Source organism: Streptomyces sp. NPDC001135, from assembly GCF_053598395.1.
In genome coordinates this window covers 333,298-446,755 of sequence record NZ_JBSFKD010000001.1, presented here as the reverse complement: position 1 = coordinate 446,755, position 113,458 = coordinate 333,298, and the positions used below count along the sequence as shown (strand labels likewise).

At 71.8% G+C, this 113,458-nt stretch carries 100 protein-coding genes, 2 tRNA genes and 3 pseudogenes (1 of these 105 cut by a window edge); 46 read left to right on the top strand and 59 right to left on the bottom strand.

Annotated features, from left to right (window positions below; genetic code table 11):
• Positions 1-246: 246 nt before the first annotated feature.
• Together ACWC94_RS02205 and ACWC94_RS02200 are read right to left on the bottom strand one after the other, a co-directional pair.
• Positions 247-2,466 carry an MMPL family transporter gene (locus ACWC94_RS02205; protein ID WP_450794431.1) on the bottom strand — a complete coding sequence of 740 codons (2,220 nt, stop codon included), beginning with the start codon at positions 2,464-2,466 and terminating at the stop codon, positions 247-249.
• A 103-nt stretch (positions 2,467-2,569) separates the two neighbouring features.
• Positions 2,570-3,217, bottom strand: a complete 648-nt coding sequence (locus ACWC94_RS02200) for a TetR/AcrR family transcriptional regulator (protein WP_450794430.1) — start codon at positions 3,215-3,217, stop codon at positions 2,570-2,572.
• Between the two features lie 153 nt (positions 3,218-3,370).
• Here ACWC94_RS02200 and ACWC94_RS02195 point away from each other — a divergent pair, with 153 nt between their 5' ends.
• Positions 3,371-6,916: a S41 family peptidase gene (locus tag ACWC94_RS02195; protein ID WP_450794429.1), complete on the top strand. Its 3,546-nt coding sequence runs from the start codon at positions 3,371-3,373 to the stop codon at positions 6,914-6,916.
• Between the two features lie 85 nt (positions 6,917-7,001).
• Here ACWC94_RS02195 and ACWC94_RS02190 read toward each other — a convergent pair whose 3' ends face one another.
• The 4 genes from ACWC94_RS02190 to ACWC94_RS02175 form a co-directional block, all read right to left on the bottom strand.
• Entirely contained in the window at positions 7,002-7,238 is a 237-nt protein-coding gene (locus tag ACWC94_RS02190) for a hypothetical protein (protein ID WP_450794428.1), read from the bottom strand.
• A gap of 95 nt (positions 7,239-7,333) precedes the next feature.
• Entirely contained in the window at positions 7,334-8,218 is an 885-nt protein-coding gene (locus ACWC94_RS02185; protein ID WP_450794427.1) for an SDR family oxidoreductase, read from the bottom strand.
• A complete protein-coding gene (locus tag ACWC94_RS02180; RefSeq protein ID WP_450794426.1) occupies positions 8,215-9,183 on the bottom strand; it encodes an alpha/beta fold hydrolase in 969 nt (322 codons plus the stop codon). Before ACWC94_RS02180 ends, ACWC94_RS02185 begins: the two co-directional genes overlap by 4 nt.
• Positions 9,180-10,688, bottom strand: a complete 1,509-nt coding sequence (locus tag ACWC94_RS02175; protein WP_450794425.1) for a flavin-containing monooxygenase — start codon at positions 10,686-10,688, stop codon at positions 9,180-9,182. The genes ACWC94_RS02180 and ACWC94_RS02175 overlap by 4 nt, the downstream gene beginning before the upstream one ends.
• 245 nt (positions 10,689-10,933) lie before the next feature.
• Between ACWC94_RS02175 and ACWC94_RS02170 the strand changes: the two genes are divergently transcribed.
• Positions 10,934-11,569: a MerR family transcriptional regulator gene (locus ACWC94_RS02170; protein ID WP_450794608.1), complete on the top strand. Its 636-nt coding sequence runs from the start codon at positions 10,934-10,936 to the stop codon at positions 11,567-11,569.
• Positions 11,570-11,601: 32 nt separating this feature from the next.
• Here ACWC94_RS02170 and ACWC94_RS02165 read toward each other — a convergent pair whose 3' ends face one another.
• Positions 11,602-12,405 (bottom strand): exodeoxyribonuclease III, encoded by an 804-nt coding sequence (locus ACWC94_RS02165; protein WP_450794424.1) that lies wholly within the window; start codon positions 12,403-12,405, stop codon positions 11,602-11,604.
• A 78-nt stretch (positions 12,406-12,483) separates the two neighbouring features.
• On the opposite strand from ACWC94_RS02165, the gene ACWC94_RS02160 reads away from it, so the two are divergent.
• Positions 12,484-12,960 carry a GNAT family N-acetyltransferase gene (locus ACWC94_RS02160; RefSeq protein ID WP_450794423.1) on the top strand — a complete coding sequence of 159 codons (477 nt, stop codon included), beginning with the start codon at positions 12,484-12,486 and terminating at the stop codon, positions 12,958-12,960.
• Between the two features lie 49 nt (positions 12,961-13,009).
• On the opposite strand, the gene ACWC94_RS02155 is transcribed toward ACWC94_RS02160, so the two are convergent.
• The 7 genes from ACWC94_RS02155 to galU all read right to left on the bottom strand — a co-directional run bounded on the left by ACWC94_RS02155 (position 13,010) and on the right by galU (position 18,543).
• Positions 13,010-13,083 (bottom strand) — tRNA-Ala (locus ACWC94_RS02155).
• A gap of 91 nt (positions 13,084-13,174) precedes the next feature.
• Positions 13,175-14,434 (bottom strand): divisome protein SepX/GlpR, encoded by a 1,260-nt coding sequence (gene sepX, locus ACWC94_RS02150; protein WP_450794422.1) that lies wholly within the window; start codon positions 14,432-14,434, stop codon positions 13,175-13,177.
• Positions 14,435-14,607: 173 nt separating this feature from the next.
• Positions 14,608-15,231 (bottom strand): GNAT family N-acetyltransferase, encoded by a 624-nt coding sequence (locus tag ACWC94_RS02145; protein WP_450794421.1) that lies wholly within the window; start codon positions 15,229-15,231, stop codon positions 14,608-14,610.
• 20 nt (positions 15,232-15,251) lie between these two features.
• Entirely contained in the window at positions 15,252-15,752 is a 501-nt protein-coding gene (locus ACWC94_RS02140; RefSeq protein WP_450794420.1) for a MogA/MoaB family molybdenum cofactor biosynthesis protein, read from the bottom strand.
• Entirely contained in the window at positions 15,749-16,228 is a 480-nt protein-coding gene (moaC, locus tag ACWC94_RS02135; RefSeq protein WP_450794419.1) for a cyclic pyranopterin monophosphate synthase MoaC, read from the bottom strand. The genes ACWC94_RS02140 and moaC overlap by 4 nt, the downstream gene beginning before the upstream one ends.
• An 84-nt stretch (positions 16,229-16,312) precedes the next feature.
• On the bottom strand, positions 16,313-17,635 hold the full coding sequence (glp, locus tag ACWC94_RS02130; protein ID WP_450794418.1) for a molybdotransferase-like divisome protein Glp: 1,323 nt from the start codon (positions 17,633-17,635) through the stop codon (positions 16,313-16,315).
• Positions 17,632-18,543: a UTP--glucose-1-phosphate uridylyltransferase GalU gene (galU, locus tag ACWC94_RS02125; RefSeq protein WP_450794417.1), complete on the bottom strand. Its 912-nt coding sequence runs from the start codon at positions 18,541-18,543 to the stop codon at positions 17,632-17,634. Before galU ends, glp begins: the two co-directional genes overlap by 4 nt.
• A gap of 132 nt (positions 18,544-18,675) precedes the next feature.
• On the opposite strand from galU, the gene ACWC94_RS02120 reads away from it, so the two are divergent.
• Positions 18,676-19,257, top strand: coding sequence for a 5-formyltetrahydrofolate cyclo-ligase (locus ACWC94_RS02120; RefSeq protein WP_450794607.1), 582 nt, complete (start codon positions 18,676-18,678; stop codon positions 19,255-19,257).
• A gap of 72 nt (positions 19,258-19,329) precedes the next feature.
• Here the strand turns inward: ACWC94_RS02120 and ACWC94_RS02115 are convergent, their stop codons facing one another.
• On the bottom strand, positions 19,330-22,158 hold the full coding sequence (locus ACWC94_RS02115; RefSeq protein ID WP_450794416.1) for a penicillin acylase family protein: 2,829 nt from the start codon (positions 22,156-22,158) through the stop codon (positions 19,330-19,332).
• A gap of 254 nt (positions 22,159-22,412) precedes the next feature.
• On the opposite strand from ACWC94_RS02115, the gene ACWC94_RS02110 reads away from it, so the two are divergent.
• From ACWC94_RS02110 to mscL, 7 genes are all read left to right on the top strand, one after another.
• Positions 22,413-23,876 carry a potassium/proton antiporter gene (locus tag ACWC94_RS02110; protein ID WP_450794415.1) on the top strand — a complete coding sequence of 488 codons (1,464 nt, stop codon included), beginning with the start codon at positions 22,413-22,415 and terminating at the stop codon, positions 23,874-23,876.
• A gap of 276 nt (positions 23,877-24,152) precedes the next feature.
• A complete protein-coding gene (locus ACWC94_RS02105; protein WP_450794414.1) occupies positions 24,153-25,451 on the top strand; it encodes an MFS transporter in 1,299 nt (432 codons plus the stop codon).
• A gap of 66 nt (positions 25,452-25,517) precedes the next feature.
• Positions 25,518-25,835 carry an FmdB family zinc ribbon protein gene (locus ACWC94_RS02100; RefSeq protein ID WP_450794413.1) on the top strand — a complete coding sequence of 106 codons (318 nt, stop codon included), beginning with the start codon at positions 25,518-25,520 and terminating at the stop codon, positions 25,833-25,835.
• A 99-nt stretch (positions 25,836-25,934) separates the two neighbouring features.
• Positions 25,935-26,768 (top strand): S-methyl-5'-thioadenosine phosphorylase, encoded by an 834-nt coding sequence (locus ACWC94_RS02095; protein ID WP_450794412.1) that lies wholly within the window; start codon positions 25,935-25,937, stop codon positions 26,766-26,768.
• 103 nt (positions 26,769-26,871) lie between these two features.
• Entirely contained in the window at positions 26,872-27,072 is a 201-nt protein-coding gene (locus ACWC94_RS02090; RefSeq protein ID WP_450794617.1) for a hypothetical protein, read from the top strand.
• Positions 27,044-27,556 (top strand): hypothetical protein, encoded by a 513-nt coding sequence (locus tag ACWC94_RS02085; protein WP_450794606.1) that lies wholly within the window; start codon positions 27,044-27,046, stop codon positions 27,554-27,556. The genes ACWC94_RS02090 and ACWC94_RS02085 overlap by 29 nt, the downstream gene beginning before the upstream one ends.
• A gap of 138 nt (positions 27,557-27,694) precedes the next feature.
• Positions 27,695-28,153 (top strand): large conductance mechanosensitive channel protein MscL, encoded by a 459-nt coding sequence (gene mscL / locus ACWC94_RS02080; protein WP_450794411.1) that lies wholly within the window; start codon positions 27,695-27,697, stop codon positions 28,151-28,153.
• A gap of 19 nt (positions 28,154-28,172) precedes the next feature.
• Here mscL and ACWC94_RS02075 read toward each other — a convergent pair whose 3' ends face one another.
• A complete protein-coding gene (locus tag ACWC94_RS02075; RefSeq protein ID WP_450794410.1) occupies positions 28,173-28,349 on the bottom strand; it encodes a hypothetical protein in 177 nt (58 codons plus the stop codon).
• 135 nt (positions 28,350-28,484) lie between these two features.
• Between ACWC94_RS02075 and ACWC94_RS02070 the strand changes: the two genes are divergently transcribed.
• The 4 genes from ACWC94_RS02070 (at position 28,485) to ACWC94_RS02055 (ending at position 33,103) form a co-directional block, all read left to right on the top strand.
• Positions 28,485-29,720 (top strand): low temperature requirement protein A, encoded by a 1,236-nt coding sequence (locus ACWC94_RS02070; RefSeq protein ID WP_450794409.1) that lies wholly within the window; start codon positions 28,485-28,487, stop codon positions 29,718-29,720.
• Between the two features lie 38 nt (positions 29,721-29,758).
• Positions 29,759-30,784, top strand: a complete 1,026-nt coding sequence (locus ACWC94_RS02065; protein ID WP_450794408.1) for a P1 family peptidase — start codon at positions 29,759-29,761, stop codon at positions 30,782-30,784.
• Between the two features lie 251 nt (positions 30,785-31,035).
• Positions 31,036-32,199: a L,D-transpeptidase gene (locus tag ACWC94_RS02060; RefSeq protein WP_450794605.1), complete on the top strand. Its 1,164-nt coding sequence runs from the start codon at positions 31,036-31,038 to the stop codon at positions 32,197-32,199.
• Between the two features lie 157 nt (positions 32,200-32,356).
• Positions 32,357-33,103: a DUF6227 family protein gene (locus ACWC94_RS02055; protein WP_450794407.1), complete on the top strand. Its 747-nt coding sequence runs from the start codon at positions 32,357-32,359 to the stop codon at positions 33,101-33,103.
• A 37-nt stretch (positions 33,104-33,140) separates the two neighbouring features.
• Here ACWC94_RS02055 and ACWC94_RS02050 read toward each other — a convergent pair whose 3' ends face one another.
• From ACWC94_RS02050 to ACWC94_RS02030, 5 genes are all read right to left on the bottom strand, one after another.
• Positions 33,141-33,392: a hypothetical protein gene (locus tag ACWC94_RS02050; protein WP_450794406.1), complete on the bottom strand. Its 252-nt coding sequence runs from the start codon at positions 33,390-33,392 to the stop codon at positions 33,141-33,143.
• A gap of 122 nt (positions 33,393-33,514) precedes the next feature.
• The gene (locus tag ACWC94_RS02045) at positions 33,515-35,764 is read right to left on the bottom strand and encodes a PTS fructose transporter subunit IIABC (protein ID WP_450794405.1); all 2,250 of its coding nucleotides are present in this window, start codon (positions 35,762-35,764) and stop codon (positions 33,515-33,517) included.
• 160 nt (positions 35,765-35,924) lie between these two features.
• Positions 35,925-36,872 carry a 1-phosphofructokinase gene (pfkB, locus tag ACWC94_RS02040; RefSeq protein ID WP_450794404.1) on the bottom strand — a complete coding sequence of 316 codons (948 nt, stop codon included), beginning with the start codon at positions 36,870-36,872 and terminating at the stop codon, positions 35,925-35,927.
• Positions 36,869-37,630, bottom strand: coding sequence for a DeoR/GlpR family DNA-binding transcription regulator (locus ACWC94_RS02035; RefSeq protein WP_450794403.1), 762 nt, complete (start codon positions 37,628-37,630; stop codon positions 36,869-36,871). Before ACWC94_RS02035 ends, pfkB begins: the two co-directional genes overlap by 4 nt.
• Before the next feature lie 217 nt (positions 37,631-37,847).
• Entirely contained in the window at positions 37,848-39,278 is a 1,431-nt protein-coding gene (locus tag ACWC94_RS02030) for an MFS transporter (RefSeq protein WP_450794604.1), read from the bottom strand.
• Positions 39,279-39,544: 266 nt separating this feature from the next.
• Between ACWC94_RS02030 and ACWC94_RS02025 the strand changes: the two genes are divergently transcribed.
• The gene (locus ACWC94_RS02025; protein ID WP_450794402.1) at positions 39,545-40,531 is read left to right on the top strand and encodes a helix-turn-helix transcriptional regulator; all 987 of its coding nucleotides are present in this window, start codon (positions 39,545-39,547) and stop codon (positions 40,529-40,531) included.
• Positions 40,532-40,632: 101 nt separating this feature from the next.
• On the opposite strand, the gene ACWC94_RS02020 is transcribed toward ACWC94_RS02025, so the two are convergent.
• Both ACWC94_RS02020 and ACWC94_RS02015 read right to left on the bottom strand, forming a co-directional pair.
• A complete protein-coding gene (locus ACWC94_RS02020; protein ID WP_450794603.1) occupies positions 40,633-41,265 on the bottom strand; it encodes a TetR/AcrR family transcriptional regulator in 633 nt (210 codons plus the stop codon).
• A gap of 1,449 nt (positions 41,266-42,714) precedes the next feature.
• Positions 42,715-43,713, bottom strand: coding sequence for a sigma-70 family RNA polymerase sigma factor (locus tag ACWC94_RS02015; protein WP_450794401.1), 999 nt, complete (start codon positions 43,711-43,713; stop codon positions 42,715-42,717).
• A gap of 214 nt (positions 43,714-43,927) precedes the next feature.
• Here ACWC94_RS02015 and ACWC94_RS02010 point away from each other — a divergent pair, with 214 nt between their 5' ends.
• Positions 43,928-44,458, top strand: a complete 531-nt coding sequence (locus ACWC94_RS02010) for an N-acetyltransferase family protein (RefSeq protein ID WP_450794400.1) — start codon at positions 43,928-43,930, stop codon at positions 44,456-44,458.
• 1 nt (position 44,459) lies between these two features.
• On the opposite strand, the gene ACWC94_RS02005 is transcribed toward ACWC94_RS02010, so the two are convergent.
• A complete protein-coding gene (locus tag ACWC94_RS02005) occupies positions 44,460-45,272 on the bottom strand; it encodes a dioxygenase family protein (protein WP_450794399.1) in 813 nt (270 codons plus the stop codon).
• 224 nt (positions 45,273-45,496) lie between these two features.
• On the opposite strand from ACWC94_RS02005, the gene ACWC94_RS02000 reads away from it, so the two are divergent.
• Positions 45,497-46,006, top strand: coding sequence for a MarR family winged helix-turn-helix transcriptional regulator (locus ACWC94_RS02000; protein WP_450794398.1), 510 nt, complete (start codon positions 45,497-45,499; stop codon positions 46,004-46,006).
• A 16-nt stretch (positions 46,007-46,022) separates the two neighbouring features.
• Here ACWC94_RS02000 and ACWC94_RS01995 read toward each other — a convergent pair whose 3' ends face one another.
• Both ACWC94_RS01995 and ACWC94_RS01990 read right to left on the bottom strand, forming a co-directional pair.
• Complete coding sequence (locus ACWC94_RS01995; protein WP_450794397.1) at positions 46,023-47,579, bottom strand: MFS transporter; 1,557 nt, start codon at positions 47,577-47,579, stop codon at positions 46,023-46,025.
• Positions 47,580-47,796: 217 nt separating this feature from the next.
• Positions 47,797-48,444, bottom strand: a complete 648-nt coding sequence (locus tag ACWC94_RS01990; RefSeq protein ID WP_450794396.1) for a TetR/AcrR family transcriptional regulator — start codon at positions 48,442-48,444, stop codon at positions 47,797-47,799.
• Positions 48,445-49,033: 589 nt separating this feature from the next.
• On the opposite strand from ACWC94_RS01990, the gene ACWC94_RS01985 reads away from it, so the two are divergent.
• The 5 genes and pseudogenes from ACWC94_RS01985 to ACWC94_RS01965 all read left to right on the top strand — a co-directional run bounded on the left by ACWC94_RS01985 (position 49,034) and on the right by ACWC94_RS01965 (position 54,107).
• A complete protein-coding gene (locus ACWC94_RS01985; RefSeq protein ID WP_450794395.1) occupies positions 49,034-50,251 on the top strand; it encodes a M6 family metalloprotease domain-containing protein in 1,218 nt (405 codons plus the stop codon).
• Positions 50,252-50,659: 408 nt separating this feature from the next.
• Positions 50,660-52,266, top strand: a pseudogene (locus ACWC94_RS01980) (IclR family transcriptional regulator domain-containing protein).
• 73 nt (positions 52,267-52,339) lie between these two features.
• Positions 52,340-52,415 (top strand) — tRNA-Arg (locus ACWC94_RS01975).
• A 393-nt stretch (positions 52,416-52,808) separates the two neighbouring features.
• Positions 52,809-53,375: a Uma2 family endonuclease gene (locus tag ACWC94_RS01970; protein ID WP_450794394.1), complete on the top strand. Its 567-nt coding sequence runs from the start codon at positions 52,809-52,811 to the stop codon at positions 53,373-53,375.
• 72 nt (positions 53,376-53,447) lie between these two features.
• On the top strand, positions 53,448-54,107 hold the full coding sequence (locus tag ACWC94_RS01965) for a hypothetical protein (RefSeq protein ID WP_450794393.1): 660 nt from the start codon (positions 53,448-53,450) through the stop codon (positions 54,105-54,107).
• 303 nt (positions 54,108-54,410) lie between these two features.
• Here ACWC94_RS01965 and ACWC94_RS01960 read toward each other — a convergent pair whose 3' ends face one another.
• A complete protein-coding gene (locus ACWC94_RS01960; RefSeq protein WP_450794392.1) occupies positions 54,411-55,052 on the bottom strand; it encodes a TetR/AcrR family transcriptional regulator in 642 nt (213 codons plus the stop codon).
• A gap of 105 nt (positions 55,053-55,157) precedes the next feature.
• Here ACWC94_RS01960 and ACWC94_RS01955 point away from each other — a divergent pair, with 105 nt between their 5' ends.
• The 6 genes from ACWC94_RS01955 to ACWC94_RS01930 all read left to right on the top strand — a co-directional run bounded on the left by ACWC94_RS01955 (position 55,158) and on the right by ACWC94_RS01930 (position 60,213).
• On the top strand, positions 55,158-55,811 hold the full coding sequence (locus ACWC94_RS01955; protein WP_450794391.1) for a CatB-related O-acetyltransferase: 654 nt from the start codon (positions 55,158-55,160) through the stop codon (positions 55,809-55,811).
• Entirely contained in the window at positions 55,808-56,662 is an 855-nt protein-coding gene (locus ACWC94_RS01950) for an alpha/beta fold hydrolase (protein WP_450794390.1), read from the top strand. Before ACWC94_RS01955 ends, ACWC94_RS01950 begins: the two co-directional genes overlap by 4 nt.
• 288 nt (positions 56,663-56,950) lie before the next feature.
• Complete coding sequence (locus tag ACWC94_RS01945) at positions 56,951-57,787, top strand: TrmH family RNA methyltransferase (RefSeq protein ID WP_450794389.1); 837 nt, start codon at positions 56,951-56,953, stop codon at positions 57,785-57,787.
• 156 nt (positions 57,788-57,943) lie between these two features.
• Positions 57,944-58,951, top strand: a complete 1,008-nt coding sequence (locus ACWC94_RS01940; protein ID WP_450794388.1) for a L,D-transpeptidase — start codon at positions 57,944-57,946, stop codon at positions 58,949-58,951.
• Between the two features lie 58 nt (positions 58,952-59,009).
• Positions 59,010-59,516 (top strand): SigE family RNA polymerase sigma factor, encoded by a 507-nt coding sequence (locus ACWC94_RS01935; RefSeq protein ID WP_450794387.1) that lies wholly within the window; start codon positions 59,010-59,012, stop codon positions 59,514-59,516.
• A complete protein-coding gene (locus ACWC94_RS01930; RefSeq protein WP_450794386.1) occupies positions 59,509-60,213 on the top strand; it encodes a hypothetical protein in 705 nt (234 codons plus the stop codon). The genes ACWC94_RS01935 and ACWC94_RS01930 overlap by 8 nt, the downstream gene beginning before the upstream one ends.
• A 54-nt stretch (positions 60,214-60,267) precedes the next feature.
• On the opposite strand, the gene ACWC94_RS01925 is transcribed toward ACWC94_RS01930, so the two are convergent.
• Together ACWC94_RS01925 and ACWC94_RS01920 are read right to left on the bottom strand one after the other, a co-directional pair.
• Positions 60,268-61,572 (bottom strand): MFS transporter, encoded by a 1,305-nt coding sequence (locus ACWC94_RS01925; protein WP_450794385.1) that lies wholly within the window; start codon positions 61,570-61,572, stop codon positions 60,268-60,270.
• A complete protein-coding gene (locus ACWC94_RS01920; protein ID WP_450794384.1) occupies positions 61,572-62,828 on the bottom strand; it encodes an aminotransferase class V-fold PLP-dependent enzyme in 1,257 nt (418 codons plus the stop codon). The genes ACWC94_RS01925 and ACWC94_RS01920 overlap by 1 nt, the downstream gene beginning before the upstream one ends.
• Between ACWC94_RS01920 and ACWC94_RS01915 the strand changes: the two genes are divergently transcribed.
• Positions 62,827-64,239 carry an aminotransferase-like domain-containing protein gene (locus ACWC94_RS01915; RefSeq protein WP_450794383.1) on the top strand — a complete coding sequence of 471 codons (1,413 nt, stop codon included), beginning with the start codon at positions 62,827-62,829 and terminating at the stop codon, positions 64,237-64,239. The two genes, ACWC94_RS01920 and ACWC94_RS01915, sit on opposite strands and share 2 nt — an antisense overlap.
• Before the next feature lie 88 nt (positions 64,240-64,327).
• Positions 64,328-65,743 carry a hypothetical protein gene (locus ACWC94_RS01910; protein WP_450794382.1) on the top strand — a complete coding sequence of 472 codons (1,416 nt, stop codon included), beginning with the start codon at positions 64,328-64,330 and terminating at the stop codon, positions 65,741-65,743.
• Positions 65,744-65,871: 128 nt separating this feature from the next.
• Here the strand turns inward: ACWC94_RS01910 and ACWC94_RS01905 are convergent, their stop codons facing one another.
• The 7 genes from ACWC94_RS01905 to ACWC94_RS01875 form a co-directional block, all read right to left on the bottom strand.
• Positions 65,872-66,102 carry a DUF6059 family protein gene (locus tag ACWC94_RS01905; RefSeq protein WP_450794381.1) on the bottom strand — a complete coding sequence of 77 codons (231 nt, stop codon included), beginning with the start codon at positions 66,100-66,102 and terminating at the stop codon, positions 65,872-65,874.
• Positions 66,099-67,892, bottom strand: a complete 1,794-nt coding sequence (locus ACWC94_RS01900; RefSeq protein ID WP_450794380.1) for an acyltransferase domain-containing protein — start codon at positions 67,890-67,892, stop codon at positions 66,099-66,101. The genes ACWC94_RS01905 and ACWC94_RS01900 overlap by 4 nt, the downstream gene beginning before the upstream one ends.
• Positions 67,893-68,067: 175 nt before the next feature.
• Positions 68,068-68,292, bottom strand: coding sequence for an acyl carrier protein (locus ACWC94_RS01895; RefSeq protein ID WP_450794602.1), 225 nt, complete (start codon positions 68,290-68,292; stop codon positions 68,068-68,070).
• Positions 68,293-68,399: 107 nt separating this feature from the next.
• Entirely contained in the window at positions 68,400-69,620 is a 1,221-nt protein-coding gene (locus tag ACWC94_RS01890) for a ketosynthase chain-length factor (protein WP_450794379.1), read from the bottom strand.
• Positions 69,617-70,885 (bottom strand): beta-ketoacyl-[acyl-carrier-protein] synthase family protein, encoded by a 1,269-nt coding sequence (locus tag ACWC94_RS01885; RefSeq protein ID WP_450794378.1) that lies wholly within the window; start codon positions 70,883-70,885, stop codon positions 69,617-69,619. The genes ACWC94_RS01890 and ACWC94_RS01885 overlap by 4 nt, the downstream gene beginning before the upstream one ends.
• 256 nt (positions 70,886-71,141) lie before the next feature.
• Positions 71,142-72,731 (bottom strand): acyl-CoA carboxylase subunit beta, encoded by a 1,590-nt coding sequence (locus tag ACWC94_RS01880; protein ID WP_450794377.1) that lies wholly within the window; start codon positions 72,729-72,731, stop codon positions 71,142-71,144.
• A 54-nt stretch (positions 72,732-72,785) separates the two neighbouring features.
• Positions 72,786-73,583 carry an AfsR/SARP family transcriptional regulator gene (locus tag ACWC94_RS01875; protein ID WP_450794376.1) on the bottom strand — a complete coding sequence of 266 codons (798 nt, stop codon included), beginning with the start codon at positions 73,581-73,583 and terminating at the stop codon, positions 72,786-72,788.
• A gap of 291 nt (positions 73,584-73,874) precedes the next feature.
• On the opposite strand from ACWC94_RS01875, the gene ACWC94_RS01870 reads away from it, so the two are divergent.
• The 4 genes from ACWC94_RS01870 (at position 73,875) to ACWC94_RS01855 (ending at position 78,442) form a co-directional block, all read left to right on the top strand.
• Positions 73,875-74,177 (top strand): hypothetical protein, encoded by a 303-nt coding sequence (locus ACWC94_RS01870; protein WP_450794375.1) that lies wholly within the window; start codon positions 73,875-73,877, stop codon positions 74,175-74,177.
• Positions 74,174-76,453 (top strand): TOMM precursor leader peptide-binding protein, encoded by a 2,280-nt coding sequence (locus ACWC94_RS01865; RefSeq protein ID WP_450794374.1) that lies wholly within the window; start codon positions 74,174-74,176, stop codon positions 76,451-76,453. Before ACWC94_RS01870 ends, ACWC94_RS01865 begins: the two co-directional genes overlap by 4 nt.
• 87 nt (positions 76,454-76,540) lie before the next feature.
• Positions 76,541-77,770 (top strand): sensor histidine kinase, encoded by a 1,230-nt coding sequence (locus tag ACWC94_RS01860; RefSeq protein WP_450794373.1) that lies wholly within the window; start codon positions 76,541-76,543, stop codon positions 77,768-77,770.
• 60 nt (positions 77,771-77,830) lie between these two features.
• Positions 77,831-78,442: a response regulator transcription factor gene (locus ACWC94_RS01855; RefSeq protein WP_450794601.1), complete on the top strand. Its 612-nt coding sequence runs from the start codon at positions 77,831-77,833 to the stop codon at positions 78,440-78,442.
• A 213-nt stretch (positions 78,443-78,655) separates the two neighbouring features.
• Here ACWC94_RS01855 and ACWC94_RS01850 read toward each other — a convergent pair.
• The 10 genes and pseudogenes from ACWC94_RS01850 to ACWC94_RS01805 form a co-directional block, all read right to left on the bottom strand.
• Positions 78,656-78,913, bottom strand: a pseudogene (locus tag ACWC94_RS01850) (4'-phosphopantetheinyl transferase family protein); the annotation flags it as partial.
• Positions 78,914-79,280: 367 nt separating this feature from the next.
• Positions 79,281-80,549 carry an acyltransferase domain-containing protein gene (locus ACWC94_RS01845; RefSeq protein ID WP_450794372.1) on the bottom strand — a complete coding sequence of 423 codons (1,269 nt, stop codon included), beginning with the start codon at positions 80,547-80,549 and terminating at the stop codon, positions 79,281-79,283.
• A gap of 102 nt (positions 80,550-80,651) precedes the next feature.
• A complete protein-coding gene (locus tag ACWC94_RS01840; protein WP_450794370.1) occupies positions 80,652-82,421 on the bottom strand; it encodes an acyl-CoA dehydrogenase in 1,770 nt (589 codons plus the stop codon).
• Positions 82,418-84,136, bottom strand: a complete 1,719-nt coding sequence (locus tag ACWC94_RS01835) for a fatty acyl-AMP ligase (protein ID WP_450794369.1) — start codon at positions 84,134-84,136, stop codon at positions 82,418-82,420. Before ACWC94_RS01835 ends, ACWC94_RS01840 begins: the two co-directional genes overlap by 4 nt.
• Positions 84,137-84,186: 50 nt before the next feature.
• Positions 84,187-84,378, bottom strand: coding sequence for an acyl-CoA carboxylase subunit epsilon (locus ACWC94_RS01830; protein WP_450794368.1), 192 nt, complete (start codon positions 84,376-84,378; stop codon positions 84,187-84,189).
• A gap of 126 nt (positions 84,379-84,504) precedes the next feature.
• On the bottom strand, positions 84,505-85,134 hold the full coding sequence (locus ACWC94_RS01825; protein WP_450794367.1) for an antibiotic biosynthesis monooxygenase family protein: 630 nt from the start codon (positions 85,132-85,134) through the stop codon (positions 84,505-84,507).
• Positions 85,121-86,149 carry an aromatase/cyclase gene (locus ACWC94_RS01820; protein ID WP_450794366.1) on the bottom strand — a complete coding sequence of 343 codons (1,029 nt, stop codon included), beginning with the start codon at positions 86,147-86,149 and terminating at the stop codon, positions 85,121-85,123. The genes ACWC94_RS01825 and ACWC94_RS01820 overlap by 14 nt, the downstream gene beginning before the upstream one ends.
• 110 nt (positions 86,150-86,259) lie before the next feature.
• Entirely contained in the window at positions 86,260-87,291 is a 1,032-nt protein-coding gene (locus ACWC94_RS01815) for a ketoacyl-ACP synthase III family protein (RefSeq protein WP_450794365.1), read from the bottom strand.
• Between the two features lie 42 nt (positions 87,292-87,333).
• Positions 87,334-88,953 carry a citramalate synthase gene (cimA, locus tag ACWC94_RS01810; RefSeq protein WP_450794364.1) on the bottom strand — a complete coding sequence of 540 codons (1,620 nt, stop codon included), beginning with the start codon at positions 88,951-88,953 and terminating at the stop codon, positions 87,334-87,336.
• Positions 88,954-89,284: 331 nt separating this feature from the next.
• Positions 89,285-90,307: a CaiB/BaiF CoA transferase family protein gene (locus ACWC94_RS01805; RefSeq protein WP_450794363.1), complete on the bottom strand. Its 1,023-nt coding sequence runs from the start codon at positions 90,305-90,307 to the stop codon at positions 89,285-89,287.
• Between the two features lie 215 nt (positions 90,308-90,522).
• Here ACWC94_RS01805 and ACWC94_RS01800 point away from each other — a divergent pair, with 215 nt between their 5' ends.
• Entirely contained in the window at positions 90,523-91,746 is a 1,224-nt protein-coding gene (locus tag ACWC94_RS01800) for a cytochrome P450 (RefSeq protein WP_450794362.1), read from the top strand.
• 108 nt (positions 91,747-91,854) lie between these two features.
• Here the strand turns inward: ACWC94_RS01800 and ACWC94_RS01795 are convergent, their stop codons facing one another.
• A complete protein-coding gene (locus ACWC94_RS01795) occupies positions 91,855-93,318 on the bottom strand; it encodes an MFS transporter (protein ID WP_450794361.1) in 1,464 nt (487 codons plus the stop codon).
• A gap of 181 nt (positions 93,319-93,499) precedes the next feature.
• Here ACWC94_RS01795 and ACWC94_RS01790 point away from each other — a divergent pair, with 181 nt between their 5' ends.
• Together ACWC94_RS01790 and ACWC94_RS01785 are read left to right on the top strand one after the other, a co-directional pair.
• On the top strand, positions 93,500-93,823 hold the full coding sequence (locus ACWC94_RS01790; protein WP_450794360.1) for a 2Fe-2S iron-sulfur cluster-binding protein: 324 nt from the start codon (positions 93,500-93,502) through the stop codon (positions 93,821-93,823).
• A complete protein-coding gene (locus tag ACWC94_RS01785) occupies positions 93,823-95,118 on the top strand; it encodes an NAD(P)/FAD-dependent oxidoreductase (RefSeq protein ID WP_450794359.1) in 1,296 nt (431 codons plus the stop codon). Before ACWC94_RS01790 ends, ACWC94_RS01785 begins: the two co-directional genes overlap by 1 nt.
• 105 nt (positions 95,119-95,223) lie before the next feature.
• Here ACWC94_RS01785 and ACWC94_RS01780 read toward each other — a convergent pair whose 3' ends face one another.
• Entirely contained in the window at positions 95,224-95,649 is a 426-nt protein-coding gene (locus ACWC94_RS01780; RefSeq protein ID WP_450794358.1) for a hypothetical protein, read from the bottom strand.
• Positions 95,650-95,835: 186 nt separating this feature from the next.
• Here ACWC94_RS01780 and ACWC94_RS01775 point away from each other — a divergent pair, with 186 nt between their 5' ends.
• Positions 95,836-96,957, top strand: coding sequence for an epoxide hydrolase family protein (locus tag ACWC94_RS01775; protein ID WP_450794357.1), 1,122 nt, complete (start codon positions 95,836-95,838; stop codon positions 96,955-96,957).
• Between the two features lie 8 nt (positions 96,958-96,965).
• Entirely contained in the window at positions 96,966-98,093 is a 1,128-nt protein-coding gene (locus ACWC94_RS01770) for a winged helix DNA-binding domain-containing protein (RefSeq protein WP_450794356.1), read from the top strand.
• Positions 98,094-98,189: 96 nt separating this feature from the next.
• Here ACWC94_RS01770 and ACWC94_RS01765 read toward each other — a convergent pair whose 3' ends face one another.
• The 3 genes from ACWC94_RS01765 to ACWC94_RS01755 form a co-directional block, all read right to left on the bottom strand.
• Positions 98,190-99,647 (bottom strand): MFS transporter, encoded by a 1,458-nt coding sequence (locus ACWC94_RS01765; protein ID WP_450794355.1) that lies wholly within the window; start codon positions 99,645-99,647, stop codon positions 98,190-98,192.
• Positions 99,637-101,112, bottom strand: a complete 1,476-nt coding sequence (locus tag ACWC94_RS01760; protein ID WP_450794354.1) for an alpha/beta fold hydrolase — start codon at positions 101,110-101,112, stop codon at positions 99,637-99,639. The genes ACWC94_RS01765 and ACWC94_RS01760 overlap by 11 nt, the downstream gene beginning before the upstream one ends.
• An 82-nt stretch (positions 101,113-101,194) precedes the next feature.
• Positions 101,195-102,223 carry a zinc-binding dehydrogenase gene (locus ACWC94_RS01755; RefSeq protein WP_450794353.1) on the bottom strand — a complete coding sequence of 343 codons (1,029 nt, stop codon included), beginning with the start codon at positions 102,221-102,223 and terminating at the stop codon, positions 101,195-101,197.
• Between the two features lie 203 nt (positions 102,224-102,426).
• Between ACWC94_RS01755 and rfbB the strand changes: the two genes are divergently transcribed.
• Entirely contained in the window at positions 102,427-103,407 is a 981-nt protein-coding gene (rfbB, locus tag ACWC94_RS01750) for a dTDP-glucose 4,6-dehydratase (RefSeq protein WP_450794352.1), read from the top strand.
• Positions 103,408-103,499: 92 nt separating this feature from the next.
• Positions 103,500-103,814, top strand: a complete 315-nt coding sequence (locus tag ACWC94_RS01745; RefSeq protein WP_450794351.1) for an antibiotic biosynthesis monooxygenase family protein — start codon at positions 103,500-103,502, stop codon at positions 103,812-103,814.
• Between the two features lie 85 nt (positions 103,815-103,899).
• On the opposite strand, the gene ACWC94_RS01740 is transcribed toward ACWC94_RS01745, so the two are convergent.
• The 6 genes from ACWC94_RS01740 to ACWC94_RS01715 form a co-directional block, all read right to left on the bottom strand.
• Positions 103,900-104,988 (bottom strand): DegT/DnrJ/EryC1/StrS family aminotransferase, encoded by a 1,089-nt coding sequence (locus ACWC94_RS01740; protein ID WP_450794350.1) that lies wholly within the window; start codon positions 104,986-104,988, stop codon positions 103,900-103,902.
• Between the two features lie 38 nt (positions 104,989-105,026).
• Entirely contained in the window at positions 105,027-105,479 is a 453-nt protein-coding gene (locus ACWC94_RS01735) for a nuclear transport factor 2 family protein (protein ID WP_450794349.1), read from the bottom strand.
• Between the two features lie 25 nt (positions 105,480-105,504).
• Positions 105,505-106,680, bottom strand: coding sequence for a macrolide family glycosyltransferase (locus ACWC94_RS01730; RefSeq protein ID WP_450794348.1), 1,176 nt, complete (start codon positions 106,678-106,680; stop codon positions 105,505-105,507).
• Positions 106,681-106,730: 50 nt separating this feature from the next.
• Complete coding sequence (locus ACWC94_RS01725; RefSeq protein WP_450794347.1) at positions 106,731-107,333, bottom strand: dTDP-4-dehydrorhamnose 3,5-epimerase family protein; 603 nt, start codon at positions 107,331-107,333, stop codon at positions 106,731-106,733.
• Positions 107,334-107,345: 12 nt separating this feature from the next.
• Entirely contained in the window at positions 107,346-108,257 is a 912-nt protein-coding gene (gene rfbA, locus ACWC94_RS01720; protein ID WP_450794346.1) for a glucose-1-phosphate thymidylyltransferase RfbA, read from the bottom strand.
• 522 nt (positions 108,258-108,779) lie between these two features.
• Entirely contained in the window at positions 108,780-109,265 is a 486-nt protein-coding gene (locus tag ACWC94_RS01715; protein ID WP_450794345.1) for an SRPBCC family protein, read from the bottom strand.
• A gap of 261 nt (positions 109,266-109,526) precedes the next feature.
• Between ACWC94_RS01715 and ACWC94_RS01710 the strand changes: the two genes are divergently transcribed.
• Complete coding sequence (locus ACWC94_RS01710) at positions 109,527-110,312, top strand: SDR family NAD(P)-dependent oxidoreductase (protein ID WP_450794344.1); 786 nt, start codon at positions 109,527-109,529, stop codon at positions 110,310-110,312.
• A 144-nt stretch (positions 110,313-110,456) separates the two neighbouring features.
• Entirely contained in the window at positions 110,457-111,374 is a 918-nt protein-coding gene (locus tag ACWC94_RS01705; RefSeq protein WP_450794343.1) for an MBL fold metallo-hydrolase, read from the top strand.
• Positions 111,375-111,482: 108 nt separating this feature from the next.
• Here the strand turns inward: ACWC94_RS01705 and ACWC94_RS01700 are convergent, their stop codons facing one another.
• The gene (locus tag ACWC94_RS01700) at positions 111,483-111,947 is read right to left on the bottom strand and encodes a nuclear transport factor 2 family protein (RefSeq protein ID WP_450794342.1); all 465 of its coding nucleotides are present in this window, start codon (positions 111,945-111,947) and stop codon (positions 111,483-111,485) included.
• Positions 111,948-112,164: 217 nt separating this feature from the next.
• Between ACWC94_RS01700 and ACWC94_RS01695 the strand changes: the two genes are divergently transcribed.
• Positions 112,165-112,998 (top strand): slipin family protein, encoded by an 834-nt coding sequence (locus tag ACWC94_RS01695; protein WP_450794341.1) that lies wholly within the window; start codon positions 112,165-112,167, stop codon positions 112,996-112,998.
• Here ACWC94_RS01695 and ACWC94_RS01690 read toward each other — a convergent pair.
• Positions 112,949-113,374: pseudogene (locus ACWC94_RS01690) on the bottom strand (MFS transporter); the annotation flags it as partial. The gene ACWC94_RS01695 and the pseudogene ACWC94_RS01690 sit on opposite strands and share 50 nt — an antisense overlap.
• On the opposite strand from ACWC94_RS01690, the gene ACWC94_RS01685 reads away from it, so the two are divergent.
• Positions 113,334-113,458, top strand: partial view of a hypothetical protein gene (locus tag ACWC94_RS01685; protein WP_450794340.1) — the 5' portion only. It continues 43 nt past the right edge of the window; only the first 125 of its 168 coding nucleotides appear in the window; it begins with the start codon at positions 113,334-113,336; the stop codon falls past the right edge of the window. The pseudogene ACWC94_RS01690 and the gene ACWC94_RS01685 overlap by 41 nt on opposite strands.

Genomic DNA, 113,458 nt, shown 5'->3' with positions numbered 1-113,458 from the left:
GGTAAGGGAGAAGGCGACGCCGAGGGCGAAGGGCGACACCCTCGACGAGCTGTCGGTCGCCGTCGCATCCGAGCGGGGGTACCTCCACCAGGCCGGCGCCCCGGGCGTCTGCCCGGGGTTCCGCGTGCGGAGGGCCGGTTCGGGACGTTCGTGAGCGGGGCCCTCACAAGGAGAACCGGCCGGTGAGGGCGGTCCCGTTCCCACGGAACCCTCACCGGCCGGTCGCCGCCGGCCGGAAGCGGTACGTCAGACCCGTACCAGCTCCCTCTCCCCGTCGGGGTCGGCGTCCTTGCGTTCCCCGGCCGTGCGCAGGCCCTCGCCCTCGACGTCGACGTTGGGCAGCGCGCGGTCGAGCCACTTCGGCAGCCACCAGGCGCGCTTGCCGAGCAGCGCGAGCACCGCCGGGACGATGGCCATGCGGACGATGAACGCGTCGAAGAAGACGGCGATCGCGAGGCCGAAGCCGATCATCTTGACCATCGACTCGGTGGAGCCGATGAAGCCGGAGAAGACGGCGATCATGATGACGGCGGCGGCCGTGACGACCCGCGCCCCGTACTTGAATCCGGTGACCACGGCCTGGCTGGGCGTCTCGCCGTGGACGAACGCCTCCCGCATCCGGGTCACGAGGAAGACCTCGTAGTCCATCGCGAGGCCGAAGACGACGCCCACCATGAAGATCGGCATCATCGACATGACCGGTCCGGTCTGCTCGACGTTCATCAGGCCCGACAGCCAGCCCCACTGGAAGACCGCGACCACGGCGCCGAGCGCCGCGAGCACGCTGAGCAGGAAGCCGAGCGCCGCCTTCAGCGGGACGAGGACCGAGCGGAACACCACGATCAGCAGCAGGAAGGCCAGGCCGACGACCAGGGCGAGGTAGGGCAGGAGCGCGTCGTTCAGCTTCTGCGAGACGTCGATGTTCATCGCCGTCGAGCCGGTGACCAGCACCTTGGAGCCGGTCTTCTCGGTGATGCCCGCACCCTTGTCGCGGATCGCGTGCACCAGGTCCTCGGTCGTGTGCGAGGACGGCTTCGACCCCGGTACGACGGTGATCGTCGCGGTGTCGCCGGCCTTGTTGGCCACGGCCGGGGTGACCGTGACGACGTCCTTCAGGCCCTTGATCTCGTCGCCGACCTCGGTGAAGGCGGCCTTGGGCCGGGCGCTGTCCTTGGCGTCGACCACGACCATCAGGGGGCCGTTGAAGCCCGGCCCGAAGCCCTCGGAGAGCAGGTCGTAGGCGCGGCGCTGGGTGGTGGAGGCGGGCTGGGAGCCGTCGTCGGGCAGGCCCAGTTCCAGGGAGGCGGCCGGGATCGCCGCCGCGCCGAGGCCGATCACGCCGAGCAGGAGGACGGCGACCGGGCGCCGTACGACGAAGCTCGCCCAGCGGGTGCCCATGTTGGGGCGGCCGGGCTTCTTCGGGGTGCGGCCGCCTCCGAGCAGCTTGCTCTTCTGGCCGGCCGGCTTGACCTTGCGGCCCGCGTAGCCGAGCAGGGCCGGGATCAGCGTCAGCGCGATGAGGACGGCGATGGCGACCGTGCCCGCCGCCGCGATGCCCATCTTGGTCAGCATCGGGATGTTGACGACCGACAGGCCGACCAGGGCGATGACGACGGTGAGGCCGGCGAAGACCACCGCCGAGCCCGCCGTGCCGACGGCGCGTCCGGCGGCCTCCTCGCGTTCGCGGCCCTCGGCCAGTTCGGCGCGGTAGCGGGAGACGATGAACAGGGCGTAGTCGATGCCGACGGCCAGGCCGATCATGGACGCCAGGGTGGAGGTCGTGGAGCCGAGATCCAGGGCGCTGGCGAGCGCGGTGATCGTGGAGACGCCGATGCCGACGCCGATGATGGCGGTGAGCAGGGGGAATCCGGCCGCGAGCAGGGAACCGAAGGTGATGACGAGGACGACGGCGGCGATCCCGATGCCGATGACCTCGCTGGAGCCGGTCTCGGGAGCCGCGCTGAGCGCGTCACCGCCGATCTCGACGGTCAGCCCGGCGTCCCGCGCGTGCTGCGCGGCCTTCTTCAGGGCGTCCTTGGAGGAGTCCTCCAGCTCCATGCCGGAGACGTGGTACTTCACCGAGGCGTAGGCGATCGTGCCGTTCTTGCTGACGGCGTGCCCGGTGTAGGGGTCGGCGACGGAGGCGACCTCGGAGCCGCGCTGCAGCTCCTTCACCGTCTTCTCGACGGTCGCCCTGTTGTCGTGGCCGGTGATCTTCTCGCCGCCGGGCGCCTTGAAGACGACCCGCGCGGTGGCGCCGTCGGCGCTCATGCCGGGGAAGCGCTGTTCCAGCAGGTCGAAGGCCTTCTGTGCCTCGGTGCCGGGGATGGAGAAGGAGGTGTTGCCGGCGGCCGGAGCGGAGGCGGCGCCCACCCCGGCGAGGGTGAGCAGCGCGACCCATATGAGGGCGACGAAGTGGCGTCGCCGGAAGGCGAGCCGGCCGAGTTTGTAGAGGAACGTGGCCATGGAGGCGTACTCCCGGTCAGGTCGTGGGGTTCATCAGGGCAGGGGTGATCAGCCCGACGACGTGAGCGGTGACGTCAGGTGGTGGGCTTGCTGGGGAGAGGGTTCAGCTGGTGGGAACGCCGAGGGCGGGGAGGACCACGGCGTCGATGTACGAAGTGAGGAAGGCCTGCGTCGGCGGCAGCTCGTCGAGCATCGCGCGGGCGGCGAACCCGCCGAGCATCATGTGCATCACGTAGTCGATCGCCGGGTTGTCCGCACGGACCTCGCCCCGGTCGATCGCGCGCTGCAGCACCCGTCGGAACTCCGCCATCTCGGGCTCGATGAGATGGTCCCGGAACGCCCGCAGGAGGTCCGGGTTGCTGTGGACGGCCATGGCCAGACCCCGCATCAGCGCGGCGTTCTGCTCCATCTCGCAGTCGTCCGAAGCCAGCGTGAGGGCGTGCAGATCGCCCCTGAGCGACCCGGTGTCGACCGACGCCGCGGCGGCACCCGGCTTGTTGTGCCGCACCGCCTTCGCCACCAGCTCGGCCTTGCCGCCCCACTGGCGGTAGAGCGTGGCCTTGCTGGACCGGGTGCGGGCGGCGACGGCGTCCATGGTCAGGGCGTCGTAGCCGACCTCCCGGAGGAGGTCGAGCACGGCCTCGTACAACTCGGCCTCGCGCTCGGGCGTGATCCGGCTGCGACGCCCGGGTGCGGGGACCGGCTCCACCGGAGCGGCGGACGCCGCGCCTTGTGCCGCGACCTCGCTCATGCCACTCACCTTCCGCTCCGCGGCCTTCTTCTTCGTCACCATGACGATACCCCGAATCGCATTCGAAACGAAACGGTTTCGTACGTGCCTTGGGTCACGAACGTGAAGGGCGCATAAGTTGCTGTGCCCCCGTACGCGGAAAAGCATGGGGAGGTGAGCTATCTGCGCTTCCCCCACCTCAGCGGCGACCTGCTGTGCTTCGTGGCCGAGGACGACCTGTGGCTGGCCCCCCTCGACACCCCCGGCCGGGCCTGGCGGCTCACGGTGGACCGTACGAAGGACGGGCACCCGCGTTTCTCGCCCGACGGCCGCCACATCGCGTACACGAACTGGCGCAGCCTCGTACCCGAGATCCACCTCGTGAGCGTCGACGGCGGCCCCGCGCGGCAGCTGACGTACTGGGGCAGCACCGACACACAGGTCTGCGGATGGACACCCCCCGACGAGGACGGCAACACCGACATCCTGGCCGTCGCCTCCCACGGCGAGCCCTTCTCCTACTTCACCTGGGCCTACAAGGTGACCACCGACGGCGACCCGGGCCGCAAGCTGCCCTGGGGCCCGGTCTCCGACATCCAGGTCGCCGACATCGACGGACAGCACAAGACCCTGCTGCTCACCGGCACCCCGCCGCACGAACCGGCCTCCTGGAAGCGCTACCGCGGCGGCGCCACGGGCCGCCTCTGGCTGCACGGACAACGCCTCCTGCCCGACATCGGCGGCCACCTGGCCTCCCCCATGTTCGTCGCCGGCCGGATCGCCTTCCTCTCCGACCACGAGGGCGTCGGCAACCTGTACTCCTGCGCCCACGACGGCACCGACCTGCGCCGCCACACCGACCACGACGCCTTCTACGCCCGGCACGCCTCCAGCGACGGCAGCCGGGTGGTCTACCAGTGCGCGGGCGACCTGTGGCTGGTGGACGACTTCTCCCCGGACGCCGTACCGCGCAAGCTGGACATCCGCCTCAGCGGGCCGGCCACCGGGCGCCGCCGCTACCAGGTGCCGGCCGCGCAGCACGTCGACGGCATCTCCGTGGACGACACCGGCCGGGCCAGCGCCGTCGTCGTACGCGGCAGCCTGTACTGGCTCACCCACCGCGACGGCCCCGCCCGTACGATCACCGACACGCCCGGGGTGCGGGTACGGCTACCGGAGATGCTCGGCACGACCGGCCAGGTGGCGTATGTGACGGACGCCGAGGGCGAGGACGCCGTCGAGATCGCCCAGCTCCCCCGCGCGACCGGCGACCGCGCCCCCCGCCGGCTCGCCTCCGGAGCCCTGGGCCGGGTCCTGGAGATGGTCTCCGACCCGCTGGGCGAACGACTGGCGACCGCTTCACACGACGGACGGTTGCTGCTGATCGACGTGGGGGAGGAGGGCGGGGAGGTCGAGGACGCCGGAGAGGCCGAGGACAGCGGGGAGGCCGAGGGCAGCGGGGAGGTCCAGGACAGCGGGAAGGCCGAGGACAGCGGGGAGGTCGATGAGGGCGAGGGTGGCGGTCGGGGCGCCGAATCCGCAGCGAGTGCCGATGAACAGGGCGCCGAATCCGAAGCGGGCTCCCAGGAACGAGGCTCCGAAGAACGAGGCCCCGAACGCGAAGCAGGCACCGGCGGACAGGGCGCCGTAACCGCAGCAGCTGCCGGCGAGCGGGGCGCCGGAGCCGCGGAAGCCGCCGGAGGCCGGGTCACCGAGCTGATCCATTCCCTCAACGGCCCCGTCCGCGACCTCGCCTTCTCGCCGGACGGCGCCTGGCTCACCTGGTCCCACCCGGGCATCGGCCGCTCCCTGCGCCAGATCAAGCTGGCCCGTATCAAGGACCGGCTGATCGTGGACGTGACCAACGGCCGTTTCGAGGACGAGAACCCCGTCTTCACCCGCGACGGCCGCTATCTCGCCTTCCTCTCCTGGCGCGGCTTCGACCCGGTCTACGACGTCCACACCGGCGACCTGTCCTTCCCGCTCGGCTGCCGCCCGTACCTCGTCCCGCTGAACTCGGCGACGCCCTCCCCCTTCGCCCTGAACCCCGAGGGCCGTCCGGCGGCCGGCGGACTCGACCCGCTCGAGGACGAGGACACCGGCGAGGCCGGCACGGTGACCGTGGAGGTGGAGGGCCTGGCGATGCGGGTCACGCCGTTCCCGGTGATCGCCTCCAAGTACTCCGGGCTGTCCCCGGTCGCCGGCGGCGGACTGGTCTGGCTGCGCTGGCCGATCTCCGGCGCGCTCGGCGAGACCTTCGTCAACCCCTCCGACATCAGCGGCCGCCCGACCCTGGAGTACTTCAACATCACCAAGGCGAAGAAGTCCGAACTGGTCGACCACCTGGACTGGTTCGCGGTCAGCGGCGACGGCACCCGCCTGGTCGTCGTCGACGAGGGCGACCTGCGCGCGGTCCCCTCCACGGAGCTGGGCGACAGCGACACGACCGTCTGGATCGACCTGCGCCGCCTCCTGCACGCGGCCGACCCGCCCGCCGAGTGGCGTCAGGCCTACGACGAGGCGGGACGGATCATCCGCGCCTACTTCTGGGACCCGGGCATGAGCGGCATCGACTGGGACGCGGTGCTCGACCAGTACCGTCCCCTCGTCGAACGGATCGCCTCCCCCGACGAGTTCGCCGATCTCCTGCGGGAGGTCCTCGGCGAACTGGGCACCTCGCACGCCTACGTCACCGCCGCCCGCCGCAACGAGGGCCCGCCCCACTACCAGCGCTGGCAGGGCCTCCTCGGCGCCAACTTCGCTCACCGCGAGGAGGGTTGGATCGTCAAACGCATCCTGCCCGGCGACTCCTCCGACTCCAGGGCCCGCTCACCGCTGGCCGGCACCGGCATCCGCGAGGGCGCGATCCTCACCCACGTCGACGGCCGCCCGGTCGATCCGGTGACCGGCCCGTATCCGCTGCTCGCCGGTTCCGGTGGTACGACCGTGGAGCTGACGTTCGCCCAGGCGGACGGCGAGGGACACGCCCGCCGGGTCGCCGTCGTCCCGCTCGTCGACGAACGGCCGCTGCGCTACCAGGACTGGGTCGCCAAACGCCGCGACGTCGTCCGGGAGCTGAGCGGCGGCAAGTGCGGCTACCTGCACATCCCCGACATGGGCGGCTCCGGCTGGGCCCAGTTCAACCGCGACCTGCGCATGGAGGTGTCCCGGCCGGCCCTGATCGTGGACGTGCGCGGCAACGCGGGCGGGCACATCAGCGAACTCGTCATAGAGAAGCTGACCCGGACCATCCTGGGCTGGGACCTGACGAGGGACGCGCAACCGGTGTCGTACACCTCGAACGCCCCGCGGGGCCCCGTGGTGGCCCTCGCCGACGAGGCGACCTCGTCGGACGGCGACATGATCACGGCCGCCTTCAAGCTGCTGAAGCTCGGCCCGGTGGTCGGGCAGCGCACCTGGGGCGGTGTGGTCGGCATGACCGGCCGCCACCGGCTGGGCGACGGCACGGTCATCACCGTGCCGATGAACGCGGCCTGGTTCGACGCCTACGGCTGGTCCGTGGAGAACCACGGCGTCGCCCCCGACCTGGAGATCATGCGCACCCCCCTGGACTGGGCGGAGGGCCGCCACGCCCAGCTGGACGACGCGGTCCAACTGGCCCTGGAACTCCTGGAGTCCAACCCGGCGGCCCTTCCCCCCGACTACAGCGAGGCCCCCGACCGCTCCCGCCCCAAGCTCCCCCCGCGCCCGACGTCCTAGCCGCCGCCCTGAACGCAAACGTGGGGCACCCTCCGCGGAGAAGGGCGCCCCACGCCGAACCGGCCAAAGCCGAGCGCAGCGACTACTACGCGTCGTAGTCCCGGTCGAAGCGGTCTTCCATCTCCGCTTCCGTGTCCTCGATGTCACGCATGTTCTCGTGACCGCGCTGGGGCTGCTGGCCGCGCTGCGGCTGCTGCTGGCCACGCTGGGGCTGCTGGCCACGCTGGGGCTGCTGGCCGCGCTGGCCGGCCCGCTCACGGGCCTCACCGAGCTTCTGCTTGCCCTGTTCCTGCCACTCGTTGGCCTTGTCCTTCATACCCATGTGGGTTCACTCCCGTAGTGGGTGAGGTGGGGGAATCGGCCCCTCCGGTGGGGCCTCACCCAGATTCACACGGCCGACCACGGTGTGCATGTGGATCAGTCACGGCGCGTAGCGCGAGCTGCTTCGTCCGCCGCCCCACCCGCACCGACGAGTCCGGAGCGCATCCCCTGCAGACGGGGCGCGAACCGCTTCATCTCGCGCTGCCCGACCGTCCCGATGAGCGCCGGCAGATACCCGCGCACGCCCTGCATGCCCCTCAGCCACCACTGCCCGTAGACATGCGCCGAGCGCCGCTCGATCCCCGCGACGATCCGGTCCACCGTCGGCCCCAGCGGGTACGTCTTGTTGGACGGCCACAGCAGCCGCTGGCGCAACTCCCGCATCACGTCGTCCTGGTCGGCGCCGCGCACCATGTCGGTGTCGGTCCAGGACAGGTACCCGACGCCGACGCGCACGCCCTGGTGGCCGACCTCGGCGCGCAGACTGTGCGCGTACGCCTCCACACCCGACTTGGACGCGCAGTACGCCGTCATCATCGGCGCCGGGGTGATCGCGGCGAGCGAGGCGATCTGCAGCAGATAGCCCCGGCTCTCCACGAGCACCGGCAGGAACGCCCGCGCGGTCACCGCCGAACCGATCAGGTTGACCTCGATCACGCGCCGCCATGCCTGCGGATCGGAGTCGACGAACGGACCGCCCGTCGCCACACCGGCGTTCGCCACCACGATGTCGACCTTCCCGAACCGCGCCTTCACCTCCTGCGCGACCCGCGTCATCGTCTCGTGGTCGGTGACGTCGGCGTACCAGTGGGCGCTGTCGCTGTGCAGGCGCGAGGCGACCTCTTTCAGCGCCTCCTCCTCCAGCCCGACCAGCGCGACCTTCGCGCCGCGCGCGGAGAGCTTGCGTGCCAGCAGCTCACCGACCCCGCGCGCCGCTCCGGTCACGACCGCGACCTGTCCTTCGAGGCTGACCCTGCTCATGCGCCCTCCTTGATCTGCGCCGGGGTGGAACGGTGCCCGTCGTGCTCGTCGCCGGAGTCGGTCCCGGTGACGTACGTGGTGACGAGTTCCCGGATCCTGCCGATCACCAGGCCGGGAGCCTCGATCGGGGTCATGTGGCCCACACCGGCCAGCTCGGTGAGGCCGACGCAGTGCGGCAGCGTCGCGACCAGCGCGCGGGCGTGCACGGGGGGCGTGAGCCTGTCGGACGCGCCGTGCACCACCGCGGTGGGCGCATGCAACTCCCGTACGCCGTGGTCGAGATCGAGCGCCTCGAGCACGCCGGCCCAGGCGTGGCGCACGGCGGGCGGGCAGGCGTGCACGATCCGCGCGCACGCCTCCACCATGTGCGGTGCGCAACCGGCGCCCATGGTGGCGTACTTGAGGATGCTCTTCGCAACCGGCGTGACCGGTCCGAGCGGGGCGCGCGCGCCTAGAACACGCCCGGTGATCCAGGTGCGCGTACGCCCGGCGCGCAACGGCACCACACGCGCCTGCGCGACCAGCCGCGAGCTGCCGGTGCTGCACAGCAGGACAGCGGCGGCGTGCTCACGGAACCGTGGGCGCGCGGCCGCGGCCATGACCGTCATCCCGCCCATGGAGTGGCCGACGATCAGCGCCTTCTCGCCGCGCGCGAGCGTCTGCGCGAGCACCGCTTCCAGGTCGTCCGCCAGCGCGTGGGTCGTGCACGCGGGGCTCGCGGGACTGCGCCCGTGCCCTCTCTGGTCGTAGGCGATCACCCGGTGGTCGGCCGCCAGGTCCCGTGTCTGCGCGGCCCAGAAGGCGGTCGAACAGGTCCATCCGTGGGAGAGGACGACGGGGGGCGCGTCCTCGGGCCCGTGCACCTCGACATGCAGCCGCGCGCCGTCGGCGGAGTCGACGGTGAGCTCACGGGAGGGGACGGGCGGGGCGTAGGGGCCGGAGGTGACGGAGGCGCGGCGGCTCATGCGACGGCCTCGCTCTGCTTCCCGGGCACCGTGGCCGGCCTGCGGATGACCTCGTACTCGGAGAGGTCCACCCGCCGGGTCGCACGCCGGAACTCGGACGTCGTACCGGGCCAGACGGTGGTGTTGCGGCCGCTCGCGTCCAGGTACCAGCTGGTGCAGCCGCCGGTGTTCCACACGGTGCGCGTCATGCGCTCCTGGACCTTGCGGTTCCAGTCCTCGACGGCCGCGGGCCGGGCGTCGAGGGCCGTACGGCCCCCGAGGACGTCCAGTTGGCGCAGATAGTCGGCCATGTAGTTCAGGTGGGACTCGATCATGAGGATCATGGAGGAGTTCCCGAGGCCGGTGTTGGGCCCGATGATCGTCATCCAGTTCGGGAAGCCGGCGGCCGCGGCGCCGCGCAGCGCCTGCATGCCGTTCTTCCAGGACTCCGCGAGCGTGATGCCCTCGGCCCCGGTCACCCGCTCGGCGATCGGCATGTCCGTGACGTGGAAGCCCGTGCCGAAGATGATCGCGTCGACCTCGGCCTCGGTGCCGTCGGCCGCGACGACGGTCGAGCCTCGGATCTCGCTGAGCCCGCTGGCGACGACGTCCACGTTCGGCCTGGCCAGCGCCGGGTAGTAGGTGCTGGACAGCAGGATGCGCTTGCAGCCGATGCGGTAGTCGGGGGTGAGCTTGGCGCGCAGGGCCGGGTCCTTGATGGCGCGGGCCATGTTGCGCTTGGCGAGCCGTTCGACGAGTCCGAGTTCGTCGGGGCGCTTGGTGAACGCCTGGACCTGCAGTTCCCGGATGCCCCAGAGCATGCCGCGCCTGAGCTGGGTGGTGAAGGGCATCGACCGGTGCAGCCGGCGCTCGGCGCCGCTGATGGCCCGGTCGACCCGGGGCACGATCCAGGGCGGGGTGCGCTGGAAGAGGGTGAGCCGGCCGACCTGCGGCTGGATGGACGGCACGATCTGGATGGCGGAAGCACCGGTGCCGACCATGGCGACGCGTTTGCCGCGCAGATCGTAGCCGTGGTCCCAGCGGGCGGAGTGGAACACCTTGCCCGGGAAGGAGTCCAGGCCCGGGATCTCCGGGGTCTTCGGGTCGGACAGCGGCCCGGTGGCGGAGACGACGACGTCGGCGGTGAGCGTGCCACGCACGGTCTCGATCTCCCACCACAGGTTCTGAGCGTCCCAGGTCATCATCTTCACTTCGGAGCCGAAGCGGATGTGCGGGCGCAGCCCGAAGAGGTCGCTGACGTGCTCCAGGTAGGCGCGGATGTGCCGCTGCCCGGAGAAGGTGCGCGGCCAGTCGGGGTTGGGCGCGAAGGAGAAGGAGTAGAGGTGGGAGGGCACGTCGCAGGCGCACCCGGGGTAGCTGTTGTCCCGCCAGGTGCCGCCGACGCTGTCCGCCCTCTCCAGGACGACGAAGTCGGTGATCCCTTCCCGGCGCAGCCGCACCGCGGCCCCCAGCCCGCCGAACCCGGACCCGATCACCGCCACCCGTACATGCTCGTGCTCGGCCATCCCGAAGCCTCCACGCATCACCTTGGACTCCGCCAGTGAACACTGGCGCAATGGGACTGTAGAGCAGCTCCGTACCGAGCGGTAGGGGGCGCGAAGGGAAAGTTACCGGCGGTACAACATAGGCTGCGGGCGTGGCAGACGACGGTGGACGCAAGGCGAGTCAGGGCGCCCGGCACGAGGAACAGGACGGCGCGCACCAGGACGCGCACCACGGCGCGCACGGCACCGGGCCGCGCGAGTACCGGATGGAGGAGCTGGCACGCCTGGCCGGCATCACCGTGCGCACCCTGCGCTTCTACCGCGAGCGCAAGCTGATCCCGCCACCCCGCCGCGAGGGCCGTATCGCCTGGTACGACGAACACCACCTGGCCCGCCTGCGCACCATCGCGGCCCTGCTGGAGCGCGGCCACACACTGAACGGCATCGCGGAGCTCGCGGAGGCCCTCGACCAGGGCCGGAACGTCGCCGACCTCCTCGGCGTCGACACCCCGAGCGAGGAGGAGCCGGTCCGCCTCACCCCCGAGGAACTCGCCGCCTACTTCGAGGACGAGGTCACCGCCGAGAACCTCGCCGCCGCCCTGGAACTGGGCTACCTCGGCACGGACGGCGACGAGATCGTCCACATCAGCCGCCGGCTGCTGGACGTCTCCTCCGCGCTGGTCCGCGAGGGCATCCCGCTCGGCGAGGTGCTCACGGCCGCCGCCCGTGTCCGTGAACACGCCGACGCCCTGGCGGAACTCTTCACCGACCTGATCCTGCGCCACGCCGCCCAGGAGGACCTCCCCCGCCTGCGCCCCCTGGCCCGCAGCGTGGTGGAGGCGGAACTCTCCCTGGCCCTGGACCGGCGCCTCACCAAGGAGACAGGCGCGCACAACACCTGAACGCGCCCCGGCGCGAGGCCGACTCCGCGCGCCTACAGGTCGTAGACGACGGTCACCGGCGCGTGGTCGGACCAGCGCTCGGCGTGCGTGGCCGCGCGCTCGACGAAGCCCTTGACGGCCTTGCCGGCGAGCCGGGGCGTGGCGACGTGGTAGTCGATGCGCCATCCGGAGTCGTTGTCGAAGGCCCGCCCCCGGTACGACCACCAGGTGTACGGTCCGTCGACGTCCGGGTGCAGGACCCGCACGACATCGACGTAGCCGCCCTCCTCGGCGGCGAACACCCGGCCGAGCCACTCGCGTTCCTCGGGCAGGAAGCCTGAGTTCTTGGTGTTGGCGCGCCAGTTCTTGAGGTCGGCCTGCTGATGGGCGATGTTCCAGTCGCCGCACACGACCACCTCGCGGCCGTCGGCGGCGGCCCGCTCGCGCAGTTCCTTGAGGTGGCCGAGGAACTCGCCCATGAAGCGGACCTTCTCGTCCTGCCGCTCGGTGCCGACCTCACCGGAGGGCAGATAGAGGGAGGCGACGGTGACGCCGGGCAGGTCGGCCTCGACGTAGCGCCCGCTGCCGTCGAACTCGGCCGAGCCGAAACCGACACGGACGCGGTCGGGCTCACGCCGGGTGTAGAGGGAGACGCCCGCGCGGCCCTTGGCGGCCGCCGGGGCGTGCGCGACGTGCCAGCCGTCGGGCAGCCGCACCTCCTCGGGCAGCTGGTGCGGCTCGGCGCGCACCTCCTGCAGGCAGACGACGTCCGCGGAGGTCTGCGCGAGCCACTCCACGAAGCCCTTCTTGGCGGCGGCTCGCAGTCCGTTCACGTTCACCGAGGTCACAGTCAGCACCAGGGCACGATACCGGCACACTGGTCGGGGCCCGGAAAGCCCCGTCCCCGACCCCCGCATAGAAGTACGATGCCCAGCATGAATATACGCCGTGTCCGTTTCGACCACCCCGACGCCATGAAGCTCAACGACGAGGTGCAGGCCGAGTACGCCGAGCGTTACGGCGACGACGGGGACGCCACCGTCCTCGACACGGCGGACTTCGACCCGCCTCACGGCGTCTATCTGATCGCGTACGACGAGTTCGACCGTCCCGTGGCCACCGGCGGCTGGCGCAGCCAGGACCGCAACGAGGAGGGCAACGAGGACGGCGACGCCGAGCTCAAGCGCATGTTCGTGATCGCGGAGATGCGCGGCCTGGGTCTCGCCCGCCGCATACTCTCGGCCCTGGAGGAGGATGCCCGCATGGCCGGACGCGTCCGCATGGTCCTGGAGACGGGCTCCAAGCAGCCGGAGGCCATCGCCCTGTACACCTCCAGCGGCTACGAGCCCTGCGCCAAGTTCGGCTACTACCGCCACTTCGAGGAGAGCCGCTGCTTCGCGAAGAAGCTGTAGACACGATGAAGCCCCAGTCGGCCTTCGCCGACTGGGGCTTCATGCTGCGTGGACCTGAGGGGATTTGAACCCCTGGCCCCCTCGATGCGAACGAGGTGCGCTACCGGACTGCGCCACAGGCCCTTGCAACGAGTGAAACTTTAGCATCCCGATCGGGGTGCTCGGAAATCCGCTCCCTGACTGGTCAGCGCGCCTTCCCGAAGTGTGGCGGCCGTCACTCGTTGGCCGCGCGCGGGCGGTCGCCGTCCTCGTACTGATCGAAGAGGGGCGTGCCGCCGCGCTCGCGCGCCCGGCGCGCGGAGGCCGCACGGCGCGCGTCGCTGCGGCCGTCGGCCGCCCTGCCCTCGGCCGCGGGCGCCGGCTCGGTCGCCCCGGCCTGCGGCGCACGGCTCGCCTCGTGCTCCGGAGCGACCGAGCTGGAGCGCGCCGAACTCCATGTGCCCGGTGCCCCCAGATCCACGTCGGACGTGGCACGCGGCGCGACCGGTGCGGTCACGTACGTCGGCAGGGGCACCGGCACCGGTTCCCAGCTGTCCCCGCCGGGCCGCCGCTGCCGCTCGCGCTGCTGGTCGACCCACTCGGCGTGGTCCGTCTGCTCGACCAGGGCGCGCCGGTCCGCGGCGAGCGCGGCGAGCCCGGTGTCGGTCTCGGCCTGAGGGGCCTCCTCCGTTTCGTCCGCGCCGGCTTCCGTCTCGATGGGCGCGCGCCGACGCGGCTGGCGCTCCCGCAGGCGCTGTGCGGCGTCCTCGGCGCGCCGGCGGTCCATCTGATACGCGAAGCGACGGCGCTCCTGGGAGCGCAGATAGGCGATGTACGCGCTGAGCAGCATGGCTGGTGCGGCCGGTGCCCACAGGAAGGTGAGCCCGCCGACGGCGGCGACGATGGCGCCGAACGTGAAGGCGAGGAAGAGCATGACAGTGGTGCGCCGGCGGCGCGCGAGGACCTTCGAGCGCTGGGCGCGCGCTGCGGCCGCCTGCGCCGAGGGTGAACGCCGCGCGGCCGGCACACGCTTCTGCGCGGGCGCGGTGCCGGACGGGGACACGCTGCCGGTCGCGGGCGCGGTGCCCGGCGCCGGCACGACACCGGACGGGGGCTTGGGCTTGACCTTGGCCTTGGGTGCCGGCCCGGCGGCCTGCTCGCGTGCCGGTTCCGCCTTCACGGGCGCGTCGAGTTCGACGTCGGCGTGCACCTGACGGCGGGTCGGAGGCATGGCGAAGGCCCGGACGTCCACCGAGTCGGTGACCGCGTCCGGGTCGCCGGTGTCCGGCTCCCCCTCCTCGGTGGAGCGCGCCCGCAGGTCCTTGGCGTACCGGCGCTCCATTCCCGCCCGTCCGGACAGCAGCCGGATGGCGGTGCTGAAGCGTTCCGTCGGACGGGCCTCGTTCAGCTCGTCCTGCCTACGGAGCCACATCGGCACCAAGTAGGCGGCCCAGGCCCCGACAATGACTGCGTAGATGAGGCCGCTGCTGCTCACGTCTCACACCGTAGAGGGGTTTGCGTGAGGCCATCTGCCAATTGGGCCGGTGTGTCGCACGATCTGGCTGATATTTCCAGCTTCTTTTGCGACCGATGCGATCAGCGGACCACCGTAGGCGTGAATTGAATGACTCCGAGACGGTCAACGGCCGATCAATTTCGAACACACATTCAATTTCCCGTGCTCTGGGGTTTCTGCCGCACCTGCTGGGATCGGGCCCGCTGCCACCGCGCGAGCAACCCGTCGGGCACCTCTTCCGCGGTGAGCGCGAACACCAGATGGTCGCGCCAGGCCCCGTCGATGTGCAGATAACGCGGCCGGAGCCCCTCCTCGCGGAATCCGAGTTTCTCCACGACCCGGCGGCTGGGCCGGTTCTCGGGGCGAATGCAGACCTCGATGCGGTGCAGTCCGACCGCGCGGAAACAGTGGTCCACCGCGAGCGCGACAGCCGTCGGCATCACCCCGCGACCGGCCACGGCCTCGTCCACCCAGTAGCCGATGTGCCCCGAGCACATCGACCCCCAGGTGATCCCGGCGACCGTCAACTGACCGACGAGCCGCCCCTGGTACTCGATGACGAACGGCAGCATCCGGCCCGCGTGGGCCTCCGAACGCAGGTGCCGGACCATCTGGCGGTAGGTCGGCCGGTGCACGAGCGGCCCGCTCGGCGTGGGCGGCGGAATGGTCGCCTCCCAGGGGCGCAGCCAGTCCCGGTTGCGCCGGTTCACCTCGCGCCAGGCCCGCTGGTCGCGCAGCTTTATCGGCCGGAGGACGACATCGCCGTCCGCCAGCACGACGGGCCAGGAAGGGCTGTTCAGCTCGCACCCCCGCTACTGGGTCTGGGATGGTCGCCGCCGCGGAGCTGGTCGACGGCGTGGACCAGCAGGGGCTCCAGCACGGCGAGGCCGTCCTTCACCCCGCCCGTGGAGCCCGGCAGATTGACGATCAGGGTCCTTCCCGCCACCCCGGCCAGGCCCCGGGAGAGCGCCGCGGTCGGAACCTTCTGCCGTCCGAACGCCCGGATGGCCTCAGCGATGCCCGGCACCTCGTGGTCGATCACCGCGCGGGTCGCCTCGGGCGTGCGGTCGGTGGGGGAGATACCGGTGCCGCCGGTGGTGACGATGACGTCGTACCCGGCGTCGGCTCCCTCGCGCAGGGCCGCTTCCACGGGATCTCCGTCCGGGACGATCCGCGGGCCGTCGACGGCAAACCCGAAGCCCTTCAGGCCGTCGGCGATCAAGGGGCCGCCCTTGTCCTCGTAGACACCCGCGGCAGCCCTGTTGGAGGCGGTGACCACCAGAGCGCGGTAGGTCATGCCCGGCTCCAGTCGCCCGACTTGCCGCCCGTCTTCTCCTCCACCCGTACGTCCGTGATGACCGCTCCCTTGTCGACCGCCTTGACCATGTCGATCACGGTGAGCGCGGCGACCGTCACGGCCGTGAGGGCCTCCATCTCGACACCCGTACGGTCCGTCGTCTTCACGGTGGCCCGGATCTCCACGGCGTCGTCCGCGACCGACAGATCCAGTTTCACACCGGACACCGACAACGGGTGGCACAGCGGGATCAGGTCCGGGGTGCGCTTGGCGCCCATGATGCCGGCGATACGCGCGGTGGCGAGTGCGTCCCCCTTGGGCATTCCCTCGCCGCGCAGCAGCTCGACCACGCGGGGTGAGACGAGGACGCGGCCGCTGGCGCGGGCGGTGCGCGCGGTCACGTCCTTCCCGGATACGTCGACCATGCGAGCGGCACCCGCGTCGTCGATGTGCGTCAGTCGGTCCTCGGTACTCATGGCTGTGGCGCTCCCGGTCCGGGCCCGTCACAGTGCGGTGCACGGGCCTGCTGTGCGCGACACGGTACCGCCAACCAACGGGGCTCAGCCGAGCAGGACCACCTCCACCTCGGCGCCGGACTCGACGGACTCCACGTCCTCGGGAACGACGATCAGCGCGTCGGCGTGCGCCAGCGCGGCGATCAGGTGCGAGCCGGTGCCGCCCACGGGGGTCACCTCGCCGTCGCCGTACGCACCGCGCAGGAACTGCCGACGCCCCTGGGGCGAGCGCAGCGCCTTGTCCGCCTTCAGGGTGGCCCGGACCCGGGGCCGGTGCACGTCCGTGAGGCCCATCAGGGCGCGGATGGCGGGACGGACGAACAGCTCGAAGGAGACGTACGACGACACGGGGTTGCCCGGCAGAGCCAGCAGCGGCGTGTGGTCGGGGCCGATGGAGCCGAAGCCCTGGGGCTTGCCGGGCTGCATGGCGAGCTTGCGGAACTCCACGCCGCTGCCCGCCTCGTCCTCGTCACCGGCGTACGACAGCGCCTCCTTGACCACGTCGTACGCCCCCACGCTCACCCCGCCCGTGGTCACCAGCAGGTCGGCGCGGATGAGCTGGTCCTCGATGGTGGAGCGGAGGGTCTCGGCGTCGTCGGCGACGGCGCCCACCCGGTAGGCGATGGCGCCGGCGTCCCGCGCGGCCGCGGTCAGGGCGAAGCTGTTGGAGTCGTAGATCTGGCCGCCGGCCAGTTCCTCGCCGGGCTGGACGAGTTCGCTTCCGGTGGACACGACGACCACGCGCGGGCGCGGGCGCACGCGTACCGTGCCGCGGCCGATCGCGGCCAGCAGTGCGATCTGCGGCGGGCCGAGGATCGTCCCGGCCTTCAGGGCGCGGTCGCCGGCCTTCACGTCGCTGCCCTTGGCGCGCACGTGCGCGCGTGCCTCGGCGGGGCGGTGCACGCGCACGTGGCCCTCGGCGCCCTCGGGGGCGAGGCTGCGCGCCCGCATGCCGCTCACCGGGCCCTCGCCGAGTCCGCCGTCGGTCCACTCCACCGGGACGACGGCCTCGGCGCCGGGCGGCAGCGGGGCGCCGGTCATGATGCGGGCGGCCTGGCCGGGGCCGACCCGGACCGGGTCGGCCACGCCTGCCGCGACGTCACCGACGACCTCCAGGACGGCCGGGAACTCCTCGCTGGCGCCGGCGACGTCCGCGACCCGCACCGCGTACCCGTCCATGGAGCTGTTGTCGAACGGCGGCAGGGACACCGGCACCGTGACATCGTCGACCAGGACGCAGCCCTGGGCGTCGAGCAGTTGCAGCTCGATGGGTTCGAGGGGGCGGACCGTCGAGAGGATGTCCTCCAGGTGGTCGTCCACCGACCACAGCTGGTCCGGGCCGGCGGGGTGGGTCGCGGCGCTGCTCAAGATTGCTGCATCTCCTCGGCTACGTAACTGCGGAGCCAGGTCCGGAAGCCCGGGCCCAGGTCTTCACGTTCGCACGCGAGTCTGACAATGGCACGCAGGTAGTCGCCGCGGTCGCCGGTGTCATAGCGGCGGCCCTTGAAGACGACACCGTGCACCGGGCCGCCCACCTTCTCGTCCGTCGCGAGCTGCTGCAGCGCGTCGGTGAGCTGGATCTCCCCGCCGCGGCCCGGCTCGGTCTTGCGCAGGACGTCGAAGATGTGCGGGTCGAGGACGTAACGGCCGATGACCGCGTAGTTCGACGGGGCGTCCGCCGCGTCCGGCTTCTCGACCAGTCCGGTGACCCGCACGACGTCACCGTCGGCGGTCGCCTCCACGGCCGCGCAGCCGTAGAGGTGGACCTGCTCGGGCGCGACCTCCATGAGGGCGATCACACTGCCCCCGTGCTGCTGCTGCACCTCGATCATGCGCTGCAGCAGGGGGTCGCGCGGGTCGATCAGGTCGTCGCCCAGGAGGACCGCGAAGGGCTCGTGGCCGACGTGCGGGGCGGCGCACAGCACCGCGTGGCCCAGGCCCCTGGGGTCGCCCTGGCGCACGTAGTGCATGGTCGCCAGGTCGCTGGACTCCTGCACCTTCGCGAGCCGTTCGGCGTCGCCCTTCTTCTCGAGCGCCGACTCGAGCTCGTAGTTGCGGTCGAAGTGGTCCTCGAGGGGACGCTTGTTCCGCCCGGTGATCATGAGCACGTCGTCGAGCCCCGCCGACACGGCCTCCTCGACCACGTACTGGATCGCCGGCTTGTCCACGACCGGCAGCATCTCCTTGGGAGTGGCCTTGGTCGCCGGCAGGAACCGGGTACCGAGACCCGCCGCGGGAATGACAGCCTTGCTGATCCTCGGGTGCGACTCAGTCATGCCCGCAACCTTATCCGGTGCCTTTGCAGGGAATCTGTGGCTCTGGTTGGTTGACCCTTATATGGCCGCATCGGAAGGGTGCAGGGACGAGCCGTGGAACACGACGGACGCGCGAGCGAGCCTGACAAGCGGATGTTGCGGCGGGAGTTCCTGTCGGTGAGGAACAGGTTGACGGCCGATGACGTCGACGAGACGGGGCGCGCGCTGGCGGAGCGCGCGCTGGAACTGCCCGAGCTGGCGTGTGCGCGCACGGTGGCGGCGTACGTCTCGGTGGGCAGCGAGCCCGGCACGGCGGCGCTGCTGGACGCGCTGCGCGCGCGGGGCGTACGGGTCCTGCTCCCGGCGCTCCTGCCCGACAACGACCTGGACTGGGGCGCATACGCCGGTCCGGGCTCCCTTGCGCGGGTCCAACACGGCGGCAAGATGGCGCTCTTCGAGCCCTCCGGCGCGCGTCTCGGTCCGGACGCCGTGACGGCCGCGGACGTGGTGCTGTTGCCCGGTCTCGCGGTGGACGCGCGCGGGATGCGCCTGGGGCGCGGCGGAGGGTCATACGACCGCGTGCTGGCCCGCCTGGAGCGCGCGGGCGCACGCCCCCGGCTCGCGGTGCTCCTGTACGACACGGAGGTCGTCGCACGCGTCCCCGCGGAGGCGCACGACAAGCCGGTGCACGCGGTGGTGACGCCCTCCGGCGTGCGCCGCTTCCCGAGCGCCTGACCGGACACGGCACGGAAAACGGCCCTCCACGCGTGCGTGGAGGGCCGTTTCGCGCGCCGTGTCGTCAGCGGCTCACGGCTTGAGGACGAGCGTGTCGCTCGTGCTCTTGTCGACCGCCTTGGCCGAGAACGACCAGGGCAGCAGCTCGCCCTTGGCCCACAGGCCCGTCTGGTCCGTGTAGTGCGCGCTGAACGCGTGCCCGGAGGCACCGGTCAGGTTGATCCACCTGGACTTGTCGAAGTCGGCGAGGCTGACGACCATCCGCATGGACGGCACCCAGACGACGTTGTAGCCGCCGGCGGCGTTCCAGCCGGTGGCGTTCACCGTGGCCTCGCCGCCACTGAGCTTCCAGGGGCCGCGGTTGAGGATGTACTGCAGCACCTGGGGGCCGTCGGTGCCGAGCGTCTGGTTCTTCAGGAACAGGCGGTGCAGCCGGCCCCAGCTCCAGGTGTCGATGTCCTTGCCGAGCTTGGCGGTCAGCTCCCAGCGGGCGTCGATCATGGCGCGGGCGAAGAGCTGGTCCACGTTGTTCGCCGCGGGACGGGTGCCCGACTTGGGTGTCTTCCACCAGTCGCTGTCCGGCTTCTCCATCAGGGTGCGCACGACCTCGAACCAGCGGTCGCCGCCGTCCGGCTGCGCCTGGTCGGCGTCACGCTCGCCGCACTCGCGCACCTTGGCGTCGTCGTCGACCGGACCGGTGCTGTCGATCTTGTCGACCCACAGGCACTGCCCCTTGACGCGCAGTTCCTTGGGGAGCTTGTTGCCGAAGGAGAGCTTGAGGATGTTGCGCCAGACGGCGTTGAAGTAGGCGGCTGCCGCGGAATCGGCGTCCTGGGTGTAGTCCCAGCCCTCCAGCAGCTTCTGCGCGTCGCGCACGTTCTTGTCGTCGAGGTTGATCTTCAGCAGCTTCGGCACCAGGAGCTTGGCGATCTCGCTGCTGTTGTCCAGCTGCATCTGCCGCATGTCGTCGGGCGAGACCTTGCCACCGTTGTTGATCTTGGATTCGATCAGGTCGGCGATGCGCTGGCTGCGGGTGCCGTAGCCCCAGTCGGTGGTGAGCGTGTACGGGTACTTGCCCTTGTCGACCACGGCCTGGTTGGCGGTGACGATGTAGCCGCGCTTGGGATCGAACTCGTAGGGCAGCTCGTCCTGCTTGATGAAGCCGGTCCAGCGGTACTTCGCGTCCCAGCCCGGCGCCGGGATGGAGCCGTCGTCGGCGGAGGAGCGTGTGGGGATCCTGCCGGGCAGCGTGTAGCCGATGTGATTGTCGGTGTCGGCGTAGACCAGGTTCTGCGAAGGCACGTCGAACAGGGCGGCCGCCTGGCGGAAGTCGCTCCAGTCCGCCGCCCTGTCGAGGGCGAAGACGGCGTCCATGGAGGTGCCCGGGTCGAGCGCGGTCCACCTCAGGGCGATGCCGTAGCCGTCGCCCCGGTCGGGTGCGGCGGTGTTGACCGTGGCCTTCTTGCCGACCTCGACGAGTTCGTCGTCACGGTCGGACAGCAGTGGCATGCCGTCCTGCGTCTGGCGCACGACGATGGTCTTGGCGGCGCCGCCGGCGACCTTGATGGTCTCCTGGCGGGTCGTGAACGGCCGGATCTTGCCGTCGTACAGGTAGCCGTTCGCGCTCACCTTCTCCAGGTAGAGGTCGCTCACGTCGACCCCGGAGTTGGTCATGCCCCAGGCGATGTTCGCGTTGTGGCCGATGATCACACCGGGCATTCCGGCAAACGTGTAGCCGGTGACGTCGTACTGGCACTTACTGGAGACGCTGCGGCAGTGCAGGCCCATCTGGTACCAGACGGACGGCAGTGACGCGGACAGGTGGGGGTCGTTGGCGAGCAGCGGCTTCTTGGTGATCGTGTACTTCCCGGCCACCACCCAGGAGTTGGAGCCGATGCCCTGGCCGTTCACACCGACGGCGGTAGGAACGTCGTCCAGGACGCTGTAGAGGCCCCCCAGCTGGCTCCTGAGCGTCGATCCGGTCGCCCCCGAGGTGGAAGAGCCTCCCGTGCCCGCCGTGCGCCCAGAGGCGCCCGTGGCGCCCCCGGTCGTCGCACCGGACGTGCCGGGCGTGCCTGTCGTGCCGGTGCCCTGGGAGGCGCCAGTGGCGCCGCCCTGCTGGAAGGACTTGGTCAGCGCGCTGTACTGGCCTTCCTGCACGATCGGCTTGTTGCGGCCGTAGGGGTACTCCGGGTACAGGTCCTGGATCTGCTGCGGGCCGAGACGGCTGGCCATCAGGGCCCGGTCGATCTCGTCCTGCATGTTGCCGCGCAGGTCCCAGGCCATCGCCTTCAGCCAGGAGACGGAGTCGACCGGGGTCCACTTCTGCGGCTTGTAGTCATTGGTGAAGCCCAGGGCGGCGTACTCCAGGGAGATGTCCTTGCCGCTCTTGCCCTGGAGGTAGGCGTTGACCCCCTTGGCGTACGCCTGGAGGTACTTCTTCGTGGAGGCCGACAGCTTGGTGTCGTACTCCTGCCCGGCGATCCGGTCCCAGCCGAGCGTGCGCAGGAACTCGTCGTTCTTGACCTGGCTCTTGCCGAACATCTCCGACAGGCGCCCGGACGTCATGTGCCGGCGTACGTCCATCTCCCAGAACCGGTCCTGCGCCTGGACGTACCCCTGCGCCATGAACAGGTCCTCGTCGGAGGAGGCGTAGATCTGCGGGATGCCGTTGCCGTCCCGCTTGACGTCGACCGGTCCCGACAGGCCGTCGAGCGTGATCGAACCCGTGGTCTGCGGGAAGGAGGCACGGACGGTGCTGATCGACCAGTACGCCCCGTAGGCGATGCCTCCGATGACGGCCAGTACCAGGACCAGCACGACCAATCGGGCTTTGCGCCCCTTCTTCCTGCCGGACTTGGCGGGCTTGTCACCCGTTGTGGCGGTGGTGTTGGGGGGCATCGCTGTCCTTGCTGTCCTAACGCGAGCGGCAGGTCGGGCTGTGACTTTGAATGAGCGCTGGAGCAACCATAGGCGCAGGGCCCTGTCCCGCTTGACGCGGAGTCGGGAACCAGCGCGCACGAGCGTTCGATCTTGCCTCGCCGAGCGTCAAGAAAGCGTCAAGAGTTAGGTAAGGTAACGAAGTAACCGGAGATCTCAGGGAGGGACCGCCGCTGACTGTTCACCACCTCAACCAGCTCCTGCTCGTCTGCTCCGTGGTCCTGCTCGTCGCCGTAGCGGCCGTGCGGATCTCCTCCCGCAGCGGGCTCCCCAGCCTGCTCGTCTACCTGGCGATCGGCGTCCTCATGGGCCAGGACGGCATCGGCGAGATCCATTTCAACAGCGCAGCACTGACCCAGGTCATGGGGTACGCGGCTCTGGTCGTGATCCTCGCCGAGGGTGGTCTCGGCACGAAGTGGAAGGCGATCAGGCCGGTCCTGTCGTCCGCTTGCGTCCTGGCGACCGCCGGAGTCGCCGTCAGCGTGGGGGTCACCGCGGCGGGCGCCCACTATCTGATCGGGCTGGAGTGGCGGCAGGCGCTCATCATCGGCGCGGTGGTGTCGTCGACGGACGCGGCGGCGGTCTTCTCGGTACTGCGCAGAGTTCCCCTCCCCGCGCGCGTGACGGGCACGCTGGAAGCGGAGTCCGGCTTCAACGACGCCCCGGTGGTCATCCTGGTCGTCGCCTTCTGCACGGCCGGTCCGGTCGAGCACTGGTACGTCCTGCTGGGCGAGATAGCCCTGGAGCTGGCCATCGGCGCCGCCCTGGGACTCGCCGTGGGCTGGTTCGGCTCCTGGGGACTCAAGCACGTGGCGCTGCCCGCCTCGGGCCTCTACCCGATCGCCGTGATGGCCATCGCCGTCACCGCGTACGCCGCCGGCGCCCTGGCGCACGGCAGCGGCTTCCTGGCCGTCTACCTGGCCTCGATGGTCCTCGGCAACGCCAAGCTGCCCCACTGGCCCGCCACGCGCGGCTTCGCCGAGGGGCTCGGCTGGATCGCGCAGATCGGCATGTTCGTCGTACTCGGCCTGCTGGTCACCCCGCACGAGCTGGGCGACGACGTGTGGCCCGCCCTGGTCATCGGGCTCGTCCTGACCATGGTGGCCCGTCCGCTGAGCGTGGTGCTCAGCCTGGCGCCGTTCCGCGTGCCGTGGCAGGAGCAGTCCCTGATGTCGTGGGCGGGACTGCGCGGCGCCGTGCCCATCATCCTGGCAACGATCCCGATGGTGAACGGCGTCACGGGCAGCCGCCGCATCTTCAACATCGTCTTCGTACTGGTCGTGGTCTACACCCTGGTCCAGGGGCCGACCCTGCCGTGGCTGGCGCGCACGCTGCGCCTGGGCGAGCAGGGCGAGGCCTCCGACCTGGGGATCGAGTCGGCACCGCTGGAGCGGCTGCGCGGGCACCTGCTGTCCATCTCGATCCCGGAGGGCTCCCGCATGCACGGTGTCGAGGTCAGCGAGCTGCGCCTGCCGGCCGGGGCCGCCGTCACGCTCGTCGTCCGCGAAGGAGAATCGTTCGTTCCGCTGCCCACGACCGTGCTGCGCCGCGGCGACGAGTTGCTCGTCGTCGCCACCGACCCGGTGCGCGACGCGGCGGAACGACGTCTGCGCGCGGTCGCCCACGGCGGCAAGCTGGCCAGCTGGCTGGGCACGGACGGGGCGGGCAGCTTGCGTTAAGGGCGCGTTTCGGGCGGTTCACACCCCGTGAAATCACAGGTGGCCCGCCGTCGTGGTGCTCGTTTTCACAGCCGGGGGCGGCACTGATCCCTGTAGCATGAAGGCGCACCCTGATCGAACCAACTCTGCCTGACGCAGAGCTGGCGCGACCGTATGGCGGCCGGGTCCCCCCACCCGCAGTGGGCGCCGGTATCTACCGCAGTCCGCGCAAGAGGACAGCTCTCGGCACCCGGGCCCACACGGCCCGCGCTACCAGGCGGCAGAAAGGCACGGGCCGTGGGATCCACGGTCACCACCACCGAACCGGAGAAGACCTCGCCGGCCTCCTCCCGCCCGGGATACGGACAGCTGCTGCGCACCCGCGGCGCCTGGACCTTCCTGCTCCCCGGTTTCGCGGCGCGCCAGCCGTTCGCGATGCTCACCCTCTCCATCGTGCTGCTCGTGCAGCACACCACCGGCTCGTACGGCGCCGCGGGCGCCACCGCGGCCGTCACCGGTGTCTCGATGGCGCTCTTCGCGCCGTACAGCGGTCGACTCGCCGACCGCTACGGCCAGCGCGCCGTGCTGGTCCCCGGCGTCCTCGTGCACACGCTGGCGGGCCTGTCGCTGACGGCGCTCGCGCTGGCGCACGCGCCCCTGTGGGCGCTGTTCCTGGCGGCCGTCCCCACGGGCGCCTCGGTGCCGCAGGTCGGCCCCATGGTGCGTGCGCGCTGGGGCGTGAAGCTGCAGGGCTCGCCCCTGATGACCACCGCGGCGGCGTTCGAGTCGGTCACGGACGAGCTGACCTTCGTCTTCGGTCCGCTGCTGGCGACCGCCCTGTGCACCACCGTGGCTCCGGCCGCGGGGCTGGTCACCGAGGGTGCGCTGACCCTTGTCGGCGGGCTGCTGTTCGCCGCGCAGAAGGGCACGCAGCCGCCGGTGAGCGGGGAGAGCGGGCACGCACGCGTGGAGCACGCCTCCGCCCTGCGGGTGCCCGGCGTGCGCGTCCTGGTCGTGACCTTCCTCGGTATCGGGTCCGTCTTCGGCGGCATGCAGGTGTCGCTGGCGGCGTTCACCGAGTCGATCGGCGAGCCCGGCCTGAACGGTGTCCTGTACGGCGTCTTCGCCGCCGGAAACATGCTGTCCGGCATCGTCTGCGGCGCGATCGCCTGGAAGGTCGCCCCCCAGCGCCGCCTGGTCGTCGGCTACACGGCGCTCGCGATCGTCGCGTCCGCCCTGTGGACGGCGCACTCGGTGCCGCTGCTCGCCGGGCTCGGCCTGCTGGTCGGCATGTGCATCGCGCCGGCGCTGATCACCGGCTACACGCTGGTCGAGGGCCTGGTCCCGGCCGGTGCCCGCACGGAGGCCTTCACCTGGCTGACCGGTGCGGTCGCGCTCGGCCAGGCGGCGGCCGTCACGGTCTCGGGGCAGCTGGAGGACCGGCTGTGGGACGGTGCGGGATTCCTGGTGCCGATGGCGGGCACCGTGGTCGCGCTGGTGATCCTGCTGGCGCTGCGGTCGCGGCTGGTCGCGCGGCAGCAGAACCGGACCGTCGCACGTGGCGTCGGTCACCGCGTGCCGGTGACGGTGGACTGATCCCCGGGAATGCGTCACTATGGACCGTCGTTAGCACTCATTGAGTGAGAGTGCCAGGAGGAGACAGTGCCGACCTACCAGTACCAGTGCACCGAGTGCGGCGAGGGCCTTGAGGCGGTGCAGAAGTTCACCGATGACGCCCTGACCGAGTGCCCCAACTGCAGTGGCCGCCTGAAGAAGGTGTTCTCCGCGGTCGGCATCGTCTTCAAGGGTTCCGGCTTCTACCGCAACGACTCCCGCGGCTCCACGTCGAGCAGCAGCCCGGCGTCGAAGTCGTCGAGCACGTCGAGTTCGTCCAGCACGTCTTCGTCCGACTCGAAGTCGTCCACGGCGTCGTCCGCGACGTCGTCCGCGGCCGGCTCCACCAGCAGCTCGGCCGCCTGACACCGCTTCCCCGGACCCTGCCGTCGTACGACGGCAGGGTCTTCGGCACTGGCCGGCACCGGCTCCCCCGCGGTTTCGCCGCCCGCTAGTGTGCTGGTCATGGCGAACGCAGAGATCGGCGTAATCGGCGGCTCGGGCTTCTACTCGTTCCTCGACGACGTGACCGAGGTCCAGGTGGAGACCCCCTACGGGCCGCCCAGCGACTCCCTCTTCCTCGGCGAGATCGCCAGCCGGCGGGTCGCCTTCCTGCCGCGGCACGGCCGCGGTCACCATCTGCCGCCGCATCGCATCAACTACCGCGCCAACCTGTGGGCGCTGCGTTCCGTCGGCGCACGGCAGGTTCTCGGTCCCTGCGCGGTCGGCGGACTGCGGCCGGAGTACGGCCCCGGCACCCTGCTCGTGCCGGACCAGTTCGTGGACCGTACGAAGTCCCGGGCGCAGACGTACTTCGACGGGTTGCCGCTGCCCGACGGCACCGTGCCGAACGTCGTGCACGTGTCCATGGCCGACCCCTACTGCCCCACCGGACGGGCTGTCGCCCTGAAGGCCGCCCGGGGGCGTGACTGGGAGCCCGTGGACGGCGGCACGCTCGTCGTGATCGAGGGGCCGCGCTTCTCCACGCGTGCCGAATCGTTGTGGCACCAGGCACAGGGCTGGTCGGTCGTGGGCATGACCGGTCATCCGGAAGCGGCGCTCGCCCGGGAACTGGAGCTGTGCTACACGTCACTGACCCTGGTCACCGACCTGGACGCCGGCGCCGAGACCGGCGAGGGCGTTTCGCATGAAGAGGTGCTACGGGTGTTCGCGGCCAACGTGGACCGGCTGCGCGGCGTGCTGTTCGACGCGGTGGCGGCACTGCCGGAGACCACGGCACGGGACTGCCTGTGTGTGAACGCGCTCGGCGGGATGAATCCGGGTTTCGAGCTGCCGTAGGGCGCACGCGCAACCGATCGGAATTCCCCGTTCGGGTGAGCGAGTTGTCCACAGTCCGTCGGTGATCCACGGGCTCCGGCGGGATTCGGCGCGAGGCCTCATCGTGGCCTCGCAAGCCGAACTCCTCGTCGCAGGCGGTGATCCCCGTGCCCCGGTCCTGGTCGTCCCCGAATCCGTCCTCGCCCCCTCCCCCTTTTCCGCCCTCTCCGCCCTCGTGTCCTTCACCCCCGCCGGCCGGCTCGCCCTTCCCGCCTCCCCTCCGGCTCCCGCGTCCGCTGGGCACGGACGCGCCGGCGACCTGTGAGATCCCGCAGTTCCCCCCGGTGCGCGTGCGCGGCGGGCGGTATCAGCTGCAGCGGCTCGTACGGCACCGCAGGCGGGCCATCGCTGCCGGTCTCGCGGTGACCGCGGCCGCGCTCGTCGCCGCAGGGCCGCGCGGCGGGGCCGAACCGCACCGCGGGGAACAGGCCCGCGGTCACCGGGTCACGCAGCCCGTACGCCGGCATGCGGCGGTGGACGTGGTGACGGCGCCGGTGCGGATCGCCGACGCGGCCACGGTCCGCCTCCTGCGGCCCGGCGACCGTGTCGACGTCATCGCCGCGGAGGACCCGTCGGCCGGGGGCGTCGCCCGGGTGCTCGCGCGCGGTGTGCGGGTGACCAGGGTGCCCGAGCCCCTGGAGGGCGGGGCGGAGAGCGGGGCGCTGGTCGTGTTGTCGGTGCCGCGCACCACGGCGGCACGGCTGGTCGGCGCGAGCGCCACGGCACGCCTGGCGGTGACACTGTGCTGAACCGTCTCGGACACTTCCTGCGCGGCCTGCTGCCGAGTCGCTTGATCGAGCAGGGGCACTGGACAGAAGGGCGTCACCGTGCCGTAGGTTGCGGAGCGATTCGTTCCACACCCTGTGCATACGAGGAGAGTCCCCTAGGTGAGCGCGAAGCAGGAACCGAGCGTCTGGCAGGGCTTCAAGGCCTTCCTCATGCGCGGCAACGTCGTCGACCTGGCCGTGGCCGTGGTGATCGGCGCGGCCTTCTCGAACATCGTCAACTCGGTGGTGAAGGGGATCATCAATCCGCTGGTCGGCGCGATCGGCACACAGAACCTGGACAACTACAGTTCGTGCCTGAGCGCCAAGTGCCAAGGGACCCACGGCATCCAACTGATGTGGGGCTCTGTCCTCGGTGCCACGCTGACCTTCCTGATCACCGCGACGGTGGTGTACTTCCTGATGGTGCTGCCGATGTCGAAGTACCTGGCCCGGCAGGCGGCCCGCAAGGCGGCACGGGAGGGCACGAAGGAGGTCGTCGAGGTGACCGAGCTGGAGGTGCTCAAGGAGATCCGCGACGCGCTGGTCGCGCAGCGTGGATCGGGGCGCGACGAGCGCTAGCGGCGCTGCTGCGGACGGCTCAGAGGTGGTGGGGCGGCTTCTCGTCCAGGAACCGCTTCAGGTCGGCGGCGCTGTCGCCGTCCGTGCGCTCGCCCCATCCGCGATCGGTGTCGTCCGAGGACTGCTGGTCCAGCGGGTCGGCGAAGACCAGCGCGGGCTTCGGGTCGCGGGGCTCGGATTCCGGGGCGGTACTCATGCCTCAAGCGTACGGTGCCGGTCCACGCGCCCGCGCGCGTCCGGCGCCCCCCGCAAGAGCCGCTTGTGAATGCGTTCACTGTCTGCCGGTGCCTTCACAAAGCCTTCCGGCCGCTTTTCTGGTGTGCTGAGAGGCATGACGTCGCGTTCCGCTCCGGCGCCCGCCCCCTCGGGCGCACCACGGTCCCCCGGACCGCTGCGACGGCTCACCGCGCGCGGGCGCGACGAGGCGCACCGGGTCTCCTCGCCGCTAGAGCTCTTCTTCGACCTGTGTTTCGTGGTGGCGATCGCGCAGGCGGGTGCGCAACTGGTGCACGCCGTCGCCGAAGGACACGCGGGCGGCGGGATCCTCAACTACGCCATGCAGTTCTTCGCCATCTGGTGGGCCTGGATGAACTTCACCTGGTTCGCCTCGGCGTACGACAACGACGACGCGCTCTACCGGGTCGTCACCCTGGTGCAGATCGCCGGCGTCCTGGTGCTGGCGGCCGGCATCTCCCGGGCCTTCCAGCACGACTACCTCGTGGTCTGGCTCGGCTACGTGATCATGCGGCTGGCCATGGCCACGCAGTGGCTGAGAGCCGCGAGATCCGCCGAGGGCGCGGAGAGAACCATGGCGTTGCGGTACGCCTGCGGTGTGCTGCTGTGCCTGGTCGGCTGGCTCGGACTGGTGCTGTTGCCCCCGCCCGTGCGGCCCTGGGTGTTCCTCGTGATGGCGATCGCGGAGATGTGCGTGCCGCTGTTCGCCGAGAAGGGCCACGGGACCTCCTGGCATCCGCACCACATCGCCGAGCGGTACGGCCTGTTCACCATCATCGTGCTCGGCGAGACGATCGCCGCGGCGACCGTCGCCGTGAAGTCGGCCGTGGACGAGCACGACGCGCTGGGCGAGTTGCTGCCGATCGCCGCGGGCGGGCTCCTGATCGTCTTTTGCGCATGGTGGATCTACTTCGTGGTGCCCATCCACGGCCACCTGCGCTCCAACAGGCAGGCGTTCCTGTGGGGCTACGGGCACTACCTGATCTTCGCCTCGGCCGCGGCGATCGGCGCGGGCCTGGAGGTGGCCGTGGAGCACGCGGTCGGCAAGACCCACATTTCCGCGCTGTCCGCGTCGGCCGCCGTCACGCTGCCGACGGCGCTGTATCTGCTGACCGTCTGGGCGCTGCACTCGAGGCATTTCAAGGTCGGCATCGCCCAGCAGCTGGTGCTGCCGGTCACGGCGCTGCTGGTGATCTGCTGCACCTTCCTTGGCGACTGGGCGGTGCTCGCGGCGGGGCTCGTGACCTCGGCCGCGGTGGCGACCGGAGCGACGCTGACGGCGCGCATGGTCAGCCGGGAGCGTGCCGCGAGCGCCACCGCTCCGGCAGACTGAGCCCTCCTCCCCGGTGCCGGCAGGCGAGACTGGCCTGCATGACAGTTGACGCAATCACCGACATCGCCGGGGTGCGGGTGGGTCACGCGACCCTCACCGGGGACGGCTGGCTCACCGGCACCACGGTCGTCCTCGCCCCGGAGGGCGGCGCGGTCGTCGCCGTGGATGTGCGCGGCGGTGGCCCCGGTACCAGGGAGACCGATGCACTCGATCCGCGCAACCTGGTGCAGCGGGTCGACGCGGTGGTGCTGACCGGTGGCAGCGCATACGGGCTCGATGCGGCGTCCGGTGTGATGGGCTGGCTGGAGGAGCAGGGGCGCGGGGTGCGGGTGGGGGCGGATCCGGCGCACGTCGTGCCGGTCGTGCCTGCCGCGTGTGTCTTCGACCTGGGGCGCGGCGGGAACTTCCGTGCGCGGCCGGACGCGGCGGCGGGGCGCGCGGCGGTGGAGGCCGCCGCGGCGAGCGCGCCGGGCGCCCGGGTGGCTGAGGGGTGCGTCGGGGCCGGCACGGGCGCCGTGGCGGGGCGGATCAAGGGCGGGGTGGGTACCGCGAGCACCGTGCTCGACTCGGGGATCACCGTGGCCGCGCTGGTGGTGGTGAACGCCGCGGGGTCGGTGATCGAGCCCGAGACGGGGGCGCTGTACGGGGAGTTGCTTCAGGGGCGGGTGGAGTATCCCGAGGGGCGCGTGCACGAGGACGCGCGCCGGCGCCTCGCCGAAACCGCCGTCAAGAGCGCGACGCCCCCGCTCAACACGACGCTGGCCGTGGTCGCGACCGACGCCGGCCTCTCCAAGGCGCAGGCGCAGAAGCTGGCGGGGACGGCGCACGACGGGATTGCGCGCGCCGTACGGCCGGTGCACCTCATGAACGACGGCGACACGGTGTTCGCGCTGGCGACCGGCGCACGCTCGCTGCCCGAGGACCCGTTGGAGCTCAACGGCCTCCTCGCCGCCGGCGCGGATGTCGTGTCGCGCGCGATCGTACGGGGCGTGCGCGCCGCGGAGTCGGTCGTGGGACCGGGCGGGACGTGGCCGTCGTTCGGGGAGTTGTACGGGGCGCGATAGGGGTGGTGGGGGCGCAGGGTCGCGCCCCCCGCTGCGCGTGCACTCCGCTCGCATGCCGCGCCCAGGGGCTTGAATTGTCGCGGTTCTGTCACGTGATGGCGTTTACGGGGGTTGGAAGGAACCTTCCCGGGCGCCGGTGCGCTCTTTCTTCACGCACTGGAACGGATCACGCACATCACATGAACCTGGAGCAGCCCGTGACAACGCCGGACATTGCAGCGCGGCGCGCGCTGGGGGCCTGTGCCGCCATGATGGTCGGCGCCCTGACCCTGACCGCCTGCGGTGGCAGCGCCAACGCGACCAGCGACGGGAAGGGGGACAAGGACTCCCCCAAGACGTCGACGGCGAAGATTGTGATCTCCGCCAAGGACGGTTCGACGGGCGCGTCCATCAACGCGACCGGAGTGAAGGTCAGCGGCGGCAAGCTGACCGACGTGAAGATGACCGTGGCGGGGACGGGTCAGACCGTGGCCGGGGCGATATCGGCGGACGGCAGCGCCTGGAAGCCGAAGCAGCAGCTGGAGCGCGGGACGAAGTACCAGATGAGCGCGACGGCGAAGGACGCCGACGGGCGTACCGCCGCGGCCAATTCCATCTTCACCACCGTCACGTCGGCGAACAGCTTCATCGGCACGTACACGCCGGACAGCGGCAGTACGGTCGGTGTGGGGATGCCGGTGTCGTTCACCTTCGACAAGTCGATCACCGACAAGAAGACCGTGCAGTCGCACATCTCGGTCAACTCCAGCAGTGGTCAGCAGGTGGTCGGGCACTGGTTCGGGGACCGGCGGCTGGACTTCCGGCCGCAGGAGTACTGGAAGGCCGGTTCCAAGGTCACGATGAACATCGACCTGGACGGGGTCGAGGGCGCGAAGGGCGTCTACGGGGTGCAGAAGAAGACCGTCTCCTTCACCGTCGGGCGGTCGCAGGTCTCCACGGTCGACGTCCACACGCAGACCATGACCGTGGTGCGGGACGGCAAGACGATCAAGACGGTGCCGATCTCCGCGGGCAGCCCGCAGCACACGACGTACAACGGGCAGATGGTGATCGCCGAGAAGTTCGTGCAGACCCGCATGAACGGCTCGACGGTCGGCTTCGGCGGCGAGTACGACATCCCGGACGTGCCGCACGCGATGCGGCTGACGTCGTCGGGAACGTTCATCCACGGCAACTACTGGTACCCCAAGGGCAACCCGCCGTTCGGCCGGGAGGGCACCAGTCACGGCTGCGTCGGCCTCGCGGACGTGCAGGGCGCGCAGGGCGCCACGTCCGCCAAGTGGTTCTTCGACAACTCGCTCGTCGGGGACGTCGTGATCGTGAAGAACTCCCCCGACACGACTGTCGCGCCGGACAACGGGCTCAACGGCTGGAACATGTCGTGGAGCGCCTGGACCACGGGAAGCTCCGCCTGATCTGCAGATTTTGACGCCTCGTGAGGCCGCGCGGGAACTTTTCGCGCGGCCCGCGCGTTTTCCCGGCGTACGTTTTCTCGGTTCCCGGACATGATGTCCGACCGAGGGGCTACCGTATGCACCCACAAGGTGACATGCAGCAACGCCGGGAGATGCCTTGAGCGTTCCGTACGAGACAGCAGCGTACGAACCAGCCGAGTCGCCCGAGTCTCCGGAGGAGCATCTCGCGCGGCTTCTCGGCCGTGCCCTGAACTCCTTCGAGCTGCCCGACGAGGTGATACGGCAGCTCGACTGCGCGCTGGTCCACGACAGCTCGCTGCATTCCGCGCACCACAGCGCGGGGTTGCACCGGGAGACTTACCGGCACACCTGGCTCCTCGCCGACGGTTCCGCGGTCACCCTGTGGGAGCTCGTGCACAACCCCACGCCGGGTGGCCCTCCGGAGCACGAGGTGTACGTCGACGAGGAGGAGCTGCAGGCGGCCACCGCGCGGCTCGGAATGCCGCCGGACACGCCGGAGTTCGAGCTGCCCGCGCTGATGCGGCTGTGGGCGATTCCCGAGCCCCGGCACGTGTTCGCCTCCGACGACTCGGCGGACCACGCGCGTCGGCTCCTGCGCCGTGCGGAGAACCCGGACCGTCCGGGTGCGGAGACGGCGGCGCTGCTGGCGACGGCGACCGCACATGAGATCACGCAGGCGTTCGGGCGCCCGGGGCGCGCCGGACGCGCGGGACTGAGCTACGCGCTGTACGAGCACGCGTTCCTGCTGCCGGACGACAGCGAGATCTCCCTGTGGGAGGTCGAGCACACGGCGACGCCCGACGGGCGGCACATGTGCGAGGTGTACATGTCGGAAGACGCGGCCCGGGACGCCATGGAGCGGCGCGCGGCGCGGCAGGGGTAGCAGCCGGGCCGTCCGGCCACACCGGGCCACCCTCCGGTCAGGAGTTGCCGAGTTGCCGTACCAGTCCGTTGAAGGCGTCGCGTTCCGCGGGGGTCAGGTCCACCGATTCCCGCACGGGCCCGGTCCGGGACTGGGACGGCAGGACCGAGAGGCGGACAGCCGGGATCTCTCGCAGGGCCTCCGTGCGGAAGCGGCGCAGCAGGCGTATGACGCCGATCGCCCAGGCCACGCCGGCCAGGGTGAGGACGGCCGCGCCGGCCAGCTGGAGAGTCGAGACATGCTCTGGCATACGCCCCAGTACACACCACGGCCCGGGACTTTGGTCCCGGACCGTGACGTATCTCGCAGGTGCCGTGAACAACTCACAGCGAACTAAAGGGACAAGGCGTGCCGGCGGGGTGGGTTCGGTGGTCAGGCCGCCACGGGCTGCTTGGTCCCCTTGGGTGTGTCGGCCGCGTGGGCGGCGGGGTCGGCGCCCGTGGTCTCCGGGGCCGGCTTGCGCATGCCCTTGAGGAGGACGACCAGGGCCGTGGTGGCGCAGACGCCGGCCGCGATGGCGACGAGGTACAGGAACGGGTTGCCGATCAGCGGGACCACGAAGACACCGCCGTGGGGGGCGCGCAGGGTGGCGCCGAAGGCCATCGACAGGGCGCCGGTGAGCGCGCCGCCGACCATGGCGGAGGGGATGACCCGCAGCGGGTCCGCCGCGGCGAACGGGATCGCGCCCTCGGAGATGAAGGAGGCGCCCAGGACCCAGGCGGCCTTGCCGTTCTCGCGTTCGGTCTGGGTGAACAGCTTGCCGCGCACGGTGGTGGCCAGGGCCATCGCCAGCGGCGGGACCATGCCGGCCGCCATCACCGCTGCCATGATCTTCATCGCGGAGTCGCTGGGGTTCGAGACCGCGATACCGGCGGTGGCGAAGGTGTAGGCGACCTTGTTGACCGGGCCGCCCAGGTCGAAGCACATCATCAGGCCGAGCAGGGCGCCGAGCAGGATGGCGTTGGTGCCGGTGAGGCCGTTCAGCCAGTCGGTGAGGCCCTTCTGGGCGGTGGCGATGGGTTTGCCGATCACGACGAACATCAGGAATCCGACGATCGCCGAGGAGATCAACGGGATCACCACCACGGGCATGATGCCGCGCAGGGCTGGCGGAATGTTGGCCTTCTGGATCGCCAGCACCACGCCACCGGCGATCAGGCCGGCCGCCAGGCCGCCGAGGAAGCCCGCGTTGATGGTCAGTGAGATGGCGCCGCCCACGAAGCCGGGGACCAGACCGGGCCGGTCGGCCATGCCGTAGGCGATGTAGCCGGCCAGGACCGGGACCAGGAAACCGAAGGCCACGGCGCCGATCTGGAACAGCAGGGCGCCCCAGCTGTCGGCCTGGGTCCACACGAAGTGGTCCATCACCGACGGCGCTTTGTTGATCTTGTAGCCGCCGATCGCGAAGCCCAGGGCGATGAGGAGGCCGCCTGCGGCGACGAACGGGACCATGTAGCTCACGCCGCTCATCAGCCACTTGCGGAGCTTGGTGCCGTATCCCTCGGTGGCGTCACCGGCGCGCTCGACCGGCGTGCTGCCCGACGTGGGCGCCGGCGCGCTCTTTTCGCCGCGCGCCGCCTTCTCGCGTACCTCGGTGATGAGTTCGGCGGCTCGGTTGATGCCTGCCTTCACTCCTACGTCGACGGTCGGCTTGCCTGCGAAGCGGTCCTTGTCGCGTACGGGGACGTCGTGCGCGAAGATCACGCCGTCGGCCGCCGCGATCACCGCCGGGTCCAGCCGGGTGAATCCGGCCGAACCCTGCGTCTCGACGACGAGTTCGACGCCTGTCTCGCGGCCGGCGTTCTCCAGGGATTCGGCTGCCATGTAGGTGTGTGCGATGCCGGTGGGGCAGGAGGTGACGGCGACGATACGGAAGGGGCGCTCGCCTGAGTCCGGGGTGGAGCCGGCGCCCGCAGGGGTGGCCTGCGCCGGGGCGGATGCGTTCGGTGTCCGCGCCGTGGTGTCCGCTGCGGCGCCGGCGGAGGCCGCCACCGGCGTCGCAGCGGAGTCTTCGGACGTGCCCGCAGCGCCCACGGCGCCTTGAGCGGCGCCTGCAGCAGCGTTCGCGCCCGCGCCCGAGTGCACGCCCCCGGCGCTCGCTGCGCTGGCCGCGCCCGCGCTCGTGTCGTCCTCCGCGCCCTCGTCCGAAGACGCCTCCGGCGTCTGCGCCGCGCTCGGTGTCTCGTCCCCGCGGATCAGTGCCGCCGCCGTCCCGGTGTCGGACACCGCGCGCAGCGCCGAGGTGAACTCGGCGTTCATCAGCTGGCGGGCCAGTGAGGAGAGGATCGTGAGGTGGGCGTCATCGGCGCCGGCCGGTGCCGCGATCAGGAAGATGAGGTCGGCCGGGCCGTCCGCGGCACCGAAGTCGACGCCGGCGGCGCTGCGACCGAAGGCGAGGGTCGGCTCGGTGACGTGGCTGCTGCGGCAGTGCGGGATGCCGATGCCGCCGTCGAGGCCGGTCGGCATCTGGGCCTCGCGGGCGGCCACGTCGGCGAGGAAGCCTTCCAGGTCGGTCACCCGGCCCTGGGCCACCATGCGCTCGGCGAGGGCGCGCGCCGCCGCTTGCTTGGTGTCGGCGGACAGGTCGAGGTCGACCAGGTCCGCGGTGATCATGTAGCTCATCGCGGGCTCCAATGCACGCGTATCGCCCGGGGGGAGGGGTGGGCGGAGGTGGGGACGGGGGTGCTGTGGGGGGAGGCGGTGGGGAGGGTGGCCGTGGTGAGTGACGGGGAGTCTCGCCAGGGCCGGGCCGGAGCGGTCGTACGACGGCGGGTCAGGGCGTTCATGACACCGGCTCCGTCAGTTGGCGGTCGAGCGGGATCTCGGGCGTGACGGTCACCGCCGCCGGGTCCAGGTCGGCGGGGGTCGGCATGACGCTGCCGGGGAGCTGGACGGCGGCGGCGCCGTGGGCGACGGCGGAGGCGAGGGCCTCGGGGCCGGTGCCGCCGGCGATCAGGAAGCCGGCGAGGGAGGAGTCGCCGGCGCCGACGTTGCTGCGGACGGTGTTCACGCGGGCGGCGGCGAACCAGGCGCCCGCGTCCTCCACGAGGAGCTGCCCGTCGGCGCCCAGGCTTGCGAGCACGGCGCGTGCGCCCATGGCGCGCACCTCCTCGGCGGCCTTCAGCGCGTCGCCCACCGTCGCCAGGGGGCGCCCGACGGCTTCCGCGAGCTCCTCGGCGTTGGGTTTCACCACGTCCGGCCGCGCGCGCAGCGCCTCCAGCAGCGCACGGCCCGAGGTGTCCAGCGCGATGCGTGCGCCACCGGCGTGCGCCCGCGTGACGACCTCGGCGTACCACGAGGGCGCGAGCCCCCGCGGCAGGCTGCCGCAGCACGCGATCCAGTCGGCGTCCCGGGACTGCTCGCGCACGGTGTCCAGGAGGAGTTCCTGTTCGGCCGTGGTCAGTTCGGGGCCGGGAGCGTTGATCTTCGTGAGCACCCCGTCCGCCTCGGCGAGCGCGATGTTGGAGCGGGTGGCTCCGGTGATCGGGACGGGCGCGACCTCGATGCCCTGCGCGTCGAGGAGGTCGGCGACGAGCGCCCCCGGCGCACCCCCCAGGGGCAGGACGGCGACCGTGTGCCGTCCGGCGGCCGTGACGGCGCGCGAGACGTTCACGCCCTTGCCGCCCGGGTCCATCCGCTCGGTCTCGGCGCGGATGACTTCGCCGCGCTCCAGGCGGAGGACCTCGTAGGTGCGGTCGAGGGACGGGTTGGGGGTGACGGTGAGGATCATGCGCGCACTACTTCCGTGCCGCCGCGCTCGATGGCGGCGGCGTCTTCGGGGCTCAGCCCGCTGTCGGTGATCAGCAGGTCCACGTCGCTCAGGGCGCTGAAGCGGGCGAAGTGTTCCTGGCCGTGCTTGGCGGAGTCGGCCAGCAGCACCACACGGCGGGCGGCGGCGACCGCGGCCCGCTTGACCGCGGCCTCGGCGAGGTCGGGGGTGGTCAGACCGTGCTCGGCGGAGAAGCCGTTCGCCGCCACGAACAGCACGTCGGCGCGGATCTCGCCGTAGGCGCGGAGCGCCCAGGCGTCCACGGCGGCGCGCGTGCGGTGTCGTACGCGCCCTCCGACCAGGTGGAGCTGGATGCCGGGGTGGTCGGCGAGGCGGGCGGCGATGGGCAGGCTGTGCGTGACGACGGTCAGGGAGGCCTCCAGCGGGATCGCGGCGGCGACCCGGGCGACGGTCGTACCGGCGTCGAGGATCATCGTGCCCTCGGTCGGCAGTTCGGCGAGGGCGGCCTTGGCGATGCGGTCCTTCTCGTCGGCGGCGGTGGACTCGCGCTCGGTGAGGTCCGGTTCGAAGTCGAGGCGGCCGACCGGGATGGCTCCGCCGTGCACCCGGCGGACGAGGCCGGCGCGGTCGAGGGCCTTCAGATCGCGACGGATCGTTTCCGCGGTGACCTGGAACTCCTCGGCGAGCGAGAGCACGTCCACCCGGCCGCCCTCGCGTGCGAGCCGGAGGATCTCCTGCTGCCGTTCCGGTGCGTACATGTCGCTGGCCTCCGACCGATGTCCGTTCGCTGCCGCGTGATGCCCGAACGTGTGGTTTCAAGGCGAGGCTACGCCCGGACTTCCTGAAAGTAAACAGGTTCGGATTCCAATCGGGCATGAACGGACTTCGGTAGCTGTCCGGAGGAGAGTGCGGCACATCGTCACGGACAACACGGAGGCCCGGCACCTGGTCGGTGCCGGGCCTCGTCGTGGCTGGTCAGGAGACCAGCTCGGGCTCCCTCTCCGTGGCAGACGGCTCCGTCTCCGCCGTCTCCTGCGCGGGCCGCTTCGGCAGAGCGGTCATCAGCAGGAAGATCACGCCCATGATCGCCGCGACCCACCACAGCGCGTACTGGAAGGCGTGCACGTACGCGGGCCCGACCTGGGCCTGGGCCAGCCGGTCGCCGATCTGGCCGAAGAACACCACGGACACGAGTCCGAGGCCGAGCGCGTTGCCCATCTGCTGCACCGTGTTGATCAGGCCGGACGCGGAACCGGCGTGCTCGTGCGGAACCTCCGAGAGCACCGCGTCGGTCAGCGGGGCGACGATCAGCCCCATCCCGGCCCCCATCACGACCAGCGGCAGGGCCATTTGCCACGAGGCGATGGCCAGGCCGTACCGGTGTGCCTCCCACAGATAGAGCAGGACGCCCACACCCATCACCAGCGCGCCCGCCTGGAGCACCTTCCGCCCGAACCGCGGTACCAGCTGCTGCACCGACAGACCGGCCGCCGTGGACACCGCGAGGGAGAACGGCACGCCGGTCAGCCCTGCCCGCAACGGGCTCCAGCCCAGGCCGATCTGCATGTACAGCGTCCAGACCAGGAAGAAGATGCCGAGTGCGACACCGAAGACGGTCTGCACGGCGATGCCCGCGGCGAAGCTCTTCACCCGGAAGAGGGACAGTTCGACGAGCGGGGAACCGTCCCTGGCAGCCTTCCGTTTTTCGTACGACACCAGCACCGCGAAGACGACGAGCGCGCCGGCCATGCAGGCGTACCCCCACAGCGGCCAGCCCAGCTCCCGGCCGCGCGTGAGCGGGTAGAGCAGCATCAGCAGGCCCAGCGAGACCAGGGCGACACCGACGAGGTCCAGCTTCAGCGCCTTGGGGGCCTTCGACTCGGTGATGAAGCGACTGCCCAGCAGCCAGGCCAGGACACCGACGGGGAGGTTGATGAGGAAGATGGGCCGCCATTCGAGGCCGAACAGGTTCCACTCGGTCAGCAGGGCGCCGAGCAGCGGGCCGGAGACCGCGCCCAGACCGACGATCGCGCCGAACAGGCCGAACACCTTGCCGCGTTCGTGGGCCGGGAAGGTGGAGTGCACGATCGACAGCACCTGCGGCACCATCATCGCCGCCATGCCGCCCTGCAGGATGCGGGAGGCGACCAGCATCTCCGGGTTGGCGGCGAAGCCGCACAGGGCCGAGGCGAGGGTGAAGCCGCCGATACCGATCAGGAACAGCCGCTTGCGGCCGTGGATGTCACCGAGACGGCCACCGGTGATGAGACCGGCGGCGAAGGCCAGAGCGTAACCGGCGGTTATCCACTGGATCTGGCTGACCGAGGCGTTGGCGCTCCGCTTGATCGACGGGATGGCGATGTTGACGATCGTCACGTCGACCAGGTCCATGAATGCAGCGGTCATGACGATGGCCAGGGCCAGCCAGCGATGCGCTCCGCCGACGGGAGCAGATGGGGAAGGCGTGGAAGGAGCAGAGGTGGAGAGCGCCGTCGGGGCCGGTGCGGCGTCTTCGGTCCCGGTTCGCTGGAGCTGGTCGCGCCCCGCGGGGGAGGCGCTGCCGGATACAGTCCCGCGCCCCTTGGCGGCGTTGCCGTCGATGTGGTTCATGTCGTCACCATAGGAGCCCATTAGGTCAGATCATGTCCTAGTGCTACGGCATTCTCGTAGTCATGACCACGGACACGCCGGCACGGCTGCTACAGCTCCTCTCGCTCCTGCAGACACCCCGCGAGTGGCCCGGCGGGGAGCTCGCCGAGCGGCTGGCGGTGTCGCGCCGTACCGTGCGCCGGGACATCGACCGGTTGCGGGAGCTGGGCTATCCGGTGCAGGCCACGAAGGGTTCGGACGGCGGGTACCGGCTGGTGGCGGGCAAGGCGATGCCGCCGCTGGTACTGGACGACGAGGAGGCGGTGGCCATCGCGGTGGGTCTGCGGGCCGGTGCCGGGCATGCGGTGGAGGGCGTGGACGAGGCGTCCGTACGGGCCCTGGCCAAGCTGGAGCAGGTGCTGCCGGCCCGGCTGCGCCACAGGGTGTCCACGCTGCAGGCGGCGACCACACCGCTGACCAGCGGGGACGGGCCGAGCATCGCGCCGGAGACGCTGACCGTGATGGCCTCGACGGTGGCGGGGCACGAGCGGCTGCGGTTCGTCTACCGCGCCAAGGACGGCAGCGAGTCGCGGCGGCTGACCGAGCCGCACCGGCTGGTGTCGACCGGGCTGCGGTGGTACCTGGTCGCCTACGACCTCGACCGTGCCGACTGGCGGACCTTCCGGGTGGACCGGGTGAGCGAGCCGTTCGCGACCGGAGCCCGGTTCGCGCCACGGGAGCTGCCGGCCGGGAGCGCCGCCGAATACCTGCGGCAGTCCATCCATCGGCGGCAGGAGACCTACGCGTTCGTGGTGCGGTTCGCCGCGCCGGCGGAGCAGGTCTCCGCACGACTGCCGGCATGGCTCGGGGCACTGGAGGACGACGGCGGGGGCGGTTGTGTCCTGCGGGGCACCTCCGGCGATTCCGTGGAGTGGCTGGCGGTGCGGCTGGTGATGGCGGGTTACGAGTTCACCGTGCGGGAGCCCAGTGAACTCGCCGCGTCCGCACGGGAGTTGGGCGGGAGGCTGAGCAGGGCGGGCGAGGGCAGTGCTGGGCACGGTGCCGGGTAGGGCGGTGCCGGGGAGGACGGTGCCGGGGGGCGCCCTGGGGTGAGGGCCCTGACTTGCCCTGCTTCACGTCTTCTTCGGTGACGGCCCGGCTTCCTCCGGCCTCACGTCCCTTCACCAGCGGTTTCGCCCTGCCCCCCGGCCCACTCGAAGCCCCGCAGGGAAACGAGGTTGCCCAGGGCGAGGGCCGCGGGGCCGTTCGGGCCGGCGGGCGGGGAGGATGCGGCGGCCCAGGACTCCACGGCCACGCGAACGGCGGCGCCGGCCACGGCGGCGGCGAAGCGGAGGTCGGGGGTGACCGGTACGGGGGCCGCGGGGCCGGCGCGGAGGGCCGTCGGTGTCGTGCGGTCCGCCAAGATCTCGGCCAGGGTCTGTTCCGATGCCTGGCACACCTCGGCCCAGACCTTGCGCAGGGCGGGGCTGTCACCGGCCAGCCGGATCAGGGTGCGGACCCATTCCCAGGACGCCACCGAGACCCCGACACCGGGGGTGAGGGTGTGGTGGACGGCGTGCTCCAGGGCCTCCGGGACGGTCAGGTGGGCCGGGGCCGAGCGGAGTGCTTCCGCCCAGAGCTGGGCGCCCGCGGCGTAGAGGGGGGCGACCGCTTCCTCCTTGGTGGCGAAGTAGCGGTAGAACGTCCGCGGTGCGATGCCCGCCGCCTGCGCGATGTCCTCGGCACGGGTGGCCCGCAGGCCCTGACGGACGAACAGGGCGGCCGCCGCGCGGGCGATCTCCATCCGGGTCTCGGCCTTCCGGCGTTCGGTCAGCGAGACCGGCGCAGAGGCGGAAAACAGCTGGTGGGCGGCGCTGGGGGTGGTGCTCACCCCGGCAGGCTATGCCCATGTGGCAGAATCTGCCATCCGACGGTCCACCCCGGGGTTCAGGTACGGGGTGGGCCGTCATTCCAGGATGCGCCGGAAGCGGATTCTGCCGCCGCAACCCCTCGCCGCAGCGCCTCGCCGCCTCCCCCGGCACCCCGTGCGCCTCCGCCTCGTCCCACCCCGCCCCGCCCCGTCCCATCTCGCCGCGCAAGTGGCTGCTCGGGCGTCCGGAAGCCGAGCGCGAACCTCCGCAGGAACACCTCCGCCCGCCCCGCCGCCCCTCGTCAACGGCTGACCGGCGCTTGAGCCGGTGTCGCCGGTGATCGACGGGCGGCCCCGGCGCTGCGGGAGCGGTCGGCGGCCCGAGGGGACACCCGGGCGAGCCGAGCGGTCAGCGGGTGCGGTTCCTGGCCGAGATGACTCTCAGGGGAGATGGGAGGTCGGGCAGCCGGGGGCTGTGACAGGCGTCCGGAACCTTTCCGTCGGGTGCGGCCGAATGTCGGCGGTTGGCCGTCGCCGAAGCCCAAGGCCCCGGATTCGACCGGTAGTTGACCGATGTACGGACGCAGATGAAGCCGGGCTCCGGCACCCGGGGGGGAAGGGTGCCGAAGCCCGGCTCGGGAGGTCCCGGCGCCGGGGGGGATTGCGTCGGGACCTGGCTCTGTGGTGCGGCGTGGGCGCGGATCTGTCGTGCGGCGTGGACGCGGATCTGTGGTGCGGCGTGGGCGCGTGGGGGGTCGGCCGTCTGTACGGTGTGTGGGGAGTGCGGTTCCGGGGGCTGGCTACTGCTGGGCCCGGAAGGGTTGTTCCCGCGGGCCCAGGAGTTGAAGCGATGGGGCAGCGCCATGTTTGCGCCGTCTTTCGCCACCGGCGTGCGCGCTCCCGGGGCACCGTACGCCCCCGAGGCACCACGCGTCTCCGCGCACCGGACGCACCCAGGCACACACCACAGGCTGCCGGACACCACGCACCCGGCACACCCCGCGCCCCGGGCAGCCGGACACACATCCGACACGCCCCGCACGCCTGACCCGCCCGGGCACACCGCCCGGCCCGCACGCCCAGGCATCTCGAGGGCATCCCCAGCACACCCCGCACCAGACACCCGGGCACGCCCCGCCCCCGTCCACCCCGACGGCATGCGGTAGCCGCGGACCCGCAGCCGAGACGGCATACCCCACTGGCCGGCCGCGGGCCCCGCAGCCGAGACGGCATGCCCCGGTGGCCTGGGCCCCGCAGCCGCCGGCAGGTACCACGACACACACGGCCCACAGCCGCCGACAGGCATGACGGCCACATGCCCCCGGCCGCAGCCGCAGGCCATGGCCGCCGCCGGCCCCGCCACCCGCATCCCCCGGAAGCCCCTTACGCCGCCGCGTCGAACCCGGTGTCGCGGGCCAGCTTCTTCAGTTCGAGGAGGGCGTGCTTCTCGATCTGGCGGATGCGTTCGCGGGTCAGGCCGTGCTCCTTGCCGACCTCGGTCAGGGTGCGCTCGCGGCCGTCCTCGATGCCGTACCGCATCTTGATGATGGAGGCCGTGCGCTGGTCCAGGCGGCCGATCAGGTCGTCCAGTTCCTCGCTGCGCAGGAGGGTGAGGACGGACTGCTCGGGACTGACCGCCGACGTGTCCTCCAGCAGGTCGCCGAACTGCGTCTCGCCCTCGTCGTCCACCGACATGTTCAGCGAGACCGGGTCGCGGGCCCAGTCGAGGACGTCGATGACGCGCTCCGGTGTGGCGCCCAGCTCCGCGGCGATCTCCGCGGGCTCCGGGTCACGGCCGTTCTCACGGTTGAACTCGCGCTGCACGCGGCGGATGCGGCCCAGCTCCTCCACCAGGTGGACGGGGAGCCGGATGGTGCGGGACTGGTCGGCGATGGAGCGGGTGATGGCCTGACGGATCCACCAGGTGGCGTACGTCGAGAACTTGAAGCCCTTGCGGTAGTCGAACTTCTCGACGGCGCGCACCAGGCCGGCGTTGCCCTCCTGGATCAGGTCGAGCAGGGGGAGGCCGCTGCGCGGGTAGCGCCGGGCCACCGCCACGACGAGGCGGAGGTTGGAACGGATGAAGATGTCCTTGGCTCGCTCGCCGGCGGCGACCAGCGCCTGGAGCTCCTCGCGGGTGGCGTCCGTCGTGGTCTCCTCCTCACCGTCGAGGACCTGCTGCGCGAAGACACCCGCCTCGATGGTCTGGGACAGCTCGACCTCCTTTGCGGCGTCGAGCAGGGGTGTACGCGCGATCTCGTCGAGGTACATGCCGACCAGGTCGCGGTCCGCGATCTCGCCGCCATGAGCGCGAACACTGCTTGCCGAGTCGGCCGTCTCGCCGGTGGCGGACTGACGACGGGCGACGGCACGGGTTGCCATGCGTGCTCCCTTGCGATGGTGGGCTGGCGGGTGGTCCTGCGAACGCTCGGCACTGGCGGGGACCGTCTCCGGGACTCCTTCTGAGTCCCCTGTGACTCTCTCCGGGTGCCCTGCATCCGTGGGAAACAACGACTGGAATCCGGACAGAATTCCCAACCCGCCCCCCAATTTTTCTGATCATGCAGTACCCTGTTCCGCCACGCTGGGAGGCGAGATGCCGACGCAACGTAAAGAGGCGCAGGTCAGACCGGGAGTCGAGGGTGACCTCAACGCCCTCACGGCGATCTACAACCACTACGTACGTGAGACGGCCATCACATTCGATACCGCGATCTTCACTCCGGAAGAGCGCCGTCCTTGGCTGCTCTCCCACCCGGAAGACGGCCCGTACCGCCTGATGGTTGCCACGGAAACGGAACCGGAGGGCGACTCACAGCGAATTCTGGGGTACGCCACATCCAGCCCTTACCGGCCGAAGCCCGCGTACGTCACATCCGTGGAGGTGTCGGTGTACGTCGCGCCCGACGCGGGCCGGCGCGGCGTCGGCACGCTGCTCTACGACACCCTCTTCAAGGTGCTGGCCGAGGAGGACGTGCACCGTGCCTACGCCGGGATCGCCCAGCCCAACGAGGCCTCCGGGCGGCTGCACGCCCGCTTCGGCTTCCGGTACGTCGGCACGTACCACGAGGTCGGCCGCAAGTTCGGCCGTTACTGGGACGTGGCCTGGTACGAGAAACAGCTGTAGCTCAGCCGAACTGCACCGACCGCTTCGCCATTCCCATCCAGAAGCCGTCGATCACGGACCTCTGCGCATCCAGTTCGCCGCCCGCCTCGGCCGCGCCCATGGTGACGAACAGCGGGGCGAAGTGTTCGGTGCGCGGGTGGGCGTAGCGGCCGGCCGGTGCCTTGTCCAGGAAGTCCAGCAGGGCGTCCCAGTCGCGGCCCTCCAGGGCGCGGCGGCCCCAGTCGTCGAACTCGGAGGACCAGCTGGGCACGCCGCCGCCGGTGTGCCGCAGGGCGGCGAGGTTGTGGGTGAAGAAGCCGGAGCCGACGATCAGCACGCCCTCGTCGCGCAGGGGGGCGAGCTTGCGGCCGATGTCCATCAGGCGCACGGGGTCGAGGGTGGGCATGGAGATCTGCAGGACGGGGATGTCGGCGGCCGGGAACATCTCAACGAGGGGGACGTAGGCGCCGTGGTCGAGGCCGCGGTCGGGGATGTCCTGGACGGGGGTGCCGGGGGCGCGCAGCAGCTTGCGGACGGATGCGGCCAGCTCGGGGGCGCCGGGGGCGGCGTACCGCACCCGGTAGTAGTGCTCGGGGAAGCCCCAGAAGTCGTGGACGAGGGGGACGGTGCGCACCGCGCCGAGGGCGAGCGGGGCCTCCTCCCAGTGGGCGGAGACCATGAGGACCGCCTTGGGGCGGGGCAGGTCCGCGGCCCAGGCGGCGAGCTGACCGGGCCAGACGGGGTCGTCGGCGAGCGGCGGGGCGCCGTGGCTGAGGTACAGGGCGGGCATGCGCCCGGGCCCGGCGGCTGGCTTCTCCTGTGCGGTGGTGGACATGACGGCGGCTCCCATGGACTCAGGCGCTCGTGAGCAGCGCATCAGTGCTCGTGAGCAGCGCTTCGGCGCTCGTGAACAGCACTGCCGCTCTCGTGAACAGCACTTCCGCGTGCGCGAGCAACCCTTGCTTCAGCTCATCGCTTTGCTTTAACTCTCAAGTTCTACTGCGAACCATACGCCCGACTTGTTCAAGTTTCAAGGAGCTGACTCGTACAGTGGGACACATGAACACGGCATCCGACTCCGCCGCACAGCCCCGCTGGCTCACCGACGAGGAACAGCGCGTCTGGCGCGCCTACCTGCACGCCACCACCCTGCTGGAGGACCACCTCGACCGGCAGCTGCAGCGCGACGCGGGCATGCCGCACATCTACTACGGCCTTCTCGTCGGCCTCTCCGAGGCCCCGCGCCGCCGGCTGCGGATGACCGAGCTGGCGATGCAGGCGAAGATCACCCGCTCCCGGCTGTCGCACGCGATCGCGCGGCTGGAGAAGAACGGCTGGGTGCGCCGCGAGGACTGCCCCTCGGACAAGCGCGGCCAGTTCGCCGTGCTCACCGACGAGGGCGTCGAGGTACTGAAGCGCACCGCGCCCGGCCATGTGGCCGCCGTACGGCAGGCGATGTTCGACCGGCTCAGCCCCGAACAGCAGAAGGCCCTCGGCGAGATCATGGAGATCGTCGCCGAGGGCCTCCAGCCCAACGAAGCGGGTGCGGACCTGCCCTGGCTCCGCTAACGCACCGCCGGCCCGGTCAGTGGGCCACCACCGGCACCGGCACCTCGTCCTCGACACCCTCGCCGGAGATCACCTCGGTGGTGCCCGGGCGGCCGGCGTTGACGAAGGTGAAGGCGATCAGGGCGGCCACGCCCAGGATGCCGACGGCGAACCAGATCGCCGTGCTGTAGCCGTGCACCATCGCCTGGAGCCCGACCAGCTGCTGCTGCGGCTTGCCGGCGGCGCCCGCGATGTGGTCCTTGAAGTACGACGTCTTCGCGGACGCGGCGATGGTGTTCAGCAGGGCGGTGCCGATCGCGCCGCCCACCTGCTGCGAGGTGTTGACCATGGCGGAGGCGACACCGGCGTCCCGGGGCTCGACGCCCTGGGTGGCCAGCGACATCGCCGGCATGAACGCCGTACCCATGCCGAGACCGAGCAGCACCATCGCGGGCAGCAGCAGGGTCAGGTACGACGAGCCGATCTCCAGCTGGGTCAGCAGCAGCATGCCGAGGCCGGCGACCAGGAAGCCGGGGCCCATCAGCAGCCGGGCCCGGATCCGGGTCATCAGCCGGGTACCGATCTGGGTGGAGCCGGTGATCATGCCGGCCACCATCGGCAGGAAGGCGAAGCCGGTCTTGACCGGCGAGTAGCCCTTCACGACCTGCAGGTAGTAGGTCAGGAAGAGGAACAGGCCGAACATGCCGATGATCGCGAGGCCCAGGGAGAGGTAGATGCCGCCGCGGTTGCGGTCGCTGACCACGCGCAGCGGCAGCAGCGGGGCCTTGACCCGGGACTCGACGGCCACGAAGGCGAGCAGCAGCACCGCGGACGCGACGAACATGGCCACGGTGACCGCGTCGCCCCAGCCGTCGGACTCGGCGCGGGTGAAGCCGTAGACGAGGGCGACCAGGCCGAGGGTGGACAGCAGGACACCCGGGATGTCGAGCGGGTTGCGGTTGCGGCCGCCCTCCGGCTCACGGATGACGAACCACGCGCCGAGCGCGGCGACGACGGCGAACGGGACGTTCACGAAGAAGGTCCAGCGCCAGTTCAGGTACTCGGTGAGGAAACCGCCGAGGATCAGGCCGACGGCACCGCCGCCGCCCGCGATGGCGCCGTAGATGCCGAACGCCTTGGCGCGCTCCCGGGCGTCCGTGAACATCACGGCGAGCAGCGACAGGGCGGCCGGGGCGAGCAGCGCGCCGAAGACGCCCTGCAGGGCGCGGGCACCGAACATCATCGGGCCGGTGGTCGCGGCACCGCCGAGCGCGGAGGCCAGGGCGAAGCCGGCCAGGCCGGTGACGAAGGCGCGCTTGCGGCCCCACTTGTCGGCGATACGGCCGCCGAACAGCAGCAGGCCGCCGAAGGCGAGGGCGTAGGCCGTGACGACCCACTGCCGGTTGCCGTCGGATATGCCGAGGTCGGTCTGGGCGGAGGGCAGGGCGATGTTCACGATGGTGGCGTCGAGGACGACCATCAGCTGGGCGAGCGCGATGAAGACGAGCGCTTTCCAGCGGTTGGCGTCGCCGGCGCGTGCGGCGAAGCCGGTCGGCGCGGTGGCGCCGGGAGCCTTGCGGGCTGCTTCGGACATGGGGGTACCCACTTCGGGACTTCGTGACGGAAAAGGGTCAAGAAAAAGGGTCAAGAACGGCTGTACGCAGCCGCAGGGATGGACCGGGGTCGGCGGCGGAACTCATCGGTGAAGCAATCGGTCAGGGACTGGCGCAGCACATCGGTCGGGGACTGACGCAGCACATCGGTCGGGGACTGACGCAGCACATCGGTCGGGGACTGGCGCAGCACATCGGTCAGCAGTCGCGCAGCTCCTTGATGGTCACGGCCGTGCCCGGCAGGGCGGAACGGGCGGGCGCCCGCAGGCCGTCGAGGAGAAGCTGCAGGTGGCGGTGGACGAAACGGTCGCCGCGCAGGCAGTCCGTGCCGGCCGGGGGCCGGCTCAGCTGGGCCACGGCGATCATCAGGTCGCCGACGCCGACGTCGGGCCGGAGCTGTCCGGCCGCCCTGGCCCGGCCCATGACCTCCTCCACGAGCCCTTCCACGCGCTCACGGGAGGCTTCCAGGTCGGGGTGGTGCTGGTCGAACGTGTCGGAGATCATCGGGCACAGCGCGCTGATCCGCTCCTCGGCGGTGGCGTGCACGAAGCGCTCCAGCGCGGCGAAGGCGTCCCCGGTCTCGGCGAGGGCCACTTCGGCCGCCTCGGCCGTACGGTCCATGACGGAGCAGACGACCTCACGGACGAGGGCCTCGCGGTCGGGGAAGTTGCGGTACACCGTGGCGTTGCCGACGCCGGCCCGGCGGGCGATCTCGTCGAGCGGCACGTCCGGGCCGTGTTCGACGAACATCTCCCGGGCGGCGGTGACGATCCGCTCCCGGTTGCGCAGGGCGTCGGCGCGGGGCCGGTGCGCCCTGCGCGGTGCGGGGGTGGTCGCGGTCGGCACGGTGGACTCCTCGGTGCTGGGGCTGTGACCGGCGCTGGTGCTGGTACTGGTCCGGCGGCGCTGGTACGGGGTGTGGTGGCAGGGGTGCCGTTCTGTCAGGGGTGTCGGCCGGGCGGGCGCGGCGATCCGGGGAGACAGTGCGAGACAGTCCCCGTGTCACTTCGTTCGCTCGGACACAGGGCTAAACGGGGAAACGCTCCCCGGTTATTTCCCGCCCGCGAAAAGAAGTCCTGTGACCTGAGCCACGTTCACCGCCCCACTCCTCGCCCGCCGGGATTCACCCCCGTGCGGACCGGCATTCCCACGATCGGTCTCCTCCAGCGCGCGGCCCCCACCCCTCCGACACAGGGTGAGCGCAAGGGTGCAGCCGGGAACCGGCGGCTGCCGTGGAGCGAAGGGCCCATGCATGCAGCCGCAGCCGCCCCGCCGCATCTCCCTTCCCCACGGGCGCCTCCCCGACGGAGGCCGCACCCCCGGCCGGCCGTCCGGCGGGGGTTCCTGCCAGGGATCGCGGGGCCGCGCCCCCCGCACGGGCCGCAGCCGCATACGCAGCCGCATACGCCCGCGCCGGGCGGCCGCCCTCACCGCGGTGACCGCACTGACCTTCGCGGTCAGCACCTCGGCCGGCACCGCACACCTGACGGCGCCCACCACCGCCGGGCCCATCGCCATGGCCCGCTCCTCCGCCCTCGACCCCTGTACGGTCCGCGGCGGTCTCGACGTACAGATGACCGAGGGCCTGCCCACCCCGCACGGCTACGCCCGCTCCACGGGCACGGTCCACGCCCTGACCCTGATGGTCGACTTCTCCGACGCGCCCGGGCACGGCAGCGCCATGGACCGCCTCCGCGAGTTCTTCCCGCAGACCCGGGAGTGGTTCCGCACCGCGTCGTACGGCCGCCTGGACTACCGGCCGGAGACACCGATCCCCGGGTGGCTGCGGATGCCCAAGCCCTTCAAGGAGTACGGCATCGAGCGCGGCGCGCCCTTCGATCCCGGCTACCGGCAGCTGGTGCAGGACATCGTGGACGCGGCCGACCCGACCGTCGACTTCCGCTCGTACGACCTCTTCAACATCCTGATCACCCCGAACGCAGGCCCGTCCGCGCTGGACACCGTCCTGTCCGTGACCTTCGCCGGCAACACCGACGCCCCGGTCGCCGACGGCGTCCCCATCGCCAACGCGTCCTTCGTCTACTCCCGCCAGGACGACGGCTCCGGCTCCTACGGCCGCACCGGCTACCGGGTGCTGCCGCACGAGAACGGCCACACCTTCGGCCTGCCCGACCTGTACACACAGGAGGGCGGGGGCGCGGTCGGGCACTGGGACATCATGAGTGAGGACTGGGGGGCCAACAACGACCTGCTCGCCTGGCACAAGTGGAAGCTGGGCTGGCTGGACAGCACCCAGGTGGGGTGCGCGGCGACCCGGGGCAGCGTCGAGTACCTGCTGACGCCGCTGTACAAGCCGGGCGGCGGGAAGCTGATCCTCGTCCCCGTCAACGCCCACAGCTCCTACGCCCTGGAGGTGCGCGAGCAGGGCGGCAACGACGAGGCGATCTGCCGCCCGGGCCTGCTGATCTACAAGGTCGACGGCACGATCGACACCGGACGCGGTCCCGTCAACGTGTACGACAGCCACCCCAACAGCGGCGGCTGCACCCGCAGCCCCAACGTCCAGGCAGAACTCTCCGACGCCCCCTTCTCCCCCGGCACCTCCTTCAAGGACCCCCGCCACGGCATCACCGTCCAGGTGATCGACAAGGACGAGGACGGCACCTATCGGGTGCGGGTCACGCGGGCGTAGGGGTCACGCGGGCGTAGGGGCTGTGCGCGCAGGGTCGTGCGCGCAGGGTCGTGCGCGCAGGGTCGTGCGCGCAGGGTCGTGCGCGCAGGGGTTGTGCGCGCAGGGGTTGTGCGCGCAGGGGTTGTGCGCGCAGGGGTTGTGCGCGCAGGGGCTATGCGCTCAGGGGGTGCGTACGACGCGGGGGCTCACTGCGCGGGCCTGATTGCGCAGAGGCTCGTCGCGAGGAGTGGGCTGCGGAGAGCTGGCTGCAGGAAGCGAGTTGGGGGGAGCGAGTTACAGGGAGCGGGTTGGGGGAGCGGTCGACGAGAAGCGGTTCGCGGAGCTCTTTGCGCAGGTGGGGGCCGATCGGGCGAGGGGGTGCCGGGCGAGGCTCACCGTAGGCGTGCCCGGATGCCGTACGGAGAGCCGATGCCCGCGAAGACCGCACTGGAGACCGACGCCCGTGGCGAAACGGGGGAGGCGGTCGGGCCGTTGCTGCGGGGGGTCGGAGTGCTGCGGCGGCTGACCGAGGCGGGCGGCACGCTGAGTCCGAGCGAACGGGAACGGACCACCGGCCTCGCCCGCGCCACGGTCGACCGCATCACCGCGACCCTGTCCCGCATGGGATACGTCCGCCTCGACGGCCGGGACGTCCTCCTGCCCCCTACGTGATGGAGCTGGGCAACGCCTACCTGGCCGCCCTCCGGCTGCCCGCGCTGCTCGGCGCCCGCGCCGACGCCCTCGCCGACGAGCTGGACGAGTCGGTGTCGCTGGCGGTCGCCGACCTCGACGGCATCCGCTTCATCCACCAGGCCACCCGCCGCCGCGCGATGTCCGTGAGCTTCCGCACCGGCGACCTGCTCCCCGCCGAACGCACCGCGCCGGGCCCGCTGTTCGCGACCGAGTGGACGCGGCCGGACTGGGCCCGCTGGCGCGCCCGCCGCGCGGCGGATCCGACGGACGCGACGTTCCCCGCCGTACCGCCCCGCCCGCTGCCCACCGCCGGCTCCACCTTCACGGCACGGGTGGAGCGGGCGCGCCGCGACGGCTGGGCCATGGACGACCAGCTGATCGAACCGGGCCTGGTCGCCGTCTCCGCACCGGTGCGGGATCCGGGCACCGGCCGCCTGGCCTGCGTGGCGAGCGTGGTCAGCCACACCAGCCGGCACCGCGCGGCCGACCTGCGCACCGGTCTCCTGCCCCGCCTTCGTACGGCGGTGGCGGCGATGGAGTCCGACCTGCGCACCGCTCCCCCGCCGCAGCCCGGCCAGCCGCCCTCGGGCCTCGCGACCTGGACCACGGCGTCCAAACACGAGCTGGGCCGGGACTTCGTGGAGTCCCTGGCGCGCGGCCTGACCGTCCCGGCCGCGTTCGGCGAGGGCCGCTCGGCGCTGTCCCTGGCCGAGGTGGCACGGGCGACCGGCCTGGCCCGGGCCACGGCCCGCCGCACACTGCTCACCCACGAACACCTCGGCCTGGTGCTCGCACGCCCCGACCGCACCTTCGCCCTCACCCCACGCGTCCTGGACCTCGGCTTCCCCCCGCTGTCCCGCACCACGCTCCCCCGCCTCGCCGAGCCCCACCTCCGCGCCCTGGCGAACCGTCTGCAGGAGCCGACGGCACTCGCGGTCCTCACGTCCGACGGCACGGAGATCCAGTACATCGCCGGGGCAGGGGCGAGCCGCGTCCTGACCGTGCGCATCGCGGTCGGCGCCCGCCTGCCCGCCGCCGCGACGTCCCTGGGCCGCGTCCTCCTGGCGGACACCGCCGACCCGCCGCCGCCTCTCACCAAGGTCCGCGCCCAGGGTTACGCCCTGGCCGACGCGGAACGGGAATCGGGCCTGCGCTCCATCGCCGTACCGGTACGGGACCGCGCCGGCCGCACGATCGCCGCGCTGAACGTCGCCACCCACGCGGCCCGCCGCACCCTCGAGGACTGCCTCCACGACCTCCTCCCGGAACTCCGCAGAACCGCCGACCACATCCAGGCCGACCTGCACACCACGTCCCGCTTCACCCGCATCCCCCTCTCCTGAACCCAGCACCCCACCCGCCCGCCCCCTGATCCGGTACCCTGTGGACCGAGCGCCCCACCGGGCGCCCGACCACGCCTTCGTAGCTCAGGGGATAGAGCACCGCTCTCCTAAAGCGGGTGTCGCAGGTTCGAATCCTGCCGGGGGCACCACGCATTACCGCTCTGACCTGGGGGTTCCCCCTCAGCGAGGCGCTCAGCTCGGCCTCGGACTCCTTGTCCGGGGCCGTTTTGCGTGAGCGTCGCGCCGCGAGCCCGCACCCGGCCACAAGCCTTGCCACGGCTCTGACCGGCACTCGCCGGGCCGACCGTTGCCGCACTCCGCGGCGTGGGCCACCGGGTCAGTGGTGCCGCTGGCCCGTTCCGATGCTGCGGTGACGGGTCCACCATGCCCACCGCGCCGGTTCCTCCTTTGTCGTGGGCTACCTGGTCGGATACCGGCCGACGGGAGCGGGCGTGAGCGAGATCAGCGTGCCGGACGGATGGCAGACAGTACGCTGAACCCAGCGGGATCGGGCCCGCAGCACAGTGTCCGGGAGGTGCTTCATGACGGCCGAGATGGTAGCCCCGGCATGGATGCATGAGCAGATCACGGCGGAGGAGTACGAGTCCTGGTCCGAGGAGCAGTGTGCCGGTATCGAGATCGTGGACGGGATGGTCGTCGTGAGTCCCAGCGCGTCCAAGCGGCACAACCGGCTGGCCCGGATTCTGGCGAACGCCCTGGATGCCGCCGCGGGCCCGGAGTGGAACGCCGACACGGACTTCGACGTCCGGCTTCAGGACATCCCGCTCACCAATCGGCGCCCGGACGTCGTCGTGTACCGCGCAGACACGATCGACATCACCCCCACCCGCCCTGAGCACGTGCTGCTGGTCGCGGAGGTGGTGTCACCAGGCTCGGAGACCACCGACCGGATCGTGAAGGTCGACCAGTACGCCAAGGCAGGCATCGGCTTCTACTGGCGGATCGAGCAGGCCGCGACAGGCGTTCCTCTCGTGTACACCTACGTTCTCGACCCCGCGACGAAGACCTACCGGGACGGAGACGTGTTCACCGGCGTCCTCAAGGTAGTGGCCCCCTTCCCGGTGGAGATCGACCTCGGGCAGGTCTGACCTGGCGCTGCTCAGCGGCCGGCAGCGCGTGACCTGGACACCACCATCGCCTTCCCGGGCCCGGACGGCCTCGTGACCAACGGCAGACTCGATCAGGGCGGCAGTTCCTCCGGAGGCTTCGGCGCCGACGGCGGCTGGTACAGCGCAACGGTCACTCCGCCCGGCGTCGACTCGGTACTCAAGGGGGAATCCGCCGGTACAGGCGCCTGGGAGACGCCGAACGGCCGGATCGACAGCGCCACGGGCGACTACCTGATCGCCGGCTGGTACACCACCTCCGACAAGCCCATCTCCGCCGTACACGATCTGGCGACCGGCAGGCTCCGGGCAACTGCCCCGTGCGAGACCATCGGCACCCCCTACGATCTGCGGGCACCCAAGTGGCCCGATCCCTACGACACCCCTCCGGGCCTGTCCCCCAACAGGGACTACCTGGTCGAGGACGGCGGTGTTTTCGACCTGAAGACGGGCAAGGGCCACTGCGTCGGCGAAGGGAAGGACGCCAAGAAGGTCACTCTCGTCTCCGTCGGCGACGACGGCACCGCCTATGGTCTGACCGAGCAGGAGGGCACCGACGGGAACATGCCCGTCTCCGTCTCGGCCGAGACCGGGGTCGCCAAGCCGCTGCCGGTGGCGACCACGACACCGGACGCCGTTGCCAAGGGCGCGGGCGTGTTCATCACCTACGCCGGTCAGTACATACGCCTGATCGTTCTCAACGCTCGGAACTGAGTGCCGCATCGGGAGCAGTATCGGGGGCAGTTCCGGGTGTCCGAGTGTCGGCAGGCGATCGTCCGCCGGCACTCGGGCCACTGATCACGAACGCGCTGATGAGCGCTGTCGATACGGGCCGGCCTCCGCCCGGGCCCGAGGGCAGGTCGGCGGGGCGCCGGCCGGAGCTCACCCAGCTTGGCCTTCGCCTTGGCCGACTGCCTGGCGCGGCGCTTGTGCGTCTTGGCCGCCGCGCCCGCGCGTCGCCGGTATGACGGCCCTCGCCGAGCCGGGCCCCTCCCGGACCGATCCCGATGAAGACGATCAGGGTTCTGCCGTGTTGAACAGGCCGGCGCGGGCGGCGAGCAGGGCGGCGGCGGCTGCGCGGTGGGCGGCCCGCTCGTCGAGGGGTTCGCCGGTGATGAAGAGGCAGTGGTAGAGCGGGGCGGTGGCGGCCCGGATCAGCTCCACCGGATCGACACCTGCGGGGAGTTGCCCCCGTTCCACGGCGCGGGTCACGACCTCGGCGGCCTGCTGGTGGCGGGCGGTGAAGAAGGCGCTGAGCGCCGCCGCGCCGAGGTCGGAGCGGAGGGCCGCGCCGATCAGGGCGGTCGGGGTGGTGCGCAGGTCGGGGTCGGTGAAGGTGGCGTACACCTCGTGGGCCATCAGGTGGATGTCCTCGTCCACGTTCCCGGTGTCGGGGATCGGCCAGGGCTGGTCGGCGGAGAGCGCGAGCGCGTCGGCGATCAGGCCGTCGATGCCGCCCCAGCGCCGGTACACGGTGGATTTGTTGACGTCGGCGCGGTGGCAGATCGCCTCGACCGTGAGCTGGTCGTACCCCTTCTCGGCGAGCTCGGCGAGGGTCGCGGCGACCACGGCCGCGCGGACCCGGGCACTTCGCCCGCCGGGCCTGGTGCCTGCCCTCGTGGCCTTCATGGCCGTCGCGGCCTCCGACTTCTCAGTCAAAGTCGACTCCAGTTGCTTTAAGGCTTGCGTACGAGTGGACGTCCTGCAAGGATACTAACGCGCCTCCAGTTGCTTTAGTCATTGCAGTAAAGGAAGGACGTCACCATGACCGCATCGATCCCGAACCCCGACGCCCTGCACCCCCTGCCCGAGCACAACCGGGTGGTCCTGCTCCGCCCGCTGGTCACTGACGCCCGGATCGAGGTCGGCGAGTACACCTACTACGACGACCCCGACGGCGCGACGGAGTTCGAACGCCGCAACGTGCTCTACGGCTACGGGCCCGAGCGGCTGGTGATCGGCAAGTACTGCGCGATCGCCGCCGGCACCCGCTTCCTGATGGCGGGCGCCGCCCACCCCACCATGGGGGTCTCCACCTTCCCGTTCACCATGTTCGGCGGCACCTGGACGGAACGGACCCTCGACCTGGTCACCGGCATGCCCAACCGGGGCGACACCGTGGTCGGCAACGACGTCTGGATCGGCTACCAGGCGCTGATCATGCCGGGTGTGCGGATCGGTGACGGCGCGATCGTCGCGGCAGGCGCGGTGGTCACCGCCGACGTCGAGCCGTACACCGTGGTCGGTGGCAACCCCGCCCGCCCGATCCGGCGCCGCTACGAGGACGCCGACATCGAGCGGCTGCTCGGGGCGGCGTGGTGGGACTGGCCGGTGGAACTGGTCACGGAGCACCTGCGCACCATCATGGCGGGCACGCCCGCCGAGATCGAGCGGATCGCGAAGGAGGTCACCGCATGACGGTGGAGACGCGGATCGACGGCATCGCCGTCCTCGACCACGGCGGGGAAGGGCCTGATGTGGTGCTGCTGCACGGTGCCAACCGCACGGCGCTCGACTGGGAGCCCGTCCGGCCCCACCTGACCGGCCTGCGGCTGGTCGCCATGGATCTGCGCGGGCACGGACGTTCGGCACCGGCGTCCTCGTACGCGTGGGAAGACCACCTGGCCGACGTGGACGCCGTGGTCCGCGCGCTGGGGCTGCGCAGGCCCTGGCTGGTCGGGCACTCGCTGGGCGGCGTGATCGCCGTGCGGTACGCGGTATCGAGGGACTGTGCCGGCGTGGTGGACCTGGACGGCTTCGGCGGCGGGGTGCCCGCGCTGTACCCCGGGCTGACGCCCCAGGAGGTGCGGGAGCGTCGAGCCGAGCAGACCGCTCTCTTTGCCAGTGCCCCGGCTGCGTCGGAGCCCGGACAGCTTGAGGCACGGGCACGGGCGACGGCCGAGCGCTTCGGGTGGGACCCGGAGCACGAGGTGGCGCGCGCACGGCGCTCCGAAGGACGCCCTCTCCCGGATGAACTACCCGCGCTGATGGCCCCGCTGGCGGGCTACGACCTGTTCGCAGAGGTCCGCGCACTGCGCATACCGGCCCTGCTGGTCGCCGGCGGGCGCGCGCCGGACCTGGACCACCTCCCGCAGCACATCAGGGAGTTGAACGAGGCACTGGTACGCGGCATCGGACGGGAGCTCGCGGCGTTGCCGGGCCATGTCCGCGTGGTCCGGCTGGAGTCGGCCGGGCACATGGTTCACCTCGACGAGCCGGCCCGGGTCGGCAGGCTGATCCGGGAGTTCACGGAGCCGTCCGGGAAGTGACGGCGGTCCCGGACATGGCGAGGTTCATGTAGCCCATGTCGATGGCGGCCGCGGGACCGACGGCGGTCCGGCTGCTACGCGGTGTGAGCATGACCTCGGCCAGCGGCCCGAACAAGCCCCGGCCGGAGGGCGCGCCCTGGGGGGCACCCCCCTGTCCACCGAGCCCTCCACCGCTCTGCCGTTCCGCACAGGGGGCCGGCCGTGAACGGGCCGCCGTGCCGGACGCCTTCGCCGACTCTCCTAGGCTGGCGCGGACACGCCGTCGACACCGGCCAGCTTGGAGAACACGTGCCACCGGTCCAGCGCATCACCTCCCGCAACGCCCGTTTCCAGCAGTGGGAGTCGCTGCTGACCAACCGCAACAAGCGAACGCGGCTGCGCGAGTTCCTCGTGCAGGGTGTCCGTCCCCTCTCGATGGCCGTCCGGTACGGCTGGCCCGTCAAGGCGCTGATATACGACGGCAGGCGGACGTTGTCGCAGTGGGCGCAGGAACTGCTGCGCACGGTCGATGCCGAACGGATCGCCATGGCACCGGACATGCTGGCGGACCTCGGGGAGAAGAACGAGAACGCGCCCGAGCTCGTCGCCGTCATCGAGATGCCGGCCGACGACCTCGGCCGGTTCGGCGCCGGTGACGACTTCCTGGGTGTGCTGTTCGACCGGCCGACCAGTCCCGGGAACATCGGCAGCATCATCCGGTCGGCGGACGCCTTCGGGGCGCACGGGCTCATCGTGTCGGGACACGCGGCCGACGTGTACGACCCCAAGTCGGTGCGGGCGAGCACCGGTTCGCTGTTCGCCGTCCCCGCGGTACGCGTGCCCTCGCCCGGTGACGTGATGGCCTGGATCGAGGCGAAGCGGACCGAAGGGCAGCCGATCGTCCTGGTCGGCACCGACGAGCAGGGGGACTGTGACGTCTTCGACTTCGACTTCACCCAGCCGGTGTTGCTGCTGGTGGGAAACGAGACGTCCGGGCTGAGCAGCTCCTGGCGGAGCCTGTGCGACCACACGGTCAGCATTCCGATGACCGGATCGGCGAGTTCCCTGAACGCCGCGAACGCCGCGACCGCCGTGCTGTACGAGGCCTCCCGGCAGCGGATCGCCGCGCGCAGGCGCCCGGCCTGACCTACGACCGGACGACCTGACCGGGACGGCCGGACGGCCGAGGGCACCCCTCCATGGGCGCCGCGACCCCGGACGTACGAAGTTCCGATCCGATGCAACCTGGCCCCGAGCCCGTGCGTATAGGAGGCGATACCGCACCTCACTGGGGGGACTTACATGTACGTGGACCGTTCGGCCCGTCGGACCGCCGGCCGTCTCGGCGCCGCCGTCGCCACCTGTATCGCTCTGCTCTCGGCCGTCGGCTGCTCGACGGACACCGCTACCGGTGTGCGCACGGCCGACGGCGCACCGGACGCCCGGGTCTCCGCCGCGGCGCACGCGAAGGCCAAGGGCGGGGACGGCACGGGCCGGACGTCCGAGGCGCGTCCGGCTCCGTCCATGCCGGAGCCCGCCGTGCTCGCGCAGGCCCGGGTGAACATGTCCGACGGGCAGACGGTCGGGGTGGGCATGCCCATATCCGTCACCTTCCCCCGGCCGGTCCCCGCCGCCGAGCGCAAGGCCGTGGAGAGCTGGCTGCGGGTACAGACCCCGTCCGGGACGACCGGCGCCTGGAGCTGGGTGAAGGACCAGAACCTCCTGGACGGGCAGCGTGTCGACTTCCGCCCCCGCACCACCTACTGGCAGCCCGGCACCACCCTCACCCTGCGCCTCGGTTCGCACGGCGTCCGCCACTTCACCATCGGCCGGTCGCTGGTCGCCACGGTCGACGCCAGAACCCACCAGATGACCGTCCGCACCGGCGGGAGGACCCGGCGCATCCCGGTCACCACCGGACAGCCGGGACTGGACACCTGGAACGGGACGATGGTCGTCATGGACAAACAGTCCAAGGTCCTCATGGACTCCCGCACCGTGGGCCTCGGCAAGGAGTACCGCGGCGACTACTTCTGGGCCGTGCACCTGACGACGTCGGGAACGTACGTGCACCAGAACCCGCGGGCGGACACCGAGGCCGGACACCGTAACGTCACCCACGGCTGTGTCGGCCTCGCCACCGACGGCACCGCCAAGCGCTTCTACGACCAGGTACGGGTCGGCGACGTCATCACGGTCACCGGGTCGGACAAGGCCACCGTCGCCGCCGGCAACGGCTACGGCGACTGGAACCTGACCTGGAAGCAGTGGCTCGAGCACAGCACCACCGGACAGACCACGACCGCATGACCCCCACCGCACCGGCGGTACACCACACGCCCCGCGCCGTGAGAGAGAGCACGACAAGGTGACCGAGGACGAGTTCGACCTCTTCTACACGGCTGCCTACCCGCGTCTGGTCGGCCAGCTGTACGCCCTGACCGGGGACCACGCCGAAGCCCAGGACGTGGTGCAGGAGGCGTTCGTGCGGGCCTGGGACCGGCGTTCGTCCGTCCTGACCGGCGACCAGGCCCCCGAGGCGTGGATCCGCACGGTGGCACACCGTCTGGCGATGAGCCGCTGGCGGCGGGCGCGCCACTGGTGGAACCTGGTCCGGGGGGAGTCCGCGCCGCGGCCGGTGCCCGAACCCGGTCCCGACCACGTGGCGTTGGTCACCGCTCTGCGCCGCCTGCCCGAAGCCCAGCGGACCGCGATCGTGCTGCACCACCTGTGCGATCTGAGCGTGGAGCAGATAGCCGCCGAGACCAACGCGGCCGTCGGCACCGTCAAGGCACGGCTGTCGCGCGGTCGTTCGGCACTCGCCGCTCACCTGGTGAGCGAGGAACCCCACCCGACGGAGGAAGCCTGTGTCTGATCAGCCGCCACCAGATCTGCTGACCGAGGCGGAGCTGTCCGCCCGGCTTCGTGGCCTGGCCGCGCGCGGCGCGGCGCCGGCCCCGGCCACGGGGGCACAGGTGAGGAGCCGGGCGGCACGCCGCCGCGGCGGCCGACGCGTTCTGCTCTCCACCGGCGCGCTGGCGGCCGCGGCCCTCACCGCCGTCGCCTCCGGCGCCCTCGACGGCTCCCCGGCCGAGCCGGCGCCGGCCAGGCCGGCCCCGTCCCCCTCGCCCGTCCAGCGGGTGACGGTCGACCTGGACTCCCACGCACTGGTCATCGAGGGCAGGAGGTTCCCCATCGCCTCGCCGGCGAGCTTCTGCCCGATCGGCGAGACGACGGTCACGGTCACCGCCAAGTACCCCGTGGTGAAGGTCCGCCGCAGCAAGCTCAGCAGCAAGCTCAGTGACTATTCGGACTCCAGGCGGTGGGCGGTCACCTTCACCGACCGCAGTCACCACGAGCGGCTCCTGATGTTCGAGCTGGAACCCGCCCAAGCCACCGCTGTCGGCAACGACCAGATCTTCGGCTCCCTCGCCCTCGCCCCCAAAGCGGGGAAGCAGGTGTACGACGCCATCGAGCCGGGCGCGCGTGTGGAGATCAAGGGCCGGCAGGCCGCGCACCCGACGTCCGAGTCGATATGTGTCGACTACCGGCCGATCGTCGCCGACCGCTGACGCCGAACCGCCGGCGCGCCGCCCGGCAAGGGTGGCGTCCCGCTCCTGAAGCGTTCACCGCTCGCGCGGCTCGGCCGGTGACGGCAGGGCCGCCAGTCCGGTGACCGGGGACGCGAGGAGTCCGATCGCCACCGCGGCGGAGCCGATCGCCGCGACGGTCAGGGCGCCTCTGCCGCCGAGGGCGCCGGTCAGGAGCCCGGCGGACAGGCCGCCGAGTGCGCCGCCGCCGAACAGCAGTGTCCGGAAGGCCGCGGTCATCCGTCCCATCATCGACGCGGGAGTGCTCGTCTGCCGGAGGCTGACGATGACGACGTTGGCGACGCCGAGTCCCAGGTACGTGAGGAAGAAGGACGCCACGCACATCGTGATCACCAGCGGTTTCGGTCCCGCGGCGGTGGCGAGGAGGCTCGGTCCGAGCAGCAGGGCGGACTGGGCCAGCAGGTAGACGCGTCCGAGGCGGAACCGTCGGATCACCCGCCCGGAGATCAACGCGCCGATGAGGCCGCCCACCGAGGCCGTGGCGAAGACACCGCCGAGGACCGACGGGGTGAGATGCAGGTCGCGTGTGCCGTGGAGCAGGAACATGGTCCACACGGTGATCATGGAGAAGTTGCAGCAGAAGCCGACGAGTGCCAGGGCCCGCAGGATCCTGTCCGTCATGACCCAGCGGAGGCCGTCCCGCAGCTCCGAGGGGACGTGGCGGCGGGCGCCCCGCTCCGGACGTGGCTCGGGGGTGCGGATGAGCAGCAGGGAGATCACGGAGACCAGGTACGAGAAGGCGTCCACGACCAGTGCCACCGGTGCGGTCAGCGCCGACACCAGGACGCCCGCCAGACCGGGCCCCGCCACGTCCGCCGTGGAGGAGCTGACGCCCATCCTCGCGCTCGCCTCGACGTACTGGCCGGGGTCGCGGACCAGGGTGGGGACGTACGACATCCAGCTCACGTCGAACAGCACCGACGCGACACCGACGGCGCACGCGATGACCGTCAGGGTGACCATGCTGAGGGCGTCCGCCCAGTGCAGGACGGGGACGAGCGCCAGCAGGACCATCCGGACCAGGTTCGCCGCGAGCATGACCCCGCGCCTGCGGACCCGGTCCACCCACACCCCGAAGATCAGGGCGAGGCCCAGGTAGGGGGCGAGCTGCAGGAAGCGCAGCAGCCCCACCTGCTCGTCGCTGGCCCCGAACGCGCGGATGGCGGTGAGGGGCAGCGCGAGGGTCGTCACCTGGGTGCCGAGCAGGGACACGGTCTCGCCCAGCCAGAACTTCAGGAAGTCGCCGTTGCGCCAGAGGGTCCCGGGTGGTTCCCCGGCAGCCGCCCCCGGGCCGGCCGCCGCCACATCGGCCGACGCCATCAGCGGGTCCTCTGCCCGCGCCCGGCGAGTTCGGCGACGGCCGCGGCGACCGTGTCGACCTCGTCCTCGGTGTTGTAGTAGTGCGGTGACAGGCGCAGGCACCAGTCGACGTCCTTGTCGCCGAAGTCGTACTGCGCGAACTCCCGGAAGCTCAAGGCCGAGTTGACGCCCTGTTCGTCCAGGGCCGTCTTGAAGGGCTGCGGCTGCCAGCCTTCGACCTCGAAGGTGACGAGCGCCGCCGGGGCCGGCCCGCGGTCGAGGAGGCGTATGCCGGGGAAGTCCGCCAGGCGGTCGCGCAGCCGGGCGGCCAGCGCGGGTGTCCGGCGGGAGATCGGGTCCAGGCCGACCCGAAGGGCGTAGCGCACCGCCGCGGCGCAGCCGAGCAGGGTGGCGTACGGGAACTCCCACTCCTCGAACCGTGCCGCGCTGTCCACCGGCCGGTACGTCCCGGGGTCGATCCAGCGGGCGCCGTACATGTCGATGAACAGCGGTTCGTAGCCCTCCCGCAGGACGCGGTCGGAGACGTAGAGGAAGCCCGACCCGCGTGGGCCGCGCAGGAACTTGCGGCAGGTCGCGGTGAGCAGGTCGCAGCCGATCTCGTCCACGTCGATCGGGTACTGCCCCACCGACTGGCAGGCGTCCACCAGGTAGAGCAGGCCCAGTTCCCGGCAGTGGCGGCCGATCTCGGCCACCGGCTGGACGAGGCCGGAGTTGGTGGGCACATGTGTCGCGGCGACGAGGCGGGGGCGGCGGGAGCGCATGAGCGCCGCCATGGCGTCGACGTCGACGCCGCTGCCGTCGGGGTGGTCGGGGGCGTGGACGATCTCGACGCCGAGGCGTTTGCGCAGGGCGAGGAACGCGATCTGGTTGGAGATGAAGTCGTTGCGGGTGGTGAGGACGACGTCGCCGGCCCGGAAGTCGATCGCCGACAGGGCCTTGGTGTACGCATGGGTCGCGCTGCCGGCGAACGCGATGTTGCCGGGTCCGGTGCCCAGGAGGTCGGCGACGGACGCGTGGAAGTCGCGGACCTGGACCTCCCGTGCGGCGGAGGCCTCGTAGCCGCCGATCTCCGCCTCCAGCCGGAGGTGGTCGGTCATCGCCGCGAGGACCGGGCGGGCCACCAGGCCGCAGCCCGCGTTGTTGAAGTGGACGACCGACTCGCAGCCCGGGGTGTCGGCGCGCAGCGCCGCGATCTCCGCCGCGGTGCCGGGGAGCGATTCTCCAGAGAGGAGAGAAGCGTTACTCTGTTGTCTCATGCCTGAGAGTAGCAGTACTGAGGCGCTGGTAGGGATACTCCGTACGGAGATCGCCCGTCTCGCACCCGGCGACCGGCTGCCCAGCAGCCGGGAGTTGACGGCGCGTCACGGTGTCAGCCCGGTGACGGTGTCGCGGGCGTTCGCCCAACTGGCCGCCGAGGGCGAGGTGGTCACCCGCCCGGGCAGCGGCACCTACGTCGCCCCGCGCCGCGCCCGCTCGGCCGCCGATGCTCCGGACACCTCCTGGCAGGCAGTGGCACTCGCCGGACGTGACGTCGATCCGGGCGCCGCGGACGGCCTTTCGGAGCCGCCGCCCGCAGGCGGGATCGCCATGGCGGGCGGCTATCTGCACCCGTCCCTCCGCCCGGAACGGGCGTTGGGCGCGGCCCTGGCCCGGGCGGCCCGCCGTCCCGGCGCCTGGGACCGGGCACCGGCCGCGGGCCTGGCACCGCTGCGCGCGGTCTTCGCCCGAGCGGCCGGAAGCGGGGTCGGCCCGGAGGACGTACTGATCACCGGCGGCGGCCAGGGTGCGCTGTCGATGCTCTTCCGGGCGCTGGCCGCGCCGGGCAGCCCGGTGCTGGTGGAGTCGCCGACGTACCCGGGCGCGCTGGCCGCCGCCCGCGCGGCGGGGCTGCGCCCGGTGGCCGTACCGATGGACGGCGACGGCGTCCGCCCCGACCTGCTGGCCGACGCCTTCGCCGTGACCGGGGCCCGGCTGATGTACTGCCAGCCCACGTTCCACAATCCGACCGGTGCCGTGCTCGCGCCGGCGCGCCGCCGCCAGGTCGTGGACGTGGCCCGCGCCGCCGGGGCGTTCCTCGTCGAGGACGACTTCGCCCGCCACCTCGGCCACGGCGGCCCGGTGCCTCTCCCCCTGGTGGCGGACGACCGCGACGGCACCGTGGTCCAGCTGACCTCACTGACGAAGCCGGCCTCGCCGAGCCTGCGCATCGGGGCGGTGATCGCCCGTGGACCGGTGATGCGCAGACTGCAGGGGATGCGGCGGGTGGACGACTTCTTCGTCGCCAGGCCGCTGCAGGAGGCGGCCCTGGAGCTGGTCAGCACTCCCGCGTGGGACCGTCATCTGCGCGCCCTTTCCACGCAGCTGAGGGAGCGTTGTGCGGTGCTGGCCGGAGGCATGGCGCGCGAACTGCCCGGCTGGACACCGACCCGGATCCCGGAAGGCGGTCTGCACCTGTGGGTCCAGCTGCCGCCCGGCCTGGAGGACTCGGCCGTCGCGGACGCGGCACGGGCCCATGGTGTGGCGGTCGACGCGGGCTCCCGGTACTTCCCCGCCGAGCAATCGGGCCCCTGCCTCAGGCTCGGTTTCGCGGCCTCGGAGGACCTCGCCGATCTCACCGAGGGTGTCCGCCGCCTCGGTGCGGCGGCACGAGCGTGCGCCACGGCATGAGCCGGCCATGACGGCGAGGGCAGACGAAGATCGTCATTCCGTTAGGATCACCCGCGGTCATGTCATGGACACGGGGGGGGTGGGATCCGTGAATCACGGAAGCGGGACACGTCCGCGGGCGCGCGGCGCGGTCGTCGGGATGTCGTTCGTCGGGATGTCGCTGTCCCTGGCGCTGCTGACGGGATGCGGCGGTGGCGGCGGGACGGCCGGCGGTGGGGGCAGGGCGACGGCGCACGCCCCGGCCGCCGAAGACACCGTGAAGGGCCCCGCCTACAAAGGGCCCGCGTTGCCCGGCTTCGCCGCCCGGGCGGCCTGGAGCCTGCCCGCCGAGGGCACCTCGGCGCCCGGCGTCCTCGACCTCGGCTCCACCCTGCTGCTGGCGAAGAACGCCCACGGCGGGTACGCGAGCACGCTGACCGAGGGCATGCTGTCCGACTCCGACGAGGCCGAGCCCCTCACGCTGGAGTTCCGCGACGTGAAGACCGGGGCCGTCCGCAAGGCGCTGAAGGTGCGAGCCAAGACGGTCGAGGCGGTCACCTGGCACGACGGCGCCCCCGCCGTGGCCGTGACCTCCTCCACGACCAGCCGGTCCGACGGCCTCACCGAGGCGAAGACCACCACCACGGCCACCCTGTACGGCGCCGACGGCGGTGAACTCGCCAAGGTCCCCGCGTACGAGCGGGGCACCCTGCTGGACGGCTACCGCGTCGAGAAGACCGACGACACCCTCCGTCTCACGCCCGTCGGCGGCGGCCCGTCCCGCACGGTCACCTGCACCGGCACCGCCGCCAGCTGCACCTACGACGCCGAGACCGGCACGGCGGACGCCTCCGTGGCCCATGCCCCGCTCATCAGCGGCGGCTACTACGCGGGCTTCCTCAACGCCAGCAACTACCAGACCGAGCCCGAGCAGATCACGCTCAACGAACTCGCCACCGGCAAGCGGGTGTGGAGCACCGCCGACGCGAAGATCCCCAAGGGCGTGGCCCTGGACGACAAGGGCCACCCCAAGAGCGAGGAGAAGCGCATCCTGCGGATCGCCGACGGCAAGGTCCTCGTCGGCTGGAAGTCCGGCCTCTCCTTCTCCTCCGGCAGCTGGATCCACGCCTGGTACGACCTGAAGAGCGGCGCGCTCCTCACCTCGTACCAGGGCCCGGCGGAGGTGCTGTTCTCGCCCTCCGGCGACCTCGCCGCCCGGGACGTGGTCACGTTCGAGGACTTCCCCGGCACCGCCGTGTGGCAGACCGCCGACGGCAAGCGGCGGTGGGAGCAGCAGGACGGCGAACACGCCCTCGACCCCGTCCGTTTCACGGCCGACGGGTCGGTGCTGTACGGGGTGACGGACGACAAGAGCGCCACGAACACCGGCATCGCGGTGGACACCCGGACGAAGAAGGTGCTGGCGAAGAACCTGCCCGAGGAGAACATCCCGTCCGTCGACACGGCCACCGGTTACGGCTACGTCGGCACGGCGGCGGGCCTGTTCGTCTTCGCACCGGCCTGAGCCGGCCATCGCGCAGACCGTGGTCGGCATCGTCCACCGCGGCCGGGGTCCCCGGCAGGCCGTGCACGCCCTGGTGTGCCGCGCCACCGTGCCGGAGACCCCCGGGCCCGCCGCGGCCCGCCCGTGCATCAGCCCCGGGGATCCCGCACGCGCGGGCCCGGGATCGTCAACTCCCGCTCCACGGCGCGTTCGTACGCGGTCAGGGGGAGGTCGGGGCGCAGGCGTTCGGGGTGGAGGGGCGGGGGGCCGCAGCGGTCGGGGTGCCAGTCCGCCGGCGGAACCCAGATGTACATGCGGCCCGCCGCCGTCAGGGTGCCGTAGATCGCCTTCAGGACGCGCAGCGCCCTCGTCGCCGTCATTCCCGCCATGAGGTCGCCGCGGCGAGTTGCGGTGCCGGGGCGGTGGCCTCGGCGCCGGGGTGCGGGTCGGCGCTCCACGTCCACAGGGCGGACAGCGCGACCGGGGAGGGGACGTGGCCCTCGGTCCACAGCCTGGCCGCCGCGGTGAGGACCGACTGCCGGTCGGCCTCCGCCGTGCCGGGGCGGCCCGGGAGCAGCGGTACGGCGGCGCTGGCGCCGAGGCGTACCGCGCGGTGGCGGCGGGCGAAGGCGGTGAGGGTCTGCCGGGGGCCCGCCTCGACCAGCAGCATGTCGTCGGCCGCGAGCAGGGACTCCAGGGCCTGCTTGAAGTACACGGTGTCGGTGATCTGACGGGCCCAGAAACGGGGGCTGAGTGCCTCCTCGGGGCGCAGCAGTTCGCCCGTGTAGCCGGAGTACAGCGGCAGCGCCGGCGGGCGCAGGGGGATGTCCCGGTAGGCCGCCTCCACGGCCTCGGACGCGGGGGCCATCGCCGGGGAGTGGAAGGGGCTGGTCGCCGGTACGGTGACCACGGTCAGGCCGTCGGCCCGCAGTGCCTGGGCGATCTCGGCCAGCGGTTCGGCGGAACCCGCCAGCATGGTCTGCTGGTTGGCGTTGACCGCGGCGATCGCCACGTCGTCGCGGAGGTAGGGGCGCAGGCGGTGTTCTTCCGCGGCGACCGCGAGCATGCCGCCCGCCGGGATCTTCACCGCCTCGCGGACGCGTTCCATGACCATGGCGACCGCGTCGGGCAGGGCGACGGCACCGGCGATGGTCGCGGCGACGAGTTCGCCCGCGCTGTGGCCCAGCACCGCGGTGGGGCGCACCCCCCAGCCGATCACCATGCGGCCGAGCGCGTAGTCGACCGCGAACAGCAGCGGCTGGGCGCGGCGTACGTCGTCGACGGGGATCAGCGGGCGGCCGTCGGTGAGCCAGTCCGCGCGGATCCGCGGGCCCTCGTCGCCCATGTGGGACAGGGCCGCGTCGAAGGCGGCGGTGAACACCGGCTCCCGCCCGTACAGGCCGGCCGCCATGGCGTGGTGCTGGGAGCCCTGGCCCGGGAAGAGCAGGGCGACGGGCCGGGGCCTGGCCGCGGTGACCGCCTTCGCCTTGTGCACCGCGGCGGCGGACAGCGCGGCGACGGTGACGGCGGCGGCGCGCACCGGTCCGGGCTCGGTGCCGCACGGCACCACGGTGGGCAGCGCGGGGAACGCCTCGTGGTGCAGGCCCGAGAGCAGGGGCAGCAGTTCGCCGCGCACCCGCTGCTCGTCCCGCTCGTCCCGGCCCGACCACAGCAGCAGCCGGTGCCGGCCGGGGTCGGTGACGCGGTGCCCGTGGGCCAGGGTCGTCAGGTCCGGCGCGGAGTCGGGATCGGCGGTGTCGGCCAGGTCGAGGACACCGAGGACGGTGTCGCCGTCCGCGACCGCCTCCGCGGCGCGCTTGACCGCGTAGACCGTGATGGTCCCGGCCTCAGGCTCGTCGAATCCGGCGACGAGTGCGAAGTCCGCGGTGCCGTCGTGGAGTTCCTGGTGGGCCAGGCGCAGGGCGCGGCCGGGCGCCGAGGCGGTGCGCACCGCGAAGCCCTCGTGTTCGGGGGTGAGGGCGGGGTCCGGTGCGTGCGCACCGACGTAGACGACGGTGCGCACGGGCAGGTCGCGCGGGGAGCGTCCGAAGGCCCGCAGCACCGCGGAGACCGCGGCGGCCGACGCCGGCACGGGCGCCCTGTCCTCTCCCGCGGGGCCCGGACGGACCGTGAGCCTCCGGATCACCGCGCTGTCAGCCGTCAGCGGCATGGGGTACCTCCTCGTGGGCCGCGGTCCGCCGCGGCCGGTGGGGCAAGGATCGACAGGAACCAGGGGGCGTGGGGGGAGTCGGGGGCGGCGGAGAGACCGGGTGGGAAGGAGGTGCGGGTGCGGGCCGCCCCTCGCGGCGGGGGATCCGGAATCGGGGCGGCCCGCACCGTCCGGCTCAGGCCTCGGTGACCTGGCCGGAGTTGATGAGCTCGAGCAGAGCACGGGGCGTCTCGGCGTCGACGACCGCGTCGTCGGGAACGCTGATGCCGTAGGTGCGCTGGACCTCGCCTATGACCTGCAGCAGGGCGAGGGAGTCGTAGCCGAGTTCCAGGAAGGGGGTGTCCAGGACGTCGCCGTCCAGGTCGATGCCCTCCTCCTCGCCGGCGCTCTCGCGCAGCATCCGGGTCAGGTCGGCCAGGGTGACGGTGGTGCTCGTGGTGGTGGTCACGGTGGGTCCTCCGTTGGGTGATGGTTGTGGTGCCTGACTCAGGGTGGTGCGAGGGCTGGTCACGCCGCGCGGCGTACGACGAGGGCCGCGTTGAAGCCGCCGTGGCCGCGGGCGAGAACCAGTGCGTTGCGCAGGTCCGCCTCCCGGGGCGCCCCGGTGACCAGGTCGATCGGGTAGTCGGCGGCGGGGGCGTCGACGCCCGCGGTGTGCGGGATGACCCCGTCGCGCAGGGCGAGCAGGGCGGTGGCGGCGTCGAGGGCCGCGCCGCCGGCAAGCAGCCGCCCGGTCAGCGACTTGGGGGCGGTCACCGGTACGGCGTTCGGGCCGAACACCTCCGCCAGGGCCTCGGCCTCGGCGCGGTCCAGCTCCGGGACACCGGCGGCGTCGGCGAAGACGACGTCGATGTCGCCGGGGGTGAGTCCGGCGTCGGTGAGGGCGGTGCGGGCGGCCCTGGCCAGGCCCGGCGGGCGCCCGGAGCCGGGGGCGGGATCGAGGGTGGCGGCGTACCCGGCGATCTCGCCGTAGACGTGGGACGCGCCGCGCTCGCGGGCCGCCGCGAGGTCCTCGGCCACCAGGATGGCGCCGCCCTCCCCCACCACGTATCCGCTCGCCTCGGCGGAGAAGGGCAGGAACGCGCGGGCCGGGTCCTGTTCGGTGCTCATCAGGCCGGTGGCCAGCTGCGGGACCCAGCCCCAGGGGCAGATGCCCGCGTCGACACCGCCGGAGACGACCGCCTGGAACCCCTTGCGGACGTGGCGGCGGGCCTGGCCGATGGCGTCGATGCCGCCGGCCTGTTCGGTCAGCAGGACGCCGCTGGGGCCGCGCAGCTTGTGCCGGATGGAGATCTGGCCGGTGTTGACGGCGTAGAACCAGGCGAAGGACTGGTAGGCGCTGACGTGCTCCTTGCCCTTGCTCCACAGGTTCTGCAGCTCGCGCTGGCCGAACTCGACGGCGCCGCCGGACGCCGAGGTGACCGTGCCCATGCCGTACTCGGGCACGTCCCCGGTGTCGATGCCGGCGTCCTCGAGGGCCCACTCCGCGGCGGCCAGGGCGAGGCGGGTCATGTGGTCGGTCTGCGGCATGAGCCGGCTGGGGATGTGCTCCTCGGCGACGAACCCCGGCACCTCGCCCGCCAGCCGGGAGGGGTAGCGCGTGGCGTCGAACCGGGTGACCGGGCCGATGCCCGACTCGCCCGCCAGTGTCGCCTTCCAGTAGTCCTCGGTGCCCAGGCCGTTGGGCGCGGCGATGCCGAGGCCGGTCACCACGGTGGACGTGGTCATGCGATGCTCCTTTCCGGTCGCGCGAGGACCATCGCGCTCTGGAAGCCGCCGAAGCCGCTGCCCACGCTGAGGACGGCGTCCGTCTGCTTCTCGCGGGCGGTCAACGGGATGTAGTCGAGGTCCAGTTCGGGGTCGGGCTCGTGCAGGTTCGCGGTGGGCGGCAGCACCCCGTGCTCCATGGCGAGGGCGCAGGCGGCGATCTCCAGGGAACCGATCGCGCCGAGCGAGTGCCCGATCATGGACTTGATGGAGCTGATCGGCGTCCGGTAGGCGTGCTCGCCCAGGCTGCGCTTGAACGCGCCCGTCTCGTGGCGGTCGTTCATCTTGGTGCCCGAACCGTGCGCGTTGATGTAGTCGATCGCGGTCGGGTCGAGCCGGGCCTCGGCGAGGGCGGCGTCGATGGCCTCGGACATCTCGCGGCCGTCCGGCTTGAGCCCGGTCATGTGGTACGCGTTGCAGCGCTGGGCGAAGCCCGCGATCTCGGCGTAGACGTGCGCTCCCCGGGCCCGGGCGCTCTCCAGCTCCTCCAGGACCAGGACGGCCGCGCCCTCCCCGAGGACCAGGCCGCTGCGGGTCCTGTCGAAGGGGCGGCAGGCGCTCTCGGGGGTGTCGTTGCGCGGGGTGGTGGCGAGGATGGCGTCGAAGCAGGCGGAGGTGATCGGGGAGATCGGGGCCTCGGTCGCGCCGGCGATCATCACGTCGCAGGTGCCCTCGCGGATCAGTTCCACCGCGTGGCCGAGTGAGTCCAGGCCCGAGGTGCAGCCGGTGGAGACCACGGCCGCCGGTCCCTCGGCGCCGGCCTCCTGGCCCACCTCGGCGGCCATCGAGCTGGGCACGAAGTGCCGGTACAGCTGGGGAATCGCGTACTCGTGGTCGACGAGCCACTCCCGGCCGCCGTCGCTGACCACCGCGTACTCGCGTTCCAGGCTGGTGGTGCAGCCGACCGCGCTGCCGAGGGAGGTGCCGATCCGGCCCGGGTCGAGGGCGGAGATGTCGAGGCCGCTGTCGGCGAGGGCCTCACGGGTGGAGACGACCGCGAACTGCGCGGCGCGGTCCAGCCGGCGGGCCTCCTGCTGGGAGAGGCCGGCGGCCAGCGGGTCGAAGTCGCACTCGGCGGCGACCCGGGAGCGGAACTGGGAGGGGTCGTAGAAGGAGATGGTGCGGGTGGCGGTACGGCCCGCGGTGAGCAGGTCCCAGTACTCCTTGACGCCGATCCCGCCAGGGGCCACGACGCCCAGTCCGGTGATGGCAACTCGACGCATCATCTACCTCGCCTTCGACGGGGCGGAGTGCTTCGCGCACTCCCTGCCGGATGGAACTGTGCGGGCCACTGTCGATCCCTTTCGTCCGGAGCACTGGCGGTGTCTCGGTCGCCGGGGCGCGCCATGGGTGGGTTCCCGCCCCGGCCGACCGGCCCGGACGGCCGCCCGCTCGTGGCGGGCCGCCGTATCCGGTAAGCCCATGGAACGTGCAGGTCCTCGACGGTCGCTCGTGTCCGCGTGGACGCGGTGTCCGCGCAGGTCAGGTGGGGAGATTGCCATGCTTGCGCGCCGGTACCTCGGCCTTTTTGCCCCGCAGCATGGCCAGGGAGCGGATCAGTACGGAGCGGGTCTCGGCCGGCTCGATGACGTCGTCCACCAGGCCGCGTTCTGCGGCGTAGTAGGGGTGCATCAGCTCGGTCCGGTACTCCTTGATGCGCTGCGCCCGGACGGCCTCGGGGTCGTCGGAGGCGTTGATCTCCCGGCGGAAGATGACGTTCGCGGCGCCCTCGGCGCCCATCACGGCGATCTCGTTGGTCGGCCAGGCGAAGGACAGGTCGCAGCCGATGGAGCGGGAGTCCATGACGATGTAGGCGCCGCCGTAGGCCTTGCGCAGGACCACGGAGATACGGGGCACGGTGGCGTTGCAGTAGGCGTACAGCAGTTTCGCGCCGTGCCGGATGATGCCGTTGTGCTCCTGGTCGACGCCCGGCAGGAAGCCCGGCACGTCGACCAGGGTGACCAGCGGGATGTTGAACGCGTCGCAGGTGGAGACGAAGCGGGCGGCCTTCTCGCTGGCGTGGATGTCGAGGACACCGGCGAGGACGGCGGGCTGGTTGGCGACGATGCCGACGGTGTGCCCGTCGAGGCGGGCGAGCGCGCACACCACGTTGCGCGCCCACGCCTCGTGGACCTCGAAGTACTCGCCGTCGTCGGCGATCTCCTCGATGACGGCGCGGATGTCGTACGAGCGTCCCGGCTCGGCCGGCACCAGGTCGCACAGGGTCTCCGTGCGCCGGTCCGCGGGGTCGTCGGCCGGTGCGGCGGGCGGCATCTCGCGGTTGTTGGACGGCAGCAGGGAGATGAGGAACCGTACGTCCTCCAGGCACTCGGTCTCGTCGTCGTAGGCGAAGTGGCACACGCCGGAGACGGTCGAGTGCGGCTCGGCGCCGCCCAGGCCGTTGTGGGTGATCTGCTCGCCGGTGACGGCCTGGACGACGTCGGGTCCGGTGATGAACATCTGGGCGGTCTCGCGCACCATGAACACGAAGTCGGTGAGGGCGGGCGAGTACGCGGCGCCGCCGGCGCACGGGCCGAGCATCACGCTGATCTGCGGGATGACGCCGGAGGCCGCGACGTTGCGGCGGAAGATCCCGCCGTAGCCGGCGAGCGCGGTGACGCCTTCCTGGATGCGGGCGCCGGCCCCGTCGTTGAGGGACACCAGGGGCGCTCCGGCCGCCTCGGCCAGGTCCATCACCTTGTGCACCTTGGCGGCGTGGGCCTCGCCCAGCGCTCCGGCGAAGACCCGGAAGTCATGGGCGTACACGAAGACGGTGCGGCCGTGGACCAGGCCCCAGCCGATGACCACGCCGTCGCCGTGCGGCTTCCTGTCCTCCAGGCCGAACCCGGTGGCGCGGTGCCGGCGCAGCGGCTCGATCTCGGTGAAGGTGCCCTCGTCGAAGAGGACGGCCAGCCGCTCGTGGGCGGTGAGTTTGTTCTTCGCGTGCTGGCGCCGGGTGGCGTCGGGATCGGGGCCTCGGCCCACTTCCTCTTTGATGCGGCGCAGTTCGGCGGCGGCCCGACGCAGGTCGGGGGCGGTGGAGGTGACGGTGAGGTCGTCGAGGATCGTCATCGGCCGAACGTAGGCCGGGCACCTCGAACGCGGGTAGCGCTCCGCTGGGAGTGCTCAGCCGGCCGTGGAGAACGGCACGACGTCGAGTTCCGGGTCCGCGGAGAGGATCGACTGGTGCAGACGCTGCAGCGGGGGCGACGGCTCCAGGCCGAGCTCCTCCACGAGCGAGCCGCGCAGCCGCTGGTAGGCCTCCAGGGCCCGCCAGGCGTTGTTCGAGCGGTGCAGCGCGGTCATCAGATGGGCGCAGAAGTTCTCGTGCATGGGGTGCTTGGCCACCAGGACGCGCAGCTCGGGCACGATCTCGGCGTGCCGCCCGAGGTACAGGTCGGCCTCGACGCGCCGCTCCAGCGCCGCCATCCGGTCCTCTTCGAGCCGCAGGGTCTCCAGTTCGAGGACGCCGCCCACGCGTACGTCCACCAGGGCGGGTCCCTGCCACAACGCCAGGGCCCTGCGCAGGAGTTCGGCGGCGGTCCGGTAGTCGCCGGCCTCGTGGGCGTCACGGCCGGAGGCACACAGCTGCTCGAACTCCTGGACGTCGATCTGTCCCGGCTGCACTTCGAGCAGGTAGCCCCCGTGCTGGGTGACGAGGATGTCCTTGGGCTGCCGGGTCGGGTCGCCCTCCAGGGCGGCCGCGATCCTGCGCCTGATCTGGAGGATGTAGGTCTGCAGCGTGGTGGCGGCGCTGCGGGGTATGTGCTCGCCCCAGATCTCCTCCATCAGCGTCGGTACGGTCACCACGCGTCCGGTCTGGAGGGCGAGCAGGGCGAGAATCTGCCGTGGTTTGGCGGCCGTCGGCACCACCGAGACGCCGTTGAGTTCTGCCGTGAGTTGACCCAGTACCTTGATGTCCATGTGATCACTCTCCCGTGTCGCACGGGCGGTGCCCGCCCCCGTCTCGCGCGGGCAATGCCGTCGGCCGCGGGCCGCGGTCGTCGCCTCCCGAGCATGGCTAGAGCCTGGCAGCAGCCGGGGTCCAGCCACAGTGCGCGGGTCATGAAGAGACCCATGAAAATGTCATACCGCGATGGTGACGCCCGCACTGTGCGCCCCTGAACCGGTCCCCCCAGAATTCGGGTCACGGGATACGCCGAACCAATTCCCGATTGGCAGCGCCTTCAACTACTCAGGACTCTGGGGGTTTCCATGAGCACGTTGACCATGCCCGTCCCGGCCCTTACGGGCGAAACGCCGTCGCAGAACCACGGCATCGCGCTTCTCACCGCCCGCGCCGGACTCGAACCGGAGCTGGCCGCCCGTTACCTGGCCGACCCGGTGTCGGTGCTCGCGGAGTTCGGGGTGGTGGCGGCGGAGCCGGTGTACCTGACGGAGGGCGGCCGGGAGACGCTGGTGATCGAGGATCTGGACCCGGTGAGCACCTCCGTGACCCTCGGCAGCTACTTCAGCCCTCTGTACCTGGGCGAGCACTCCGACACACGGTCGGAATGAGCGGCTCCCGCATGGTGCCCACCGCGGCACGGCAGGTGGGGTTCAAGCCCCACCTGCGCGTCGAGGTCGTCGGCGGCGAGGCCGTGTATCTGCTGTCGGAGTGCGGCACGACCGCCCTGCACGGTCCGCACGTCGAAGCCCTCGCCCCGCTGCTCGACGGAACCCGGACCCTGGAGGCCGTCCTCCGGGAGGCCGCGGCGGTGGTGGACGCCGCGGCGGCGGGCCGGACGATCGCCGCGCTCGCCGAGGCCGAGCTCATCGGCTACCGCGCCCCGTCGGCCGACTCGGCCGCCGAGGCCTACTGGGAACTGGCGGGGCTGAGCAGCGCGGGCGCCCAAGCGGCGCTGCGCAGCACGCCGGTGCACGTCCTCGTGCTGGGCCGCACGGACGCCGGTCCCGTCCGCCGGGAGTGCGTCGCCTCCGGCCTCACCCTGGCCGCCGACGAGGCGTCCGCCGCGTTCACCCTGGTCGTGTGCGACGACTATCTCGACCCGGCACTGGCCGAGGTGGACGCGCGGCACCGCGCCGCGGGCCGGCCCTGGCTGCTGGCCAAACCGTGTGGCGTCGAGGCCTGGGTGGGCCCGGTGTTCGGGCTCCCCGACCGGGCCTGCTGGTCGTGCCTCGCCCACCGGCTGCACGGGCACCGCGCCACGCAGGCGCCGGTGCAGCGGGTGCTCGGGCTGCCCGGCCCGGTGCCTCTCCCGCGGGCGTACCTCGCGTCCGTACGCGCGCTGGGGTTGCAGACCGTGGTCCTGGAGACGATGAAGTGGATCGCCGGGATGCGCCATGCCGAGCAGGCCGCCCTGTGCACCCTGGACACGCGCACCCTGCGTACCCGCCACCACGCGGTGGCCAGGCGCCCCCAGTGTCCCGCCTGCGGTGACCCCGGGCTGGTCGCGGCGGCCGTGCGGCGCCCGGTGGTGTTCGCCCCGCGCCTGAAGGCGGCCACGGCCGGCGGCGGCCACCGGGCCCTGTCACCGGAGTCCGTGCTCGCCCGCTACCGCCACCTCGTCGATCCGCTCACGGGTGTGGTCGGTGACGTACGGCCCGCCCCCGGCACCCCCGACGGCCTGAACCGCTATGTGTCCGGGCGCAACCCCGCCCTGCGCGCCGACTCGCTCGCCGCGCTGCGCAGTGGGCTGCGCAGTCACAGCGGCGGGAAGGGCACCACACCCGTCGAGGCCGAGGTCGGTGCCCTGTGCGAGGCACTGGAGCGCTACAGCGCGACCCGCCACGGGGACGAGCCGGTCGTCGTCGGCACCCTCGCCGGGCTCGGCGAGAGCGCGCTGCACCCCAACGCGTGCCAGCTGTACGCCGACCGGCAGTTCGCGGAGCGGGACCTCTGGAACCGCTCGGCCACGGCGTTCCAGCAGGTTCCGCCGCCGTTCGATCCGCACGCGCCCACGGAGTGGACCCCGGTGTGGTCGGTGACCGCGGGCACCCAGCGGCTGCTGCCCACCTCGATGCTCTACTTCGGGCCCGCCCCCGGCACACGGCCGTCGGCGCCGTGGGCGGACTCCAACGGCAACGCGGCCGGCAGCAGCCTGGAGGACGCCGTGCTCCAGGGCTTCCTCGAAGTGGTCGAGCGCGACGCGGTGGCCCTGTGGTGGTACAACCGCACCCGGCAACCCGGCGTCGACCTGGACGCCTTCGACGACCCCTGGCTCGCCGACGTCCGTGCCGCGTACGGCAGGCTGCGCCGCGACCTGTGGGTGCTGGACCTGACCGCGGACTTCGGCGTCCCCGTCATGGCCGCCGTCTCGTGCCGCAACGACGGGACGGCCCAGCGGATCTGCTTCGGGTTCGGTGCCCATTTCGACCCGCGTACGGCACTGCGCCGCGCGGTGACCGAGATGGCGCAGTTGCTCCCGCCGCCGCACGTGGAAGCGGAAGAGGGCGGCGACTTCGCGTCCGTCCACCCCGAGCTGGCCTCCTGGTGGACGGGGGCGACTACCCGGAATCAGCCATATCTCGTGCCGGATCCGGCCGAGTCACCGCGTACACCCGCAAGTTACGTGTACGAGCCACAAATTGACCTGCGGGGCGACCTCACCGTCGCGGAACACCTGGTGAAAGCCCGCGGCATGGAGCTGCTCGTCCTTGATCAGACCCGGCCTGACGTGCGGCTTCCCGTAGTGAAGGTGATCGTTCCGGGAATGCGCCACTTCTGGGCCAGGTTCGCGCCCGGACGACTCCACGACATCCCCGTGACACTCGGTCGCATCGCGCGCGCAACGCGCTACGAGGACCTCAACCCGATTCCGATGTTCGTGTGAATCCGGCGGATTAAGGCCATCGGAGGGCCCGAATCAGCCGTGACCCCTACCATGCCTTGCACCATGTCCCCGGGCGAGGAGGTAGCGATGCCGGACGCTTTCCGGAGAGCGGAAACTCCCAAGGAGGCCGAGAGTTCCGCACCGGCATCGGCCCACCCGGCGATGGCGCCCCGCCTTGCCCGGGCGATCACGGTCGTGGTCCTGTCCTGCTACTGCTCCGTCGTCATCATCAACGTCCTGTCCTTCAGCAAGGCGAGCCCCGCCAAACTCGCGGCCTGCGTCGGCGTCGTCCTGCTCGAGTTCGGTGTGCAGCTCACCCTCACCTCGGCCTCCGCACGCGGCTGGAGCCTGCGCCGGCGCCTCGTCACCCTCGCGGCGCAGGTGATCCTGACCTATCTGCCGGCGGCCTGGTTCGGCCTCAACTGGGGCAGCATGCAGGGGCCCCTGGCCGGGACGATCCTGCTGCTGCTCCCCTACCGCGTCGCCTGGCCCGCGTTCGGTCTCGTCGTCGCCACCTCGCCGGTGTACCCACTGCTCGAGGGTGAAGCCGTTCTCTACGGCTGCTATGTCGTCATCTCCGTCGTCCTCGCGGGCTTCGTCATCTACGGCCTCACCCGCCTCACCGACCTCGTCCAGCAAGTGCACGAGACGCGCGAGCAGTTGGCCCGCATGGCCGTGGTCCAGGAACGCCTGCGCTTCGCCCGGGACCTGCACGACCTGCTCGGCTACAGCCTCTCCACGATCACGCTCAAGGGCGAGCTGGTCAGCCGGCTCATCACCGTCCGCCCGGAGCAGGCCGCCGAGGAGACCACGTCCATGCTGCTCGTCGCACGCCAGGCCCTCGCCGACGTACGTCTCGTCTCGCGCGGCTACCGGGACATGTCGCTGCGCGAGGAGGCGGAGTCGGCGGCGAAGGTCCTCCTGTCGGCCGAGGTCCGCGTCGAGACCGACGTACGGGTCGAGCGGCTGCACCCGGTGGTCGACACGGTCCTCGCGACCACCCTGCGGGAGGGAGTCACCAACATCCTGCGCCACAGCAAGGCCGAGGTATGTACCATCAGGGCCACCAGCGGCACGGAAACGGTTCTGCTGACGTTGGTCAACGACGGGGTCACGAACGGGGGGAAGTCTGACACCCTGTCCGGGGGCGGTAGCGGTCTGGCCAATCTTCGCACACGGCTCACCGAGATCGGCGGGGACCTGACGGCCGGCGTCGACCGGGACGGTCTGTTCCGTCTCGAGGCAAGGGCGCCGCTCCAGCCGCACCAGGGGGAAGCCGGCCCGGTCGCGTCCGGCGCCGAGAGAGCCATGGCCTGACCGGGTCCCGAGGGGCCCGGTCAGACGAGAGACACCGCTACCTGGGGGAGGTAACAGGTGCTGTCCATCAACATCCTTCTCGCCGAGGATGTGCACATGATTCGCGGCGCTCTGATCGCACTGCTGCAACTCGAACCCGATCTGCGGGTCGTCGCCTCCGTCGAACGGGGCGACACGATCGTCAGCACCGCGCTCGAGGTCCGGCCCGACGTCGCGGTGATCGATGTCGACCTGCCGGGGATGGACGGTCTGACGGCCGCGGCCGAACTGCACGAGCAACTCCCCAGCTGCCGTTCCCTGATCCTCACCAGCCTCGGCAAGCCCGGCACCCTGCGCCGCGCCATGTCGGCCCATGTCTCCGGCTTCCTCCTGAAGGACTCCCCTCCCGACCAGCTCGCCTGCGCCGTACGCTCCGTGGCGCGCGGTGGGCGTGTCGTGGACCCGCAACTCGCCCTGACCGCCTGGGACTACCCCGACAATCCGCTGTCCCGCCGGGAGATGGAGGTGCTACGCCTGGCGGCCCGGGGGGCCGACGCCGCCGAGATCGCCGGCTGCCTCTACCTCACCAACGGCACCGTGCGTAACTACCTCACCTCGATCGTCGGCAAGCTGGGCGCCCGCAATCGCGTCGACGCCATACGCATAGCCGAAGAGGCCGGCTGGATTCCCTGAGCCCGCCGGAGCGGGGCCCGGCCGGGACCCGGCACCGAACAGCGCGTCGAGCAGCCCCTCGTCGAGCGTCGTACCCACCGACACGTCCGCCAGCTCCCCGAACCCGGTGTCGAGGACGGCCACGCTCATCACATGGTGGGCGCCGACGGGGAAGGTGGCGAACGTCCATCCGTCGTCGCCGGCGGCCGTGCCGTCGGGGCACACCAGGCGGGCGCCGGACGCGCCGTGCAGCGCGAACCCGAACTCGGTGAAGCGGAACCGGAGGCCCTGGCCCAGTGCCTTGCTGTAGGCCTCCTTCAGGGTCCACAGCCGCACCATCGTGTCGTTGCGGACGCTGTCGCCGCCCTGGTCGAGGTGGTGCTTCTCGAAGGGCGTGCAGGCCTGCGCCTCGGACCCGGTGTGCGCGAGACGGCGGTCGGCGCGCTCCACGTCGACCCCGATACGGCCCCGGCGGGTCACGCCGACGACCATCGTCTCGTCGGTGTGGCTGAGGCTGATGTCGATCTGGTCCAGGCCCCGCACGTAGGGGCGCCCGCCCGGCAGGTACGCCAGGTCCACCAGCTGCGGGAGCGTCTGGACGGCCGCCGCGGCGGTGTGCCGCAGAAACAGCCGGGAGGCGAGGAAGCGCTCCCGCATGTCGGCCCTGCCGAGCTTCTGGTAGCGGGCCCAGTCACGGCCGAGGAGCAGGCGCAGCTCGTCCGCGTCGGCGTCCGGCCGCCAGCCGGGCATCCTGCCGTACACCAGGACGCTGCCGAAGCGCACGAGTTCGTCGTGGACCTGCTCCCACGGGCTGTCCGGGCTCGGCGCGGACAGCGGCCGGCTGATCGTCGTCATCGGCTCACGCCCCTGCCAGCGCCGCCGCCAGCGGACCCGCGTCGAGGGCGGAGATCACCCCGGCCAGGTCCACCGCGTCGCTCTCCGGGCCACGGCACACCGCGAGGCACGTCGGCCCGTCGCTGCCGCCCATCCGGCGCAGGAACGGCGTGAGCACCACCCGCGGGCCGATCTCCACCACGTGGGTCGGGGTCTGCTGGGCGAGCATCGCGCGGGCGGCGTCGGCGAACCGGACCGGCGCGGTGATCTGCTCGCTCCAGTACGGCCCGTACAGCGGCTCGGTGGTGAGCCTGCCGAACACCGTGGAGTAGAACGGCACGCGGGGCGCGCCGCCGGCGATCCGGCGGGCCACCGCGTCGAACCTCGGCACCATGGGGGCCATCAGCGGCGAGTGGAAGGGGTGGGTCACCGTCAGGTGGCGGCAGGCGATACCCCGGCCCTCCAGCTGCTCCTGGATGCGCTCGAGTCCCGCGCGGTCACCGGAGAGGACGGTGGCCTTGGCGGCGTTGATGGCGCTGATGCCGACGCCGGGTTCGGCCGCGACCAGTTCGGCCGCCTCGAACGGGGCGGCGCAGGTGGCCATCATGCCGCCGTCGGAGGGCAGGTACTGCATGAAGGCGCCGCGCAGCGCGACCAGTTTGGCCGCGTCGGGCAGCGACAGGGCGCCCGCGACGGCCGCCGCCGCGAACTCGCCGATGCCGTGGCCCAGGACCGTGACGGGGGCCACGCCCTCGTCGTGGAGGGTCCGGGCGAGGGCGTACTCGACGGCGAACAGCGCCGGCTGGGTGAAGGCGGTCTGGTGGACGCGCGGGTCGTGGCCGAGGATCAGATCGACCACCGACGTGCCGGTGTAGGGCAGCAGCTCGGCGGCGACCTCGTCGAGATGGGTGCGGTAGCCGGTGCAGTCCCGGTACAGGCCGGAGGTCATGCCCGGGTGCTGGGAACCCTGGCCGGTGAACACCAGGGCCGCCCGGACCAGGCCGCCGCCCGCCGGGCGGGGATCGCGGTGGGCCATGTGGCGGGCCAGCTCCCGCACGGTGGGGTACACCGCGATGTCGGTGGGGTCGATCAGCGGGCCGAACTCCTCCTCGATGTCGCCGTAGAGGCTGAGCGTGGCCACCGAGTCGAGCCCGTACTCGTGGAAGGGCGTGTCCTCGTCCACCGGCACACCGAGGTAGTAGGTGAGCCGCTCGGTGAGCCATTCGCGGTGGGCGGCGTCGAACGCGGCGTCCTGCGCGTCGTCGTGCGCGTCGTCGTGCTGGGGTTCGGGCATGGTCGGTGCTCCATCTCGGGCTCGGGTGGGTGACCTCCGCCGACGGAAAGCGGCTCCGGGGAAGTGCGTTCCCACGTCGTTCGGTGCGTGCTCTCGGTTGGACTACCCCGGGGTCGCTCGGGCCAGCGCGGAGCCGTACAGGTCGTAGCTGCGGCGGTCGTGCAGGCGGTCCAGGGCCTCCGTAAGGACGCGCTGTTCGCAGGCGAAGGGCCGGTCGGGTACGGACAGGCCCAGCCGGCGGCCGAGGCGGTGGAGCACCGCCGAGGCCCAGGCCGGGTCGGCCAGGAACGCGTCGGTACCGGTCTTCGCCTGCTCGCGCCAGGTCCCCAGACAGCACGCCGCCGCCAGGACCAGGGTGTAGCGGTCGGCGAGCGCGAAGGTGCGGGGGCTGGCCAGCGCCGTGCGGTCGCCGGGGTCGATCTCGCCGAACGCCTTGGCGAGGTCGCGCAGTTCGTCGGTGAAGGCCCTCGCCAGGGTGGGCAGCAGGGGCCGGTCCCCGGGGCCGGGCACGGTCGGGCCGGCCGACTCCAGCCAGTCGGTGCAGGCCACCAGGGTCGCGGCCAGCGGGTCGCTGTCGCCGAGCAGGGACAGGCCCGGCAGGTCGAGCGGCGGCAGGTCCTCGTCCGGCCGGAACAGCGCGGCGGGTGCCTCCTCGTCGGCGAACCAGCAGTGCCGGGCGAAGTGCGGCAGCTGCGGCAGGATGCTGACCTGGCGGCCCGCGCTGCCGGCGTGGCCCAGCGAGGTCACGGGCAGGTCCCGCAGCTGCTTCTGGAACATCCCGTACGTCCCGCTCACCGCGAAGCTCTCCTCGCCGAGCACCGCCGCCATCTCGTCCATCGTCTCGGCGGCGAACCGCGGCGCGAGATAGGCCGCCGACGCCGCGTACGCGCTCATCTGCCGCGGCAGCAGATGCAGCGACCGGGTGGCGACCAGGGCCAGGCAGTCGATGAGCAGCAGGTCCAGGAAGGCCCCGGTGAGCACGTCGCGCACGTGCCGCACGTCGAGCGAGGAACGGCCGTCGTCGCGGCGCCGGGTGGCGAAGGCGGCCACGGTGCGCAGGGCGGTGTCGACGCCGGCGAGCACGATCGACGGGATGAGGCCGCGGATCATCAGGGAGGACCGCAGGGACAGCTCGTAGCCGTCGCCGATACGGCCGAGTACGGCGCTTTCGGGCACGGTGCAGCCGGTGAACGCCAGGCCCCCGAACTCGGCGCTGCGCATGCCGGTGGTGGAGTGCCGGTCGAGGTCGGTGATCCGGTCGGCGGGCAGGGCGGCCCGGTCGAGGATCAGGACCGAGTGGCTGCGGCCACCACCCGGGGCGTCGGAGGTGCGGGCGAAGACCACCAGGCCCCGCGAGCGGGCCGCGTTGGCGATCGCGGTCTTGCTGCCGTCGACCGACAGGCCCGAGGCGACGGGCCGGGCGGTCAGCTCGTCGCGGACGAAGTCGTTGCCGTGCGCCACCTCGTGCCGGGCGACGGCCACCCGCTCGCCGCCCAGCAGCAGCCGGGCGACGAAGCGCTGTTGCTCCGCGGTGCCGGCGGTCCATACGGGTACGGCGGCGAAGAAGCAGCTCAGGCCGTAGCCGAAGCCGAGGGAGGCGTCGCGGCGGAACAGGGGGCGCAGGAGTTGGCCCAGGACGTCCATGCGGCGGAGCCTGCCGCCGAGGCGCTCCGGGACGAACTCGGCGTTGAGAGCGAAGTCGTCCAGGACGTCCTCCGCGCCGGGCAGTTGTTCGCCTGCGGCGTCGGCCTTCAGCAGGGCTGCGGCGCCCAGGGGGTTCTCGGGGGCGTCCAGGGGGCCGAAGGCTGCTTCCAGGGCGTCGATCCGGGTGCGCTCCGCCGCCCGGTTCGCGGCCCCTCTCGCGGGCGTCATCGCCGGCTCCTTCGTACGAGCCGCTCTACCTCCGGGTCGACCCACTCGTGCAGGGCCGTCAGTTCGCCGTTGAGGAACAGGCGGCGCATCGCGGCCCGCTCCACCTTGCCGCTGGTGGTGCGGCGCACCGTCCCGGGGCGTACCAGGAGGACACCGCCGGCCCGGACGTCGTACTGCTCGCCCAGGGTGCGCTGCACGGAGGTGGCGAGTTCGGCCAGGTCGACTCCGTAGCGGCTGCGGGTCCGCAACTCCTGGACGACGACGAGGCGTTCGCGTTCCGCGGGCACCCCGAAGGCGGTGCCGGAGCCGAACAGGGCACTGACCTCGCGCACGGAGCGTTCCAGGTCCTGCGGGTAGAGGTTGCGGCCCGCCACCACGATCATGTCCCTGATCCGGCCGGTCACATACAGCTGCCCGTCGACGAGGGCGCCGAGGTCCCCGGTGCGCAGGTAGCCGCGCTCGCCGTCCTTGATCCGGCCGTCGAAGGTCTCGGCGCTCCGTGCGGGAACGCCCCAGTAGCCGCGCGCGACGGCCGCGCCGCGCACCCATATCTCCCCGACGCGGCCGTCGTCGAGCGCCTCGTGGCTGTCCGGGTCGACGATGCGCACCTCGGCGGAGGCGGGACGGCCGCAGGAGACGGTCTCCCGCGGCGGGCCGTCGGCGGCGAGGGGCCCCGGCAGGGGGCGGGTCTCGACCGCGGAGGTGTCCCGGTCGCCCGCGACGAGCAGGGTCGCCTCCGCGAGGCCGTAGCAGGGCGTGAGCGCCTCGGGCCGCAGTCCGGCGGGGGCGAAGCGTTCGGCGAAGGCCCGCATGGTGGCGGCGGTCACGGGTTCTCCGCCGTTGACGGCGACGCGCCAGCCGGACAGGTCGAGTCCGGCGAGCTGGCTGTCGTTGACCCGGCGCACGCACAGCTCGTAGGCGGAGTCGGGGGCGCCGCTGACGGTGAGGCCGTAGCGCGAGATCGTCTCCAGCCAGTTCGCCGGGCGCTTGACGAAGGCGACCGGGGAGAGCAGGACGGCGGTGCCGCCGAGCCACAGGGCGTGCAGCAGCTGACCGACCAGGCCCATGTCGTGGTGGAGGGGCAGCCAGCCGCCGATCCTGCTGCCCGGCCTGGTGCCGAGCGCCGCACTGATCGCCTCGTGGCCCGCGAGCAGCGCCCGGTGCGTGACGACCACACCGCGTGGTTCGCGGGTGGAGCCCGAGGTGTACTGCACGAACGCGACGTCGTCCGGTCCCTGGGGGACCGTCCGGAACGGCTCGTCCCCGGTGTCGTCCGCGGCGTCGGTCGGGATGCAGGTGATCCGTCCGTAGCCGGTACGGGCCAGCAGCTGCGTCACCTCGGGCGCCTCGGCGAGGGAGGTGAGCACACCGGCGGCCGCGGCGTCCTTGACGATGCCCGCGATCCGCTCGTCGTGCCGGCCCGCCGTGCCGGGCGGCGCGGCGGGCACCGCGGCCACGCCCGCGTACAGGCAGGCGAGGAAGCTGACGGCGAACTGCCGGCGCGAGCGGTGCAGGATCAGCATGCGCTCGCCGGGCGCCACATAACGCCCGATCCGGGCGGCCACGGCGCGGGCCGCCCGGTCGAGTTCGCCGTAGCCGATCGGGTCCGGCCGCAGTACGCCGTCCCGCTCACGGAGCAGGATCAGCGCCTCGCGGGCGGGCGCCTCGGCAACCCTGCTGCGCACGATGTCGGTGAACGTCCGGTGACCGGTCAACGCCTCCCCCTTCGCTGTCGCGCGTTCCCTCGGGCACATGGCGGGACGGGTCATCGGCCGGACCCGTCCGGCACCGGGCGGTAGTCGCCGCCCTTGACGGTCCAGTTCGCGTACGCCGCGAGGGCGGTGGCCTCCGGTTGCCGCGCACGGCGCACCAGGGCCAGCAGCACGGCGGTGACCGCGGCCAGTTCCTCCGCGTCGGGCCGCCCGCGCACCACGGTGATGTGCCTCTCGTTCGACATGGCACCAGCGTGCCGCCTCGCCCTCGAGGAGCCCTCGTGCCCGGAACGCGGGAGAGCCGAGGACCGGATGTCCTCGGCTCTCGTCCCGCTGGGGCACGGCCGGCGCACGCTCCCGTGGGTCGCCGGTCAGTCGATGACGCGCTCGTACGCCACGTGCCGGGTCCGCTCGACGACCAGCTCCGCGATGTCGCCCAGCGTGTCGAGCGCGGCCTTGACCGGTGTGCTCTCGAAGGCCTGCGTCAGCACGTCGGCGTCCTGCCACCACAGGACGCCCGTGTACACGGCGGGGCGGACGATGGAGCGCAGCAGATCACTGCCCCCGAATCCGCCCGCCGCGGCCAGTTCCCCGGCGAGTTCGGCGAAACCCCGCTCGAAGGCACGCCAGTCCCCGCGCACCCGGGCCCGTACCAGGGCCACGCTGCGCGTCCCGGCCTGCGCGTTGCCCCGCAGCATCCGGCCGGCGCTGACCGCCTGGTCGAACTCCGTCTCGACGAGCGGTTCGAGGCGCTCGACGTGCCCCAGGAACGTCTCGTCGTGCACGGTGTCCAGGAAGGCCTGCAGAGTCCTCCAGTGCGCGAGGTGGACGTAGACGTGCGGCCGGTCGACGAGCTGCATGGTCACCAGGTACTCGAAGTCCGCCCGGCGGCGCAGGAACTGGGAGTGTTCCCGGAACATCCGCTCGAACCTGTCGGTGTCGCCCTTGACCTCGAACCGGTTGATGACCGTGACGGGCCCGGCTAGTTCACGTCCCGGCATGCAGGTCCTCCGCGAATCTCTTGGCGTGACGCAAGGTGGTGGAGCTGTTGGTACCCAGGGCCTTGCGGACCAGGGCCCTGGCCTCGGCGAGGGTGGCCTCGGGGCCGAGCGCGCTGCGGACCCCTTCCGGGTCGAGGACGACCGTGTGCCAGGAGGTGACGGTGAGGGTGCCGTCGTCGCCGGCGGGCTCGATGGTCCAGCGGCCCGTGTGCACGCGCATCGCGACGGGCACCCGCAGCTGCTTGTACACGATCTGCCGGCGGTCCTCGAAGCAGACCCGCACCGAGGTGGTGTTGTGCAGGGAGCCGTCCGGGCTGCGGGTGTCCATGTCCATGTGCTGGATGCCGGGCTCGTCCTCCGTGAGGCCGAGCCGGGCCACGTGCGGCAGCCGCTCGGGCCACAGCTCGGCACGGTTCAGGAAGCCGTACACGTCGCCGGCCGCCCCGGCGACGGTCACCGAGTCGCTGAAGGTGAACTGCAACTCGCCGGCGGCCTCGCCGAGTTCGGCGGCGTTCTTCAGCGCGGCGAGCTCGGCGACGCTGTTGCGGTCGACGGCGCGCTCGATCAGCGCCTCGGCCTCGGGGTCGTCGCCGACGGCGCGGTAGTCGTGCAGCAGCACCACCCGGGTCGTGCCGTCGTCGACCTCCTCGATGCGCCAGGTACCGCCCATCGAGGCGACGGGGGCCGCCGAGACCACCTGCCGGAAGGTGATGACACGGGCCCGCGGGTCGAGGGTGCGGCGCGAGGTCCAGGTGCGCACCTGCTCGTTGGCCATCGCCCAGATGCGCAGCAGCTGCTCGCCCGTGCCCGGCGCACCCGGCGTGCCCGCTGAGTCCGCTTCGAGTACTTCGACGTGCACGGTGGGTCCGAACACCTGGGGCCAGGCGGAGACGTCGGCCACCAGCGCGTAGACGGCGTCGGGCGGTGCGGCCACGGTGATGGAGTGCTCTGTGACGTGCGGGCCCGGGACGGGGCGCTCGGTGTCCGGTGTCTCGCTCGCAACGGTCGTCGCCACGGCGGTCCTTCCTTGGGTCGTGCCGTCGAGGACGGCGGTCAGCAGATTGACACAGGTGCCCTGGAGTACGCCTCGACCCTGGGTGGAGACCGGCCGGGGCAGGGCGTTGCTCAGTCGGCCCAGTCGGGTCGCCGGACGATCTCCACCACGGCGCATCCCCAGCTGTAGCCGGCGCCGACGCTGATCAGCACACAGCGGTCGCCGGGCCGGGCCTTCCCCGACACCACCAGGTGATCGAGCCCGGCGAACTGGTCACCGGCCCCGAGGTGGCCGACCGTGCGGCTGAACTCCCAGGGCGTGCGGGCCTGTTCGATGCCGAACGGCTTGTAGTAGATGGCCTGGAGCCGGCGTTGCCCGAAGTGCGGCAGCACCACCCAGCGGGCGTCGGCCAGCTCCATCCCGGCGTCGGCGAGCGCCTCCTTGACCACGGTCTGCTGGCCGTTGTGCGCACGGGTGATGGCGTACGACATGCCCGTCCGGCCGATGAAGGAGCGTTTGGCCTCCTCGAAGTCGACCGGCATCCGGTGACTGAAGGGGGCCCGGGTGAAGGGATCGTCACCGCGGTGCATCGGTTCGAGTTCCGGGTCGGCGTGCAGCGCGAGGGAGACGAGCCGGGCGAAGCCGCCGCGCCGGGAGAGCACGAGGGCCGCGGCGCCGTCGGCGTAGGGCGTGCCGGGGTCGGTCCGCCAGCGGTCGATGCCCGGCGTGCAGAACCGGTCGGCACTGGTGAGCAGCGCGTCGCCGTGGCCGTGGCCCGCCGTGAGGTAGGCGGCGGCGAGGTCCATCGCCGCCAGGCCGCCGTTGGACATCTGCCGGATCTCCAGGGCGGGGCAGTGGTTGCCGAGCGCCTCGCGCTGGATGTACGAGGCGACGGGCCACAGGTCCTGCCCCTGGTGGTAGGTGTCCGCGTGCAGCAGCAGATCCACGTCGGCGGGGTCGCTGCCCGCGCGGGCCAGCGCGGTCCGCGCGGCGTGGGCCGCCATCTGCGCGGCGGACTCGTCCGGGGAGTACGCCACCGAGACGGCGCCGGTGGCCGCGGCGAGGTTCGCCGGGCAGTCGCCCGCCGCCACGGCGTCGTCGATGCTCAGCCGGGACGGGAGGCGCACCGAGGTCGCCCGTAGGTAGAGGTCTTCCACGCGCACAGCCGCTCTCCTGAGGGTTCGAAGGGATCAGAGCCCGTGCTCTCAGTCGGCCGGTGCGGCCAGCAGCTCCGGGGCCGCCTCGCCCCGGGCCCGGCCGGATCCGCCGGACAGGACGTGGTGGACGCCGTCGAGCAGGGCCTGCAGCGCGGCCGCCGTGGCATGCGCGGCCACGCCGACGGTGCCCCAGTCGCGCTCGCCGTCCTGGAACGTGAGGAGCACCCGGACCAGGCTCGGCTGTCCGTTCCCGCCGGCCAGTTCCCGTGTCCGGTGGGTGTGCAGCCGCAGTCCGGCCATCTCGGGGAAGAACGAATCGAGTGCCTGGTGCAGGGCGGCGTCCAGGGCGTGCACCGGTTCCCTGCCCTCGCCGGTCGCGGTCAGCGGCACCCCGTCGACGCACAGCCGCATCGTGGCCCGCGCGGCGCCGCCGTCGCCGTCGAGCGTCACCTGCCACGACTCGACGTCGAACGGCGGCAGGTACGGGTGTTCGTCCAGCTCCTCGCGCAGCAGCAGCGCGAAGGAGGCGTCGGCGGACTCGAAGGTGTAGCCGCGGCTCTCCAGCTCCTTGACCCGGGCCGCGGCGCGGCCGACCGCCGCGGAACCGGCGTCGGCCTCGTAGCCCAGCTCGCGGGCCTTCAGCTCGATGGAGGAGCGGCCGCCCATGTCGGAGACGAGGACGCGCATGGTGTTGCCGACGCGGGCCGGGTCGATGTGCTGGTACAGGCCGGGGTCCACGCGCAGCGCGGAGGCGTGCAGGCCCGCCTTGTGCGTGAAGGCCGCCGCGCCGACGTACGGCGCGGCGTGCGCGCCGGGGATGCCGGTGACCTGGGCGATGACCCGCCCGGCCGGTTCCAGGGCGGCGAGCCGCTCCAGCGGGATCACCTCCAGGCCCCGCTTGAGGACGAGGTTGGCGATGACGGTGAGCAGGTTCGCGTTGCCGCAGCGTTCGCCGTAGCCGTGGACCGTGCCCTGGGCGTGCCGCGCGCCCGCGTCGACGGCGGCCATGGTGTTGGCGACGGCGCAGCCGGTGTCGTCGTGGCAGTGGATACCGACGGCGGCGCCGGTCATGGCGCCGGTGTCGGCGACGACGGCCTTCACCTCGTCGGGCAGGGAGCCGCCGTTGGTGTCGCACAGCACGACGGTCTCGGCGCCGGCCTCCATCGCCGTGCGCACCACTTCCAGGGCGTACTCGCGGTTGGCGAGGTAGCCGTCGAAGTAGTGCTCGGCGTCCAGGAAGACCCGGCGGCCGGCGAGCACCAGGTGCTGCACGGTGGACCGGATCATGGCGAGGTTCTCGGCGAGCGTGGTGCGCAGGGCCGCCTCCACGTGCCCCGGGTGGCTCTTGGCGACGAGGGTCACCGCCGGGGTCTCCGCCTCCAGCAGGGCCCGCACCTGCGGGTCCTGCGACACCGCGACACCGGGCCTGCGGGTGGCACCGAAGGCCGTCAACAGGGCGGAGCGGAGGTCGAGTTCGGTGCGGGCCCGGCGGAAGAACTCGGTGTCCTTCGGGACGGCGCCGGGCCAGCCGCCTTCGATGAACCCCACGCCGAGGGCGTCCAGGCTGCGCGCAATGGCGAGCTTGTCGTCGACGGTGAGGGCGAGCCCCTCCATCTGCGTCCCGTCGCGCAGGGTCGTGTCGTAGAGCTGAAAGCTGCGCTCCGCCATCGCCCCTCCTAACTGTCGGCCTGCGGCGCCGGTCGGCCGCTGCTGGTTCCCTCAGATTCCGGCCGTCGCCTCGAAGCCGCCCGGAGTGCGGCTCGAACCCGGGCCGGGCCCCGGCGGCATGCGTCAGGGGCCGGGCGGCTGGTCTGCCACCCGGCCCCTGACCTGGGTAACCGGATCCGTCCCGGGGGTGCCGCCGCGGGAGACGGTGACGGCCTCGGGCTCCGCGGCCGGGTCCTGGCGGGGCGGGGGCTCGGGCGGCGCGCACGGCGGCGGGTGGCCGGGCGGGGCGACGGCGGAACCGCGTCCCGCCCGGTTCGCGGGGCGGCCACGGTCAGCGGAGGTCCGCCTGCACCTTGCCGAAGCGCGGGGCCGGTGCGCTGGGACCGCTTCCCCGCGCCCGGTGATGGGGGTGTGCCGCGGCTTCCTCGACATCGAGGACCGGTGTCACGCACGCCTCCGTCCCCTCGAAGTCGCGGGCCCAGTCGTCCCGGTCGCGGGTGAGGAAGCGGCGGGCGAGGACCCGGCGCAGGGAGGGCCAGTTGACGGGGTCGCCGCGGTCCGGCAGTCGTTCGGGGTCGAGCTCCAGGCCACGCAGCAGCGCCTGGTAGAACCGGTCCTCCAGCGCGCCCACGGCGACGTACCTGCCGTCCGCGCACGCGTAACACGAGTAGAAGGGCGCCCCGCCGTCCAGCAGGTTGACCCCACGCTCGTGCCGCCACTGCCCGGCCCGGGCCATCGCGGTCAGCATCCCGAGCATCGCGCCGGCACCGTCCACGATCGCCGCGTCCACGATCTGTCCGCGGCCCGAGGTCCCCCGCTCGTACAGGGCGGCCAGCACCCCGGCGACCAGGAACATCGCGCCGCCCGCGAAGTCGCCGAGCAGGTTCACCGGTGGCACCGGTGGTCCGCCCGCCTCGCCGATGGCGTGCAACGCCCCGGTCAGGGCGAGGTAGTTGATGTCGTGCCCGGGGGTGGTGGCGAGCGGCCCGTGCTGGCCCCAGCCGGTCATCCGGCCGTAGACCAGGCGGGGATTGCGTCCGAGGCAGACGTCGGGGCCGATGCCCAGGCGCTCGGCCACGCCCGGCCGGAACCCCTCCACCAGGACGTCCGACTGCTCGACCTGGCGCAGCAGCCAGTCCACGTCACCGGGGTCCTTGAGGTCCAGCTCCATCGTGCGGCGCCCCCGGTCCAGTTCGCCGTGCCAGTCGGCGAACGACCGGGCGCCGTCGGCCCGGTCGATCCGCACCACGTCGGCCCCCAGGTCGGCGAAGATCATGCAGGCGAACGGTGCGGGCCCGATCGCCGCCAGCTCCACGACCCGCAGGCCGTGCAGTGGTCCTGTACCTGTCGCCATCTGCGGCTCCTCCTCCGTCGGAGCCGGAACGCTGCGGGGAGCTCCTTGGGCGCCGGTGGAGGGCGGGTCGTGGGGCGCCGGTGGCTCCGCGGACCCAGGGCGCACAGCTCTGCGCGGACTCGACCACGGCCCAAGAAGGTCCCGGTCTACTGGCCCCTCGGACCCGGCCAGAAGGCACTTTCCGTACGCATTCACCCACGGCGAGAGGAACCACTGTGACCACCAGCGCCACCGAGGCGGACGCACCGGCCGAGGAACAGACCTTCCCTTACGCGCGCACCTGCCCCTTCACACCGCCCACCGAGTACGCGGAGATGGTGGACAAGGACGTGTCCCAGGTCACCCTGACCGGGTCGGGTCTGCGCATATGGACGATCACCGGCTATCAGACCATCCGTGAGCTGCTCACCGATCCGCGGGTGAGTGCCTCGCGCAGGCACGACAACTTCCCGTTCTATTTCGTCGCCCCGCCCGAGTACCGCACCGAGACGTCCTTCATCGGCTACGACGGCAAGGAGCACAGCTCCACCCGGCGCAAGGCGGCGCTGACGTTCACCAACCGGCAGGTGCAGCGGCTTCGGCCGCGGGTCGAGGAGATCGTCGACGAGCACCTCGACAAGCTCCTGGCGCTGGAGCCGCCGGCCGACTTCCACCGGGTGTTCTCCCTCGCCGTTCCGATGACGGTGATCTGCGAGCTGCTCGGCATCCCCCAGGACCAGCACGACTTCTTCATCAAGCACGGTACGGCGCTGCTCGGCGGGCACAGCTCCACCGAGGAGCGGCAGGCGGCGATCGTCGAGGTCAACGCCTACGTCGAGGAGTTGATCCAGCTCAAGCGGCGCGAGCCGGGCGAGGACCTGCTCAGCCGGGCGATGGCCGACTACGAGGAGTCCGGCGAGGAGTACACCGACCGGGATCTCTTCAACATGGTGCGGCTGCTGATGAACGGCGGCCACGAGACCACCGCCAGCCAGATCTCGCTGGGCACCGCCGCCCTCCTGGAGCACCCGGACCAGCTGCAACTCCTGCTCGACGACCCGTCGTTGGTGAAGTCGGCCGTCGAGGAGCTGGTGCGCTACGCCACCATCGGTGACACGGCCGTGCCGCGCGTCGCCCTCGAGGACATCGAGATCGGCGGCCAGGTCATCCGCAAGGGGGACGGCATCCTGTGCCTGGGGCTCGCCGCCAACCGCGACCCCGAGGTCTTCCCCGAGCCGCAGAAGCTCGACATCACCCGCGGCAGCCGCAAGCACCTGGGATTCGGGCACGGGGTGCACCACTGCATCGGCGCGGACCTCGCCCGGCTGGAACTGCAGATCGTGTGGAGCAAGCTGTTCCAGCGGATTCCCACCCTCCGGCTGGCCAAGCCGTTCCTGGAGATCCCGCGCAAGGAGGGCGCCGTGATCTACGGACTGTGGGAGCTGCCGGTCGTCTGGTGACGCCCCCCCACGGCGGGACAGAGGCGGAACCCGGCGCGGCCCCGGTGATGCGGAGGGGCCCCGGTACCGATCGGTACCGGGGCCCCTCCGTGCTGTCCGCGCCCCTCCTCACGAGGCCGGTGTCCCGGCGGTACGGGAGCGCCGCCCCGGCACCGCGAGCGCGGCGAGCAGGCCGGCGGCGGCGAACGCGGCGGCTCCGTACAGCGCGAGGCCGTAACCGGAGGCGAGTGCGTGGGCGGAGGCCGCCGCGCCCTGCCCGGACGCCCGGTCGACGCGGTGCGCGGAGAGGGCCGCGAGGGTCACCAGGCCCAGCGCGCTGCCCAGCTGGCGGGTGGTGTTGAGCAGCCCGGAGGCGAGCCCTGCCTGATGGGCGGGCAGGTCGGCGGTGGCCGCGTTGGTCGTCGCGTTGAGCACCGCGCCCATGCCGAAGCCGAGCAGGACGACGGGGCCCAGCACATCGGTGACGAAGCCGGCGCCCGCGTCGATGCGCGCCAGCCACAGCAGGCCGAGGCAGGACGTCGCCAGGCCCGTGAGCAGCACGGGACGCGCACCGGTGCGCGGGATCAGCGAGGACACCCCCCAGCCGCCGAGCGCGATGCCCGCCGTCAGCGGCAGATAGCTCAGCCCGGTGCGCACCGGGCTGTAGCCGAGCACTTGCTGCAGCAGGAGCGTGAAGAAGTAGAAGGTGCTGAAGAGCGCCGCGATACCGAAGAAGGCGACCAGGTTGGCGGCGGCGACCGCACGGACGCGGAAGATGCCGAGGGGCACCAGCGGATGGCGTGCGAACCGCGTCTGGATGAGCAGGAACAGGGCGAGCAGCACCGTGCCCCCGCCGAACGGCACCAGGACCGGGACGGAGCCCCAGCCGTGTGCGTGCGTCTCGGCGACGGCCCAGACCACCGCCATCAGGCCGAGGGTGACGGTGAGCGCACCGGGCACGTCGAGGCCGGGGCGCGGTCCGCGGCGGGCCGGTCCCGAGGGCACCACCGAGGCCGCGGTTGCCAGCAGGACGATGCCGATGGGCACGTTGACCAGGAGGATCCAGCGCCAGGACAGCCACTCGGTGATGACCCCGCCGGCCAGCACCCCGATCGCGCCCGCCGCCCCCGACACCCCGCTCCACCAGCCGAACGCCTTGGCACGCGCCTCGGCCCCGGTGAACGTGGTGCTGAGCACGGTCAGCGTCGTGGGCGCCATGACGGCGGCGCCCAGACCCTGGAAGGCCCGGGCCGTGATCAGTGTCGCCGGGCTGTCCGCCGCGCCTCCGACGGCGCTGGCGAGGGTGAACACAGTGGCGCCGGCCAGCAGGATCCTGCGCTGCCCGAACAGGTCGGCGAGCCGGCCGCCGAGCAGCAGGAAGCCGCAGACGACGACGGTGTACGCGTTGTTGACCAGCTGCAGGTTGTGCCGGTCGAAGCGGAGGTCGGCGGCGATGGCGGGCAGCGCCACATTGACCACCGAGGCGTCCAGGACGTTCATGAACTGGCCCAGGCAGCAGACGGCGAGGACGAGACCGAGCCGGTGGGGGACGGCGGTGGGCGGCGCGGCGCCCTGCACGGTGGAAGCAGTCATACCGCCACGCTGCGCCGCGGCGATCGACCGGTGATCGCAGCCCGGTCGAGCCGCGCGGAGCTGCCTGAGGACCGCTCAAGGGCTCCTCTAGACGGAGTGGTCACAGTCCTCTTCCGTACGCGGGCGAGGCCGGATTCCGTACCCCCCGCGGGGCGGTACGACATTCCACGAGGAGAGCTCCATGGCCAAGATCACCTACAAGCACCCGAACGGCACCACCACCGTCGTCGACGCCCAGGCACCCAACACGGTCATGCGGGTCGCGAAGCTGAACAACATCGACGGCATCGAGGCCCAGTGCGGCGGCTCCGCACAGTGCGGGACCTGCCACGTCTATGTGGACGACGACAACGCCGTACCCCTGCCGCCGATGGATTCCGTCGAGGACGACGTCCTGTACGGAACGGCGTGCCCGCGCCGGGACTCGAGCCGTCTGAGCTGCCAGCTGCCGGTCACCGAGGCCCTCGACGGGCTCGTGGTGCATCTGCCCGAGGCGCAGAGCTGATGGCCGCCCGCGGAGTCGTCGTCATCGGCGCGGGTCAGGGCGGCCTCGACACGGCGGCCGCGCTGCGCGCCAAGGGGTACGGCGGACCGGTCACCCTGGTCGGCGACGAGCCCGTGCCGCCCTACCACCGGCCGCCTCTGTCCAAGGGCTTCCTGACCGGCACCACCGCACACGCGGACCTGCCCCTGCGCCCCGAGTCGTTCTTCGAGGCGCAGGGCATCTCCTGCGTTTCCGGTGACCGCGCGGAGCGCCTCGACCTCGACGGGCAGCGCGTCGAGCTGGCGTCGGGGACCGTCCTCGCCTACGACAGGCTGGTCCTGGCCACCGGCGCCAGGGCCCGGGTCCTCCCCCTGCCCGGTGCGGACCTGAGCGGGGTGCTCACGCTGCGCAGCCTTGCCGACGCCGAGACGCTGCGGGGGCATCTCGACGGGCCGCCGCGCCACGTCTGTGTGATCGGCGCCGGGTTCGTCGGGCTCGAACTGGCCGCCACCGCCCTCACCCTGGGGCACAAGGTGACGGTGGTCGAGGTCCAGTCACGCCCCCTCGCCCGCGCGCTCACCCCGCAGATGTCGGCGTGGCTCGCCGGACGGCACCGGGAGCGCGGGGTACGCCTCCTGCTCGGCCAGGAGGTGGCCGCCCTGCACGGCCGCGCCGACGGCCACGTCGAGGTCATGGAACTGCGCGACGGCCGCAGGCTGCCCGCCGACCTGGTGGTCGTGGGCGCCGGCGCCCTGCCGAACACCCGGCTCGCCGCCGACGCGGGGCTCCTCGTCGGTGACGGCGTCATCGTCGACCGGTGGCTGCGGACGAGCGACAGGGCCGTCCACGCGATCGGCGACTGCGCCCGCTTCCCCGACCCGCGCTCGGGGCGTCACATCCGTCTCGAGTCGGTGCAGAACGCGTCCGACCAGGCCCGGTACGTGGCTGCCGAGATCTGCGGCGAGAGCGCGCCGTACACCGCGGTCCCCTGGTTCTGGTCCGAGCAGTACGAGCTGCGGCTGCAGATGGCCGGGCTGACCGCGGGCCACGACGAGACGGTCACCGTCGGCGATCCCGACGGGGCCCGTTTCTCGGTGCTCTGCTTCCTTCAGGGGCGGCTGATCGGCGTCGAGTCGGTCGGCCGGCCGGCCGATCACGGCATCGCGCGGCGGCTTCTCGCCACGGGCACGGGGCCCTCCCCCGCCGAGGCACGCACCCCCGGGTTCGACCTGAAGGCGTTCGTCGCCGGGTCGCGTCCGAACGGCTCGGCACCGGCACACGTGCCGGGTCCGGACAGGCTGTCCACACCCGCCTGACGCGGAGAACGCCGATACGGAAAATGCCTTTCGGCCGGGGTGACGAGACGCTCTGAGCGTCTGGTCACCCCGGCCGAAAGGCACTTCTCAGCCGACAACCGCGCGTTAACGGCTGCAGTACGCCGGCGGGGTGGCGGTCCCACGGACGGCTATGACCTTGGCGGTCACGGCTCCTTGCTTGTTGCCGCTCAGGTCGTAGATGGTCGAGACTCCGGAGCTGTTGAACTGGTCGTCGCCGGACTGGGTGGCGTACTGGTTGATGTAGACCCAGCCGGTCTGTGTGCCGTGGCCGTCGGACAGGGGCTCCTTGATGCGGTAGTTGAAGGCGTTCGGCCCGGTCGGCCTCCAGGTGCCCACGCTCGTGCCGCCGTCGCTGATCAGGCAGGCCCTCCCACTGCGGGTGAAGAACATCTGGACGTAGTCCGTGGCGCCCGGTCGGGTCACTGTGGATTCCCAGCTCCCCACGGGAGTGGTGACCCTGATTTCCTCGCCCTGCGCCGACGCGGGCAGCGCGACGATCAGTGCACTCATGGCGGCCGCCGTAGCGGCTATCGGCAGTTTCCTCATGCGGGGAAGAATGACCGAAATACCTCTAGTGCTACTAGAGAACCAATGCATCGTCCCCTGCGGGGGCGACGGGGCTCGACCCCTGCTGTAGCGCGCTTCCCTAGCCTCGAAGTCCGTGCAACCGTTCCGCTTCGACCAGGAGGTTCTCGTATGACTGCGGACGTCACACCGTTCCGGATCGAGGTACCGGAGAGCGAACTGCGTGATCTGCGCCGGCGCCTCGCGGAGACCCGCTGGCCGGATGCCGAAACGGTCGACGACTGGTCACAGGGGCCCACGCTCGCCTACATGAAGGAGCTGTGCTCGTACTGGCAGCACCACTACGACTGGCGGGCGACCGAGGCGCGGCTGAACTCCCTTCCCCAGTACCGGACCACGATCGACGGCCTCGGGGTGCACTTTCTGCACGTGCGCTCGCCGCACCCCGACGCCACGCCGCTGCTGCTCACCCACGGGTGGCCCAGCAGTGTCGTCGAGTACCTCGACATCATCGACCTGCTCATCGACCCGCCGGACCCGGCCGACGCCTTCCACGTGGTCTGCCCGTCCCTGCCCGGCCACGGCTTCAGCGACAGGCCCGACGGCACCGGCTGGTCCGTGGGCCGGACCGCGTCGGCCTGGGCCGCCCTGATGGACCGGCTCGGATACAGCCGCTACGGCGCCCACGGCGGGGACTGGGGCTCATGGATCAGCGCGGCCCTCGGCAGCACCGACCCCGAGCACCTCGCCGGAATCCATCTGACGATGCCGCTGGCGCAGGCCCCCCGGAAGGAGGTGGAGCTCGACGCACGCGACCAGGCGGCCATGGCCCGGATGAAGAGCTTCGGCGAGAGCCGCTCGGGATACGCGGTGATCCAGTCCACCCGGCCGCAGGCCATCGGCTACGGGCTGACCGACTCCCCCAGCGGCCAACTGGGCTGGGTCGTCGACCGGTTCTGGAGCTGGGCCGACCACGACGGCGACCTCGAGAAGGCCGTGTCCCGGGACCGTCTGCTCGACACGGTGATGATGTACTGGCTGACCCGGACCGCCACGTCGTCCGGCCGACTGTTCTGGGAGAGCTTCGGCAAGGAGCCCATGAACCCCACCTCGGTGCCCACCGGTTGCTCCGTCTTCCCCAAGGACGCCTGGCTTCCCCGGGCCTGGGCGCGGGAGCGCTTCACGGACCTGCGCCACTGGCGGGACCTCGACAGTGGCGGTCACTTCCCGGCCCTGGAGAAGCCGGCCGTTCTCGCGGACGAACTACGCACGTTCTTCCGCCTCGTGCGCTGAGGAGCCACATGCCCACACGATCCACCGCAAGAGCCGGCGGGACACTGAGCCGCGAAGCTCTGAACCGGGCCTTCCTGGACCGGCAGATGCTGTTACGCCGCGGGACCCTGTCCGTGCCGGAGGCGATCGAGCACCTCGTGGGCCTGCAGGCGCAGGCCCCGACACCGCCCTACTACGGACTGTGGACCCGGCTGACGGACTTCCGGCAGGACGAGCTGGCCACCCTGCTCACCAGCCGGGAGGCGGTCCGCATCGCCCTGATGCGGGGAACCGTGCATCTGGTCACCGCCCGCGACTGCCTGGCGATCCGTCCCTGGGTGCAGCCCTTCATGGAGCGCTCCTTGCGCACCACCTTCGGCAAGGAGCTGGGCGACCTCGACCTCGGTGAACTCGCCGCCGCGGGACGGGAACTCGTCGAGGAGGAGCCGCGTACCACCGCGGACCTCGGCAAGCTCCTCCAGGAGAGGTGGCCCGACCGCACGGCCGCCACCCTCGTCAACGCGGTCCGTGCGCTGCTGCCACTGGTCCAGGTCCCGCCCCGGGGGATCTGGGGGGCGAGCGGGCAGACCACCTACGCCACCGCACAGGGGTGGCTGGGTGCGCCGCTGGAGCCCGAGTCCGCTCCCGACCGCCAGGTCCTGCGCTATCTCGCGGCCTTCGGCCCCGCCTCGGTCAAGGACATCCAGGCGTGGTCGGGCCTGACCCGGTTGCGTGAGGTGACCGAGCGGCTCCGGCCCCGTCTGGTGACCTTCCGGGACTCCTCGGGTGCGGAGCTGTTCGACCTGCCCGACGCCCCCCGCCCGGATCCGGACACCCCGGCCCCCGTGCGCTACCTGGCCCCGTACGACAACGCGATCCTCTCGCACGCCGACCGCACGCGGATCATCAGTGACGAGGACCGCAGGGCGATCGCGACGAAGAACGCCGTCATTCCCGGCACCATCCTGGTGGACGGGTTCGTCCACGGGGTCTGGCGGATCGAACAGGAGCGCTCGGCCGCCACGTTGCGGGTGCAGCCCTTCAGACCGCTGCCGGCGGCCCGGCGCGCGGAGCTGGAGGAGGAGGGCGCCCGGCTTCTCGCCTTCGCCGCCGACGGCGCCGAGACCCACGACGTGCGGGTGGCTGCCGTCGTGTGAGGCCGCCGGAGCCACGTACGCGGACGGCACGCGGGAACGGGAAAGGGCCGCGGGGACATCACTGCCCCGCGGCCCTTTCCCTACGACGGTCCACCGTCACCTGCGGGCCTTCGGAGCCGCGAGCGCGATGAGCACGCTCGCCGCCAGGACCCCGGCGGTGACGAGGAAGGCCAGCTCGTAGCCGCTGGACAGGGCGTGGGCGCGCGCCGCGGCATCCGCGGGGTTCACGCTCTTCATCGCCTTCGCGGTGTGGGAGTTGGCGACGGCCACGAGGATCGCGAGGCCGACGGCACTGCCCAGCGTCTGGTTGGTGTTGAGCAGACCGGAGGCGAGCCCCTGCTGGCTGTCCGGCACCTCCGCGGTCGCCGCGTTGGCCGTGCCGGTGATGAGCAGGCCGAGGCCGATGCCGAAGACGACGGTCGGGCCCAGCAGGTCGGCGGCGAAGGTGGCCGTCTCGTCCGCCTGGCCCAGCCACAGCAGGCCTGCCGCGGCCAGCGCCAGACCGACAAGGAGCACCGGGCGGGGCCCGGTCTTGGCCACCACGGCCGAGCAGCCGCCGGCACCGACGAAGGTCGCCAGGGAGACCGGCAGGTAGGCGACGCCGGTGTGCAGGGCGCTGTACCCCAGGACGATCTGGAGCTGCAGTGTCATGAAGTAGAAGGTGCTGAGCATGGCCGCGCCGGACACGAACGCCACCGCGTTCGCCACGCTGACCGAACGGCTCCGGAAGATGCTCAGTGGCATGATCGGCTGCTTGGCCAGCTTCGCCTGGTCCACCAGGAAGAAGGCGAGAAGCACCGCACCGGCGGTCAGGGCCGTCACGATCCGGGGTGCCCCCCAGCCGTACCGCTCGCCCTCGGCGATGCCGTAGACGAGGACCGCGAGTCCCAGGGTCACGGACAGCGCGCCGGCGATGTCCAGCCGGCGGCGGGCGTCCGGGTCACGTGACTCGGCGACCGCCGAGGCCACCATGTACATGAGGATCGCGCCCAGGGGGATGTTGACCAGGAGCACCCAACGCCAGGACAGCCATTCGACGATGACGCCACCGGCGAGGACGCCGATCGCGCCGCCGCTGCCCGCCGCCGCACCCCACAGCCCGAACGCCTTGGCGCGTTCCTTGGGTTCGACGAACGCGGTGCTCAGCACGGAGAGGGTGGCGGGGGCGATGATCGCGGCACCGACACCCTGCGCGGCACGGGCCGCGATCAGCCATCCCGAGTTGACCGCGACCCCGCCCAGGAGGCTGGCCACCGTGAACAGCGCGATCCCGGTCAGGAAGAGCCGCCGGCGGCCGAAGAGGTCGGCCATGCGTCCGGCGAGGAGGAGCAGCCCGGCGAACGGGATCATGAACGCGTTGAGCACCCACTGCAGGCTGTTCTGGTCGAACGACAGGTCGTGCTGGACCGCCGGCAGGGCGACGTTCATGATCGAGCCGTCGAGCACGACGACGAGCTGGCTGAGACAGCAGGCGGCCAGGACCAGACCCGGCCTGGCCGGGCGGACCCGGTCCGCGTGCACGAGCCCGGAGGGCTGCATCGCTTCAGTTTCCATGAGGGGCGTTCCTCGTTCCGTCGGGGACGATGTCAGGGGCGATGTCAGGGCGGGGCTCACCGGGGCAGGTGACGCGCTCGGGCGGCAGAACCCCGTTGACGAGGTAGTCGTTGACGAGACGGTCCACGTGCTCGTTGCCGGACAGGCCGTAGATCTCGTGACCGCCGGAGTCGACGACGGTGATCAGGTGGTGCCCCAGGCGCTCCGCCATCGCGAGACCGCCGGGATGGTGGTCCAGGGGGTCACCGTCCGCCTGGACGATGAGACCGGTGGGGTAACCGGCACGCCGGACGCGGGTGGCGGGCTCCGGGGGGACCACGGTCCGGAAGGTGCCCACCCACGGCTGGGCGCGCATCACCCCGAATCCGTAGGGGCAGCGTTCCCGGAGGTCCCGCATGTCCCGGTAGTAGATCTCCAGATCCGTCGGCCACAGGGTCTCGCAGGTCACCGCTTCGAGCACGGCTTCCCGCAGTTCCCCCGCCGCGTGTCCGGGCCGCCATTTGACCTGGCCGCCGAGCAGGGTCCGGACCCGGTCCGTGTCCCCCGCCTCGGCGGCAGCACCCAACTCCGAGACCAGATCGGCCAGTTCCGCCCACTTGGGGCGGACGGGGCTGAGATTGCCGACCGCGCCGTCGAAGGAGGTGCGCGCCGCCGCGCTGCCCGACATCGCGGCGAGCGCGGCGGCCGTCTTCTCGACGCTCTCCAGGACCAGGTCGGGGGTGGTGCCCAGGGCGAAGCGTGTGTGCCGCTCGGCGGTCCAGTCCGCCCACTTGTCGACGTTCTCCCGCACCGCGTCGGCCTGCGACTTGAACTGCCGGCGCCAGTCCCAGTCCGGGTGCACACAGGAATCCAGGACACTGCGGTCCAGCCGGTCGCCGAACATGGTGCCGTAGACGGCTCCGAGGAGGGTGCCGTAGGCCCAGCCGACGAAGCTGATCCGCGGTTCGCCGAGGACCTCACGGATCAGGTCCATGTCGCGGGCGTTGTTGCGGGTGGTGATGTGGCGGCGCAGTTCGCCGCCGGCCCGCACACAGCCCTGGTCGCGCTCCCGCATGTCGGCGGTGATGGCGGCGAACGCGGAGTCCGGCGGGCGGGAGTCGAACGCGGTGGTCGTCGGGCTGTTCTCCCCCTCGATGCGGGTGGAGGCGCCGGTACCGCGCGGGTCGAAGCCGACCAGGTCGTAGATCTCGTGCAGGGGGGTCCGGCCCAGCCGGGCCGGCAGGAGCCGCCCCAGGCCGCCGTCCCCGCCCGGGCCGCCGTTCAGGGACAGGAGCGTTCCCCGCCGCCGGCCGGGGTCGCTCGCCCGGAGCCGGCTGATCGCGAGGGAGATGCGCGGACCGGCCGGATCGGCGTAGTCGAGGGGGGCCTCGAGGAAGGCGAATTCAAGACCGTCGTCCGAGGTACTCGGAGACCAATCGGGCTGCTGCGTGAAGAAGTCGCGCAGCCCTCCCGTTTCCAGTGTCATGTACGACATGCTCGGTCGGCTTCCTCGAGGGGAGCTGGAACCTGCCCGGAGGGAGTTCGGGCCCCCCGGGCAGGCCGCGTCATCAGCTCTCGGAGAGCTTCACCACGACATTGCCCTGGTACTTGCCGCCCAGCAGATTGAGCAGGCCGGCGGGGGCCTCGGAAAGCCCGCCCTTGATGGTCGTCTGCGGCAGGACGAACTTGCCTTCCTTGAGCCACTGGCTGAAGTGCTGGTGCCACGCCCAGATCTGCTCCGGCGTGTGGTACGTGGCGTACGGCCGCAGGACGATCTGGCGGACGATCGCCGTCATGATGTCCAGGCGCGGGAACGCGCCCTCGCTGTCGCCGACCTGCCCGGACAGCGCGCCGCACAGCGCGAAGCGGGCGTCCTGGGCCGCGACCTGGACGGCGGCCTCGAACTGCTCGCCGCCGACCGTGTCGAAGAAGACGTTGATGCCGTCGGGAGCCAGCTCCCGCAGGCGGTCCACCACCGGGCCGTCGTGGTAGTCGAAGGCCGCGTCGTAGCCGAGCTCGTTGACCAGGTACTCGACCTTGGCCTTGCTCCCGGCGCTGCCGATCACCCGCTTCGCGCCCCGGCACTTGGCGATCTGGCCGGCCAGCGAACCGACACCGCCGGCCGCACCGGACACGTAGACCACGTCCGACTCGCCGACCTCGGCGATGTCCACGATGCCGTGGTAGGCGGTCGGTCCCTGCGTCAGGTAGTACTCCGGTGCCGGGTACAGGGTGGGGTCGGCCTTGTAGTACTGGCCGGCGGGCCCGACGGAGTACTCGGCCCACCCGTCCATGTTCTGCACGAGGTCGCCGACCGCGAGGTCCGGGCTGTTCGACTGCACGACGGTGCCGATGCCGCCGCCCCACAGGCGCTGACCGACCTGGTAGGGGGGCATCGGGAGATCAGGGCTGGGGGTCATCAGATCCTGCATGACCGCGGTCAGCTGCATGAAGTCGTTGCGGACGACGACCTCTCCGTCGCCCGGCTCAGCAAGGTCGGCCTCCACGACGTCGAAGTGGTCCAGCGTGAGCGGGCCCTCCAGATGCTTGGCGAGGCGGACTTCCAGGCTCTTCGCTGGAATCTTGGGGGTGATCATGCCGATCTCCTTCTTGGGGGTCGGGGTCCAGCATCCTCCTGTGGCCTCGAGTCGTACTCGAGAACACAGGGGCCCACGTGCTCCACCTCTGCTGCACAGGGGTTCGAGTCCGCCGCCACACGCTGTGCGCCGTCCGGACCGGAACGAGGAGGTAACCCGACCATGAAGGCGCAGTTCCACGTACGGGAAGAGGTGACCGCCCGATGAGCGTTCTGGTGACGGGCGGCGCGGGATTCATCGGTTCGCACTACGTACGCACCCTGCTCGCCGGCGGCTACCCCGGCCGGGACGGTGCCGAGGTCACGGTCCTCGACAAGCTCACCTACGCGGGCAACCTGGCCAACCTGCCGGCAGGACACCCACGGCTCACCTTCGTCCGCGGCGACGTCTGCGACCTCCCGCTGCTGCTCGAGGTGCTCCCCGGGCACGACGAGGTGGTGCACTTCGCCGCCGAGTCGCACGTGGACCGCTCACTCGACGCGGCGGCGGACTTCGTCCGCACCAATGTGCTCGGCACCCAGACCCTCCTCGAAGCGTGCGTGCGCACCGGTGTGCGGCGGGTCGTGCACGTGTCCACCGACGAGGTGTACGGGACCATCGACGAAGGGGCGTGGACGGAGGAGTGGCCGCTGGCCCCCAACTCCCCCTACGCGGCGTCGAAGGCGGGCGCGGACCTGATCGCGCGGTCCTACGGACGCACCCACGGCCTCGACGTCCGCATCACCCGGTGCTCCAACAACTACGGCCCGTACCAGCACGTCGAGAAGCTGATCCCACGCTTCATCACCGGTCTGCTGAACGGGGAAGACGTTCCGCTGTACGGCGACGGTGGCAACGTCCGCGAATGGCTGCACGTCCACGACCACTGCCGAGCCATCCAGCTCGTGCTGGACAAGGGCAGGCCCGGGGAGATCTACAACATCGGCAGCGGCAACGCACTCACGAACCGCCAGATGGCCGACCGGCTGCTCACGCTCATCGGCGCCGAGCCGGGCCTGGTACGCCGGGTCACCGACCGCAAGGGCCATGACCTGCGGTACGCCCTCGACGACACCAAGATCCGCGAGGAGTTGGGGTACGAGCCGACGGTCCCGTTCGCACAGGGCCTCGCGGAGAACGTCGCCTGGTACCGGGACAACCCGGGCTGGTGGAAGCCCCTGCGGGAGACCGGTTCGAACAACTGACTACAGCCGTATTCCAGAGCCCGCCGAGCACCGTCCCCGAAGCTGCTGCGCGACAGGACGCCGCGCGCAGGCGCGACCGAGGAGGACACACGATGACACAGGACAAGCCGGACGGCCCGATCACCTTCGTCAACCAGTTCACGCTCACCGGGGCGCCGGAGGCGTTCGAGAAGGCGTTCAGCGACACCGCGGAGTTCTTCCGGAAACAGCCCGGACTGCTGACGTACACGCTGCACCAGCACGTGGACGACCCGAACAAGTACGTCAACATCGCCCGGTGGACCGATGCCCGGGCGCTGCGGACGGCCGTCCAGGACCCGGACTTTCCCGCCCACGCCGCCGCCCTGCGCGCGAACGCGACCAGCGTGTCCAACACCTACGTGGAGCGGTTCGGGTACACCGCCTGAGACCGTCCGCCGTCGCCGGCCACAGCGAGGAGGCGGGGAGCCGATCGGCTCCCCGCCTCCTCGTGTGCGTGCCGTCCGGCGAGGGTCACCAGCCGGCCTTGACGGTCCGCACGATGTGCGCCCGGTCCTCGTCCGACACCCACCAGCCGACCGGCAGGGCGATCTGGCGCCCGGCGACGCTGTCGAGCCCGGGCAGGACCGCCCGGTAGTCCCGGGTGGCGCCGTAGACGTCGTTGCGCTCGTGGACCTCGCTCGTGGCGATTCCGGCCTCTTTCATGCGCAGGACGAAGGCGTCGCGGTTGTCCACTTTGATGGAGTAGTACCAGAACGACGGATTGCGGTCGGGGGCCCGCTCCGTCAGCTCCAGACCGTCCACCCCGGCCAGTTCGGCGTCGTAGAACGCCGCGTTCTCGCGGTGCCGTGCGACCAGGTCGTCGACGATCCCGAGGTTCGCCAGGCCGATGGCCGCGTTGATGTCGTTCATGTTGAACTTGAAGCCGTACTCGGGGATGTCGTTCTTGAACCGGGCCGCGCCACCGTCGCGGTCGATGCCGTACCAGCGCAGCAGACGGGCCCGGGCCAGCAGCTCGTCGTCGGGCAGCACGATCAGTCCGCCGTCACCGGTCGTGAGGTGCTTGATCGCCTGGAAGCTGTAGACGGCGATGTTGCCGTGCCCGCCGAGCGGGACGCCCTTGTAGGTGGCGCCCCACGCGTCGGCACAGTCCTCGATGACCCGGGGCCGGACACCGTGGACGCGTTCGGCCCGGTCGAGGATGCGGGCCAGTCGGTCCAGGTCGACGGGGTAGCCGCCCCAGTGCACCAGGACGATCGCCCGTGTCGCGGGGGTGATCTTCCTGGCCAGGTCGTCGAGGTCCAGGTTCAGGGTCGCCGGGTCGGTGTCCACCCACCGGATGCGCATCCCGTTCGCCATGATCGGCCAGTTGGTCGCCGTGCAGGTCAGCGCGGTGGCCAGGACCTCGCCGTCCCGACCCGCCTCCGTCGCGACCAGGTGCAGGGCCAGGTGCAGCCCGGACGTGGCACTGTTGACGGTCAGGATCCGGGGGTTGTCCAGCCGGTCGGCCAGAGCGCGTTCGAACTCGTCGACCTTCGCGCCCTGACCGATGTAGCCGCTGTCCAGAACCTTGCCGACCAGCGCCGACGCCTTCTCGGACATCGCCACTTTGAAGAGGGGGATCATGCGGTGCGCCCGGCCTACTTGTATTCGCCGTCGGTCTCGACGAAGCGCTTGCGCACGAGCCAGGACCCGTCGACGCGGACCAGCTCGTCGTCACAGAGGGTGTGGTGGCGGAAGTGCACCTCGCCGCTCAGCAGCGTGCGGTCGGGGGTCACGTACACCATGACGTAGCTCTGCGCGCGGTAGGTGTCCTCGCCGATCTGCTCGACGGTCAGCTGCCCGAGCCAGTGCCGCAGGACGAGACCCTCGTGCTTGGCGGTCTGCATCTCGATCGCCTTGACGAGTATCTCCCGGCCGACCAGGGGCTCGGGCATGTCGGCGGCCTGGAAGACGCCGTCCGGGGTGAAGGTGCGCGCCCACTGCTCGCCGTCACCGCGGTCGAGGATCTTGAGCTGCACCGCGTAGAACTGCTGGATCTCCAGGTACAGGTCGCCCGGGACGAGCTCGGTGGTCAGGTCGTGCGTGTTCATGGGTTTCTCCCGTTGAGTCGGCCGGTCACTTCGACACGGCGTCGAGGTGACCGAGGATCGTGTCGGCCGCGCGCGGCGCGCCGCCGGCCTTCTGCATGTGCCGGCGCATGGCGCGCAGGTTCGCCTGCACGGTCTCGTCGGCGGCGACCGCCAGGACGGCCTCGCGGATGGTCTCGGCGGTGACGTCCTCGGGGGCCAGGACACGGCCGAGACCCAGCTCGCCGGTCCGCGCGGCGATCATCTCCGAGTCGCCGTTGTGCGGTACGGACACCAGGGGCACCCCCGCGTACAGGGCGTTCATGGTGTTGCCCGCGCCGCCGTGGCACACGAACGCGCCGGCGTGCTCGAGCACCGCCTGCAGGGTCAGCCAGGCGTGGATCTCCGCGTTGGGGGGCAGTTCGCCCACCGCCTCCAGGTCCACACCGGGGCCCGCGGCGATCACCACGTGCCACGGCAGCCCGTCGAACGCCTTGGCGCACATCGCGAAGAACTCGGGCTGGGTGTTGAAGGTCGTACCCAGGGAGATCAGCACCACGGGGTGGTCGGTGGACGGCCGCCAGGTGCCCTTGAGGTCGCTGTCCCGCAACGGGATTCCGACGAACGTGTACCGGTCCTCGGGGAAGGAGTCGGCGTCGGACTGGAACTCGCGCGGCATGAACGAGATGTTGCAGGGCGCGTCCTCCATCAGCTCGTCCAGCGGGACGTCCTGCAGCCCGTGTGCGTCGGCGAACGCGCGCAGTTCGCGTGTCAGGTCGCCGAACATCCCCTCGGCTGCGCCCTGTGCCTCGGAGAAGTACTGGTGGGAGGCCAGGACCGGATAGAGCTGGATACCCGGCACGCCGAGCTTGCGCGCCATCACACGGCCGAGGAACTGCATCGAGATGTCGTAGACGAGGCAGTCCGGCAGATCGTCACCGAAGTGGGCCTCCAGCGACGGCGCCGTGGCGGCCGCCTCCCGGACCGCGCCGAGCAGCACGCGGGCCAGCCAGTCCTCCGCGCCGGTCGGCGCGATCGTCCGCGGGTCGAGGGTCGTGGTGTAGGGGATGACCTCGGCGCCGGTCGAGGCGATGCGCTCGGCGAAGCCGTCGGCGGCCAGGTAGCTGACCCTGTGGCCGCGCCTGACCAGCTCCTCGACCACGCCCAGCGTCGGCGTGACGTGACCGGCGGCGGGGATGTTCAGGAAGGCGATGTGCCTCTTCATGGGTACTCCTGTTTCTGATGTCGTCGACTCACTCGCGGATGACCGCCGCGTCATCCGCGCGGCCCGACCGGTGTCCTGACGCCGAGGTCCGCGTACCGCGGCAGCACGCCGAGGGCCTCCGTCTCCGCCAGCGTCGGCGCGGTCCGGTCCTTGTCGGACAGGACGACGTCGTCCAGGGCGGGCCACGGCAGGGCGAGCCTCGGGTCCAACGGGTTGATCGAGATCGTCTTCCCGGGGGTGTAGACGTTGTCGCACAGGTACGTGACCACCGCGGTGTCACTGACCGCCGCGAACCCGTGGCCGAGCCCTTCGGGGATGTACACGGCGTGCCGCTGCTCGTCGTCGAGCGGGATCGCGAGGGACGCGCCGTAGGTGGGCGAGCCCACGCGGACGTCGACGACGACGTCGACGATCGCGCCGCTCACGCACGTCACGTACTTCGCCTCACCCGGCGGGGCCGCCGTGAGGTGGATACCGCGGATCGTGCCGCGCCGGGAGACCGAGCAGTTGACCTGGGCCACGTCCATCGGACGGCCGGTCGCCGCGGACAGCCGGTGGCCGACGAACAGTTCCAGGAACGTACCGCGCGGGTCGCCGAACATCCGCGGCCTGACGAGGTGGACGCCCTCGATGCCGAGCTCTTCGAAGTTCATCAGGTCTCCTTGTCACCCGAGGGCGCCGGCGCCGACCGGGACCGGCAGCCGGATCTCTTCGGCGGCGTCGAGCAGCCCGATCAGGTACGCCCCGTAACCGCTGGACAGGAGCGGTTGCGCGAGCTCGCGGAGCCGGTCGTTGCTGATGAGCCCGTTGCGCCAGGCCGCCTCCTCGACGCAGCCGATCTTCAGTCCCTGCCGTTCCTCGACCACCCGGACGAACTCCGACGCCTGCACCAAGGAGGCGAAGGTCCCGGTGTCGAGCCACGAGGTGCCGCGGTCGAGCATGGTGAAAGTGAGCTCACCGCGGCGCAGGTACGCCTGGTTCACCCCGGTGATCTCCAACTCGCCGCGCGCACTGGGGCGCAGGGACCTGGCGATGTCGACCACGCGGTTGTCGTAGAAGTAGAGCCCCGGGACCACGTAGCGCGATTTCGGGTGCGCGGGTTTCTCCTCGAGGGAGAGGACCCGCCCTTCGCGGTCGAATTCCAGGACACCGAAGTCCCCCGGGTTCGCCACCGGATAGGCGAAGACGTGGCCGCCGCGCGGGGAGGAGTGCGCCTTCAGCTTCTCCCCGAGGCCGACGCCGTGGAAGATGTTGTCGCCGAGGACGAGTGCCACCGGCTCGTCACCGATGAAGTCCGCGCCGATCAGAAACGCCTGCGCGATGCCCCCGGGCCTGGGCTGCGTCGCGTACTCGATCCGCAGGCCCAGGTGCGCGCCGTCACCCAGCAGCCGTTCGAAGGAGTTCCGGTCGGACGGCGTCGTGATGACGAGGATCTCCCGCACGCCCGCCAGCACCAGAGTGGACAGAGGGTAGTAAATCATCGGCTTGTCGAACACCGGCATGAGCTGTTTCGACACAGCCTGGGTGATCGGCCACAGGCGGGAGCCGGTCCCGCCGGCCAGGATGATTCCTCGCATGTCCCGGAAGCTAGGACCGGCGGCTGGAGGGCCGATCGAGGCCGAGTGGGGGCTTTCCCAGCCGCGCGCTCAACGGGCCGGGGGCGGGACGGGGGCAGGACGGGGTCCACCGCGGTGTGACGTCCACGGGGGGACCGCCGTCCCGTACGCGCGGCCCGTGGCCGGCGGCCGACGGTCGGCGGTGGGCAGTCGGCAGTCGGCGGTGGACAGTCGACGGTTGGAAGTCGGCAGTCGGCGGTGGACAGTCGGCAGTCGGCAGTCGGCAGTCGGCAGTCGGCAGTCGGCAGTCGGCAGTCGGCAGTCGGCAGTCGGCAGGAGTGTCACACCGCACCCGCGGCCGAGCGGACAGCCGACGGGCCCCGTCGATCGGGCCGACCGTACGCCCGCGCAGCCGGCGCCCGCGCAGCCGGCGGGCGCGCGGCAGACCCCAGCCGCCATGGCCTGGAACGGCACATGGCGGCTGGGGTCTTCGGGCCGGGAGCCGCGTCCCGTCAGCGGCTGTCCGGCGGGCTCGGCGGCTCCTCACACGCCTCGCGCGACCGCGTCCGCGAAGCGCTCCAGGGTCTCCCCCGGGCTCGGCCCGTCCAGGGCGCGGAAGATCCGCTCGGCGCCCTCGCCGTGCCGGTGCAGCTTGACGTGGGCGAGGGACACCTTGGTGTGCCCGGCGTCGACGGGCTCGAAGTCGACCTCGATCTCGCTGGCCCGCTCGTCGTCGGTGATGGACTGCCAGTTGCCGTCGATCCGCCAGGTCATGACGAGCCTGCGGCCCGGCTCCCACTCGAGGATCCTGCCCCAGGCGATCTCGGTGCCGGCCACGTCCCACTCGTAGTAGCGGCCGCCCACTCCGGGCTCGAAGGCGAGCCCGGCCCGCTCCTGCTTGACCAGCACGTGGGAGGGCGGCCACCACTCCGCCGGCTGTTCGGTGAACACGCGGAAGCAGTCCGCCGCGCTGGCCTCGACGGTCACCGACTTGCGTACGTCGGGGATGGTCTGCGTCTGTTCGGGCACGGGTCCTCCTCGTCACGGGTCTGCGCGGGTGCGCTCACGTTGGCGCGCGGGGCTCGACGGGTGCCGGACCGGTGGTAGTGCCGCGGTAGGGGGGTGCCCCGCGGTGTCGTCCGGCGTCCGCCGCGCCGTCGTGGCCGGTCGCGCAGTTCCCGCGCCCCTTGGGGGCGCTTTGGCAGTCGCTCCGGCAAGAGGCGACCGGCGTCCTAGGCCCCCCGGTCACCGTCGTCCCGTTCGGGCCCCACGACCTCTTGGGAGAGCACGATGACAGAAGCGGGACGACGGGTTGCCTTCGTCACCGGCGCGACCAGCGGGATCGGCCTCGCCGTGACCGAGCTGCTGGCCCGGCAGGGCGCGGCCGTGTTCGGGGTGGCGCGCGGCGAGGAGAGCGTCCGTACGGTGGTGAAGCGGCTGCGTGAGGAGGGCCTGGAGGTCTCCGGCACGGTCTGCGACGTCACCTCCAGTGAGCAGGTGAAGGCCGCTGTCGAGGCGGCGGTGGCCGCTTACGGGCGGATCGACATCCTCGTCAACAACGCGGGCCGGGGCGGCGGCGGTGTCACCGCGGAGCTGCCGGACGCGCTGTGGCTCGACGTGATCGACACCAACCTCAACGGGACGTTCCGGGTGACCCGCGAGGTGCTGAGCACCGGCCGGATGCGGGACGGCGACTGGGGCCGGATCATCAACATCGCCTCCACCGGCGGCAAGCAGGGCGTGGAGCTGGCCGCCCCGTACTCCGCGTCCAAGCACGGCGTGGTCGGCTTCACCAAGGCCGTGGGCAAGGAGCTGGCCCAGACCGGCATCACGGTCAACGCGGTGTGCCCCGGCTACGTCGAGACGCCGATGGCCCAGCGGGTCCGGCAGGGCTACGCCGACCACTACGGCGTCAGCGAGCAGGACATCCAGGAGAAGTTCAACGCGAAGATCCCGCTGGGCCGTTACTCCACCCCCGAGGAGGTGGCCGGTCTGGTCGGCTATCTCGCCTCGGACACCGCCGCCTCCATCACCGCCCAGGCGCTCAACGTCTGCGGGGGCCTGGGCAACTACTGATCCCCACCGACCGAGAGACGGAGTCTGCACGATGACCGACACCGGTGGCACACCGCTCACCGAACCCACGACCGACGACACCCTCGTCATGGCCCTCGGCAGTCCGGCCTCAGCGCCTCTCGTCCGGGACGGGGGCAGGGCCGCATGAGCGCTCCGGTCCAGGCGGCGCCGTCGCTGGAGCGGGTGGCGGACGGCGTGTACGCGTATGTGCAGCCCGGCGGCGGATGGTGCGTGAACAACGCGGGGCTGGTGGTCGGCGAGGACTGCGCGGTCCTCGTCGACACGGCGGCCACGGAGGCCCGTACCCGGCGGTTGCGCGAGGCCGTCGAGCGGGTCGTGCCCGGCGGGGTGGACTTCGTGGTCAACACCCACTTCCACGGCGACCACACCTTCGGCAACGGCCAGTTCACCCCCCGGGCCCGGGTCGTCGCCCATGCCGGGACGCGGGCGGACAGCGCGGAGGCGGGGCTGCATCTGCGCGGACTGTGGCCGCAGGTGGAGTGGGGCGAGACACCGCTGACCCTGCCGTCGCTCACCTTCGAGGACACGCTGACGCTGCACACGGGCGGCGCGCGGGCCGAGCTGCTCCATGTGGGGCCGGCGCACACCGCGAACGACGTGGTGGTGTGGGTGCCCGAGCGGGCGGTGCTGTTCACCGGCGACGTCGTGTGGTCGGGGGTCACCCCGTACGTCCTGATGGGCTCGGTCAGCGGTTCGCTGGAGGCACTGCGCCGGCTGCGCGCGCTGGGGCCGCGCACGGTGGTCCCCGGGCACGGACCGGTGGGCGGACCGGAGTTGCTGGACTTCACGGAGGCGTATCTGCGGCTGCTGGACCGCCTGGCCGAGGACGGCCTGCGGGACGGCCTGTCCCCGCTGGAGGCCGCGGAGCGCGCCGACCTCGGCGAGTTCGCCGCCCTGGTCGACGCCGAGCGGCTGGTGGGCAATCTGCACCGGGCCTACGCCGAGCGGCAGGGCCTGGCCCCGGGCGCCCGGCTCGACGTGGTGGCGTCCTTCAAGGAGATGGTCGCCTTCCACGGCGGCCCGCCCGCCTGCCACGCCTGAACCGCCCGGACAGCACGACACAGCAGGCGGGGATGCGCCGGACGACGTACGACCGTCCGGCGCATCCCCGCCTCTCGTTCCCGCTCCGGGCCTCGGCCGACGGGGGCCTCAGCCGGCGTGCACGGGCGGCTCCACGGGGGTGTCGCGGTGGATCACCCGGCGCCTGGTGTACAGGACCCCGTCCCGGCGCACCAGTTCGTCCTCGACGGTGAAGGTCGGCTCGAAGGCGACGTTGCCCTCGCGGTCGGTCTGGGTGACGAGCGAGTAGTACGACACGTGCAGGGTGTCCTCGTCGACCGGGTCGGCCTCGATCAGCACGTGGTCGAACCAGTGCCGTACCGCGATGTCGCGGTAGCGGGGCAGGGCGGCCCGCATCCCCGCGAGCATCTCCTCACGCCCGCGCTGCACGTGCCCGCCCGCGTGCACGACCTCCCCGTCCTCGGTGAAGGTGGCGGCGAACCCCTCGATGTCCAGGGCGTCGACCCGGCGCATCTGCCATGCGTAGAACGTCCGGACCTCGGCGTAGACCTCCCCGGAGACCTGCGCATACGTATTCCTGACCGCCTGGGACACGGCGTCTCCCCTCAGTGACAACGGCCACCCGACTCCGGCGGCCCGACTACCCCCACGCTGCCCGCTCCCGCTCCAGGCCCGCTGGAGGCCCGGTCAGCCGGTCGCCGAGCTTTCTTTACGCTTCCCTGACGCCGCGCCCGCATCCACCGGCCCCCGCCAGGATGTCCTCCCCGTTGTCCTGTACCGGACGAAGGAACGCGTCGGAGATGGGAGTGCCATGGAAGGCACCGTCGTCGCAGTGGTCGTCGTAGTACTGCTCCTGCTGTTCGTGCTGAAGAGCGGGATGCGGGTCGTCAACCAGGTGGAGCGCGGGGTGGTGTTCCGCTGGGGGAAGGCGCTGCCGAGTCACCGGCAGCCCGGCGTCACCTTCCTCATCCCGTTCGCCGACCGGATGCGCAAGGTGAACGTGCAGGTCGTGACGATGCCGGTGCCCACGCAGGAGGGCATCACCCGGGACAACGTGTCGGTGAAGGTCGACGCCGTCGTCTACTTCCGGGTGACCGACCCGGTGCGTGCGGCCATCGAGGTCCAGGACTACGTCTTCGCGGTCGGCCAGGTCGCCCAGTCCTCGCTGCGCTCCATCATCGGCAAGAGCGACCTCGACGACCTCCTGTCCGACCGGGAGCGGCTGCACGAGGGACTGGCCCTGATGATCGACAGCCCGGCCGCCGGCTGGGGCATCCACATCGACCGCGTCGAGATCAAGGACGTCCAGCTGCCGGAGTCGCTGAAGCGGTCCATGTCCCGTCAGGCCGAGGCCGAGCGGGAGCGGCGGGCCCGGGTCATCACCGCCGACGGCGAGTTCCAGGCCGCGCAGCAGCTCGCCAACGCCTCCAGGATCATGTCCGACACCCCCGAGGCCATGCAGCTGCGCCTGCTCCAGACCGTCGTGGAGGTGGCCGCCGAGAAGAACTCGACCCTCGTCATGCCCTTCCCGGTCGAACTCCTGCGCTACTTCGACCGGGCCGTCCAGAAGATCGACGCCGACCTCGACGTGCCCCGGAAGGCTCCGGCGCCGGCTCCGGCGCCGGAGGACGACGGCCGGCCGTAGCCAGCGCCGGCGTCACGCACACCGAGCCCGCCGCCATCACCGTCATCCCCACGGCGGGCGAGGTGACCTGCGCCACCGCCCCGGCCAGCGTCGCGCTCAGCCCGAGCAGCAGCAGAAGCGGGGTCGCCAGGCGGCGCCGTACGGCGGGCGGCAGCAGCCGGCCGACCGCCACGTCCCCGGTGAACATGCCGAGCGCACCACAGGCGAACAGGGTGCCGGCCGAGTGCGGCGCGTACGCCACGTACAGCGACTCGCTGCCGACGACCATTCCGTTGGGCAGCCACAGGCCCAGGTAGGTGAGACGGCGCGGGCGGGACGACCACAGCAGGGCGTTGGTGCGCCAGGCGGCCGAGGCGGAGGGACACTCGCCGGCCCGGATGGAGGCGGTCGGCCTGACCGAGCGCGCCTACGGCATTTCGCGCTTCGAAGAGGAGACGGAGGCCATCATCACGCCCCGTGC

Excerpts from the sequence above, each read along its gene's own strand:
- ACWC94_RS01940 (WP_450794388.1), top strand. The coding sequence starts at position 57,944 with ATGTACGTGGACCGTTCGGCCCGTCGGACCGCCGGCCGTCTCGGCGCC.
- ACWC94_RS01840 (WP_450794370.1), bottom strand. The coding sequence starts at position 82,421 with ATGACGCCCGCGAGAGGGGCCGCGAACCGGGCGGCGGAGCGCACCCGG.
- ACWC94_RS01885 (WP_450794378.1), bottom strand. The coding sequence starts at position 70,885 with ATGATGCGTCGAGTTGCCATCACCGGACTGGGCGTCGTGGCCCCTGGC.
- ACWC94_RS01770 (WP_450794356.1), top strand. The coding sequence starts at position 96,966 with ATGCCCACACGATCCACCGCAAGAGCCGGCGGGACACTGAGCCGCGAA.
- ACWC94_RS02050 (WP_450794406.1), bottom strand. The coding sequence starts at position 33,392 with ATGCCAGAGCATGTCTCGACTCTCCAGCTGGCCGGCGCGGCCGTCCTC.
- ACWC94_RS02120 (WP_450794607.1), top strand. The coding sequence starts at position 18,676 with ATGTTGCGGCGGGAGTTCCTGTCGGTGAGGAACAGGTTGACGGCCGAT.
- ACWC94_RS01920 (WP_450794384.1), bottom strand. The coding sequence starts at position 62,828 with ATGAGACAACAGAGTAACGCTTCTCTCCTCTCTGGAGAATCGCTCCCC.
- ACWC94_RS01950 (WP_450794390.1), top strand. The coding sequence starts at position 55,808 with ATGACGGTGGAGACGCGGATCGACGGCATCGCCGTCCTCGACCACGGC.
- rfbA (WP_450794346.1), bottom strand. The coding sequence starts at position 108,257 with ATGCGAGGAATCATCCTGGCCGGCGGGACCGGCTCCCGCCTGTGGCCG.
- ACWC94_RS02045 (WP_450794405.1), bottom strand. The coding sequence starts at position 35,764 with ATGAGCTACATGATCACCGCGGACCTGGTCGACCTCGACCTGTCCGCC.
- ACWC94_RS01760 (WP_450794354.1), bottom strand. The coding sequence starts at position 101,112 with ATGACACTGGAAACGGGAGGGCTGCGCGACTTCTTCACGCAGCAGCCC.
- ACWC94_RS01790 (WP_450794360.1), top strand. The coding sequence starts at position 93,500 with ATGGCCAAGATCACCTACAAGCACCCGAACGGCACCACCACCGTCGTC.
- ACWC94_RS02065 (WP_450794408.1), top strand. The coding sequence starts at position 29,759 with ATGACAGTTGACGCAATCACCGACATCGCCGGGGTGCGGGTGGGTCAC.
- ACWC94_RS02030 (WP_450794604.1), bottom strand. The coding sequence starts at position 39,278 with ATGACCGCTGCATTCATGGACCTGGTCGACGTGACGATCGTCAACATC.
- ACWC94_RS01740 (WP_450794350.1), bottom strand. The coding sequence starts at position 104,988 with ATGTCCGAGAAGGCGTCGGCGCTGGTCGGCAAGGTTCTGGACAGCGGC.
- ACWC94_RS01845 (WP_450794372.1), bottom strand. The coding sequence starts at position 80,549 with ATGCCCGAACCCCAGCACGACGACGCGCACGACGACGCGCAGGACGCC.
- ACWC94_RS01880 (WP_450794377.1), bottom strand. The coding sequence starts at position 72,731 with ATGACGATCCTCGACGACCTCACCGTCACCTCCACCGCCCCCGACCTG.
- ACWC94_RS01925 (WP_450794385.1), bottom strand. The coding sequence starts at position 61,572 with ATGGCGTCGGCCGATGTGGCGGCGGCCGGCCCGGGGGCGGCTGCCGGG.
- ACWC94_RS01730 (WP_450794348.1), bottom strand. The coding sequence starts at position 106,680 with ATGAAGAGGCACATCGCCTTCCTGAACATCCCCGCCGCCGGTCACGTC.
- ACWC94_RS02075 (WP_450794410.1), bottom strand. The coding sequence starts at position 28,349 with ATGAGTACCGCCCCGGAATCCGAGCCCCGCGACCCGAAGCCCGCGCTG.
- ACWC94_RS02035 (WP_450794403.1), bottom strand. The coding sequence starts at position 37,630 with ATGTACGCACCGGAACGGCAGCAGGAGATCCTCCGGCTCGCACGCGAG.
- ACWC94_RS01710 (WP_450794344.1), top strand. The coding sequence starts at position 109,527 with ATGACAGAAGCGGGACGACGGGTTGCCTTCGTCACCGGCGCGACCAGC.
- ACWC94_RS01865 (WP_450794374.1), top strand. The coding sequence starts at position 74,174 with ATGAGCGGCTCCCGCATGGTGCCCACCGCGGCACGGCAGGTGGGGTTC.
- ACWC94_RS01860 (WP_450794373.1), top strand. The coding sequence starts at position 76,541 with ATGCCGGACGCTTTCCGGAGAGCGGAAACTCCCAAGGAGGCCGAGAGT.
- ACWC94_RS02025 (WP_450794402.1), top strand. The coding sequence starts at position 39,545 with ATGACCACGGACACGCCGGCACGGCTGCTACAGCTCCTCTCGCTCCTG.
- ACWC94_RS01725 (WP_450794347.1), bottom strand. The coding sequence starts at position 107,333 with ATGAACTTCGAAGAGCTCGGCATCGAGGGCGTCCACCTCGTCAGGCCG.
- ACWC94_RS01785 (WP_450794359.1), top strand. The coding sequence starts at position 93,823 with ATGGCCGCCCGCGGAGTCGTCGTCATCGGCGCGGGTCAGGGCGGCCTC.
- ACWC94_RS02200 (WP_450794430.1), bottom strand. The coding sequence starts at position 3,217 with ATGAGCGAGGTCGCGGCACAAGGCGCGGCGTCCGCCGCTCCGGTGGAG.
- pfkB (WP_450794404.1), bottom strand. The coding sequence starts at position 36,872 with ATGATCCTCACCGTCACCCCCAACCCGTCCCTCGACCGCACCTACGAG.
- ACWC94_RS02000 (WP_450794398.1), top strand. The coding sequence starts at position 45,497 with ATGAACACGGCATCCGACTCCGCCGCACAGCCCCGCTGGCTCACCGAC.
- ACWC94_RS01915 (WP_450794383.1), top strand. The coding sequence starts at position 62,827 with ATGCCTGAGAGTAGCAGTACTGAGGCGCTGGTAGGGATACTCCGTACG.
- galU (WP_450794417.1), bottom strand. The coding sequence starts at position 18,543 with ATGACTGAGTCGCACCCGAGGATCAGCAAGGCTGTCATTCCCGCGGCG.
- ACWC94_RS02115 (WP_450794416.1), bottom strand. The coding sequence starts at position 22,158 with ATGCCCCCCAACACCACCGCCACAACGGGTGACAAGCCCGCCAAGTCC.
- ACWC94_RS02060 (WP_450794605.1), top strand. The coding sequence starts at position 31,036 with ATGGTCGGCGCCCTGACCCTGACCGCCTGCGGTGGCAGCGCCAACGCG.
- ACWC94_RS01825 (WP_450794367.1), bottom strand. The coding sequence starts at position 85,134 with ATGCCGGGACGTGAACTAGCCGGGCCCGTCACGGTCATCAACCGGTTC.
- ACWC94_RS01870 (WP_450794375.1), top strand. The coding sequence starts at position 73,875 with ATGAGCACGTTGACCATGCCCGTCCCGGCCCTTACGGGCGAAACGCCG.
- ACWC94_RS01705 (WP_450794343.1), top strand. The coding sequence starts at position 110,457 with ATGAGCGCTCCGGTCCAGGCGGCGCCGTCGCTGGAGCGGGTGGCGGAC.
- ACWC94_RS01895 (WP_450794602.1), bottom strand. The coding sequence starts at position 68,292 with ATGCTGCGCGAGAGCGCCGGCGAGGAGGAGGGCATCGACCTGGACGGC.
- ACWC94_RS01755 (WP_450794353.1), bottom strand. The coding sequence starts at position 102,223 with ATGATCACCCCCAAGATTCCAGCGAAGAGCCTGGAAGTCCGCCTCGCC.
- ACWC94_RS02095 (WP_450794412.1), top strand. The coding sequence starts at position 25,935 with ATGGCGAACGCAGAGATCGGCGTAATCGGCGGCTCGGGCTTCTACTCG.
- ACWC94_RS02185 (WP_450794427.1), bottom strand. The coding sequence starts at position 8,218 with ATGAGCAGGGTCAGCCTCGAAGGACAGGTCGCGGTCGTGACCGGAGCG.
- ACWC94_RS01900 (WP_450794380.1), bottom strand. The coding sequence starts at position 67,892 with ATGCCGCTGACGGCTGACAGCGCGGTGATCCGGAGGCTCACGGTCCGT.
- ACWC94_RS01695 (WP_450794341.1), top strand. The coding sequence starts at position 112,165 with ATGGAAGGCACCGTCGTCGCAGTGGTCGTCGTAGTACTGCTCCTGCTG.
- ACWC94_RS02170 (WP_450794608.1), top strand. The coding sequence starts at position 10,934 with ATGGAGGAGCTGGCACGCCTGGCCGGCATCACCGTGCGCACCCTGCGC.
- cimA (WP_450794364.1), bottom strand. The coding sequence starts at position 88,953 with ATGGCGGAGCGCAGCTTTCAGCTCTACGACACGACCCTGCGCGACGGG.
- ACWC94_RS01995 (WP_450794397.1), bottom strand. The coding sequence starts at position 47,579 with ATGTCCGAAGCAGCCCGCAAGGCTCCCGGCGCCACCGCGCCGACCGGC.
- moaC (WP_450794419.1), bottom strand. The coding sequence starts at position 16,228 with ATGAGTACCGAGGACCGACTGACGCACATCGACGACGCGGGTGCCGCT.
- ACWC94_RS02205 (WP_450794431.1), bottom strand. The coding sequence starts at position 2,466 with ATGGCCACGTTCCTCTACAAACTCGGCCGGCTCGCCTTCCGGCGACGC.
- ACWC94_RS01795 (WP_450794361.1), bottom strand. The coding sequence starts at position 93,318 with ATGACTGCTTCCACCGTGCAGGGCGCCGCGCCGCCCACCGCCGTCCCC.
- ACWC94_RS02020 (WP_450794603.1), bottom strand. The coding sequence starts at position 41,265 with ATGGAGATCGCCCGCGCGGCGGCCGCCCTGTTCGTCCGTCAGGGCCTG.
- ACWC94_RS01745 (WP_450794351.1), top strand. The coding sequence starts at position 103,500 with ATGACACAGGACAAGCCGGACGGCCCGATCACCTTCGTCAACCAGTTC.
- ACWC94_RS01875 (WP_450794376.1), bottom strand. The coding sequence starts at position 73,583 with ATGGACATCAAGGTACTGGGTCAACTCACGGCAGAACTCAACGGCGTC.
- ACWC94_RS01780 (WP_450794358.1), bottom strand. The coding sequence starts at position 95,649 with ATGAGTGCACTGATCGTCGCGCTGCCCGCGTCGGCGCAGGGCGAGGAA.
- ACWC94_RS02140 (WP_450794420.1), bottom strand. The coding sequence starts at position 15,752 with ATGACCTACCGCGCTCTGGTGGTCACCGCCTCCAACAGGGCTGCCGCG.
- ACWC94_RS02070 (WP_450794409.1), top strand. The coding sequence starts at position 28,485 with ATGACGTCGCGTTCCGCTCCGGCGCCCGCCCCCTCGGGCGCACCACGG.
- ACWC94_RS02180 (WP_450794426.1), bottom strand. The coding sequence starts at position 9,183 with ATGAGCCGCCGCGCCTCCGTCACCTCCGGCCCCTACGCCCCGCCCGTC.
- ACWC94_RS02005 (WP_450794399.1), bottom strand. The coding sequence starts at position 45,272 with ATGTCCACCACCGCACAGGAGAAGCCAGCCGCCGGGCCCGGGCGCATG.
- ACWC94_RS02175 (WP_450794425.1), bottom strand. The coding sequence starts at position 10,688 with ATGGCCGAGCACGAGCATGTACGGGTGGCGGTGATCGGGTCCGGGTTC.
- ACWC94_RS01905 (WP_450794381.1), bottom strand. The coding sequence starts at position 66,102 with ATGACGGCGACGAGGGCGCTGCGCGTCCTGAAGGCGATCTACGGCACC.
- ACWC94_RS02010 (WP_450794400.1), top strand. The coding sequence starts at position 43,928 with ATGCCGACGCAACGTAAAGAGGCGCAGGTCAGACCGGGAGTCGAGGGT.
- rfbB (WP_450794352.1), top strand. The coding sequence starts at position 102,427 with ATGAGCGTTCTGGTGACGGGCGGCGCGGGATTCATCGGTTCGCACTAC.
- ACWC94_RS01735 (WP_450794349.1), bottom strand. The coding sequence starts at position 105,479 with ATGAACACGCACGACCTGACCACCGAGCTCGTCCCGGGCGACCTGTAC.
- ACWC94_RS02160 (WP_450794423.1), top strand. The coding sequence starts at position 12,484 with ATGAATATACGCCGTGTCCGTTTCGACCACCCCGACGCCATGAAGCTC.
- ACWC94_RS01830 (WP_450794368.1), bottom strand. The coding sequence starts at position 84,378 with ATGTCGAACGAGAGGCACATCACCGTGGTGCGCGGGCGGCCCGACGCG.
- ACWC94_RS01970 (WP_450794394.1), top strand. The coding sequence starts at position 52,809 with ATGACGGCCGAGATGGTAGCCCCGGCATGGATGCATGAGCAGATCACG.
- ACWC94_RS01765 (WP_450794355.1), bottom strand. The coding sequence starts at position 99,647 with ATGGAAACTGAAGCGATGCAGCCCTCCGGGCTCGTGCACGCGGACCGG.
- ACWC94_RS01890 (WP_450794379.1), bottom strand. The coding sequence starts at position 69,620 with ATGACCACGTCCACCGTGGTGACCGGCCTCGGCATCGCCGCGCCCAAC.
- ACWC94_RS01955 (WP_450794391.1), top strand. The coding sequence starts at position 55,158 with ATGACCGCATCGATCCCGAACCCCGACGCCCTGCACCCCCTGCCCGAG.
- ACWC94_RS02190 (WP_450794428.1), bottom strand. The coding sequence starts at position 7,238 with ATGGGTATGAAGGACAAGGCCAACGAGTGGCAGGAACAGGGCAAGCAG.
- ACWC94_RS01805 (WP_450794363.1), bottom strand. The coding sequence starts at position 90,307 with ATGGCGACAGGTACAGGACCACTGCACGGCCTGCGGGTCGTGGAGCTG.
- ACWC94_RS02015 (WP_450794401.1), bottom strand. The coding sequence starts at position 43,713 with ATGGCAACCCGTGCCGTCGCCCGTCGTCAGTCCGCCACCGGCGAGACG.
- ACWC94_RS01775 (WP_450794357.1), top strand. The coding sequence starts at position 95,836 with ATGACTGCGGACGTCACACCGTTCCGGATCGAGGTACCGGAGAGCGAA.